We start from the raw sequence: 115,343 nt of genomic DNA, 5'->3' as shown, positions 1-115,343 counted from the left end.
CGGCGAGCGCGCTCGGCGGCCCACTGCGAAGCGGCATATACCGCCAGGAAATCATTGCCGTCCACTCGCAGCGACGCGATTCCGCAGCCTACGCCGCGCCCGGCGAACGTCGTGCCTTCTCCGCCCGCTATCGCCTGAAAGGTCGAAATGGCCCATTGATTGTTGACCACATTCAAAATCACAGGCGCGCGGTATACGTGAGCGAACGTCAATGCAGTATGAAAATCCGCCTCGGCCGTCGCACCATCACCGATCCACGCTGACGCGATACGCGTATCGCCCTTGATCGCCGACGCCATCGCCCAGCCAACGGCCTGAATAAACTGCGTCGCCAGGTTGCCCGAAATCGAGAAGAACCCAGCGTCACGCTTGGAGTACATGACAGGCAGTTGACGCCCCTTTAGCGGATCCCGCTCGTTGGACATCAGCTGGCACATCATCTCGACCAGCGACACATTGCGCGTGAGCAGAATGCTCTGTTGGCGATAGGTCGGGAAACACATGTCGCCCTGCTCCAGGGCCAGCGCGTGAGCTGAGCCGATGGCTTCCTCGCCCAGGCTCTGCATATAGAACGAGATTTTCTTTTGCCGCTGTGCCGTCAGCATACGGGAATCGAAAATGCGCGTCTTGAGCATGGCGCGCATCCCGGCGCGCAGCGTATCGTCATCCAGCTGAGGTGCCCAAGGCCCTTGGGCATTCCCCTCATCATCGATCACGCGCACGAGACGATAAGCCAGATCGGCGGTATCGACAGCCGCGACATCAATGGGGGGTTTGGGAACGTCGCCCGCAGGCGACAGATGCAGATAGGAAAAATCGGTCTTGCAACCCGGGCGCCCGGTGGGCTCGGGGACGTGCAGTTTTAGTGGGCCATATTGGCTCATGGTGTTGTCTCCACGCTCGATCGTGTCATGCGTTCTTGCTTTGCAATGGCCGGATGCGAGGGGGTAACCGCGCACTAGGCCGCCACCGGATCGCGCGCGGGGTAATGCTACGCGTCTGGCAGGAAACAGATTAGCACAAGCTAGGACGAATCCGAGCCTGAGGAGATGAACGGGCCAGGGTTTTCCGCGGGCCGGATTATCCGTTACGACGTACTTTTAGCCCGACATGCCCGTTGCGGTCGTTTTCAGGGGACGATTCCCATATGATCGGCAAGCGTTTCCCCTGAGTACTGCTTACGAAATAATCCCTGCGCTGCGAGCATAGGAACCAGTTCACTCAGGCATAGGTCCAGAGACTCCGCGGCCCCGCCCGGCAAGGCAATGAAGCCATCCGCAGCGCCAGCCTCGACGCGCGCGACAATCTCGCGCAATGCGTCCTCGGCGGTGCCCACTATCTGCCAATGTGCCGAGCTACAGACCTCCGGACGCTGCAGCAGTTGCCTCAGCGTCGGCTGTTCACGCATCACCAGGCGACGCAGCAGGTCCACATGCGTCTGGCCGCGCATAGGTACCCCGGGCTCACCCAACATGGTGCTGGTCAACGGCTGGTCCGGTGCGAGCGTGCGTACGTCGATGTTCAGCATGCGTTCGATATACGCCAGCTTGTGAGCCTCCTCCGTTCGGCCCTGCGTGGTCTCATAAAGATCGCGAGCCTGACTGGCAGTCCTGCCTAAATACAGGCTGAGGCCCGGCAGCATGCGGACAGCATCAGGCTTGCGGCCATGTGTGGTGGCACGGCCACGCAGATCCTGTCTCAGTTCGGCGCCAGCCGAGATATCCGGAGTGGCAGCGAAAACCGCATCGGCGACGCGCGCTGCGAAGTCACGGCCCCATTCCGACGCGCCCGCCTGGAACAGAGGAATACGGCCCGCTCCGCGGGCTGGCAGGTTTAGCGGTCCTTGTACGTTGAAATATGGGCCATGATGATCGATAGGCCGAATAAGCGCGGGGTCGGCGTACTTGCCCTCCGCGCGATCCAGTAGCAGTGCCTCGCGCGGATAGCTTCGCCACAATTGCCGCACGACCTCGGTGAACTCCAATGCCTTGCTATAGCGTTCTTCGGAAGGCGGCATGGGAGCATCACCGAAGTTGCGGCTGCCGTCCAGCGCCGTCACGATGTTCCATCCAGCACGGCCCTCGCTGATCCAGTCCAGCGATTGAAGTTGGCGGGCGACCACGTAGGGCGGGTTGAACGTGGTTGCTGCCGTCGTTACCAAGCCGATGCGCTTGGTCGCGGGCGCGATGGCGGACAGCAGGACAGTGGGGTCCAGGCTGCTGAAGCCAGGCGAACGGTCCAGCACCTGCGGGTCCAGGTACAGCACGTCGGGCCGGAACAGAAAGTCCAGGTGTGCAGCCTCTGCCCGCCTGGCGATGTCAGCGTAAAAACCTGCAGAATAAGTGTCTTCTACGCAGCTATCGGGCCGACGCCAACCGTTGCCGGTCAGCCAGGTCGTGGCCAGGGACAGCCCGATACACAAGGGTTTCCGATTAGACATAGTAGAGATTCCTTTCTTGTCGATGAGGTGCGTGCGAATCCTGCAATGGCCTCAAACGCACGCCGGCGCGTCGCCTGCATGCGAGACGTGAGCGACCGGGACCACCATCGGTGTATCAGTCACCGGATCGGATACGACCAGGCAGCGAATACCGAAGAGTTGCTCGACCAGGGATGGCGTGAGCACCTCGCCGGGCGAGCCAGCCGCTTGGATCGCGCCGGCTCGCATGGCGACGAGATGATCGGCATAGCGCGCCGCCTGATTGAGATCGTGCAACACCATGACCAACGTACGGCCGCCTTCGCGGTTAAGACGCTTGCATAACTCGAGCACCTCAAACTGGTGAGCAATATCCAGGTAAGTCGTGGGCTCGTCCAGCAGCATGACGGGGGTATCCTGGGCCAACGCCATGGCGAGCCAGACGCGCTGGCGTTGACCGCCGGAGAGTTCGTCTACCACTCGGTCCGCCAGTTCCGTCACACGGGTATCAGCCATGGCCTGCCACACCGCAGCCTCGTCCGCCGTGGACCATTGCCGGAACAGCGTCTGGTGAGGATAACGGCCGCGAGCGACCAAATCGGCGACGCAGATACCGGCCGGCGCAACCGAGGACTGAGGTAACAGCCCCAATTTGCACGCCAACTCCCGGGCGCGGTAGTGTCGAATGTCCTTGCCCTCCAGGACAATCTGGCCGGAACGCGGCGCCAGCAGCCGCGATAGCGCGCGCAATAGTGTCGACTTGCCGCACGCGTTGGGACCGACAATCACAGTGATTCGGCCACGCGGTATCGTGACATCCAAGTCTGCGGAGACAAGCCGGGAATCGTAGGAAAGCTTCAATCCCTGTCCTACGAGCACCGGACCACCGTACCGTATCTCTTCGTCGCCACGCTGTATGGCTTGCTGCTTCATGTCTGGCTTCCTGAAAAACGGCCACGGCGGGACGAAGCCGCGAGTAACCAGATGAGATAAAGCCCCCCTAGCATCCCCGTCACCTTGCCCACGGGCAGGTTCAGACGCAAAGGTTGCCATTGACTGAGCAGATCCGCGCCGACCAGCAAACAGGCTCCCATCAGGGCCGCCCCCGCGACCGGCAGGCCCCGTGCCCGGCCCAGGCGACGGGCAAGCTGGGGCGCTGCCAACGCAATAAAAGCCACGGGACCAGCCGCCCCAGTAGCGAGTGCAGCGAGCATGACCGCGCAGAACACCATGGCCAAGCGCACACGTTCCACCGGTATACCAAGCTGACTGGCGACCTCGTCGCCCATCTCCATCATCGCCAACCGGCGCGCCGACAGCAGCACGAACGGCACGAACAGAACTACGCCTGAGATGGCGAGCCAGGCATGGGACCAACTGCGCGCATTGAGCGTGCCGGCCAACCACAGATTCGCCATCACGGCATTGTCCAGCTCACCCTTGACCAGCATCAGTCCATTGAGTGCGTGCAGAACGGCGCCGACCCCGATGCCCACCAGCACCAGTCTGCGTCCACCGGCCTTTCCATTTCTGAGCGACAGCAGATAGACGACCATAGCCGCGACCAATCCGCCCATCATGGCTCCCATCGCCACACCCAGCGCAGACTGACCGTAGAGCACAATCTGTAGCAGCGCGCCCGTGGCCGCCCCGGTCGTGAAACCGATGACGTCAGGCGAGCCCAAAGGGTTGCGCGTGATGGACTGGAACACTGCCCCGGAGACTCCCAGCGCTACACCCACAAAACAAGCCGTCAGCACTCGAGGCAGGCGGACGTCCAGAACCATCTGTTCACCTGCACGAGCCACCTGTGGTTCGAAAAGCACCTGCAGCAGTCGCGGCAGGCTCATGCCAGTCCGCCCAACGCTCAGCGCAGCTGCAACCAGGATCAGCAGCACGGCCAGCAGAACCAGCAGGACGACCAACATCCGGGGCTGAATGAGAACGCTGTAGTCCTGCACACGCCAGGCACGCTGTGTAGTGAGGTGATGCGGCGTCCTCGTCATGAAACCTCCAGCATGCGCCGTCTGACCAACGCCACGAACACCGGGCCACCAATGAGTGCCGACAGGATGCCCACAGAAATCTCGTCGGGCCGCGCAATCACACGCCCCAACACATCGGCAGCGAGAACGAGCATCGCTGAAATCAGCATCGAAAAACACAACTGCCACCGATGGTCCGGTCCTCCGGCATGGCGAGCCAAATGGGGCGCAATCAATCCAACGAAGGTGATGGGCCCCGCAGCGGCCGTAGCCGCCCCGGCCAACAGCACAACGGCTGTGGCACAGCTCAACCACACGATTGCAGGACGTGCACCCAAAACCATACCCAACTCCGCGCCCAGCGCCACCGCGTCCAGTCCCCGCGCCGTCGCGAAAGCGAGCACCAGACCACCCGCCGTCGCTACAGCAACCGGCCCCAGCACAGCGTAGCCACGTCCTTGCAACGAGCCGACAGCCCAATGACGGAACTGATCGAAGACCGCGTTATCACTGTTGATGGTGATGATCTGCGTCGCAGCCAACAACACCGCAGATAACGCCGCGCCCGCCAACACCATGCGCAGTGGATCAAATCCCTGACGAATGCCACCAAACAGATAGACCGCCACGCCGGCAAGCGCAGCTCCCACGAAACCAAAGCCTAATTGACCGCTGATGCCAGTCACACCAAAGCCCGCAATAGCAGCAGCGATGGCGACTGCTGCACCTGCGTTCACACCCAGGAGTCCTGGGTCAGCCAGTGGATTGCGCGTGAGGGCCTGCATCAGCACTCCACCCGCACCCAGCGCACAGCCGATCACCATAGCGAGCAAGGCGCGTGGTATCCGCAGATGCCGCAGCAGCAGATGATCGTTGTTGGAACTGTCAAAAGAGAAAATAGCTTGCCAAGCTGTGTGCGGTTCAATCTCCTGCGCGCCAACGATGAGACTGACTGCGCTCAGCAACACTAGCGCCGCGAGTCCGGCAGACAGAATGAGCAATCGCGCACGCTGCCGTCCACTGCGGATATTCGCAACGGCGGGCAGGCCAGGAGCGAGTCTTATTGGAGTTTGCATGATTCGCTCCTCGACCTCTCTCAACGGCCAAACAGACGTACGATGTGATCGATCAATTCGCTGGCGCTGTAATAGTCGACCCGGAACGCATGAAGGCCCAGCGCATAGACCTGCCGCGAACGCACCGAAGGCAAATTGGCGAGAACAGGATCGTTGAGCATCGCGGCCGTTCTACGATCGTCGGCGCGGAGCAAAAATGTCGTGGATGCCTTGAGCTGAGGTAAAAACTCGTACTGCGCCCAGACAAAGTCGCTCGCCGTATCGGATGTACTGTGCCAACTCGGGTCCGGCCGTTCAACATCGAAGCCCAACGAAGCGAGCAACTGACCATGCACACCGTCGCGGGTAGCGATGGGATTGCTGGTGCCCGGACCGTTATAGCTGATGACGTTCACCTGCCCTTCAGGCAACGCCAATCTGTCGCGAGCCTGAGCCACATGGCGATCGAATTCTGCAATGCGCTGAGCAGCCTGCGCCTCCAGGCCCATGGCCTGCGCCAACTCGTTCGCCAAGCCCTGCCAGCTCTGCCGCCCATAGTCCACCACAATAGTGGGCGCGACTGCGCGCAAGCGCGCAAGGTGCTCGCGCGCAGAATCTGCACCGGTAGCTGACACGACGATCAAATCGGGTGCAACAGCATATACCGCCTCCAGATCTGTACCGCCAGCGGGCCAAAGATTTTCCACACTGCGCTGTTCGGCCACATCAGCCCACTGCGCAAAGAATTTGCCGTTGGCAGCCGAGGCACTGGCCACTAAGGGCGCGTCGATTGCCAGCAAGGTACCTGTCACGGTGACAGAGGTAGATAGGATGCGCCTGGGCGGTGCCGGCAGTTCAGTGACGGTGTGATCGGCATTGTGAAACCGGCGTGGCCAATCCTCTGCGGCCCCAAGGGCGTCACCAGCAAAGCTCACCGGCTCGAGGACAACCATGCCGAGCCATACCATTGACAACAACATGCGACGCCGTGCAGACGTAGTACCAGACTTCATGCGCACCCTACCAACTCAGTCTGGCGGTAGCCATCACACTACGGCCCGTACCGTAGTAGCACGAGGTCGCCGCCGTGCAAGTAGCCACGTAGCGTTTGTCAGCCAGATTGCTGGCATTGAGTGCGAGGTCCAGATGCATGTCCCCGATCTTGCCCACGTCATAGCGCAACGCCGCGTCGAACAAGGTATAGGACGGGATACGCAGGTTATTGGCTAGATCGCCATAGGTCTCGTCCACGTAGCGCACGCCCGCCCCCATGCCCAGGCCACGCAATGGGCCACTTTGAATGGTGTAGTCCAGCCATAGCGAGCCCATCCAATCCGGCACGCGCACCATACGATTGCCGGTGTAGCCGTCGTTGTTGCGCACGACCTTGGAGCTCATGCGTGTGACCGCCCCGATGACGCTCAGACCGCGCAAAGGCGTGATGCGGCCTTCCAGTTCGACACCGCGTACGCGCACCTTTCCAGTCTGGACTTGATACGCCTCGTCCCCTTGGTTCTCGGGATCGGCGGTCAGCACGTTTTCCTGATTCAGCTCATAGGCCGAGAGCGTAATCATGCCGTCGACGTTGCGCGGCTCGTACTTTACGCCCACCTCCCACTGCGAGCCGGTCACCGGCTTAAAACTGCTGCCGTCGCGCTTGAGGCCGCCCGTCGGTTGGAACGATTCGGCGTAGCTGAGATATGGCGCCAGCCCATTGTCGAACAGGTAGGTCACCCCCGCCCGTCCCGTAAACGCGCTGTCCTTGGTAATAGTCCGGGTATCGGTCAGACGATCGAGAGTGTCGATGCGGGTCCAGTCCTGACGGCCGCCCAACGTAAAACGCCACTTTCCCACAGCGATCTGGTCCTGCAGATAAAGGCCAAACTGTTCATCGGTTTCTCGCGTGGACATCTGGCTGGCCAGAGTCGGCTCAAAATCGTAGTAGGTGTAGACCGGATCGTAGACGTCGATCGCGATGGCAGTCGGCGACACCTGTGCCGCCTGGCGCAGGAAAGTCCAGTTGGTTTTCTGCCAGTCGAAGCCGACCAGCACAGTGTGTGCCAGCGCACCCGTATCGAATTTACCCTCGATCCGGCTATCGATGGTCTGCGCATCTGAATCGCCTTCGCCCTGTACGGCGCGCCGATTGAGGATGTGTCCATCGGTCAGCGTGTTGAGCTGAGTGAGCGGCGCACCGCGCACGCCGTTGCCCACTGTGGCGCGATACAACGAATCGACATGCGTGTAGCGGGCGTTCTGGTTGAACTTCCAGTTATCGTTGAATTGATGCTCGAACTGCCAGCCGGCCGTCCAGATATCGCGGTTGTACACGTTCCAGTTCGGCTCGCCCAGGAAAGTGTCATGATCTATATAACCGTCAGCCGCCGGGACCACCGTCCCCTCGTATGGTAGAAATTGAAACGTGCTGCCGCCCCGATCGCGCTGAAACATACCCAACAGCGTCAAGCGCGATCGATTGTCATTGAACTGCAGCGTGGCGCTGGGTGCGATAAACCACTGCTCATGGTCGGTATGCTTGATCTGCTTGTCACCATTGCCATAGAGCCCAACGAGCCGCCACAGCAGATTTTCATTGTCGTTAGCACCGCCCACATCAAACGAGGCCTGGGGTCGGCCGTGTCCATCCACTTGCAATCGCACGACTTGTTCCTGACCCAGTGTTGGAATCTTACTGACCTGATTGACTATGCCGCCAGGCGCAAGCTGCCCGTATAAAACGCTGGACGGGCCCTTCAGCACCTCCACGCGTTCCATATTCCAGGTATTGAAGGAAGTACGATTCCAGCTCAGGTTGCTGTCCGATGGTGCTCGCAGCCCGTCGAGCATCACATTGGTGCCGAAGCTGCCTGCATCAAAACCGCGAATGTACAGGTCATCGACACGGTTATCGATACCCTGGCTTTCAGGCAATACTCCTGCCGTATAGCGGGTAGCTTCGTTCAGGTTGCTTACGCCCCGCGCGTCCATTTCCTCACGCTCGATGACCGACACCGATTGCGGCACCTCAAGCAACGCCGTGTCGGTCTTGGTCGAACCGCCGATGGTTTCCGCTGCCCGGTAAGCGTTTACCGTGACGGCGTCCATCGTCGCAACGTCTGAGTCCGTGGGAGCGGTGGCGGATTGCGCCCAGGCATTGCCCAGCATGATGAACAGCAGCGCGCTGGGCACCATGCGAGCGAGGCGATAAGGGTCTGGCCTGACGATTTTGGCTGAACCCGAAGGGGCTGCAGAAGCGGTAGGACCGGTCGACGGAGGCGCTGAGGGAGATATCTTCACGGGAAAGGCTTTATTTGTTAATGGGACGTGTTCTCATTTTCAATTTTTCCAGTAATCTGCCGGATGCGCCTTCGTGAAGACAGCGCAAATCTTCGTCAAAACGGCAATCTGCGGCTTCCCTTCTAAGAGATGATCGATCGCCCAGGATCAGCAAACAGGCTAACGGCGCCCCGGACGTACTTGCGTGGGCGTCAAACCGAATTGCCGTTTAAAAGCTGTGGCGAAACTTGCCGCATTGGTATAGCCGGCCAGCGTCGCGGCCTGTTCTACGCTTGAATCTTCGCATTCGAGCGCTTGACGAGCCTGCCTCAAACGTTGACATTGCAGAAACTCGAACACGGTCTGTCCGTACGCCATCCGAAAATGGCGCTGCAGTGTCGTAGCGGTCGTATTCATATGCCGGGCAATCTGATCGATGCTCAATGAGGCTGAACTGTTCTCGCACAGCCAGGCCTTGAGATCGCGCATCCGTTGAAATGTCTTTGGCCGCATCGTGTCGGCAGATGGCGCGCGTACCGGGGTCGAGCTAGTGAGCGAAAGGGCTTCGATAATGAGTTCGAGTGCCCGGCTCTCTAGATACATGCCAGCAATGTGGTGCGGCACAGAAGGCGGATGGAACATCTGCTCGGCAAGCATCCGTGCTCGAGGAGAGACGTGCCAGATACGTGTGTCCAGATGATCCCCTAACGGGTATACCGCCTCGTCACCTATGCCCTCGCATAGAGACTCCTCGAGCCACTGCTTGCTAAGACCGATGCTGATGCGCCGCGAGCTGTCGCCTTGGCGCACGACCCGCCGACACTCTTCCGGCTCCCGTATCGTGACGATGGCCGCATCCTGCTTCTGGCCACGTTGGCTGCGGTCCGGCTGATGCGGTGTAAGCAGCTGGATCTGACTACGGCCATAAGAAACATCGATGACGCCTTCCAGCAACAGCACAATCCGGATGTTGTCGTGAACGACCGCATGCCCTATTGACGCTTCACATTGGACCTCGGTGCCAAAATGCAGCGACAACCCTGGCCGTATGACGCGAAAGTGTCGTAATTCGTCGCTAGTGCGTTCACGGGCGGTCAGCATGGGTGTCATGGCCTCTAAGGCAATTCTCAAGCGCACGCACTGCCAACGAACCACGCGATGTGTCATTGGCAGTTGGCATGCCGGCAACTGTAGTAATGAATCCCTCCCGGATAGCCGGGTTTACTCAACCAACAAATAAATGAGAATCATTACTATACAATGCTTTGAGCAGTGCCGGGCAGACACTTCGTCATAGGCCCTGAATATCGTAGGTCTGAATCATGGCTTTCATGATGGGAAACCCGTCGTCTATATATTTTGAAAACTCGGCGGCAGCGGCGGGATAGCTTTTGATTCCGAATCGCTCCACCAGGTATTGCCCATACTCGCTGCTGGAGACGACTTTGTGGATGGCCGCTTCGAGCTTTGCCCGCGCCTCCTCGGGAATTCCCTTGGGTGCAGCAACGCCGATGATTCCTGTGATGCCGAAATCAAAACCCTGCTCTTTGATGGTGGGCGTATCCGGAAACCACGGCAACCGGTAATTGCTCGCAGAGGCGATGACTTTCAGCTTTCCTGCCTTGACGAGTTCGTTGTATTCCGAGGGTCCTTGCAGCGCGACGTCTACGTATTTTCCTAGAACGGCATTGATGGACTCCGCCGAGGACTTGTACGTCACTTGGTCAAATTGACCGCCGGTGACTTTCTGCAGCTGCAGGAAAGGAAAATTATTAGGCGCACCCGTCACACCATAGAAAACGCCTTTGCCCGCTTTCGCCTGTTGCACCAGATCCTGGATGTTGTTGATCGGCGAGTCTGGCGCGGCGACGATACCGTAGCTGAATTCCGCTACACCACCCAGTAACTCGAAATCGTCCTTTGTATAGGGGACTTTCAATAGTTGCGACGTAAAAGTGGCGGTGCTGTATGAATAGAATCCGATTGTGTATCCATCGGGTTTGGCACGAGATAGATTGCTCAATTGCAGTGTGCCGGACGCCCCGGGCTGATTGAGGACAATGATGGGCTGCCCCAACTCGGCTTCCAGCAGTTGGGCGAATTTGCGCGCTACGCCGTCTGTCGATCCGCCTGTGCCGTAGGGGACTGACATTGATATGGATCGCGTGGGATAGGTGACGCTCTCGGCGTTGGCAGCAACACCCATCATCAGGCAGGAGCAACCGAGAATCACGTGACGGAATTTCATTTTTTGGTCTCCACTGGTGCACGCCAGATATGGATCCGCGTACCGTCGTGAATACCATCGAGAAGTGCACAGCCTGACAACGAATGTGGCGGCACGCTTCAGTCGAGAAGTATCTACGGCCGAATTCTCTATCTGCGCTATTTATTATTTGAATGTTGACGCATTGAAGACCGGCTTTCTATCGCCAAACGCGCAAGACACAATGAACCAGATGATGGGTAATGCGGGAGCTCCGGCCAGCCTGAATCAGGCTGGCCTTTTGCGATGACGAGTCAGCCTTTCAGGCACGTGCTCATGAAGGTCTTGCGTTTGTCGCCGGTCAACTGCTGCGAGCTGGCCTTGGCATTGCAGTCTTTCATTTTCTGCTGCTGCGGCGTGAGCTCCTTGGCCGGCGCGGCGGTTTCGCCTTTCAGGCAACTGCTCATGTAGGCCTTGCGCTCGTCGCCCTTCTTGCCTTCTGCGGACTTGTTGCAGTCCGCCATGCGTTGCTGTTGCGCCGTGGGCGTCTTGGCAGGCGTCGAGGCCGCGGGAGTTTGGGCGAGTGCCGCACTGGCAAAGCAAGCGGTCACCAGAAAGGCCGAGGCCAATTGACTAGTACGGGAAAGCATGGGTTTCTCCCTTGAGCGCCCGCGCGTCTGGGGCAGTCGCAAAAAGCGGGCCGCACGATGTACCGGCCAATCGCCGGCCCGGTCATGATCGAACAATCCGGACGCCTGCGCAAGGGTACGGAAAAAGCCCGGGCACAACGCGGTCAAACGGCGCGGTGATAAACCGCCTCGACGTTATAACCGTCAGGATCCAGGATGAAGGCCCCGTAATAGTGCTGGTGATACTTCGGTCTCAGGCCAGGCGCGCCGTTGTCGCGGCCGCCGGCTGCCAGCGCTGCGCGATGGAAAGCGTCGACCTCTTCGCGGCTGCGGGCGCGAAAGGCTAAATGCACGCGCGGGGTGCTGGGCGTGCCCTGATGAATCCAGAATTCGCCACCCGGATCGCCCTCTCCGTCGGGCTCGCCAACGCCGAAGCCCGTGCCGGTGGGGAGGGCCTTGCGCGGGAGATAACCCAAGGGCGCGAGCGCGCTCAGGTAAAACGCCCGGCTGCGCTCGAAGTCGCTCACGTGAATTTCGACATGATCTAGCATGCATCGCTCCTCGAGGAAGGACGGCCTCGGCAGGCCAAGGCAGATCATTGTAGGCTCGCTACGGTGAGCGGGCTCGGCGTAGTTGCAAGCACGTGCTTCGGCCAGAAACCAAAAAGGCCTCGCAGAGCAATCTCTGTAAGGCCTTGATTTTATTGGTCGGGGCGGCGGGATTCGAACTCGCGACCCTCTGCTCCCAAAGCAGATGCGCTACCAGGCTGCGCTACGCCCCGTGGGTACTGATTTGTCCTGACCGTAAACGACTAAAAGGCGTCGTTGTCGTCAGGGAACGGAATGCTACCACAATCGACGACTCGGCGCCGAGAGCCGGCACGGGTCGGTGAGTGCCTCGTTACAGTAGTCGTTCTTTGCAGACTCATTCGCCACGCATTCGATCAATCAATCGTCGATCACGTTTGGTGGGACGCCCTGCAACGATAGCTTGGGCCGGCTCAGGAGCCAGTCTGCGCATCTCGGCAGCTCGCTCGCGCGCCGCAATGCTTTCCGCAGTTTCTTCGTAAAGCAGACGCGCGACCGGCGCAGGGCCGCGTACGGCGCTCAGCGCCCGGACGTGTACGTGAATCGGCGGATCTTCCTTGCGCACACTCACCCGGTCGCCAACGGCGATTTCACGAGCGGGTTTGGCGGGCTGATCGTTGACCAGTACCCGCCCTTTGCCGATTTCCTGTGAGGCCAGGCTGCGTGTCTTGTAAAAGCGCGCTGCCCACAGCCATTTGTCCAATCGCAATTTGTCTGCCATAGCGGCCATTTTAAGACACTGATCTGCCAAGATGGCATGCCCCCTGATGCCTTCCAGAGTGACGCCAGGCGACTTGGATAAACGGAATCTTGCGCCGATAGGACAACGGCCTATATATTAAATATACTTAAACATAATTAAGTATACTTTTTATTCACTCCCAGACTACAGGCGCCTAGATGAAGTTTCTGACTTTTGCTTGCTCTCCGTCCTCTCGCTTAGGCGTGTTGATCGGCCCGGATCATGTCTTGGACTTGACCGAGACATGGCCCCAGCATGACGACCATATGCCGCCTCCCGCTCATGTCGGCGACTTGATCGCGTTAGGCGATACGGGCCTGGAATGCGCCCGGCAACTCGCGAACGAATATGGCCGCGATACGACCAAGCTGCATTCGTTATCGAGCCTGCAAGTGCTCGCCCCTATCCCGCGCCCCACGAAAAACATCTTCTGCATCGGCCGCAACTATCGTGAGCACATCATCGAGGGCAACCGTGCGCGTGGCAGACCCATGGATGATTTTCCGCCGGTCATCGAGGTGTTTACCAAGCCGCCGACCACCGTCATCGGCACATTGGCTCCGGTGCCTGCACACCAACACGTCACGAAACAGCTGGACTATGAAGTGGAACTGGCCATTGTCATTGGCACACCTGGCCGGGACATCCCGAAAGAGCGCGCCATGGATCATGTATTCGGCTACACCATCGTCAACGATGTCAGCGCACGAGATCTGCAAAAAGCGCATGGCCAGTGGTTCAAGGGCAAGGCGCTGGATGGGCATTGTCCGATGGGACCGTACGTGGTCCACAAGAGCGCGATTGCCGATCCGCACGCGCTGTCGATTCAGCTGGATGTGAATGGCGAACGCCGGCAAGATTCCAGCACGAAAGATCTGCTGTTCCGCATCGAAGACATCATTGCGCAACTGTCGGCCGGACTCACGCTGGAAAGCGGCGATATCATCGCGACCGGTACGCCCTCTGGCGTCGGCTTAGGGCTGGAGCCGCCGCGCTTTCTCAAGCCAGGTGACGTCATGGAAGCCCGCATCGAAGGGTTAGGCGTTCTGCGTAATCCGATCGGCGAATAATCCGCTTGCCCTTCTATCAATCGTCGATTAGCGACCTCATGCTGATCGACGATACCTGCCCAACTATTCCATTAAATCCGGCACGCGCTGAGCGTTCATCGAACGCAAGGCCATCGCCTCGGTATGACGCAGGTGTTCAACGGTCAAGCGTCGCGCTTCATCCACGTTTTGATCACGTATGGCTTCGTATAGCTTCAAATGCTGACGAGTGGACTCTTTGCGTTCCTCCCATTCAGCGATAAAGAAATAGCGGCACAAACGCAGCTCCAGTTCCTGAATAACGGAGTAGGCCAATTGATTGCCGGCGGCCTGCGCGATGATGGTGTGGAATTGTGAATTCACCCGCGAGCTGCTGACGAAATCGTTGCGCTCCACCGCCTGCAAGCCTTCTTCGACCAGCACGAGCATCTGCTGCAAATGCGTCGCCCTGCGGCGATGTGCCGCCATGGCTGTGATCTCGGGCTCGACGATCAGGCGCAATTCGAACAACTCGTGCAACTCATCCATCGACAAACGCCGCACGTAGGTGCCGCGGCGAGGCGCCGACTCGACCCACCCGCGCCCCTCCAGGGCTTTCAGCGCCTCGCGTACCGGAATCTTGCTGACACCGAAGCGTTCGGCCAATTCATCGATCATCAGGCGTTCGCCGCCGCGCAGTTGGCCGCTGACGATTTCCTGGAACAGCGCCTCATAAACACTGACGGGGCGGCCTGAATCCCCTGATTTTCCTTTGCTCTCTGGTTCGACGAGGGCACTCTGCCCATCAAAGCCTTTCATGGCCTCATACATCCATATTAGTGATTACACGTAGTGACGCAGTTTTGCCTTGACATGCTACCACGTATGGATATCATTCCCCCATAAAGTATACTTTATCGACATTTAGTATTCTTAAAGGGGAAAAGCATGACATACAACCGTAGTAGGTTTTCCATTCTGTCCCTACGCCGGCTGGGCGCCATCGCCGCAGCCGTCTGTACCAGTACAGCCATGCAGATGGGTGGCGGCGCAGCCCTGGCCGCGTACCCAGAGCGCCCGGTCACCATCGTCGTACCGTTCGCCGCCGGCGGCGCCTCGGACATTACGGCGCGTCTGATTGCACGCGAGTTGGGTGAAACGTTGCATCAGAGTTTCGTCGTTGAAAACAAACCCGGCGCCAGCACCCAGATCGCCACGCGCAACGTGATCAATTCCCAACCTGACGGCTACACCCTGCTATTGGCGACGACCTCGGTCATCAACAATGCGTATCTGTATAAGAACCTGGACTACGACGCGGCCAAGAGCTTGCGGCCCGTCATCAGCCTGGTAGACGTGCCTGCCTTCTTGACTGTCGGTCCGGCCATGAAGGTGAACACGGTGCAGGATTTTCTGGTTCAGGCACGCAAGGCATCGGCCAGCAACACCTTGAATTTCGGCTCGGCCGGCACGGCCAGTACGCTGCACCTCGCAGGCGAATGGTTAAACCAGGTCGCGGATCTGAAAGGCACACACATCCCGTTCAAAGGCAGCGGCCCCGCCATGGTCGCGCTGGCCAGCGGTGAAGTGGGGTATTCCTTTGAAAACTATGGCCCCGCGCTGCCGCAAGTCCAGGCCGGCCGCGCGCATATTCTGGCTATCGCCGGGCCGGAACGTTTTGCAGGCCTGCCTGATGTGCCGACCTTGCACGAGGCTGCAGGGTTACCCGACACCAACATCGCGAGCTGGTTCGTGCTGATGGCGCCGGCCGCCACGCCCGATGCGCATGTAGACCAACTGAACAAAACGGTGAACGCCATTCTGGCCAAGCCCACAGTACAGAAACAGTTGCTGGACTTGGGACTCGTGCCCACCGGTGGCACGCCTGACGATCTGGCCGCCCGCATGAAAGAGGACAGCAAAAAATGGATCGACATCATCCAGGCTGGCCACGTCACCATCGACAATCAATAAAGCAGCCGGTTCATCTATGCAGCAAAACGCCACATCGCCGGTTCATGCCAGCACTGCCGACCACCACGGGCAAATGATCGGGCAGCGTGTAGCGCGTCGTGAAGACGCTCGTCACCTCGCTGGTGCCGCGGCCTTTATTGCCGATCTGAATGCACCGGGCTGCCTGGAAATCGCTTTCGTGCGCAGCCCGGTGGCCCACGGCATCCTCAAAGGCGTGGATATTGCGCCTGATGTTCCCATCGACATGGTGCGCCATGCCGAACACTTTGCGCACCTGCCGCCGATTCGCGCCAATCTGCTACGCGATGGATATAACGGCGCGCCCTATCCGCTGCTGGCCACCGGCAAGGTCCGCTTTGTCGGTGAGCCGATTGCACTGGTGATGGCGCCTACGCGCGCACAAGCCGAACAGTGGGCCGAACAGATCGTCCCTCGTATCGAAGCACTGCCAGCCGTGGTCGATGCCCGCGATGAATGGGAACATCCGACAATTCCGTTGCACGAAGACCTCTCGTCCAATCTGATCATGCGTACGCAACGCAGTGTGGGAGAGTTCGATCGCGTCGTGCTAGAGGCTGGCACGTCAGGCCTGCAACACGTGACGCGTGACTTCAAGATGGCACGCGTGCTCGCCAGTCCGCTCGAAGGGCGCGGCGTCATGGCGCTGCGCGACAAGGCCACCGGCGCGATCCATCTGCATCTATCCACGCAACGGCCTCATCTGATACGCAGCTTTGTCGCCGAACAAATCCCGGCCCTGCGCGAAAGCGATCTGCGCGTCATTGTGCCCGATGTGGGCGGAGGCTTTGGCACCAAGAGCAACCTGTATCCCGAAGAGGTCCTGCTGACGGCCCTGGCGATGGAACTGGATCATCCGGTGCGCTGGATAGAGGATCGCTACGAACACTTCGTCGCCAGCAATCATGCCCGTCAGCACGATCAGCGCATTACTGCTTACTTCGACGGCGATGGCCGGATACATGCCGTCGATGCGACATTCATCGTCGACGGCGGCGCCTATTGCGCCAAGACCTCTACCGGCGCAATCGAGGCCAACATGGCGGCCAACATCATGCTGGGGCCATATGACATTCAGCATTATCGGTACGAGGCGATCAGTCTGTATACGAACAAGAGCCCCATGGGACCGTACCGAGGCGTGGGGCGCCCAGGCGGATGTTTTGCCATGGAACGCATCATGGACGAAGTCGCACACGAACTCGGCATGGATCCGGTCGAAACCCGACGCCGCAACCTGATTCCCAGTTCTGCCATGCCCTATGTGACGGCGACGGGCCTGCACTATGACTCGGGCGACTATCTCGAAGCGGTCAACGCCGCCGAACAACGCGTGCTCGAACGCTGGAATCGCGACGCGCCGCCAGGACGACGCGCCGGCATCGGCTATGCCATGCTGGTAGAACAAGCCGGACACGGCTCGGTAGAGTGGTTTCGCCGAGGTTCGCCTACCGTCTATGGCCACGAGGCTGCGCGTGCGACCCTGAATGGTGATGGCACGTTGGAAATCGACGTAGGTACGCTCGCACATGGTCAGGGCCATGCCACGAGCTATGCACAAATCGCGTCAGAGCTGACTACCCTGCCGTTGGACGCGATTCGTATCCGGCAAGGGGATACCGCCGCTACGCCTTATGGCATGGGCACCGTGGCGTCGCGCTCTCTGGTGATGGGTGGCGGCGCAGTGGCACAAGCGTGCCGCATGATCGTGGACAAAGCGCGTCGCATCGCCGCTGCGAACCTCAGCGATACAGCCGATGCCTTGCGATTGGAAAACGGGGTGTTGCATGGCGCACAAGGTCAGTTGACCCTCGCCGAGATCGCGCTCATCACGAGCGTACAGATTCACAAGCTGCCAAAGGACATTGAGCCCGGCATGTCGGTACAGGCCTTTTACCGGCCCAGCGTGGAAACCGGAACGTTTTCTTATGCCGTGCACGCCGCCCGTGTAGAGGTCGATGAGGATACGGGATTCGTAGACATCACGGATTATCTCGTGGTCGAAGACTGCGGCACCGTGGTGAATCCCCTGATCGTGGATGGGCAGATTATGGGGGGAGTCGCTCAAGGGATAGGACAAGCGCTATACGAAGCCATGCGCTACAACGCCGACGGGCAACCAGAAACCGTGACCTTCGGCGACTATGCGCTGCCGAGCGCGATGGAAGTGCCTCGCATCGACATCATTCATTTGCACACGCCCTCGCCTTTCTCGGCGTTTGGTGTCAAGGGCATGGGCGAAGGCGGATCCGTACCCCCGCCTGCGGCGATTGCCAATGCGGTGCGGGATGCGTTGTTGGCGGAGGATATCGCGGTTAATTGCACGCCGATCACGCCTGATTATTTGCTTGATCAGATCCTTGCGCGCACGGAGGGCCAATAATGAAACTGCCCTACTTTGAACACCGCGCGCCGGACTCGCTAGAAGAAGCCATCGCGACGCTGGCTGCACTAGGCAGCGATGTAAAGCTGCTGGCTGGCGGCCAAAGCTTGTTGCCCGCGATGCGATACCGCCTGTCTCAACCCAGCGTGCTCCTGGATTTGAGCCGTATCAAGGATTTACGCCTGAAAGACGACGCCTTGGGCTCGGGCCGCATTGATGCCATGAGTACGCATGCACAATTTGCGCACCAAAACGACCCGACACCGCTGGGCCGCCTGATGGCTGCCCATGCACAACAGATCGCATTCCCCGCCGTTCGTACGCGCGGCACGGTCGGCGGCAGTGTGGTGCATGCCGATCCGGCCGGTGATTGGCCATTGCTGTTTCTGGCATTGGGCGCGCAGGTCGAACTGTCTGGGCAACGCGGCACGCGCCGCATGGCGCTTTCGTCCTTTATCTCTGGCCCGATGCAGACTGATATCGCGCTCGACGAAATACTGACGGCGGTGCTATTGGACGCGTCCGCGTTGGGTCTCACGCATTGGGGCCGCGCAAAGCTGATGCATCGCGCGGGTGAATATGCCGTCAGCAGCGCCGTAGCCGTGCGACGCGCCGGTGGAGAGTGGTCCTGCTGGATTGGCGCGATCGAGGCTGGCCCGGCGCCGATGACGCAATGCGCCGAACTGCTGCGTTCCCATTCATCGCTCAAACAGAAAGACATGCTTGCCTGCGCCTACGAAGACGTGCGCGCCGTCTGTCCCGAGTCCGGACAGGCCGCGGTACATCGACACGCCGTCAACCTGACTCGCGCCATCGCACAAGCTCTGGAATCACAATGAACCGCATCCCCATCAACCTGACCGTCAACGGCCGGACGACCGAGTTATCGGTCGAACCCAATGCCACCCTGGCCGACAGCCTGCGCGAACAGGCCGGCACGCACTCCGTTCATCTGGGTTGCGAGCATGGCGTTTGCGGCGCCTGCAATGTCTATCTGAACGGCGCAGTCGTACGCTCGTGCCTGACCTTGACTGCCGCCTGCGATGGTATGGAAATCACAACGCTCGAAGGCCTGAGCGACGCCACGGCCGCCGCGCTCAAGGACGCCATGCATCGCTGTCATGGACTGCAATGCGGTTTTTGCACACCCGGCATGATCATTACCGGCCACGACATGCTGACTCGCAAGCTCTGCAATTCGGAAACCGAAATCCGCCAGCAGCTATGCGGCAACATCTGCCGCTGCACAGGCTATCAGGGCATCGTAACCGCCATTGCCAGTGCGCAAGAGGAGATATCTCCATGAAAAACACCACGTGCGAATCTGGCATTGTAGGCGTGGCGGCGGTGCCGCACGCTCCGCAATTCCTGTCTCTACCGGATACCGAAGATCATGCCCAAGTCGGCCGGGTGCGCGAGGCCATGCAAGCGGCGGGCGAACGTCTGCGCGCTCTGAAACCGGATTGCGTGATTGTGATCTCGAACGATCACGGCGATCACTTCGTCACGCACGCTACCCCTGCATTCTGCGTCCATGCGGCAGATCGTGCCGACGGCATGCACAAGCATCGCGGCGATTGGACGCTGGATGCTGGCCTGGCCTACCCGCTGGTGCGGCATATGGAGGAAGAAGGCTTCGATCTGGCCTTCACGCTAGATGCCAAGCTGCCCACGGCATTCACGATTCCGGTTGAATTCATGGGCTTTGATCGAGACACGCCGATCACCGCTATTTTCATGAACGCTTATATACCGCCTCAACCCTCGCCGCTGCGATGCCATGCATTCGGACAAGCATTGGCTCGCGTCATGCGGAGAATGAACAAACGCGCCGTGCTGATCGCCAGCGGCGGGCTCTCTCATTATCCCGGCACCGTGCATTACCCGCATCCCGATGTGGCAACCGATCGTGTGCTGAACGATCACCTATGTGCAGGCAATTTGACACATCTGCTGGGCTATGACGCCGATACGCTGGATCGCACGGGCAACGTCGAGCTGCGCATGACGCTGGCCGCGATGGGTGCGATCGGCGGCAATCGCAAGCCGTTTACCTCGGCGTTCGAGCCCTCGTGGCATCACACCTACAGCGTGCACGCATGGGACCTCACTGAGGAGGCGAGCTCCAACCCGCTGATCTATCCGGAGCTGCCCCAGCGTCGCGTGGGACTGGTCAAGGCGGTATTCATGCTGCGTACAGATCCGGCCAGCGCACGCCGCTTTCTCGCAGACCCAGCGGCCTATGCCGATGGCTTTGCGTTGGCGCCAGATGAGCGCGAGGCCCTGATCGCCATCCAATCCGACCTGAACACAGATCGGCTCCGTGACGAATTTTCGCTTCATGCCCTGCTCACCGCAGGCGCCGCAACGCAACTGCGCCTGCAACGCAACCGTCAACCCTAGGAGAATCACATGTCCCTCGAAACTTTCCAATCGCTCAAAGGCACCACTCCCGAAGCCCGCCTGGCCGAACTCGGCATCGAGCTTCCGCCCAAGCGCACGCCCATGGGCAACTACACCGGCGCCGTCACGACCGGCAAGCTGGTGTTCGTGGCTGGCCATGGCACTTTTCGCGGCTCGGAACAAACGCACAAAGGCAAACTCGGCGCGGAAATCAGTGTCGAGGAGGGTCAAGAAGGCGCACGCAATGCCGTCATCAGTGCGCTGACTTCACTGAAAAACGAGATCGGCGATCTGTCACGTGTGACCCGTGTCGTACGCCTGTTCGGCATGGTGGCCTCTACGCCCGATTTTCATCGTCAACCCGAAGTCATCGACGGCGCCTCTAATCTGCTGACGGCGGTATTCGGCCCGGCTGGCGTGCATGCCCGCTGCGCGGTGGGTTTTGCCGCGCTGCCCGCCAATATGCCGGTCGAGCTGGAAATGGTCGTCGAGATCGCCTGAGGAGGTACATCATGACTCGCAATGCTGAAATTGCCGGCGGCGGCATCGGCGGCCTGTCGCTCGCCGCGCTGCTCGCCCGTCAGGGCTGGCGCGTGCGTGTGCATGAGCAAAGCCCGGAGATCCGCGAAGTCGGCGCTGGCATCTACATCAAGAACAACAGCCTCGAAGTCCTCGAGCATCTGGGCGTGATGGATCGCATCCGCGCCTTTGGCACACGGCTGGATTATGCGCAGATTCGCTTCGCCGATGGCCGCGTCAAGCAGCAGCGCCGGCTCGAAGGCGACTCGCGTGTCCACACCTTTCCTCGCCAGGTCCTGATCGAGGGCCTGCGCGACGCCGCGCTGTCAGCGGGCGCACAGATCGAGACAGGCTCTCGCGTACGAGGTGTGGAAAATGGCGCGCTGATCACACAGGCCGGCGAGCGCTGCCCTGCCGATCTCATCGTAGGCGCTGATGGCGTGCATTCGGCAGTACGGGGCTCGTTGAATATCGGAGGCAGTTTTACCGAGCTGCCGACGCTGATCGACCGGTTCCTGGTGGTCTCGCGCGAGTTCACACCCGATCCGAAAACGGTGGAACACTGGTCCGGCAACCGACGCATAGGCGTCACCCCAGCAGGCCCCGAGCACACTTATGTGTATATGGTGGCGCCTGCCAAAGACGCCGGTGCTGCCCGCCTGCCTTTGGACGTAGACAACTGGTCACAGAGCTTTCCACTGCTGCGGCCATTGTTCGACATGTTGCACCGTGCGCCAGCAACGCAGTATCCCTATGGCGTCGTGCGCTGCCCGAAATGGGCGGTGGGCAGCGTCGCCATCATCGGCGACGCCGCTCATGGACTACCCCCGACCTTGGGGCAGGGCGGCGGCCTGACCTTGATGAACTCACTCGCGCTGGCTACGCTGCTGCGCGATGCGAAAGATATCCCCGCTACCTTGCTGGAATGGGAGCGTCGCGTACGGTTCATCAGCGACCGCACGCAGTCCTGGTCTTGCCGTTACGATGCCTTTACCCGGCAATGGCCGACTGCACTGGATTTTGCACGGCCGCTGGTGGTGTGGAGTTTCGGCAAATTCCGCTTTCTCAACAATCGCATGCGCATCGCCGACCATGGGTTGAAATTGGCAGGCATCCAGATCGATAAAAAAGGTGCATCATGCTGATCGACGGCACCAAGATCCTCGCCGCCGACCGCGCCACGGTGTGGGATGCGCTGAATGATCCGGCGTTTCTGCAAGCCACCCTGCCCGATTGCAGATCGCTGACAGCCAACGGCGAAGACAGCTACACAGCGGTGATGGTCAGTGCCATCGGCCCCGTCAAGGCCACATTCCAGATCGTTTTTCGTCGTGAGATCGAAGTCCCTCAACAAGTGTATGCACTCGTAGGCCAAGGCGATGCCGGCGTAGCCGGCTCGGCGCAAGGCCGCGTGCGGATCGAGCTGAGCGATCTGGATGGCGGGACGCAGTTGTCGTATTCGGCGGACACCACCATCAACGGACGCATTGCCCAATTGGGCAGCCGCTTGATCGACAGTACGGCACGCAAGTTCTCGGAGCGTTTTTTTCAGAATGTGCAGCGGCGGCTATCGCCTCAGGATACTCAAGCGGCCGCTCCATCCCGCAGCACGTCAATCAAGCCGGAATGGTCAGCCGAGGGGGCTGAAACCGTCTCCGCCCGCACGGGTGTCTCTAATTGGTGGCTGCCCATAGGTTGTGCGCTGGGCAGTTTTGCCGGCACGTTCCTGGCGAATTACTTGCGATGAACCCTATGTCTCTCATACGGCCACGCGCCAGCTTGTACGGCACGCAATATGCCGTGGTGACCGGCCACCACCTGGCCAGCCGAGCCGCCCAGGTACGCCTGGAAACAGGCGGCTCGCTGATCGATGCAATGATCGCGGCATCGGCAGTGTTGACAGTGACCGTGCAGCATGCCACCTCCTTGGGGGGATGCGCAATGATGCTGCACTATGATGCGATCACGCACAAACTCAGCGCACTCAATGGATCCGGCCATTCGCCCGCCGCAGCACAGCCCGCCTTGTTTCCCAATGGGATCGATGCACGTGGACCGCGCAGTTGGGTCGTGCCGGGCCTCGTGCGATTCTGGGCGCAAGCGCATCGCGCATATGGACGGCACGCTTGGCACACCTTGTTCAATGATGCCATTGCGCTGGCTGACGAAGGAACGGGATTTGGAAGCGAGATAGCTCGTAACCTGACGATGGCGGGCGCCGATCTCCGAGCGCAGCCGGGTTTCCCGCACGCCTACCTGGATGATGGCGCAGACCGTGCGGCCGGATCTCTATGGAGGCAACCTGCGCTGTCCTGGACGCTGCAGCAGATCGCCGAGGGTGGTGAAGAGGCGTTCTATCACGGCGAAGTCGCCGAACGACTCGCACGCTATGCCTCCGAACATGGCGCCTTGCTCACCATGGCGGACCTAGCCGCCAGCCACGCCGACTGGGTCGATCCCGTTTGGCAAGCTCACTGCCATTGGCAGGTCGGCGTCATGCCGCCAAACTCGGTGGGGGTGCTGATGCAGGCGCAATTGGCGCGTCTACGTCCGTACTACGATCGATCCCGCACGGACCGGCTGTATGCACAGATCGTCGAGGCCGCGGCGCTGCTTCCCCGATTGCGTGATCGCGTCGCTGACCCTGATGCGACATGGCCCTGGTCGGACGATACAGAGCAGACGCAGCACGGACCCATCGACCCTCGCCGAGGCGATCCCGGCGACACAGCAGGGATCGTCCTGGCCGATGCGGCGGGCAATGGCCTGGTCATGCTGCAAAGCGTCTTTCAACCCTTTGGCAGCGGCTGCGTCGACCCCTCGACCGGCATCCTGATGAATAACCGTTTGAGTGAATTCAGCCTGCGGCCTGGCACGCATAATCTGTTGGCCCCGGGTAAACGCCCTATCCACACGCTGAACCCCTATATGGTGCTGGCAAACGGTAAACCGGCTCTCTATGCCGTATCGCCAGGCGGGGTCAGTCAAACCACCACAGGCGTACAGTGCATATTCAATGTGCTGCTCGATGACATGCGTTTGCCGCAGGCGATTGACGCTCCGCGCTGGAGTCTGTCTCGCGACGGCCAGGTGATGTGCGAACCGGGCTTTCCCACCGATGTCGTAGCTCGCCTGCGCGAGAGAGGAATGAAGGTAGCTGCCGACTCTCTGCATCCTTTTTATTTTGGCTCGATCAAGGCCATACGCCCCTTGGGCAATGGCGTACTCGAAGCCGCAGCGGACTTGAGACGAGAGGCTTATGCGTTAACACGATAAACGACGACGCGTTAACGAGAGCCAAAACCGAGCCTCCGCAAACTAAGTCGCGTCCTCAATCGTTCATATAGGATGCGACCTCGGCTGTATCGTCCGATCACTATGATCAGCCTTTCGGGCCGCAAGCATAAACCAGTGCCGCCACATGACGCGGCGCCGAAAGTCCTAACAAAGACAGCACAGCGTCATCATGATAGGAACCAATCGCACAGCCGCCCCAGTCGGCTTGCGCGACCTGGTAGCCGAGCGCCCCCAGGTAAACGCCCGCCTCAATCAGCAGGAAACGCCCTCCTCGTTCACCATATTTCGCCAGCATGTTTTCGGGACGCGCAATCATGAACACGACGGCTGCTGGCGCTTGCTCCCAATCCACCCCCAGCATGGACGCCAGCTCCGACCATGCCGGACAAGCGCATACCGGTACGAGTCCATGACGCGCATTGTCGTACCATGCGATCTGCCCAGTCAGTTCCGGAGGACCATCGACTCGGCATAACGCCACATAGACTTGCATGGGATATTTGGCGCCGCCGGAGGGCAATAGCCTCGTCGTGCCCTGCAACCGTGTACGCAGGGGATATAGAACGCGGCCCAGGTCCGGCAAGGTCGCCGGCACCTCACCAAAGCTGCGCTCACTGACGCGACGTTCCCAAGCATTGATATCGGATTCGGGCGCATCCGGCAGCTCAACCACACCCGCACGATGAACAGGAGCCGGTGTGCCCGCTGGCCGCACTGCGTCGCGAGCGATACGCTGCCCCATCGCCATGGCCCGGCTGGCGTTGAGCTCGCCATTTTTCCAGAACAGATGAAACAACGGCGCCTCAGCCCAAGGCGAATCGGAGTCGGAATGCATATCGGATGACATGGCAACGAGCCGGGCGCTCAGCCCAGCGGATGAGGTAGAGGATTGGGAAAAGCCGTGTTCCGCACACTGCCGGGATAGCGCCATTGGATATCCGCACAACGGCCACCGAGAAACGGAGCACGCTCGTCAGCATGCAATCCGCTCAATTGCGGCGACAATACTCGCATCACGCGCAAACCAGTGGCCGCCACATCGACCGTAGTGAGTTCTCGGTAGTAAAGATCAATGCCGCTATTCGTCAGTGACGTTTGCAGCGTATGCAATTGCGTCAGGGCTCGCTCATGATCAGCGGCGTCAAGGCGCGCAGTCTCTGCAGCGATGACCCCGCCCGCAGCGGCGTCCTCGGCACTCGCTACCGCTGTTCTCGCTGTAGTCATCCCGACATCAGGCGTGCGTTGAACGTGAGGCTCGGCATGTGCCATCAACGCAGTCTGATGCCACAACTCCGGGCGCAAGGTATAAAACACGGCATGCTGATCGAAACGGCGCAGCGCATCAGGCTGACGCGGCAAATCATCTCCTCGATCCGCAAGATGCGACGCAAAGGTCAAAGCCTGCGCCCATTCCAATAGCGCTTTATGCAAGGCCTCATCAACGTTCGCACGGCACGCGATACCCAACACGAAACGCGGACGTCCGCCATAGGGCAGGCCCCCGGCAACGGCAATGACGCGATGCGGATTCCACGCCTGGGTGAGATCAAAGGCCGCGATCTCACCGCCGTTCGCCACGACATAATCGACCCATTCAGCGGGCAAGCTCAGTTTGCGGCCACCCAGGCCATTGAGCCATGTGGCCGCCAAGGCATCACGCTCTAATAATTCCTGCGCGGCACGCAAGACGGCGAGCCAGGGACCACCTGCCTCATCGCGCCACGCGGCCAGGCCGCTGGATGTCGAGGGCATGCGCGCCTGCCCTGACCGCGGACCGAGCCCGACCAGTTCCTGAGGCACCCAACGCATCTGGTTATCAACCAGACGATAGACTGGCGCATAGAGATCAGCTGGCGATGGCACCATCGGCCACGGGAAACCGGGCTGCGCACGCTGCTCGGCAGAAAACAAGGCGAACGCCTCATCATCCAGGCATTCTTCGTCGGTCAGTTGCGAGCGCGTGCGCAACGTCAATGTAGCCTGAGCCGCCGCCAGACGCTCCAGCGCCTCGGCAATCGCGCCTGAGATCGCGTCTTGCGAATCCAATGCGACGGCCCCCGATACCGTTTGCCATGTATTCACGGGATCTTTAGGTGCAGCGACATTCGCCAGCGCTTTGCCGTTAAATATCGGGCCTAGTCTGTCACAAGGCTGCGGGTCAACAGCATTGATCGGCAGCACCAGCCCGCAACGCGCGCTTGCCGCCTGTGTCAATAAACGGCGCGATAGCAACTGAGGCATATTCACCGTCACATGTTCTCAATCCAGAAATACATTTCAAGCGCAGCGCAAGCCACAATGCCGATCAACATCAACAGCGCGACAGCAGCCCCCTGCCCGGGCGATCGGTCCGAACGCTCGTAAACCACGCAGAATATGCCGATATAGACGGCAAAAAAAGCAATAGCACCAAACAAGGGCTGCACGAGAAACCCGAGAACCCCTGCAATCACGGCCAATATGATCGACAGCGCGCCTATCGTGCGACGCTCGCCTTTCGACATTGGTTGGCGCAGGCCCGCGGACAGGCGCGCGTCATAATGTTTACCAGCTTCTGATGTTGCTGGGGACGCCTGAACAGGCGGGACGCTGGGCTGTCCATTCGTGTCAACATGCCCCGCTGAAGCCGCCGTCGAAGCGAACGAGGGTGGCTCAGTAGCGACCGCTGTTGAAGACGCGCTAGACGCATCAGTCGAGGCCGAATCGGATGTCCGAGCTCGCGCCAACGCCTCGGGTACAAGCCCCGAGAAAATAGACGAGGTCGCGACACTCGCAATCCCCACGGTCACCAGACAACTACTGCAAGTCGTTGATGTCGACCCACCCCCCGCCGCGGACAGATTATCCTGGCGTCCGGCGGGATCGAACTGGTTAGGCAGACGATACATGGCAAACTCCTCAACGACCCGCCGGGCCGGACAATATGACAGGTGGCAACACCTGCCAAGGTAGATTCAACGCCCCGGCCGGCGAGTCATGTCGGCCCTCACATACCGGGCAGCCTGGTAGTTGGAATACCTTGTCCCGCACACTGGCCAAGGTCTGTAAATTCAAACTGACACTGTGTTCGAGAAAAGGCAGTAACCCGCCCGCCGCCGTCAAGAGAGGAGCCAGCACGGCCGCAATCGAGTGCGATCTGCTCGACATGGCGGGCTGTGCCGGACCCGGCAAATCGCCCCAACGATGCGCGATGCGATGCCCCAAGCAGGCGACACACGCCGTCTCGCCCGGCACCACGTACGGGCCAATACTGACGGTGTGGTGATACGCCGTATCAACGAACAAGTGTCGTTGCCGCGGGCGCAGCGCGGCATAGGTGCTCAGCGCGGAGTCCCATTGAGCGTTGGTGCGCACAACAAGCAGGAGATCTTCGATATTGGCGCCAGCAACAGCATCTCGAGGCGCATCGCCCTGCAGCGCGATGCGATTTTCCGCGATCATCGTCGCCAACGCGGGCATCAACGACTCGCATGGGTCACCAAGCCACGCCACGGAAAAATGATTGACCTCAGGCAATGCCCGAGGCGGCACCAAAGCCCCGACCCGCTGTATCTGACGCACCGCGGCGCCACATTCCGGGTCATCCTGCAACGAGGACAAACTCTCGTTTTGCCACGCCTGAAAAACGCGACGTACACAAGCATCAGAGACGGCTTCGTCTACGATATAGGTCTCGTCGGCGCCGCCGGTCAACACGAGCAGCATACGTCCGTCATGCGCCTGCTCCAGCAACGTCCAGGCTGGATTGTTGATCCAGTGGTCGCCAGGATGAGATAAGGCCACGCTCGAGTTATCTGTCATCAACCTGCAAAACAATAATGGTGCAAGAATCGGAGTTTACCGGTGTTCGAGAGATATCGGATCATCCGTGGCGAGAAGCCCTCGTCTGGATGCTACTTTCGAGTCTGCTGTTTCTCATCGGCTACAGCCTGACCAATCGCTGGGCGGCGGCCCGGCCCGACGCCATGTCATGGCATACCGCATGGGACGACAACATTCCCTTTCTGGCCTGGATGATCTGGCCTTACCTCAGCCTGAACCTCATTTTTCCCTGCACGTTTTTCGCGTTTGAGCGTCTGCACGCATTGCGGCGGCATGCTGGCCGCATTGTGGCGGCGCAATTGACCTGCTTTGCGGCATTTGCGCTCATTCCCTCGATCAACGTACGCCCATTGCCGCAGCCAGATGGCGTGACAGGCCTGCTCTTTAGCCAATTGAGGGCATTTGAGCAGCCGTACAACATGTTCCCGTCACTGCATGCGGCGACGTTGCTATTGGTTTGGTTAGCGTGGCTGCCGAAATTACAGCGTCATCGCCTGGCTCGCTGGGCGTGGCATGGCTGGTGCCTGTTGATTTTGGTGTCCACCGTCACGACGTGGCAGCACGATCTGTGGGACATTGCGGCCGGACTGCTCGTCGGGATCGCCACACTGGCCATCTGGCCCATACGCACCGTTTCGCGTTGACGTCCTCTGACCACGTCTGGCCCCGCCCAGCCCGGGGCACGAAAACGTGGGTGGCCAGCGTCCTCCCTAGCCTCATTAGCACCACCAGAGGAACAATTTGTCCTACGCCAAAACGTGTTTTTTCCGCCGAAAACCGGTGACGCTGATGCAACGCAGCAGTTAGAATTTGCCCGTACTTTCACTATCTATCTATTAGTCGGGAGATTTCCATCATGAGCAACGCCTTTCTTGAAGCGCTGAAGCAACGCCGCACCCAATATGCACTGGGTCGCAACGTGTCGGCCTCGAAAGCAGAATTGACCGCCCTGATCCAGGACGCCATCAAGCACAGCCCCTCGTCATTCAACTCGCAAAGCTCGCGCGCTGTCATCCTGTTTGGCGCCGAAAGCGAAAAAGTGTGGCAAATCGCGATTGACGAAGTCCGCAAAGTCGCCCCCGCCGAAGGCTTTGACAAAACCGAAGCCAAGCTCAAGAGCTTTGCTGCCGGCGTAGGCACCGTGCTGTTCTACGAAGACCAGGACGTCGTGCGCAGCCTCCAAGAACAGTTTGCCCTGTACGCTGACAACTTCCCCGTCTGGTCGGAACAGTCGGGCGGCATGGCCCAATTGTCCACCTGGGCAGCCCTGGCCAACGCCGGCATAGGCGCCAGCCTGCAGCACTACAACCCGCTCATCGACGCCGCCATCGCTGCCGAATGGAACATCCCTGCCAGCTGGAAATTGCGTGCGCAGATGCCCTTTGGCTCGAACGAAGCCCCCTTCGGCGAAAAAGCCTTCATGGACGACGCCGAACGCTTCCGCGTCATCGGCTAAAAGCCAAAGCCCCGACGCACCCGCAAAGTCTGCAGCTCCGCCTCCCAGCTAGCCTGCAGCTTTGCCGATCGCGTCCGCCGCATTCTCTCATCGCCCGTCGTTTGCCTCATCGTCCGTGGCATTGCCTCAATGCGAGTCCCGGCCGCGTGCCTGGGCGGGGTGCTGGGCCGTTGAGCGCGGATTTAGCCTCGCGCAGCGAGGCCGAGGCCCCTGGTCATGGGCCGAGTCCGTGCGATAGGCCCGGCACCCCGCCCAGGCACGCGGCCGGGACGTCTCCATAGAGACGCCCACGAACAGCAACGACCGCAAGCCCACCCAAACAAGCACCGCACGCCCCCCTGCCACCGGACATCAACGGGACCACCTTTATTCTCACGTGCCTACAATCCAGGTTTGCCGCGCATATCGAACTCGGCGCCCCTCATTAACAGCACACTGGAATTCTCGTGACCGCTCCGACTCAAGCCGCCCCTGAAACCGCAGCCACCTCATTGCACGAGACTCAAGACCTGCCCGCAAATGCCTGCGATTCGCACATCCACATCTACAACCCGGCCCTGATCGCCGCACCCGCCGCGCCCAATCCCCTGGCGTCCTGCACCGCTCAGGCCTATCGGCGAGTACGAGACAGCCTGGGCCTGCAGCGTGCCGTAGTCGTCACGCCCGCGCCGCATGTCACGGACAATCGCGTCACACTGGACGCCATCGAGCAATTGGGCTCCAGTCAGACGCGCGGTGTCGGTGTCGTGTTCCCTGACGTGTCTGATGGCGAATTGCAAGCGCTGCATCAAGGCGGTATTCGCGGCATCCGCTTTACTGTCGCCATTGCCCATACCTCGATTGTGCGTATCGATATGATCGAGCCGCTGGCCAAGCGCATTGCCTCGCTGGGATGGCACGTACAACTGCATATGACGCCCGCGCAGATCGCGGAAAATGCCGACATGATTTTGCGCCTGCCCTGCACGGTGGTGTTTGATCACCTGGGTCGCATGGCGCCGATGACAGAGACCTATGAAGCAGCGCGGCGAGTCGTCCATACACGCCTGCAACGAGGCACAGGCTGGGTCAAGCTGTCGGGCCATTATCTGGCAGGCGGCGTGGGCTCGGCAGCACCTGTGGCCACTGAACTATTGCAGGCTGCCCCCGAGCGATTGGTATGGGGATCCGACTGGCCCCATCCGACCGAGATGCCGACACCGCCCGCTACCACGTCGACATTGGCGGCACTACACGCCTGGGTGCCTGACAGCACATTACGCGCTCGCATCCTCGTGGATAACCCGGCAGAGCTGTACGGATTCTAAAGCCCTGAAAAGCACCTGATCGTCATCATTCAGGCACTCGCCGCCCGGCCTGTCCCGGCGGTATGCCATATCGCTGACGAAATGCCGTCGCAAAATTCGCCGGGCTGGAATAGCCGGCAATCAATGCCGCCTGGGTCACACTGATCGCGTCGCGCTCGAGCGCCATACGCGCACGATCCAGGCGCGCATCCCGCAGATAGGCAAACACCGTTTTGCCCCAGACCGCACGAAAATGGCGCTGCAGGGTATTCACGCTCAGGCAGGCATGCTTGGCAATCTGCACCAGGCTCATCTCGTCGGCCTGGCCACTGTCGAGCAACTCGCGCACCTGCTCCATCCGGGATCGCTCTCGCTGCCGCAACCCATCGGCCACCGGTGACAGCACCGCGCCGCTCAGGCTGCTCAACGCCTCCACCGCCAGGCCGAGCGACCGGGATTCTTGATACATGCGCAGCAATGCGCCGTCCAGCTCTGACGGCGCCAACAGTTGCTCAACCAGTGCGATGGCATGCGCAGATGCATTCCAGGGATGTACCGAAAGATGCCGGCGTGCGAATGCCAGACATGCAGGCAAAGTCTCCCCTAACCGCCGCTGCAGCCATACGTCGCTCAGCGTCAGACTGACGCTGCGCTCGATATCGCCCCGGCGCGACTGCCGCTTGAACGCCGCGGGCTGCGTCAGGGCCACCACTGCTCCACACGCTCCGCCGTTCGGCCGGGGCCCCAACAACAAGCGGTATCCGTCGTAGCTGACGTCGGCCTTGCCGCCCACAGTCAGAGCAATACGCAACCCGGGTTGCAGGTGGGCATGCACGGCGACACCCTGCAGGTCACGGGCGTCCACACGATGCAGGCTCAAGCCATCAGCCAATTGCACCGTATCCACCAGTCCTTCAAACATGGGACGGTTGGCGCCAGGCGCCACCACTGCGTAGTGCGCTGCGCTATGGCGCGCCTGCCGGTGCAAGGCGGGTTCGTCGACCAAGGGAGCGTTGCGTCGCAGTGCTGCGCTACGACTGAGCGATACCGAACTCATACAGATACGAAAAGAGAGAAATGGGGATTTAGCAAAACAATCTAGTGTGCAAGCAAAGCCCATACCGGAATTTTGCTGACATAATCCTGACGTCAAAATGATATTGTAAATCATTCCTAATAACACGTATCAGGCGCGCCGCAAATGTCACGAGCGGCGCGCTATCTATCGCGCACCCCGGAGAAATCGGCATGCCCACGCCCCCCTTCAAGCGCCAGTATCTAGGCGCCCTGATTACTCTCGCCCTCTCAGGCACGGCTCTGGCCCAAAGCCAGGCGGACGCTCCCTTGCCCAACGACGCTGCGGTCGTACAGGAAATGTCTGCCGTTGAGGTCCTCGGCACGGCCGAGGAAGAAGTGAAAGAATCATTGGGGGTTTCCGTAATCACTGCGGAAGAGATTCAGCGCCGTCCGCCCACTAACGATCTGTCCGACATCATCCGTCGCGAACCCGGCGTGAACCTCACCGGCAACAGCTCCAGCGGTGCACGCGGCAACAGCCGGCAAATCGACATCCGCGGCATGGGCCCGGAAAACACGCTGATCCTGATCGACGGTAAACCCGTGGAATCGCGCAACTCGGTACGCTACGGTTGGAATGGCGATCGCGACACCCGCGGCGACACCAATTGGGTCCCCGCTGAAGAAGTCGAGCGCATCGAGGTCATCCGCGGCCCTGCCGCTGCGCGTTACGGTTCAGGCGCCATGGGCGGTGTAGTGAACATCATCACCAAACAGCCCAGCGACAAGCCCACGGCCTCGGCGACCTACTACATCAACCAGCCGGAAGACAGCGACGAAGGCAATACCAACCGCGTCAACGCGCGTTTGTCCACGCCGATCTCCGACACGCTCAGCATGCGCGTCTATGCCAACTACAACAAAACCAATGCCGACGACCGCAACATCAACGCAGACCATGCGACGGTCGATGAAAACGGCATCGCCAATACCTCCGGCCGCGAAGGGGTGATCAACCAGGACATCAACGCCTTGTTTGCATGGCGTCCGGACACCAAAAACACGCTCGAATTCGAAATGGGTTTCAGCCGCCAAGGCAACATCTATGCCGGCGACACGATGAACAACGCCAACAGCGAGTTCTCCGACAGCCTGTATGGCAAAGAAACCAACGCCATGTATCGCGAGAATTTCGGGCTCACGCATCGTGGCAACTACGACTGGGGCACATCCCGGTCAGAGCTGTCGTACGACTATACGCGCAATGCTCGGCAGGCCGAGGGCCTGGCCGGAGGTCCCGAGGGCGCACCTACCGATCTGGGTAAATCGACAGCGCGCCTGCGCAGCCTGCGTGCAGCCAGCGAAGTCAATGTCCCGTTCACTCTCGGTCTGCAGCAAGTCGCAACCGTCGGCGTCGAATACCTGCATGAGTCACTGGACGATCCGTCGTCCCTGCGCCAGACCTACGACACCGGGACGACCGGTAGCGGCATCGACGGTACGGCGAGCGGTGATCGCCCGACCCGGACCAGCCAGGACAGCTATGCGCTCTTTTTCGAAGACAACATCCAGGCTGGCACTCGCACCATCGTGACCCCGGGCTTGCGCTACGACCACAACAGCGAATTCGGCGGCAATTTCAGCCCCAGCTTGAACCTGTCGTTCAAAGCGACTGATTCGCTGCGCCTCAAAGGCGGTATCGCCCGCGCCTACAAGGCACCCAACCTGTATCAGTCCAATCCCAACTACCTGCTCTACAGCCGTGGACAAGGGTGCTGGGCTGCAGAGACCAACTCGGGCGGCTGCTATCTCGCGGGCAACGAAGACCTGCGTCCGGAAATCAGCGTCAACAAAGAAATCGGTTTCGAATACGACCCAGGTACGTGGCGCGCCAGCGCAGCGTATTTCCGCAACGATTACAAAAACAAGATCGTTGCAGACACCGAGTATCTGTACCGCTTGAACAACGGCGCGCGCGTGCTGCAGTGGACCAATAGCGGCAAAGCAGTCGTAGAGGGTTTTGAGGGTAATTTGTTCATCCCCCTGACCCCGACGTTGGACTGGAACACCAACTTCACCTACATGATGCAGACCAAGAACAAGGACACGGGCGAACCGTTGAGCGTCATTCCGGAGTACACCATCAACAGCACGCTGGACTGGCTCTACACCCCCGAATGGTCGTTCCAGGCAAACGTGACGTACTACGGCAAGCAGAAAGGTCCGTCGATGAACCTGCGTACCGGTGAGACGCTGGAAGGCGAAGGCCGCCAGACTGTCAGCCCCTATGCCTTGGTGGGCTTGAGCGTAGGCTATGAGCCGAACAGCCACCTGCGTTTCCGCGTCGGCGTAAGCAACCTGTTCGACAAGAAGCTCTACCGCGAAGGCAACGCCAGCTCCGCCGGCGCTGCGACGTACAACGAGCCCGGACGCGCTTACTACGCCACGATGACAGTGACGTACTGATCGCGGACACAGGGCGAAACCCCGTTGGGGTTTCGCCCAAAAAAAACGCCTGACATGTCGACCATGTCAGGCGTTTTTCCTGCTGCGGCCGCCTGACTACTGCTCAGGAGACATGCAGACGTAATACGGGGCGTATTGGGTTCGACAATCCATCAGGCCGATAACCAGCACGCCCTCGCCGCGCTATTAACCAAAACGACCCGTAATGTAGTCTTCGGTTTCTTTGCGAGCCGGCTTGACAAAGATCTGGTCCGTGTCGCCGAACTCCATCAGCTCGCCCAGATACATATAAGCGGTGTAGTCCGAACACCGAGCGGCCTGCTGCATGTTGTGGGTCACGATCACGACGGTGTAATCGCTCTTGAGCTCTGCGATCAGTTCTTCGATCTTCGCGGTCGAGATCGGATCCAGTGCCGAACAAGGCTCGTCCAGCAACAGCACTTCAGGTTTGATGGCCACGCCGCGCGCAATACACAGACGTTGCTGCTGACCGCCTGACAAGCTATTGCCGCTTTGATGCAGCTTGTCTTTCACTTCATTCCACAGCGCAGCCTTGCTCAAGGCCCATTCCACGCGCTCGTCCATTTCGCCCTTGGACAGGCGCTCGAACAGCTTTACGCCGAAAGCGATGTTGTCGTAGATGCTCATGGGGAACGGCGTGGGTTTCTGGAACACCATGCCGACCTTGGCGCGAATCAACGAAATATCGGTCTTGGACGTGAGCAGATTTTCACCGTCGAGCAGGATTTCGCCCTCGGCGCGTTGGCCGGGATACAACTCGAACATGCGGTTGAACGTGCGCAGCAGAGTCGATTTGCCGCAGCCCGACGGGCCGATGAACGCGGTGACCTTGTTCTCACGAATCGACATGTTCACATTGCGGATCGCATGGAACTTGCCGTAGTAAAAGTTCAGGTTCTTGACTTCGAGCTTGGACTTGGCGGCGGGCGCAGCGGCGGCGCTGGCAGCTTTGTCGGCGAGAACGGTATTTGGCATTTGTCTTCCTATCACCGGCCCCCTCACGGCGCCGGCATGGCAATTACGATTTGCGGAACAGGCTGCGAGCCATGATGTTGATACCCAGCACCAACAGCGTAATCAGCGTGGCGCCGGCCCAGGCCAGATCGTTCCAGTCTTTGAACGGGCTGGCCGCGTATTGATAAATCACGACCGGCAAGTTGGACATGGGCGCATTCATGTTCCACGACATGAACTGGTTCGACAGGGCAGTAAAGAGCAGCGGCGCAGTTTCACCCGAGATGCGCGCGATGGCCAGCAAGATACCGGTGATGATGCCGGTCTTGGCGGCGCGATAGCAGACCATGGTGATCATGCGCCATTTGGGGCAGCCCAGGGCGGCGGTTGCTTCACGCAGGCTGTTGGGAACCAACAGCAGCATATTGTCGGTCGTGCGCACCACCACCGGAATCACCAGGATGGACAGCGCCAGCGCGCCGGCCCAGCCCGAATAGTGCCCGACCTGGGACACGTATACGGCATAGATGAACAAACCAATGATGATCGAAGGTGCAGACAGCAGCACGTCGTTCAAGAACCGCGTGGCCGGCGCCAGCCAGCCGCGCTGGCCGTATTCAGCCAGATACGTGCCGGCCAGTACCCCGATAGGCGTACCGATCAGCGTACCGACACCTGCCATCAGCACGCTGCCGACAACGGCGTTGATCAAACCGCCTTGCTGGCCCGGGGGCGGCGTGATCTCGGTAAACAGCGTAAACGACAAGGCGGGTGCGCCCTTGAACAGCAGCGTCAGAATGATCCAGAACAACCAGAACAATCCGAACACCAGCGTGGTCAGCGAGATGGTCAGCATCACCTTGTTGACCAGATTGCGACGGCGGTAGATGCCGTTGCTCATGTTGATTGCGGATTCAGCCATGTTTCTTCCCATTAACGTCCGGCAGACCGATCAGCTCTTTTTGCCTTCGGCAGCTGTCGCACGCAGCAGCAGCACTTTCGACAGAGCCAGAACGACGGTGGTGATCAGGAACAGGATCAGGCCCAGTTCCAGCAACGCGGATTTCTGCAGCCCGCCGGCTTCGTTGAACTCGTTGGCCAATGCGGACGCAATCGAGTTGCCCGGCGAAAACAGCGAGCCCGGAAACTGGAAGGCATTACCGATCACAAAGGTCACGGCCATGGTTTCGCCCAATGCGCGGCCCAGACCCAGCATGATGCCGCCGATCACACCCGTCTTGGTAAAGGGCAAGACCACACGCCACATGACTTCCCACGTCGTGCTGCCCAGACCGTAAGCGGACTCTTTGAGCATGGTGGGCACCAGCTCGAACACGTCGCGCATCACGGCAGTAATGAACGGAATGACCATGATGGACAGGATCAGGCCGGCGGTGAAAATACCGATACCGAAGGGAGGCCCTGCAAAGATGCCGCCGATCACCGGTATGCCGCCCAACACGGAAATCAAGGTCGGCTGCACATATTGCTGGAAGATGGGCACAAAAACGAACAGACCCCACATCCCATAGATGATGGACGGGATGGCAGCCAGCATTTCAATTGCCGTGCCCAGAGGGCGGCGCAGCCATGCAGGCGACAATTCGGTCAAAAAGATCGCGATACCGAATGACACGGGTACCGCAATGATCAAGGCAATCGCCGAGGTCAGCAGCGTGCCGACAATCGGCACAATGGCGCCGTAGCTCTGCTGGACCGGATCCCAATTATTGGTCCACAGAAACGACAAGCCATACTTGGCCAGCGTCTCGCGGCTGCCATAAATAAGGGACAGCATAATCGCTGCCAGCAGGATGAACACCAGGAAGGCAAAAAGCCGGGTGGCGTTCTTGAACAGCGCATCCATTAGCGCGTTATTGTTTTGCTTCATAGGCGAAGGCGTACCGGTAGTGACGGAGTCCGTCTGATGAGACTGGATTGGCACACCATTATCCATTACCGCGCTCATGGATGGGCTTTCCTTGAAATACGCTTAGAGATACTCGGGCCTGGCGGCGCAGACGATGCGCGGACCTTTGGGGGCCCGCGCATCTTTTTTAGGTCTTAGGTATTGCTAAGACGCTTATTTCCAGACGGGCTTGCCGTCAGCGGACTTGATTTCGCTCCAGGTGGCGCGAATTTCCGCCGTCACATTGTCAGGCAGCGGCACGTAGTCCAGCGCTTCGGCAGACTTGGCGCCATTCTTGAAGGCCCAGTCAAAGAACTCGAGCACGGCGCGGCCTTGCTCGGGCTTGTCTTGAACCTTGTGCACCAGGATGAAGGTAGCAGCCGTCACGGGCCACGAAGCGGCGCCCGGCTCGTTGGTCAGGACCACGCCCATGCCAGGCGCGCTCTTCCAGTCGGCGTTGGCAGCAGCCGCAGCGAAGGCGGTCTGTTCGGGTTGCACGAACTTGCCGTCTTTGTTCTGCAGTTGCGTCCAGGCCAGCTTGTTTTGCTTGGCGTAGGCGTATTCGACGTAGCCGATGGAGTTCTTCAGCTGACCAACGTAGGCTGCGACACCTTCGTTACCCTTGCCGCCTTGGCCAGTGGGCCACTTGACGGCTTTGCCTTCGCCGACCTTTTCTTTCCACTCAGGCGAGACTTTCGACAGATAGTTGGTCCAGCCGAAGGTCGTGCCCGAACCGTCCGAGCGGTGCACCACGATGATGTCAGCCGAGGGCAGCTTCAGATCGGGGTTCAGTGCTTTGATCGCGGCGTCGTCCCACTTTTTGATCTTGCCCAGGAAGATGTCGCCCAACACGGGGCCCGACAGCTTCAGTTGGCCCGGCTGAACGCCGTCGATATTGACCACGGCCACGGTACCGCCGATCACGGCCGGGAATTGCAGCAGACCGTTCTTTTCCAGGTCATCGGCCTTCAGGGGATCGTCCGAAGCACCGAAATCAACGGTCTTGGCCTTGATCTGTTGCTGACCGCCGCCCGAACCGATCGATTGGTAGTTCACTGCGGTATTGGTCGCAGCCTTGTATTCCGACGCCCACTTGGCGTAGACCGGGTACGGGAACGACGCACCAGCGCCGGTGATGTCAGCAGCCTGTACAGCAAAAACGGCGCCGCTCAGCGCAACACCGATGGTAATTTGTTTGAATACGCGGTTGAACATTCGAATTCCTTCTGTGTTCGTTTAGGAGGTCGCGGCGGGCTGTTTCCGCCCGTCCGATCATCGACGTAACGAATCTTAGAAGCCCAACATGACAAGACCATGACAGTCACATACACGAAATGTGTCAGGGTGGGCGTGCGGCCTTATTTCAGCCGTTCCATCAGGAATTCGTGCATATTGAACGCCGCGCGGCGGTTGCGCGCACGGTGGTACGTGCCGTCGGGCTGCTGGTCCCAGGCGAGCTGATTGTCTCGCCAGGCGTAGGTGAACGCCTCGTCTATGACCCTTTTTTTCAGATCCTTGTCGCGCACCGGGAACGCTATTTCGACACGGCGGAAGAAATTCCGGTCCATCCAGTCGGCCGAGGACAGATACACGGGCTCGTCGCCATCGGCATAGAAATAAAACACCCGGGAATGCTCGAGGAATCGCCCGACGATGGAGCGCACCCGGATATTTTCCGAGAGGCCTGGCACCCCCGCCCGCAGCGCGCATACGCCTCGCACCACCAGATCGATCTTGACCCCTGCCTGGCTGGCCTTGTAGAGCTCGGCGATGATCTGCTCCTCGAGCAGGGAATTCATTTTGGCCATGATTTTGGCCTTGCGTCCCTGTTTCGCGGCCCGGATTTCCGCCTGGATCAGAGACATCATGGTCTCGTGCATGGTAAACGGCGATTGCAGCAGCGACTTCAGCGTCCGGCGTGCACCCAGCCCGGTCAGTTGAGCAAAGACCTTGTCCATGTCTTCGCACAAATCAGGATCCGCGGTCAGCAGACCAAAATCGGTGTACAGCCGTGCCGTGCGCGGGTGGTAGTTGCCGGTGCCCAGGTGAGCGTACCGGCGCAGCCGCCCTTTTTCGCGGCGCAGCACTAATGCCATTTTGGCGTGCGTCTTGTGCGCCACCACCCCATACACCACGTGGGCTCCCACCTCCTCCAGGCGAGCAGCCCAATTGATATTGGTCTGCTCGTCGAAACGGGCCATAAGCTCCACCACGACGGTCACCTCCTTGCCGGCGCGCGCCGCAGCCAGCAGGATTTTCATCAATTCGGAGTCTTCGCCAGTGCGATAGATGGTCTGTTTGATCGCCATCACGTCCGGATCCACTGCCGCGGCCGTCAGGAAATCGATCACGGGTTGGAATGACTGATAGGGGTGATGCAACAACTGATCGGCACGGGCCACGGCCGCGAACAACTCCGCGGGCTTGTCCGCCACCCGGTCCAGAGGCGCCGGAACAGAGCCGTGGTGAGGCGTAAACAACAGATCCGGACGGTTGTCGACGTTGCACAACTGCATCAGCCGGGACAGGTTGACGGGGCCGTTCACGCGATACGTATCATCGGCAGTCAGCGAGAATTCCCGCTGCAGATAGGTTTCCAGATCGTCGGGCGTCAACCGGTCGATCTCCAGACGTACCGCCGCACCGAAGTTACGCTGCGACAGTTCGCCCTGCAGGGCGTGGCGCAGGTTGGTGACTTCTTCCTCGTCGACAAACAGGTCGCTGTTGCGCGTCACCCGCCATTGATAGCAACCGAGCATTTCCAGCCCCGGGAACAACTCGCCGACAAAGGCGCGCAACAATGAGGTCAGTAGGATGTAGCCGTCGGGTTTGCCGGATATCTCGGGCGGCATTTTGATCAATCGCGGCAGAGCGCGCGGCGCCTGCACGATAGCAATCGAGGCCTGGCGGCCAAAAGCGTCTGCGCCCGACAAGGCCACAATAAAGTTGAGGCTCTTGTTATAGACCCGGGGAAAGGGGTGCGCCGGATCCAGACCGATCGGCGTGAGCAAGGGCATCACGTCGCGATTGAATACCTCATGCGCCCACTGCTGTTGCTCGGCATTCCATTCCGAGGCGTGCAACAACGCAATTCCCTCGGCGTCCAGGCAGGGAAAAATCTCGTCATTAAGCAGACTGTATTGGCGGTCCACCAGAGCGTGGACCTTTTCCTGTACGCGCGCAAAAGCCTCCGACGGCGTCAGGCCGTCAGCCCCGACCAAGGCAGGATTCTGACGCAGTTGCTCTTTGAGGCTGGAAATACGGATCTCAAAGAACTCGTCCAGGTTCGAGCTGACGATACATACGTAGCGCAGGCGCTCCAGCAACGGGACCTGAGGATTTTCTGCCATCGCCAGCACCCGTTCATTGAACTTCAGCAAGGAAAGTTCACGATTCAGAAACGGGGGTTCAACCAGCGACGTAGACATACCGGGTTCCAATTCTAGAGACAAAGGCTGGGGTTTTACTGCAATTATGTGACTATTCCATGACAGTCCGAAATATGCGCTTAGCCTACGCCAAAACGATGACATCTGGTGGCGATTGTGGGGCGCTGTCACATCGGTTCCTTATAATTAGCGCTCTTACAGCCTTATCGACATCCCGCATGGACCACCTCCTGGCCGCCGTAGACCTCGGTTCTAATAGCTTTCGCCTGTCTATCGGACGGGTCGTCCAACAAGAAGGCGGTCCCCAGATCTATCAGATCGACCGTCTCAAAGAAACCGTACGGCTGGCCGCGGGACTGGATCACGACAAGCGGCTCAGCGACGAGGCAGTCGATCGCGCAGTGTCTGTCCTGGAGCGTTTTGGAGAGCGCCTGCGCAGCTTTCATCCCAGCCGGGTGCGCGCCGTGGCGACCAATACGTTTCGCGTCGCCCGTAACACCCAGGAGTTTCTACCCCGCGCCGAGGCGGCGCTGGGCTTTCCGATCGAAGTGATTGCCGGGCGCGAAGAAGCCCGGTTGATTTATCTGGGCGTGGTGCATTCCCTGCCGCCCTCGGCCAATAAGCGATTGGTGATCGATATCGGCGGCGGCTCGACAGAGGTCATTATCGGCAAGGGCTTTGAGCCTGGCTTGATGTCATCGCTCTATATGGGCTGCGTCAGCTACAGCCGGCAGTTTTTCCCCGACGGCGTCGTCGACGCCCATCAGATGAAACAAGCCGAGCTCATGGCCCGCCGGGAAGTCGAAGTCATCTCCAAGCAATACCGCAAGACCGGCTGGAAAGAAGCCTACGGATCCTCGGGTACGGCCAAGGCGTTATATGCCATCCTGACGGAATGCGGTTTTTCCGAAAACGCCATCACACGCGCGGGCCTGAACAAACTGAAAGAACGCATCATCCGCTCCGGCCAGGTGATCCCCGAGGAACTCCCCGGTATCAAGCTGGAACGCGCTGACGTGTTGCCCGGCGGTCTGGCCATCATGAGCGCCCTATTTGACGAACTGGGTATCGACCGGATGCACACTGGCGAGGGCGCACTGCGTGTCGGGGTACTGTATGACCTGCTGGGCCGCGACGCCGCACACGACAAGCGCGACGAGTCCGTTCACCAGTTCATGAAGCGTTATCACATAGATAACAATCAGGCCCAGCGTGTACGCCAGGCCGCACTGACATTCTTCGACTCGATTTATGCACCTGACGAAGGTCACAGCGAGCTGCGCAACGCATTGGGCTGGGCCGCCAATCTGCACGAAGTGGGACTGTCAATTGCCCATAATGCCTATTACAAGCACACAGCCTACGTGCTGGACAATGCGGACATGCCGGGCTTTTCCCGGGCAGACCAGCAACTGCTGGCACTGTTGGCGCTGGGGCATCAAGGCAAGCTGACCAAGCTCGAAACCCTGGTCAGAGACCGCAGCCAATGGGTTGCCATCCTGTGCCTGCGCTTGGCAGTATTGCTGATGCGCCGCCGTACCGACATTCCTCAACTGCCATTGAGCGTGTCGGTTCGAGGCGAATCGATCGTGGTTCGAGTCAAGCAAGACTGGCTGACCAAGCACCCGCTCAGCGACTTTACCTTACGCGCCGAAGAATCAGAATGGCGAAAAGTCGGTTTCTCGTTCGAGTTGCTTGAGTTCTAACCGGAACGGGCGCGTGGCCCGTCGAATGAGCCGGATGCGCAGTCTTCTGAGAGCCCTCTGAACGGGGCTGCGCCCACTCCGCCCTGCGCGGGCAGAAAGGGATTTAGGGGCAACTCCGCGTTTCCTTGAGAGCAGCCCTCGCATGATCAAATCACCTCGACGACCGGGGCGGGATCCAACCCGAAATGGCGCCGGTAACGGCTGTCCATCTGGGTCATGTCCAACAGCACCGGGAAATCCGCCGCGTTGAAATCCGGGTCCCATGCGGGTTCGCCGCAGATACGAGCTCCCAGCTTCATATAACCCTTGATGAGCGGCGGAACGCGCGCGGGCAAGGTGCTGTTCAAGAGCTCGACAGGATAGCGATGCAACGGCTTGACGCGCGGGGCATCGGGATCTTTCAAGTGACTGGCGATATTGCGCCATACCTCGGCAGCCGTCACGCCGTCATCGCGCAAGCTGACACTGGCACATCCCAGCATATAGCGATAACCGCCGCGCCGCATGAACTCAGCCAGACCGGACCACAACAACATGATGGCAGCGCCGCTACGGTGTGCGGCATGCGTACAAGAACGGCCGACTTCGACCAACTCGCCACGCAGTGCCCCAAGGCCGGACAGATCAAATTCGGACTCGGAATAATAACCGCCCGCCGCGAGGGCCTTTTCCGGAGTCAGGATGCGATAAGTGCCCACAACCCTGCCCGTATCGAGCTCTCGCACCATCAAGTGCTCGCACCAAGGATCAAAGCGGTCTTGCTCGATGCCATCCTGCGCGTCGGGGAACACCGCCCCCATGTCTTCGGTAAAAACGGTGTACCGCAGGCGCTGGATCTGCTCGATCTCATCGGCCGTGCTCGCCAAGCCCACGACCAAGACGTGCGAGGCAGAACCCGTCCAGGGTTCGGCGTTGTCACGCCGGGCATCGATACGTGCTAATTCGAGCATTGCGCAGGACTCCTTGAGGTATGCACAGTGTGGAGGCCGGATATGTCAGGCTTCTGACAAAAATATGACATGACCATGAAGTTTACGCCCATCCGAAAAGTCTCGAATTAAAGCAATATAAGTCAAAATAAATCAAACAAACCGTTTGACGAATAAAGGGCCGGCTCCATCAGGACCCGGCCCTCCTTTAGTAACCATGGCGCTGAATTAGTTGAGACTGGCCGCCAATTTTTCAGCGCTGGCTTCAGCCAAAGCAGCGTCTTCTGCTTCGACCATCAATCGCAATTTGGGTTCGGTACCGGACGCTCGAATCAGCACACGGCCACGCCCAGCCAATTCGGCTTCGACGGCTTGCGCTGCCGCCACCAGGCCCGAATGCGATTTCCAGTCGGTTCCCGGCGTCCAGGCGACGTTGATCATTTTCTGCGGATACATGCGCAAATCGCCCAGCCATTGCGCCAGGCTCTCGCCACTGCGACGCAAGGCCGTCAACACTTGCAAGGCTGCAATGATGCCGTCGCCGGTGGTATGGCAATCCAGGCACAACAAGTGCCCGGAACTCTCGCCCCCGAACAGCCAGCCGCGCGCCTGCATTTGCTCGAGCACATAGCGATCGCCGACTTTGGCGCGCTCGAATCCGACGCCCAGGCGTTGCATTTCCCGCTCGAAACCATAGTTGGTCATCAAGGTACCGACGACACCAGCGACCGGGCCTTGCATCATGCGTTCACGCACGATGGCGTACAGCAACTCGTCACCGTTATAGATACGGCCCTCCCCGTCGACCATCTGGAGCCGGTCGGCATCGCCATCCAGAGCAATGCCCAGGTCCGCGCCACGCGCCTGGACGACTTTCACCAACGACTCAGGATGCAGAGCCCCCACGCCTTTGTTGATGTTGAACCCGTCGGGCGAAACGCCGATGGCATGCACATCGGCGCCCAACTCGCGAAATACGTGGGGTGCGACGTTATACGCAGCGCCATGCGCGGCATCGACAACGATCTTCAGGCCATTCAAATCCAGTTCGTTGGGAAACGTGCTTTTGCAAAACTCGATATATCGGCCCTGCGCATCTTGCATCCGGCGGGCGCGGCCCAGCTCTTCAGAACCCAGGCAACCCAAGGGTCCATCCAGCTCGGCTTCGATTTCAGACTCAACGTCGTCGGGCAATTTCATGCCCTGTGTCGAGAAAAACTTGATGCCGTTGTCCTGATAAGGATTGTGCGACGCGCTGATCACGATACCGGCCGCCAGACGGAAGGTACGGGTCAGGTATGCGACGGCTGGCGTTGGCAACGGCCCGGCCAGCAACACGTCGATACCAGCAGCGGACAAGCCCGCCTCGAGCGCCGATTCAAGCATGTAACCGGAAATGCGCGTGTCCTTGCCAATCACCACTTGGGGACGGCCGTGGCCGCGCACGCTGTACTGGCGCGCCAGAACCCGTCCAGCCGCATACCCTAGACGCAAAGCGAAAGCTGCATTGATAACCTCGCCGCCGACCTCGCCGCGCACGCCGTCAGTTCCGAAATACTTGCGTTCTGTCATGCTCGAATAGCTCCTTGTTCAGATGCGTACCAGACCTTCAGGGCATCTACCGTCTCAGCCACATCGTGCACGCGCACGATGGAGGATCCGCGCGCGACGCAGGCCAGCGCACCGGCAATACTGCCGGCCAAGCGGTCAGCCACGGGCTTGCCGGTGGCGTCGCCAATCATGGTTTTGCGTGACAACCCCGTCAGTAATGGATAACTGGATACGCGCAGACTGGAGAGCCTGCGTAATAGTTGATAGTTGTGATCCGCCGTCTTGCCAAAGCCGAACCCCGGGTCTAGGACGATACGACGCGGATCGACCCACGCGGCACGCAAACGCTGAGCACGAGCGCCCAGGAACACGCTGATCTCGCCCAGCAGATCGGTATATTCCGGCGCCTGCTGCATCGTGCCGGGCTCGCCTTTCATATGCATGACGCATAGTCCGCAGCGCGACTGCGCCACGGCTTCGATGGCCCCGGGCTGCCGAAAACCGTAGATATCGTTGATCATGTCAGCGCCTGCGTCCAGCACAGCACGCATGACCTCTGGCTTGAAGGTATCGATGGAGAGCGGGACACCACAGTCGCGCAGCGCCTCGATGACGGGCAGCAAACGCGCCAGCTCGTCCTGGGCCGAGACAGGTTCGGCCCCCGGCCGTGTGGACTCGCCGCCCAGGTCCAGAATCTGCGCGCCCTCGTCAATCAAGCGTCGCGCATGGCTCACGGCAGAGTCGGTATCTGCATGCTGGCCACCGTCGGAAAAAGAGTCGGGCGTGATATTGACAATGCCCATGACGAGCGGGCGCTCGAGATCAAACTCGAAGCGCCCGCACAAAAAGGTGTTGGCCATATAAAACGATAAAAACTCTAAAGCAGCTTAGACCGCGGCTGGCGTACCACTGCCACCCGGCGCCAACCCTGAGGGAGGCGTATCGGTGCTGTCTGCCGGACCTTGCGGCGTCTTGGGCGGACGCGGCGGACGGCCCGAGGTGATATCGTCGATCTGATCCGCGTCGATGGTTTCCCATTCGAGCAGCGCACTGGTCATTGCCTCGACCATATCGCGGTGATCCTCCAGGATCTTGCGCGCCACGCCGTATTGCTCGTCGATGATGCGGCGGATCTCGAAATCCACCTTTTGCATGGTGGCTTCGGACATGTGGGTGGTCTTGGTCACGCTGCGGCCCAGGAACACCTCGCCTTCGTTTTCGGCATAAACCATGGGGCCCAATTCGTCCGTCATCCCGTAGCGGGTGACGATGTCGCGGGCGATGGCGGTGGCGCGCTCAAAGTCATTCGAAGCGCCAGTGGTCATCTGGTTCATGAAGATTTCTTCGGCGATACGGCCACCGAACAGGACAGCAATCGTGTTCAGCAGGCGTTCCTTGTCCATGCTGTAGCGGTCGCCTTCAGGCAACTGCATCGTCACGCCCAGGGCGCGGCCGCGCGGGATGATGGTGACCTTGTGCACCGGATCGGTCTTGGGCAGCATGCGCGCCACGATGGCATGGCCGGACTCGTGGTACGCCGTGTTCTTGCGTTCCTCTTCGGGCATGACGATCGAGCGGCGCTCGGCGCCCATGATGATCTTGTCTTTGGCCTTTTCGAAGTCGGTCATGTCGACGGTGCGGCCATTACGGCGCGCCGCGAACAAGGCGGCCTCGTTGACCAGGTTGGCCAGGTCAGCGCCCGAGAAACCCGGGGTGCCACGCGCCAGGATGCTGGCATCGACGTTGGTCGACAGCGGCACCTTGCGCATATGCACGCGCAGGATCTGTTCGCGGCCACGGATGTCGGGCAGCGGCACCACGACCTGGCGGTCGAAACGGCCCGGACGCAGCAAAGCGGGGTCCAGCACATCGGGACGGTTGGTCGCGGCAATCACGATCACGCCCTGGCCCGACTCAAAGCCGTCCATTTCCACCAGCATCTGGTTCAGCGTCTGCTCGCGTTCGTCGTTACCGCCGCCCAGGCCTGCGCCACGCTGGCGGCCCACGGCGTCGATTTCGTCGATGAAGATGATGCAAGGTGCTTGCTTTTTCGCGTTTTCGAACATGTCGCGCACGCGGGCAGCACCCACGCCGACAAACATTTCAACGAAATCCGAGCCCGAAATGCTGAAGAACGGGACTTTGGCTTCGCCGGCGATGGCCTTGGCCAGCAGGGTTTTACCGGTACCGGGTGAACCCACCATCAGCACGCCGCGCGGGATACGGCCGCCGAGCTTTTGGAATTTGCTGGGGTCGCGCAGGAAATCGACCAGTTCCTGTACGTCTTCTTTGGCCTCGTCGCAGCCAGCAACGTCTGCAAACGTGATCTGGTTGGTGTTTTCATCCAGCATACGGGCACGCGATTTGCCGAAGCTGAACGCACCGCCACGGCCGCCGCCTTGCATCTGTCGCATGAAAAACACCCAGACCCCGATCAGCAACAGCATCGGGAACCAGGAAACAAAGATGCTCATCAGCAGGGACGGCTCCTCGCGGGCCTTGCCCGAGACGTCCACGCCATATTTGAGCAGGTCGGACACCATCCAGATGTCGCCCGGCGACGTCAGGGTGTACGAACGGCCCGTATCAGGCGTGACATACAGGACATCCGCCTGCACGTCTACCTTGCGAATACGGCCTGCCTTGGCATCCTCCATGAACTGGGTGTAACTCACGCCGTCTTGCGATTGCGCACGCCCATCGAACTGTTTGAATACCGTGAACAGGACCAGTGCGATCACCATCCAGACCGCGACTTTAGAAAATGAGTTGTTCAAGGTCGATCTCCTGCTTTTGATTCCGACCGGTGACCGCGCCCCCGCGCATATGGCACAGTCACAAGTATGTCAATAGTTCATTCTACCCTGTCGGGAGGGGTTCCGTCTGAAAGCCCGATAGGCGCCTGATACATCATTGTCAAAAAACCTAAAGTTTCAGGTCACGCGCCACCAGAAATGTCTCCGAGGACTTGTCCCGGGAGGCTTTGGGCTTGCGCTCCACCACTCGCTTGAAGCGCTGTTTGAAGCTTTGCACGATCTGCGAAAAACCGCTGCCGTGAAAAGCCTTGACGATCAGCGCGCCGTCGGGCTTGAGGTGGTTGCAGGCAAATTCCAGCGCCAGATCGCAAACATGCTGAATGCGAGCCGAATCGGCGACACCAACTCCCGACAAGTTGGGGGCCATGTCCGAAATAACAAGGTCTACCGGCTGGCCGCCCACTAATTCTTGCAACTGTTGCAAAACGTCGTCATCGCGAAAATCACCCTGGATGAATTCGACGCCCGCGACAGGCTCCATGGGTAGGAGATCCAGCGCGATAATACGGCCATCGACCGCGCCCCCCGGGCCGGCCAGACGCTCTCGCGCCACCTGTGACCAGCTGCCTGGCGCCGAGCCAAGATCGACCACGATGTTGCCCCGGCGCATCAGTTTTTCGGCGTCGAGGATCTCGATCAATTTGAACGCAGCACGCGCCCGATAGCCCTTTTGTTGCGCCATCTTCACATAAGGGTCGTTGATGTGCTGGTGGATCCAGTCTTTAGAGAATTTCTTTTTGGCCATTACCGTACAATTCCACGCATGCCTATATTAGAACTCACCTCACGCGAGCGCAGCGACTTGCGCTCGGCCGCCCATCCCCTCAATCCGGTCGTCCTGATCGGAGACAACGGGCTGACCGACGCGGTCTTGAAAGAAATCGACCGCGCCTTGACGTCCCATGGGCTGATCAAGGTCCGCGCAGGCGGCGCCGACCGCGATGAACGCGAGGCCATGCTGGCGAGCATTTGCGACACGCTGTCGTGCGCAGCCGTGCATCATTTGGGCAAGATATTGATCTTGTTCCGTCCGCTGCCCGGTAATGTAGCCTCTGCGCCGGCAGAAGGCACGCCCGCCCGCCGCAAGCCCTCCGAGCCTCATACACCCAAGAAAATGGCTGCCGAGGGCAAGACCCTGTCCAAATCGCGCCCGACGGCTGCTCGCAAACGAGCCACCCCGGAAGCGCCGGCCAAGAAGTCCTTTTTCGGACGCGATGATCTCAATAGTGCTGGCCGTCCGATGCGTCCGACGACCAAGAAAAAGCCCAGCACCGCATCGCACGGCATCCCGCGTCGCGCGGGCAGCGCGCTCAGCCTGCGGGCTGGCGCCCGCAGCGGTGTGCGTGCCTCGGCTGGCCGCAAGACCACCAAGAGATAAAACAGTGAAACAAGCTGGCCTGGCAACAGGCCAGCCCCAATCCAACGCCAATACCCGCCGGGCTGGCGTCGCTTGGGGCGTATATTCATCACATTACACGTAGCGCACGCTCAGGACTTCGTATTCGCGAATACCCGAGGGGGCTTTTACCTCGACGACGTCGCCTTCGGATTTGCCGATCAAGGCACGGGCGACCGGACTGGACACCGAAATCAAGTTGGACTTGATGTCAGCCTCCAAGTCCCCCACGATCTGATAAGACAGGCGATCGCCCGAATCCAGATCCTCGATATCCACCGTAGCACCGAATACGGCGCGACCTTCTGCGTTCAAGGCAGCCGGGTCAATCACATGCGCATTGGAAAGCGTGCCTTCGAGCTCGGCGATGCGGCCTTCGATAAAGCCCTGGCGCTCGCGCGCGGCATCGTACTCGGCATTTTCCGACAGATCGCCCTGGGCACGGGCCTCGGCAATAGCATTGATCACGGAGGGGCGCTCAATGGTTTTCAGCCTGTGCAATTCGGCTTGCAAACGCTCGGCTCCGCGCGCGGTCAGAGGAATGGCAGACATGTCGTTTCCCAACAAAAAGTAGAAAACGCCCCGAATGGGAGCGTTTCGGTAAAAAAGCAATCAGACTAAGGACCTGCGCCAGGATGGCGGGACAAGTCAATGATACAAACTAAAGATCGAACAGGCAGGAACGATATCGGGCCCGATTATTAGTAGGGTTCCTGGCCTTTCGTCCCGGTCAGCCCATAGGCATAACTACGTATGCCGGCGACCAAAACAAAACCCCGGCTCGGATTTGGAACCGGGGCAAGCAAGACATCATTGTGGTCAAAATCCGCCAGAATTGCAAGCCGTTCAGGAACCCGTCATTCCAGGCAGTCCACCGCGAGAAGCGTATCCGGATTTACACCAACTGACGGCCACTGCGTTGCAACAAAGCGTACAAAATGATCGCGCCGAACGTAGCGGTGCCGATTCCCCCCAGCGTGAAATCCCCGAGTTTTATCGTGAAATCGCCCGCCCCCAACACCAAGGTCACGGCAGCCACGATCAGATTACGGTTATCGCTGAAATCGACCTGGTTCACCACCCAGATCCGCGCGCCCGCAACGGCAATCAGCCCGAATACCACCACGGACATACCGCCCAGCACAGGGCCCGGAATCGTCTGAATCAGTGCGCCGAATTTAGGCGAGAACCCCAGCAGGATCGCAATCACCGCCGCCACTACGAATACCAGCGTCGAATAGATGCGCGTCACGGCCATCACGCCGATGTTTTCGGCATAGGTGGTCACCCCCGTGCCCCCGACTGCGCCAGACACCATCGTGGCCACCCCATCTCCAATGAAGGCGCGCCCCATATAACGGTCCAGATTCTGGCCCGTCATGGCGCTGACGGCCTTGATATGCCCCAGGTTCTCGGCCACCAGGATGATTGCGACCGGCACGATCAGGCCCATGGCGTCGGCCTTGAAGACGGGCGCAGTGAAATGAGGCAAGCCGAACCACGCTGCCGCAGCAACGCCCGAAAAATCGATAGGCTTGCCCAGCCCCAGGCCATTGGCGCACACCGCATAGATCACGCACGCCAAGAGCAGCCCCACCAGAATCAATAAACGCTGAATCGTGCCGCGCGTATAGACCGCAATCCCGCCCACGCACAGCACAGTCACAATCGCCATCCCCGTTTCAAACCCCGAACTGCCCATCGCGCCCTTGGCTGCGATAGGCGCCAGGTTCAGTCCGATCACGGCTACCACCGCGCCCGTCACGACCGGAGGCATCAAACGCTCGATCCAGGCGGCGCCGCCATCGCCGCGCGCATTGGCTGCGGCCACAATGATCCCAATCACGGTATAGGCCAGGCCGCATGCAATGATCGCACCCAGCGCCACGCCTATATTGGCGTTCGGGCCCGAGCCGGCATACCCCGTGACGGCCACCACGCCACCAATAAAAGCAAAGCTGGATCCGAGATAGCTCGGCACCCTGCCGCCCACAAACAGGAAAAAGATCAGCGTGCCGATTCCCGACATCAAAATGGCAACGTTGGGATCAAAGCCCATGATCAGCGGCGCCAGTACGGTCGAGCCGAACATGGCCACCACGTGTTGAGCGCCCATGGCAATGTTTTTAGGGCCGGACAGACGCTCATCCGGCGCGATGACAGCGCCAGGCACGGAGTCATCGGCCAGTTTCCAACGCGGAAAATAAGAATTGGGCATGAAATCCCCTGTATCCAGACAGGAATAATTAATCGGCGGGCGAAGTGTAGGGGCCAGCGCGTTTGCCGGCAATCCGGTTAAGCCCGTGAACGGGACAGACACTGGTCATATCGCCTCAATAGGCCCGCTATCGACTGACCGGCACACCTTCACGTGCATCGCAGCAAACCGCGCTGACTAATGGGCCGCATCAAAATTTGTGATTGGACGCTAGGTGCCTGCGTCGCTACCTTGTCCCAACAATTTCAAAACACAACGGAGACAAATCATGCCCCTCATGCGCACTGTCCTCGCGTCAGCCCTGCTGGCTGCCTGCGCCCCCGTGCTAGCCGGTACCGTCACGGTCATCACGTCTTTCCCGAAGGACCTGACCCAGGCGTATAAATCTGCATTCGAAAAAGCCAACCCCGGCATCACGCTGGAAATCCTGAATAAAAACACGGTGTCGGGCATTGCTTACGTACGCGAGACGCCGGCAGGCCAACGGCCCGAGGTATTCTGGGCGAGCGCGCCTGACGCCTTTGAAGTGCTGGGCCGCGAAAAACTGCTGAGCCCGGCGCCCGACGCCGCCAATGCCGAGGTCCCGGACAAAATCGGCAGCTATCCCATCAACGATCCGGGCGGCTTGTACATGGGCCAGGCTCTGGCCGGCTACGGCATCATGTACAACACCCGGTACATCAAAGCCCACAAGCTGACGCCTCCAGTCGAATGGAAAGACCTGCTGGCGCCGCAATGGTTTGGCCATCTGGGCATGACCGCGCCCTCACGCTCGGGGACCATGCACTTGACCGTCGAGACCATTCTGCAAGGCGAAGGCTGGGCCGATGGATGGCAAACGCTGCTACGCATGTCGGGTAATGCCAGCCAAATGACGGAGCGATCGTTTGGTGTTCCCGATGGGGTGAACAACGGTCAATTCGGCGCAGGCCCGGTCATCGATTTCTTTGGACTGTCCAGCAAATATTCCAAGTTTCCGGTCGAGTTCGTCTATCCATCTGAAACCTCGGTCGTCCCCGCCAACATTGCGCTGATCGCGGGCGCCAAGAATACCGAGGAAGGCAAGAAATTCATCGCATTCACGCTCAGTAAAGCGGGACAGGAGCTGCTGCTGGAGCCGAAGATTTCGCGGCTGCCGGTATTGCCCTACAAGGATTTGGCCGGAAAAATTCCGCAGGGCTATCCTGACCCTGCCGAAATCGCCCAGCGCAGCAAGGTGCATTTCGACGCCGAACTGTCGCAGACGCGTTATTACGTCGTCCAAGCCCTGTTCGATCAGACCATTACATTCCGCTTGAGCGATCTGCAGGCCGCCACCAAAGCCATTTACGAAGCCGAGCAAAAACTCGGCGACAAGGCCAAAACAGGCCAGGCTGCTGAATTGCTGGACCAGGCCCGCAAGCTGGCATGGTCGCCATTGATCGATCCCAAGACAGCGGCAGATCCGGAGTTCTTGAAAGTCTTTACTCGAGACAAGAAAGACGCCTCGACCAATAAGCAGATCACTCAGCTCGAAGGCGAATGGAGCGGCAAGGCCAAGGCCAACTACGAGCAAGCGGTCAAACTGGCACAGCAAGCTGCCGCGCTGTAATGGCAGCGCAAGCTGTCGCGATGATGTTTTGACATCCTGCCCCGCGCGCATCGCGGGGCTCTCTCGGAGCAATTGATGACGTTCGCGAGCCGCTCGCGCCTGCCCGCCGGTCCGCTGTTGACGGCGCTACTCGTGCTGGCCTTTCTGTGCCTGTTCTTGGTGGTGCCGGTAGGCACGGTGTTCTACACCGCTTTTGTCAACGCCGACGGCAGCTTTACGCTCGGGCATTTTGGTGCTTTCTTTGCCCAGCCGCTGATGCAAGAGGCCTTTTTCAACAGCCTGTATGTCGCGGGCTGGTCGGCGCTGTTGGCGTCGCTCATTGCTGTGCCGTTGGCGTATTTCACTGTGCGCTTTGAGTTTCGCGGCGCCTTGCTGATTCAGACGCTCGGCGTGTTGCCTCTGATCATGCCGCCCTTTGTCGGCGCGGTGGCGATGCAACTGATCTTTGGCCGATCAGGCACAGTCAATCTATTGCTGGATGAGTGGTTCGGATTCACGATCCCGTTCATGGAAGGCCTGAACGGGGTCATCTTTGTCGAGTCACTGCACTACTTTCCGTTCATCTTGATGAACCTGGTCGTCGCGTTGCGCAACATCGATGGGTCCATGGAAGAAGCCGCGTTCAACTTGGGCTCCCGTGGCTTTCGACTGTTTCGCCGCGTGATTTTTCCGCTGGCGCTGCCCGGCTATGTCGCAGGCACCTCACTGGTGTTTGTGAAAGTCTTTGATGATCTGGGCACGCCGCTGGTGTTGGGCACCACCAATATGCTGGCGCCACAAGCCTATTTGCGCATCACCCAAGTCGGCCTGGAAGACCCGCTGGGCTATGTGATCAGCGTCATCATGATCGGCTTTTCGATTCTGGCGCTATGGCTATCGGCGCGCGTCCTAAAAGGCAAGGACTATTCCACTTTGCAAAAAGGCGGCAGCTCGATCCAGAAACGCAAACTCAACACTGGAGAAAGCGTCATCGCCTATGGCTGGATCGCGCTGGTCTTGCTGTTGGTGCTGTCGCCTCATTTCGGGGTGCTGCTGCTGTCGCTCGCGACCGTGTGGAGCTATGCCCCGCTGCCTGATGGCTACACCCTGGAACACTATGCCGCGATTTTTACTGAATCGCACGGCATGATCACCAACACGCTGCTCTATTGCGGCCTGGCAGCGGGCGTGGATGTGATCCTGGGGACGGCGATTGCGTATCTCATGCTGCGCACGCGTCTGCCTGCCCGGCAATGGCTGGATTTTCTCGCCTCTGCCGCGCTGGCTATCCCGGGCATTGTGTTGGCGATCGGCATGCTGCGTACGTTCCGCGGACTCGAGTTTCCGTTGACGGGGACCCTGATCACATCGTCGTGGCTGCTCATCATGATCGCGTATTCGGTACGGCGGCTGCCGTACGCATTGCGATCATGCGTGGCGGCGCTACAGCAAATCAATGTCTCGCTCGAGGAAGCCGCTGAGTCGCTGGGGGCAAACCGGATGCGCACCATCCGGCGGGTGGTGGTGCCTCTGATGGCTGGCGGTATGCTCGCCGGTTTTGTGACCAGCTTCGTCACGGCGGCAGTGGAATTATCGGCAACCATCATGCTGGTGACCCGTGACAGCCAGGCCCCCATGAGCTATGGCATTTATCTCTACATGCAAAGCGCTGCCGGACGCGGTCCCGGCGCTGCGCTAGGCGTACTGGCCGTCATCGCGGTCGGCATCGGCACATACGTATCGCATTTGTTGGTCGAGCGCGCGTCGGCGCGCCAACGCCCCGCGCGCAATGAGGATTCCCAATGAAAAAAGTCAGCGTCGAATGCCGCAATATCCGGCTGTCCTATGGCAAAACCGAAGTCCTGAAGGACGTCAATATTCACATCGAGCCGGGGGAGTTTTTCGCCTTGCTCGGTCCTTCCGGTTCGGGAAAGTCCACCCTGCTGCGCTTGATTGCGGGCTTTAATCAACAAAGCCATGGCCAACTGCTGATCGACGGCAAGGACATTGGCAACACGCCGCCGTGGGGCCGCAATATCGGCATGGTGTTCCAGAACTATGCCTTGTGGCCGCACATGACCGTGTGGGACAACGTCGCGTTTGGCCTAGTCGAACGCCGCCTGCCACGTGCCGAGATACGCAACAAAGTCGAGGCTGCGCTGGAATTGGTCGGCCTGTCGCAGTACGGCAACCGCAGACCAAATCAACTATCTGGCGGGCAACAACAGCGCGTCGCGCTGGCCCGCACGATAGTCATCGAGCCCCAGGTGCTGTTGCTGGACGAGCCGCTGTCCAATCTGGATAAGAAACTGCGCGTACAGATGCGCCAGGACTTGCTCAATTTGCAACGCCGCCTGGGCATCACGACCATTTTCGTGACTCACGATCAGGAAGAAGCCATGACTACAGCCGATCGCATGGCGGTGCTGGATCACGGCGTCGTCCAGCAGATCGGCGCGCCAACCACCTTGTTTGACTTCCCGGTCAATCGCTTCGTCGCCAACTTTGTCGGCACGATGAATGTCCTGGAGGGCACGGTGCGCGAACGTAGCCGCAGCAATCTGATCTTGGCCGTGCCGGGCGTGGGCGACCTGCATCTGCCTCTGACCAGCGAAGCCCCCGAGTCCGACAAGCTCGCCGCGAGCTTTCGGCCGCACACGGTCCAGATTGATATGGCCGATGGACTGGGGGATGCGCGCTACGTCTGGCTGCCGGGCGTGGTGGAAACCAGCGAATTCCTGGGCGAGTTCACCCGCTATCAGGTACAAGTGGGCGACCATCGCGTTACCGCTGATCAGTCCCATCTGGCGGGCCTATCGCCCTTTCCCGTCGGGTCGCCTGTCTCGATCGGACTGGAGCCCTCTCAGATTCGTCTACTGGCGGCATAATCGCCGTCATGGAGATCTATCAAATTCGCGCCTTCGTCACGGTTGCCCGCTTGGGCAATCTGACCAAGGCTGCGGATGCCCTCTCGCTCACACAGCCCGCCGTCACAGCCCAGATCAAAGCGCTGGAGCAAAGCCTCGGCGTCGCGCTGTTCGAGCGCTCCGCAGGCCGCTTGACCTTGGCCAAAGCCGGCGAGGTATTGTTGCCGACAGCAGAGTCTTTACTGGTCCTGGGCGCTCAATTCAAAGCCGAGGCGCAACAATTGCAGGGCAGCCTGCACGGCGCGGTCGATCTAGGCGTTCCCAGCGAACAGCCGGATTTTCTGCGGCTAGGTGAGCTCGCCTCAGCAGTGCGCGAACAACTGCCGCTCATCGAACTCAAAACCCTGACATTGCCCACCTCGGTCCTGCACGAACATATCAGCACCGGCCGGCTGCATGCGGCACTGACCATCGCCGCCAATCCGCCTCGCGCCGTGCACTGGATGCCGTTGCGCAGCGTCCGCTACCGGATCGCGCTCCCGGTACCTCTGGCCAATGCGCTCAAGCGCGGCGGTTGGCGCGAAGTCGCGCAGCTTCCCTGGCTGGATGGCCCGGCAGGCAGTCACACCCATTTATTGCTGCGTGACATGTTCGAACGCCACGGCCTGGCCCCCCGCGTCGTCATGCAGCACGACGACCAGGCCAACCTGGACGCACTAGTTCGAGCCGGCGCCGGCTGCGCGCTGCTGCGGGAGGAAACTGCTCTCGCGGGTGCCGCCGGCGGAGAGTTCATCGTCTGGGGGCAGGCTCGCGCCGATGCCACCTTGGGATTCATGATGCCTCATGAACGCGCCAGCGAACCCGTGCTGGTAGCGTTGAGCTCCCTCATGCAGAAAATCTGGAAATCGCGGCGGCTGCCTATGGAACCCGAGGTCACGGCCGAGCAAACCACCAACCGGGTTACCCTATAGCCTACCGCCCATTCCGGGCCTACCCTTCACCACCACTCGCATGACTGAAATCTGGTTTATTCGCCACGGCGAAACCTCCTGGAACCGCGAAGGCCGCCTGCAAGGCTGGCAAGACATCGAACTCAACGATAGCGGACGCGAACAAGCCGCCCAACTGGCAGCACGCATGGCGACCGTCGAACAGGCGTTCGACGCGCTCTACAGCAGCGATCTGCAGCGCGCCTACGCAACCGCCGAGCCCATCTCCGCCGGGTTGAACCTGCGCATACGCACTGAACCCGGCATACGCGAACGCGGCTTCGGTGTCCTCGAAGGACTGGACCTGGCACGCATCGACGAACTCGCGCCCGAAGCCGCGGCCGCCCGCAAAAGCCGCGACCCGAACCGCCCCATCGAAGGCGGCGAATCCCTGGGCCAATTCCAAGCCCGCGTCATCGCCACCATCAACGATCTCGCGCAACGCCACACCAACGAACGCATCCTCGCCGTCACGCACGGCGGCGTGCTGGACATCATCTGGCGCCACGCCTCCAACGTTGCCCTAGACGGCCCGCGTCCCGTGCCATTACTCAACGCCAGCATCAACCGCATCGGCATCGAGGGACGCCAATGGCAAGTCCTAGAATGGGCAGACATCGCCCACTTGGACATGGAATCAACGAGCGACATCGTGCCATGACGGCCACCGACCTCGGTGATGAGTAACGATTGCCACCCATGATGCGCAACGTTTGATACCTGTGACGTGCGACGTTTGACACCCGGGATGAAGACCATTTGACCCGTAACGCGCGGCAATTGACGCCCGTGATGAGCAACCATTGCGAGTCCCTGGCGGGTGCCTGAAAGCCGCGCCGGGCCGTTGAGTGGCGATTCAGCCCGCGGAGCGGGCCGAGGCCCCTGCTCATGGGCCGAGTCGCCGCGATAGGCCCGGTGCGGCTTTCAGGCACCCGCCAGGGACGTCACCAAAGCGCTGACCTCCGCCGGCTGCTGATCACAACATCGCACCGACAAAAAAATCACCGCCGAGGCTTCCGAGGTGCATTGCGTGCCGCGCGATCGTAGACCCAATTTGGCAGCATTCGCATGAGCCTAGACACAACACCCATTTGCCAAGGAATGACGGTATACGACACGCCGCGTTCGATAGCCACCTGGGCACGAGCGGCAAACGCATCGGCTTCCATCAGAAACGGCATCCCGTACGGATTTTTCTCGGTCATCGCAGTTTTTACGTAGCCTGGGGCAATCGTGACCACATTGACGCCGGCACTCGCGAGCTCCAGCCGCAGACTTTCACAATAGGTAATCACCGCGGCTTTAGATGAACTGTAGGCACCTGCGCCAGGCAAGCCTCGAATACCCGCGACGCTGGCAATGCCGACAAGCCGGCCTTTTTGCGCCCGCTTCATCGATTCGATAAAAGGCTCGAACGTGGCGACGGTAGCCAGCAGATTCGTGTCAACGATGGCTTTGAAAACGTCGAAGTCTTCCGTGTACTCGGTCAACGTCCCTGCGCTGATTCCCGCACTGGCAATGACAACATCGACTCGCCCCTCATTCGCTGCCAGAAAATCCCGGGCAGCCGCATGCAAAGCGTCGCGATCGCGCACATCCAGCGCATAGCAAAGGTGTTCTCCCGGTAACTCATCGGCCAACTCACGCAGCGCCTGGCCACGTCGCGCGACCAAGCCGAGCCGTGCGCCCGAACGGGCATAACGCCACGCCAAGGCCCGGCCTAAACCACTGGAAGCACCCGTAATAAAAACCGCTGTCATGGCGACTCGCAAAATCGACCCTGTGGACGGGTCAGGAAGATATTCCACAATGATAGCCAGAAATAAAAACAGGCCCATAAAGGGCCTGTTTTTACCGCAGCGCGACGGACGAGCTTATTGCTGAGGCAAACTGGCGTGCAGTTCCTGCAGCGGATACACCTGCAGGCCGAGGCCTTGGCGCAGGTATTGCATGCCCTCGACCGCGGCGCGCGCACCGGCGATCGTCGTAAAGAACGTTACGCGAGCAGCCAGCGACTGCGTACGGATCGTACGAGAATCGGCGATCGCATTGCGGCGTTCTTCGACAGTGTTGATCACCAGCGAGATCTCGCCGTTCTTGACCATGTCCACGATATGCGGACGGCCTTCGGTGACCTTGTTCACCATTTGCACCGGAATGCCGGCAGCGGAAATCTGCGCCGCCGTTCCACGGGTCGCCACGAGCTTGAAGCCCAGGTTGTGCAAACCACGTGCGACTTCGACCGCGCGGGTTTTGTCCTGGTCTTTCACGCTGATAAAGACCGTGCCGTTCTCGGGCAAGCGCACGCCAGCTGCGAGCTGCGATTTGACGAAAGCCTCGCCAAAGCTCATGCCCACACCCATGACCTCGCCGGTCGATTTCATTTCCGGTCCCAGAATGGTGTCCACGCCCGGGAATTTCACGAACGGGAACACGGCCTCTTTCACCGAGTAATACGGCGGCACGACTTCGCGCGTGATGCCTTGATCGGCCAGCGTACGCCCGGCCATCGCGCGGGCTGCGATCTTGGCGAGCTGCAGGCCGGTGGCCTTGGACACGTAAGGCACCGTACGCGATGCACGCGGGTTGACTTCCAGCACGTAGACGTCGCCGCCCTGGATCGCAAACTGCACGTTCATCAGGCCGCTGACGTTCAGCGCACGCGCCATCATCGAAGTCTGGCGCTTGATCTCGGCAATGATCTCCGGCGACAGCGAGTACGGCGGCAGGCTGCAGGCGGAGTCGCCCGAGTGCACGCCGGCTTGCTCGATGTGCTCCATGACGCCACCGATGAACACAGTTTCGCCATCGGCCAAGCAGTCCACATCGACCTCGGTCGCATCATTCAAGAAACGGTCCAGCAGCACGGGGGAATCGTTGCTGACCTTGACCGCCTCTCGCATATAGCGCTCGAGGTCCTGCTGCTCGTGCACGATTTCCATGGCGCGGCCGCCCAGCACGTAGCTGGGACGCACCACCAAGGGATAACCGATCTCGGCGGCATGAGCCAAAGCCTCGCCTTCGGTACGCGCGGTACGGTTGGGCGGCTGGCGCAGGCCGAGCTTGTTCAGCAGTTTCTGGAAACGCTCGCGGTCCTCGGCGACGTCGATGGACTCGGGGCTGGTGCCAATGATCGGCACGCCATTGGCCTCGAGTGCACGTGCGAGTTTCAACGGCGTCTGGCCGCCGTACTGCACGATCATGCCGACGGGGTTTTCCTTGTGCACGATTTCCAGGACGTCTTCGAGCGTCAACGGCTCGAAATACAGACGATCGGACGTGTCGTAGTCGGTGGACACGGTTTCGGGGTTGCAGTTGACCATGATGGTTTCGTAACCATCTTCGCGCAACGCCAATGCCGCATGCACGCAGCAATAGTCGAACTCGATACCCTGCCCGATACGGTTCGGGCCGCCACCCAGCACGATGATCTTTTTGCGATCGGTCGGCTGCGCCTCGCACTCGTCTTCGTACGTGGAGTACATGTAGGCAGTGCGCGTGGCGAATTCGGCAGCGCAGGTGTCTACGCGCTTGTAGACCGGGCGCACATTCAACTGATGACGCAGTTTGCGGATCTCGGACTCAACGGAGTCCAACAGGAACGCCAGGCGGCGATCCGAGAAACCCATACGCTTGAGGTGCCAAAGCGTGTCGTAGTCCAGATCGGCCAGCGTCTTTTGCTCGAGCGCGAGCTCGATGTCGACGATTTCCTTGATCTGCGACAGGAACCACGGATCGATGTGCGTGATCTGGTGGACTTCTTCCAGGGTGAAGCCTTGTGCGAACGCATCGCCCACGTACCAGATACGCTCGGGACCCGGCTCGCCCAACTCGATCTGCAGTTTTTCGCGATCGGTGGTTTTCTGGTTCAAGCCGTCGACACCGACTTCCAGACCGCGCAGGGCCTTTTGGAAGGACTCTTTGAACGTGCGGCCGATCGCCATGACTTCGCCCACAGATTTCATCTGGGTGGTCAGGCGGGAATCGGCTTGCGGGAATTTTTCGAACGCGAAACGCGGCACCTTGGTGACGACGTAATCGATGGACGGCTCGAACGAAGCCGGCGTAGCACCACCGGTGATTTCGTTGCGCAACTCATCCAGGGTGTAGCCCACTGCCAGGCGCGCAGCGACCTTGGCGATGGGGAACCCGGTGGCTTTCGAGGCCAGTGCCGACGAACGCGACACGCGCGGGTTCATCTCGATGACGATCATCCGGCCGTTGTCCGGATTGACTGCGAACTGCACGTTCGAGCCGCCGGTATCCACACCGATCTCGCGCAGCACCGCGATGGATGCGTTACGCATGATCTGGTATTCCTTGTCGGTCAGCGTCTGAGCAGGCGCCACCGTGATGGAATCACCGGTGTGTACCCCCATGGGGTCCAGGTTTTCGATCGAGCAGACGATGATGCAGTTGTCGGCCTTGTCGCGCACGACTTCCATCTCGAACTCTTTCCATCCCAGCAGGGATTCTTCGATCAAGAGCTCGCTGGTCGGCGAGGCCTCGAGGCCGCGACGGCAGATGGTTTCGAATTCTTCGGCGTTGTAGGCGATACCGCCCCCCGAGCCGCCCATCGTAAAGCTGGGGCGGATCACAGTCGGGAAACCCGACGTGCCGGTTTCGCTGGCGATGCGGCGCTGGACTTCCCAGGCCTCGTCCATGCTGTGAGCCACGCCTGATTTGGCCGACTCCAGACCGATGTCGGTCATGGCCTGCTTGAATTTCTGGCGGTCTTCAGCCTTTTCGATAGCGTGCTCGTTGGCGCCGATCAGCTCGACGTTGTGCTTTTGGAGCACGCCCTGGCGGGCGAGATCCAACGCGCAGTTCAATGCGGTCTGACCGCCCATCGTGGGCAGCAGCGCATCGGGTTTTTCGCGTTCGATGATTTTTTCCACCGCCTGCCAGGTGATGGGCTCGATGTAGGTCACATCGGCCGTTTCCGGGTCGGTCATGATGGTGGCGGGGTTGCTGTTCACCAGAATGGTGCGGTAACCCTCGGCCTTGAGCGCCTTACACGCCTGGGCGCCGGAATAGTCGAATTCGCATGCCTGCCCGATGATGATGGGGCCGGCACCGATGATGAGAATGCTTTTTAGGTCTGTACGCTTGGGCATAATGCGGTATTTATTTCTTCTGGCCGGCCATCAGGCTGATAAATTTGTCGAACAGCACGATAATGTCGTGCGGGCCCGGGCTGGCCTCAGGGTGGCCCTGGAAGCAGAAAGCAGGACGATCGGTCAGCTCAAAGCCCTGCAAGGTACCGTCAAACAGCGACACGTGGGTCGCGCGCGAGTTGGCAGGCAAAGTCGCCGCATCCACACCGAAGCCGTGGTTCTGGCTGGTGATGAACACGCGCTTGGATTGCAGGTCCTGCACAGGGTGGTTCGCGCCATGGTGGCCGGTCTTCATCTTGACCGTCTTGCCGCCCACGGCCAGACCCATGATCTGGTGGCCCAGGCAGATACCGAACGTCGGGATCTTGCGTTCGAGGAACACACGGGTCGCCTCAATGGCATAGTCGCAAGGCTCTGGGTCGCCAGGGCCGTTGGCCAGGAACACACCGTCCGGATTGAGCTTGAGCACGTCTTCGGCAGACGTCTGTGCCGGCACCAGCGTGATACGGCAGCCACGGTCGGCCATCAGGCGCAAGATGTTGTATTTCACGCCGAAGTCGTACGCAACCACGTGAAAGCGGTCTTGGGCAGGCGAAGTGAAGCTCTCGCCCAGTTTCCAGGTACCTTGTTTCCAGTCCAGCGGGTCTTTGATGGAAACGACCTTGGCGAGGTCTTGGCCGGCCATGCCGGGAAAGCCTCGAGCCAATTCGACGGCGCGATCGGCATCGTCGCCGACCAGGATACAAGCGCCCTGAGCGCCGCTGTCACGCAAAATACGCGTGAGCTTGCGCGTGTCCACACCGGAAATCGCCACGACACCCTGGGCAGCCAGGTAGTCGGGCAACGATTGCGTCGCACGGAAATTCGAGACGCGCGACGGGCAGTCACGCACCACCAGGCCCGATGCCAGGACGCGAGAGGTTTCGACGTCCTCGGCGTTGACGCCGGTATTGCCTATATGCGGATAAGTCAGTGTGACGATCTGGCCGTTGTAGCTAGGATCGGTCAAAATTTCCTGGTAGCCTGTCATGGCCGTGTTGAACACGACCTCGGCGACTGTATGACCCGGCGCGCCGATGGACACGCCTCGGAAAATGGTACCGTCCGCCAAAGCTAGAATTGCAGGAGGGAAGCGATCAGCGCCCTCGGGAAAAAGTTGCGGCAGCACAGTAAACCCCGGTTTCAGAATCGATAATCAAACCTTGTAATTATACCCTCTCGGGCCATTTTTCCCCGAAAACCGCGCCGATTAAGGCCGGGAGCGGTGTTTTTGGCTGCGGAATCCACCAAAAATGTAATAAATGCTCCTTCAGGGCAAGGGGTCGAAAACGCAGCATGGCGGTACTTTTTGTCAAAAAAGGCGACGGCGCGTAGTGATACCCTAGCTCTTTATTGTCAACCTTTGCCTACGCCGACCCGTCCCATGTCTAGCCAGCTTGAAGCTTTACGCAGTCACACCACGGTTGTTGCCGATACCGGCGATTTCGAAGCCATGCGGGCATTACGCCCGACTGACGCCACGACCAATCCGTCGCTGATCCTGAAGGCCGTCCAGAAGGACGCCTATCGGCCGTTGTTGCAACAGGTTGTCCAAGAACATCGAGGCGCGTCTGCGGCCGAACAGACGGATAGACTGCTGGTCGCCTTTGGCCGTGAGATCCTGAAAATCGTTCCGGGCAGGGTATCGACCGAAGTCGACGCCCGCCTGTCGTTCGACACCCGCGCCACGATCGAGCGCGGCCGTGGCCTGATCGCGCTCTATGAGGCGGCCGGCATTGCGCGCGAACGCGTGCTGATCAAGATCGCCTCTACCTGGGAAGGCATCCAGGCCGCCCGCGCCCTGCAAGCCGACGGCATCCGCTGCAACCTGACGCTGCTGTTTTCCCTGCCGCAGGCCATGGCTTGCGCCGATGCGGGCGTGCAATTGATCTCGCCGTTTGTAGGCCGGATCTACGACTGGTACAAGAAAGCCGCAGGCGCCGACTGGGTCGAGGCCGAACGTGCCGGGGAAAACGATCCCGGCGTGCAGTCGGTCACCGAGATTTACCGCTACTACAAGCGTCATGGCATCGCGACCGAGATCATGGGCGCGAGCTTTCGCAATGCCGGCCAGATCCGGGCTCTGTCCGGTTGCGATCTGCTGACCATCAGCCCGGAATTGCTCACCGAGTTGGATCAGACCGAAGGCGATGTGCCTGCGCGCTTGAGTGTCGACAGCATCGGTACGGATGTTCCCGCGCACCGTACGGCTGACGAGATTTGGTTCCGCACCGAGTTGAACGCAAACGCGATGGCGACGGAAAAACTGGCCGAGGGGATTCGTTTGTTCTCGGCCGATGCGGTCAAACTCGACGCTTTGCTCGCCGCTGCCAATTAGCCGGGTCTGAATCGACCCTGTTTTGATCGTTCAGGTTTGCAGTTGTGGGCAGAGCGGGGATCGAGTGCTATTGGACGTCGAAGCGGGGCAGTGACCGTGTTGGCGCTTCACGTGGCTGGTCGGCCGCCTGCGCGTCCGACACCGCTTCACTAACCTCGTCCGCGCCTTCGCGCTGCCTTCGGTATCCGCTCGCTCAGCCACGAGGCGCGCCAACACGGTCACTGCCCCGCTTCGACTCGCACCGTCTCTGATTCCCTCGTCGCCGGCACGAGCTGTCTACGTAGGCTTCGTAGGATCGGATTTTTGCAAGGACGAAATCTCGCAGGGCGGCTATTCATTGGCGCCTACGGGCGCGCCAATGAATAGCGTTCGTGATCTGCATGCGAAGGCTTTGGCGTCAGCGATAAACAGACGATCTCTCGAGCGATGATTTCTCATAGATCAGCAGACGACTGTTCGTACCACGACTTCGCGATATCCAAAGATGTGCGACGCATCTTCGCATGCATTAACTCTAGCCAAGCAGATCTTCCAACCAAGCACCACGCCACGCCGTCGCATGCCCGGACCGATAGCGATTCGCGTGTGTGCAGGGCACACGCGAATCGCAGCCCTGCAAGATCTTTCTCTTTACCATCAGAGCAGCAAAAAAACGCCAAGCAAGAAACTCGTGCCAGCGGTGTGATGAGCTTGAATTACTGCGAGTCGAGCCGAGGCAATCGGGCCGTGGGGGCGCCTCAAAGCCGAGTGGAGCGGAAGTCGAAGGTAGCGCGAAGGCGCGGACGAGACGAGCGAACACGGTGTCCGGCCCCGGCGGGCCGGACCGGCTTTGTGAAGCCCCCACGGCCCGATTGCCTCGGCTCGACGTCCATAAGCACGCCACTCCCCCCAGAACGACTCACCGATGGTCGTGCGAGTGCACCTGCAGCGCCTCTAAAAAGCGCGACACCATGTTGTAGGCGGCCACGGTTGCAGTAAGCTCAACCATCAATTTATCGCTGCCGATGGCTTGGCGTGCAGCATCGAATACCGGTTGCGGCACCTGGACGTTGCGCGTCATCGTGTCGGTATAGGCCAGCACCGCACGTTCTGTTTCCGAGAAAAGATCTGACGACTCCCATTGATCGAGCGCATCCAGTTGTGCCTGGCTGATGCCTTCGCGCAGAGCGATGGGGGCGTGCTGGTCCGCTTCGTACGGCGCGCCGTTGATAGCAGCCACGCGCATGATGACCAGTTCGCGCAGGTCGCCGGGCAAGGTGCTCAATTGGCGAATGGAGGTCAGATAATTCAGCCAGCCGCTGGCCACTGCCGGGCTGTGCAGCAGCATCTGATACAGATGCAGGACGCTGCCGCGCTCGGCAACGATGCGATCGACCAGGGGCTTTGCCTCTGGATGCGATAAATCCGCGTAAGAAAGACGTGCCACGATGCAAATCTCCTAAGAACTCATGCAGGCTGCCGCAAGGCAAAAAAAGGCCCCAGGGCCATGCAGACCTTGGGGCGAACTCCACTCAGATTTTTTCGGTCTCGCCCGTTTTGGGCTGCCATTTCATCAATCGCTTTTCACCGATGCCGACCAGATAGTCGAGCAACAGTGCAAAGGCCGTCAGGACAACGATGCCCGCAAATACCGTATTGACGTCAAACGTGCCTTCGGCCTGCAAAATCAGGTAGCCCACGCCGCTGGCCGAGCCGAGATACTCGCCCACCACCGCGCCGACGAACGCCAGGCCGACCGACGTATGCAAGCTGGAAAACACCCAGCTCGTTGCCGAAGGCAGATAGACGTGACGTAGCAATTGACGGCGACCTGCTCCAAGCATGCGAGCGTTATCCAACAACGTCGGACTGACCTCGCGCACGCCCTGATAGACGTTGAAGAACACAATGAAGAACACCAGCGTCACAGCCAGCGCGACCTTGGACCAGATCCCCAGACCGAACCACATCCCGAAAATCGGCGCGAGAATCACGCGCGGCATTGAGTTGGCAGCCTTGATGTAGGGATCGAGAATCGCACTGGCGGTATTCGACAGCCCCAGCCACAGCCCGAAACCCAAACCCGATATCGTGCCGATGAAAAACGCCAGCACGGTTTCCGAGAGCGTTATCCACAAATGGCGATAGATATCGGCATCGGTGACGAACCATGCCCAGATGCGTTTCGAGACCTCGAGCGGTTGACCAAAGAAGAACGCCACCTTGGGATCCAGCGATACGACGTACCACACGACGAGGATGACGGCCAGCAGCAATAGCTGCCAAAAGCGCAGGCTGAACGACGAGCCCGGTTTAGACAATTTCGACATAATCAGGCTCGCTTTTGCTGGGCATAGCCCTTCAGAACTTCCTCACGCAACACGCCCCAGATCGCGGCATGCAACTCCACGAAGCGCGGATGGGTGCGCACTTCTGCCACGTCTCGTGGACGCGGTAAATCAATCGCGAACTCGCCGATGGGATGCGTGCCCGGCCCTGCCGACAGCACCACCACCCGGTCGCTCATCGCAATGGCCTCGTCCAGATCGTGTGTGATGAACAACACGGCCTTGCGCTTGGCCATCCACAGATCGAGCACCTCGTTTTCCATCAACTGACGCGTCTGGATATCGAGCGCCGAAAAAGGCTCATCCATCAAGATGATGTCGGGATCGCGAATCAGCGTTTGCGCGAGCATGGCGCGTTTGCGCATCCCGCCCGACATCTGGTGAGGATAGCGTTCTTCGAAACCACCCAGGCCCACGCGCCGCATCCAATCACGGCCACGCTCCAGCGCCTGGGCACGATCTACGCCGGCAAACTCCAGGCCGGCGATGACATTCTCCAGAGCGCTGCGCCATGGCAGTAGCGCCTCGCCCTGAAACATGTAGCCCGCACGAGTATTGATGCCATCCAAGGCCTGCCCAAAAACCTTGACCTGCCCGGACGAAGGACGCAACAAGCCAGCGCCTACGTTCAGCAGCGTGGATTTGCCGCAACCCGTTGGCCCTACCACCGAGACGAACTCGCCCGGTGCGATAGCCAAGGTCGTGTCCTGAACGGCGGTATAGCGTTTGCCCCCGCCGTCGCGGGACACGAAGGTGCAAGTGATATGGTCGAGTGAAAGTGCGGCGTCAGCCATTGGGGTATTTCTGGTTAGCACGTTGGGTAAATTCGTTGGTCCAGGCCTTCGACGGGTCGATCTTGGCAGCGTCGAAACCCTTGACGTAGGCGGCCAGCGCCTTGGTAGCCGTGGCGGCACCGTCCTCGGGAATCACGCCATCAGGCGAGAAGCCCTCTTTGCTCTTTTCGAGCGCTGCCTTGTACACATCGGGTTCGCCCAACAGATACTGGGTCGGCACGGTTTTGGCGATTTCGTCGGCGCTGGCTTGCTGAAGCCATTTATCGGCGCGCACGATCGCATTGGTCAATGCCTGCGTCGTGTTGGGATTCGCATCGAGAAAGGCTTGCGGGGCATACAGGCTGCCCGCAGGCATATTGCCGCCAAAGATCGCCTGGGTGTCTTTCAAGGTGCGGGTATCGACGATGATGTCCATATCGCCGGCCATTGCCAGCATCGACACCACGGGGTCTGTATTGGACATCGCGTCGATCTGGCCGCTGCGCAACGCTGTCACTGCGCCTGCACCGGCGCCGACACCGATGAACGACACATCGCTGTCGCTCAAACCATGTTGCGCCAGGAAGAAACTGACCACCATGTTCGTCGACGAACCAGGCGCAGTCACACCGATTTTCTTGCCTTTCAGATCGGCAGGGCTCTTGTAGTTGGGCAAGGTCTTTTTCGAGACCCCAAAACCGATCATGGGAGCGCGTCCCTGCAATACGAAGGCGCGATAGAACTGCCCCTTGGACTGCATGTGCAGCGTGTGCTCAAAGGCCCCGGACACCACATCGGCGCTGCCGCCCACAACGGCCTGCAGAGCCTTGGAGCCGCCGGCAAAGTCTGCGATCTTGACGTCCAGGCCTTCGTCCTTGAAGTAGCCCTTGATCTCGGCAATGCTGAGCGGCAGGTAATAAATCAAGGGCTTGCCACCCACCGCGATCTGTACGCTCGTTTTTTCTAATTTCTGGGCCCGCACAATGGCTGGCGCCATGCTCATCGCACCGGCCGCACCGGCCAGTTTGAGTAAATCACGACGAGTGATTGACATGGAGGGTCTCCTTTGCCGCTATGCGGCCTGTGTGTCCATTGCGGCCTGACTGGCCGTCACGTAATCATTATGCAGGCACGAAACAGGGTTCGAAGGCGATCAGGCCGATCGCGCCAGCAAACTGCCTGTTCGACCGTCGCCGCAGCATCATACTCCAGTGATTTCCAGAGTTCTTCCGTTGTTTTCCCTAGGCGTGTCGGCACGGCAGGCATATCGTTGAGACCGCCTGCGGCGCGGAAACCGCTGAAAATCCACGTGAAAACGACATCGAGGGCTAGGCTGATTTGCGTTCCATCAGCGCCCAGGCGATCGTCCCCGCATCGACGTACTCCAGCTCACTGCCCGCGGGCACGCCACGGGCCAGACGGGTGACCTTGAGGCCTTTGTCAGCCAGGACCTCGTTCAGGAAATGCGCGGTCGTATCGCCCTCGGCCGTGAAATTGGTGGCCAGGATCACCTCTTGCACCACACCATCGGAGACTCGTTCGAGCAAGCGATCGAAATCCAGCTCTCGAGGGCCTATGCCCTCGAGCGGCGCCACACGGCCCATCAGCACATAGTACAAACCACGATACCCGTGGCTGGCCTCGATCATATTTTGATCGGCCGGGGTTTCAACAATGCATAGCAACGAGGGATCGCGTTTGGGATTGGCACAGGTGGCGCAGATCTCATCCTCGGTAAAGCCGTTGCAGCGCGCACAATGACGCAGATTCTGCACAGCGCCTGCCAAGGCCCTGCCCAGCATATCGGCCCCTTGCAGATCGTGCTGCATGAGGTGATAGGCCATCCGCCGCGCCGAACGCACGCCGACGCCAGGCAGGCGGCGCAGCGCCTCGATCAACGAGACCAGCGGCTCAGGTTCAGGCAGTTGAGAATCCATCTCGGCCACAGAAACAACGAAAAGAAACAACGGAAAACGGCAAGCAGGTGCGCCAGAAATACGCACCTATTCGCCTGACAGGCTTAAAAAGGCAGCTTCATTCCCGGCGGCAAGGGCATGCCGGCAGTCACGCCAGCCATTTTTTCCTGCGCAGTGGCTTCGGCCTTGCGCAGCGCGTCGTTGAACGCCGCCGCCACCAGATCCTCGAGCATGTCTTTATCGTCGGCCAACAGGCTGGGATCGATCTCGACACGCTTGACGTCATGGCGGCAAGTCATGGAAACCTTGACCAGACCACCACCCGAGGCACCGTCGACGACGATCTCGGCCAGTGCATCCTGGGCTTTTTTCATGTTTTCCTGCATCTGCTGCGCTTGGCGCATCAGACCGGCCAGTTGTCCTTTCATCATGATGGGAACGTCCTTGAATAGGGATAAAAATTTAACAGGTGTTTGGGTTCAAAAAGAGAACGGCGACCTATTTACACTGATCATGCTCGCGGTTCGACAGCCCGCACCGCGCTGACACGGCCGCCGAAATCGGCTTTCAATGCCAGCACAAAGGGATCGGCGTCTACTGCCTCCTCGGCCGCTTTTTGGCGTGCTGCCTTTTCGATCTGCGCCACGGCGTGTGCCGTGCTGTCGCCCGTCGCACCGACCTCGATTTCCAGGCGCAGCCCTTGGCCGAAATGTTCGCATAGTACGGTTTGCAGGCGCACGCGGCTTTCACTTTCCGCCAGTGTTTTCACTGCGACGCGCAGCACGACGGCATCGCCCTGCACGCCCGACCATTCGCTTTGCCGAGCCAACTCTGCCGCCAGGCCAGTCACGGGTAATTTCGCCGCCAACGCCGGCCATTCGGTGGCCGACATGCTGTTCAGACTGGCACGGGGCTGACGAGAACGGCGAGGAGGCGGAGCGGATGGCCGACGCGGCGCAGGCGCGAGGTCTGCCACCGGTGCCGATGTGGCCAGCGTCTCGAACTCATCATCCGGATCGGCGGTGAACTCGGCCGCGGGCATGTAACCGCCCTCGGCCTCGTCCGGAATGTCCTCGTCCACCCAGGCTGGCGGCTCATCCGGGCGCGGCGGCGAGGCCTTGGTCTGCGTGTGAGCAGAGGACGGAGTCACTGCCAACGCCGCCGCGTGCGCCGCCTTGGGATCCAAGGGCGAGGCAGACTCGGGCGTCGACGTATGGCTCTGAATTGATGAAGGTACCGCGTCCTGAGATCGGGCTTGAGCGGGATCCAGCGATGAATCCTCAGCCGCGGGCAAGTCCTCCCACGGAGGAATGTCTTGCTCTGCACGAATAGCAGCCGGCTGTGCCCCAGGCGTGGGAGCCTGCTGCGTAGCAACGCCCGTCGGACCTGCCGGTGCGGAGTCAGTCTGAGTGCCAACCTGGGGGGACGGGGCCGCAGCAGCCGGCCGCTCGGAACCGGCCGGCACGGCGGCGCGAAGCGGCTCCTGCGCCGCGGGGCTTGCCGCTACAGGCACCGAAGCGGCCTGTTGTACTGCTGTGCCCCCCCCTGAGGCGGCAGCCGATACTTCGCCCACCACTGGCGCAGGAGCCTGTAACGCCGTCTGCGGACCTGCCTGCCCGTTCAGCGCCAACATACGCAAACAGGCCATGATGAAGCCCGCATGCTCATCCGGCGCGAGAGAAAGCTCGCTGCGGCTATGTACCGCCACGGAATAAAACAATTGCACTGCATCAGGATGCAACAACGTCGCCAAACGCCCTATATCGCCAGCCAGAGGGTCCTCGGCGGGAGTCGCGCCAGGCACGCGCTGCTCGATCGCTATACGCGAGAGCAGCACCGCCAGATCGGCCAGCGCGCCTGCATACGACAGGCCACGCGTCGACAGTTCCTCTGCGACCGCCAGGACGCCCGCGGCCTCGCCCGCCGACAACGACTCGAGCAAACGTACCAAATGGCGTTGATCTATCGTCCCCAGCATGCCGCGCACGGCGTCTTCGGTCAGATTGCCCGCGCTGTAGGCGATCGCCTGGTCAGTCAGCGACAAAGCATCGCGCATCGACCCGCCGGCCGCCTGCGCGATCAGACGCAAGGCCGGTAGCTCATTGCCGATGGACTCGTCCGCCAGCACCGCCTGTAAATGGCCGACGATGGCATCAGGCGGCATTTGTTTCAAGTTGAACTGCAGACAGCGCGACAGCACCGTGACCGGGATTTTCTGTGGATCCGTCGTCGCCAGGATGAATTTCACATGGGGCGGCGGCTCTTCGAGCGTTTTCAGCATGGCGTTGAACGCATGCCCGGTCAACATGTGAACTTCGTCGATCATGTAGACCTTGTAACGGCCCGCGCCCGGGGCGTACACCGCCTGCTCCAGCAACTGGGTCATTTCCTCGACGCCGCGGTTCGACGCCGCATCGAGCTCCAGGTAATCCACAAAGCGGCCGGCGTCGATCTCGGTACAAGCACGGCATTGGCCGCAGGGTCGAGAGGTAATGCCGGTCTCGCAATTCAGCGATTTCGCCAAAATGCGCGACAAGGTCGTTTTACCTACGCCACGCGTGCCGGTGAACAGCCAGGCGTGATGCAGGCGCTGAGAGTCGAGCGCATGGGTCAGCGCGCGCACCACGTGGTCCTGGCCTACCAGGGTATCGAACGAACGTGGGCGCCACTTGCGGGCCAGTACCAGATAAGTCATGGACGGATTGTAGAGCCAGTTATGCGCCGCCTGCACGCCCAAAGCAAAAATGCCCCACGCCGCGCCTTCGGCTCGCGGCTCCCAAGGGGCATTTTTATCCTGGGGCGATCTGGCGACAAAAAAGGGGCGCCGCAACCAGGGCGCGAATTGCCCTAATGCTGACAATTCGTTCCGATTACGGCGCCCCTTTTGGGAAACCGAGTGACGAGCCTTACTCCGGCACTGATCCTAAACGACTATGGCTGCTTCGTTCCCGACCTGACCAGGTTCACCGCCGAACCATGCGAAGGGGCCCGTCAAATGAGATTCTAGCAGAGCAGACGAAAGATCGCTTAATGACACCTCTGTTGGCCGCCCCCCCTCATCCTGAATGAAATCACTGAGACGCCGTGTCCGGCGCCGCAGCCGCAGCAAGAACCAATACGTTTAACGCATCTTGCTCGTCGTAAGCCCGCAACGTGTCCATGGCAACAGCGACATCTCCCCCTGCGGCAATGAGGGTTTGTGCATCCAATCGGTTACCCTCTATGGCCAAATCAATCAGCACTTTGGCCGTGGGCACATTAAGGTCAATAAGCGTCCCCAGCCAGGCGCGCTGCCCGTCCTCAGCGAGTTTCCTTATTAATTCGCCAGTATCTATTTGCGCCCGAACTAACCAGTCGAGCCGGTGGAGGCCAGGCTCGTCGATGGGTGCGTCGCCTGCGATCAAGGCGAATAATGCTTTCTCTGCCACCGCATGCCCTTTTAAATTCAATACCCTCTGTGCGATCGCGAAATCGTTAGCTTCGAGCGCTCGCAGCAACGCGATGTGGTAGTCGGCCCCCATCATGGTCAGGCCCTGTACGACATTCTGGTCTGGCTCGTGTTCTGCGCTTATGGCGCGCATCAATGTCGCATGAACGTCCGTTCCCCAGGCCATTAATCTGCCCGCGGCCTCTCGAGCGTTCGCCTCTAACAATGACAGCACTGCCGCTGGCGCATCTGCACCTATCTCAATCAGAGCTCGCATCAGATCTCCGTCATTGCTTTGAGCTGCCCGTAGCAACGCGCGCTGTCCATTGGTCAAGGCAGGCACAAATGTCCGTGCTGTATCGGTATCCCCGTTAATAATGAGCTCCGTGAGCGTATCGGCTGTGGTATCCGTTGGTCCGATGAGGTTCTTAGCAGCCTTCATGTTGCCGGCCTTCACTTGGCCGACGAGAATTTCGGATAAAGTCATACCCGCGTTCAGGCACGCATCCTTTGCTTTTGGCACTCCGAGCCACGGAGGCGACTCCCCCAGCAGCCTCAGAGCGGCGACGGTATCAACGCCGCAGCCAAGCAGCATCGCCATATCAACGACGTCGCCGCATTTTGCGGCGTTGACGAATCTCTCAACCATCGCACCGGAATCGAGAGTCGATATTTCTGCTTTTTTTCTGTTGATATCGTCGGATACGCCTTCACTCAACGGGTGTGAAGGCGCTGCACCCGCAAAAATCAACAGTTTTATTGCGTCAAGATTTGGTTGATACTGTGGACGGCCCCCAGGCGTCTTGCACAGTCGGGTCAACGTCTCTGATGTTGGCGTGCCGGCGTTGATCAGCGCTCTTGCTGCCGCCAAGTTTCCTGCAAGAGCAAAGCTTTTGAGAAACTCTTCCGAATTCACAAGACCAGCGGCAATCAGTGTTTTTATAGTTTCGACATGCCCCCCCATTGCCAGCTCTCTGCAAGTGAGCTCGTCGATCGGCAGCATAACCGTACTTAATGTTTGTACGGCACGTATGTTCCCGCTTTTTGCCAACTGCAGCAGTGCTAACTTGCTGGTCCAGTTTATGTCTTGGCGATGTCGCGAACTAAAAGTATGCTCGTCCACGCTGTCATCGTCACTCCCTAGTTCCGATCCAATCAATGATCTCATGGCACCGCTATTCTCTGGGCTATTGGCTTTTGTTGCCAAGATCTTCAGCGCCATAACCACATCGGCACCCGCTGAGATCAATCGCGCCATTGCCTTACGATCATCCGAGTTGGAGAGCGAAGCAAGCGCTTCGGATCCTTTAGCGCCGAGTAAAATCAATGGACTTATTGCGTCCCACTGCTCCTTTTTGACCGCAGACTCCAATGCTACGGTGGCATCCATTCCTAGCGATATCAGCAGTTTCGCGGCTTTCACCTTGTCCGGATCGCTGTTATGCCGAAGGATATCCACCAGCACCTCCGGACCGTTAACTCCTGCGGCCATCAACGCCGTCGCCATTTCCGCATGACCGCCCTGGGCAGCAGCCTGCAAGGCCTCCGATAACTTGACATTCGCGCCCGCCAGGAGCAGCTCGTCGACTAATTCCCGGTCATCCGTTTGAGATTCGACCGCATACGCGAGTGGGGTGAATCCGAATAGATCTTCGGTATTAATGATATCGAGACCTTGTTCGCCAGCTCGCTTTGCGAGGTTCAATGCAATTGAACGGCTGCCCATTTGAATGGCGACATGAAGAAAATTTTGGCCGTGCGCGTTTTGCCCTGTTTCGATATTGAAGGATTCGTCGCTGAAAACCAAGGCGTCGAACGTTGCCCAGTCGTCATCTAGCAAAGCCTGCTGTAGCGCGTTTTGTACTTCTGCCATACCCTCATTGTTCGCCGGCTCTGGTTCTATCTGAGCCGGAGAGGGAGGCCCCAAAAAGGGTTCAATTCCATAGGACATAGGATGACTCTCTCAAAAAAAACGCGATAAAACGTCAAATGAGTCAGCCACCCGACTACCAATCGGTTCACAATTCTTACGTTACACATGAGCAACAGGAGGCTGCACAGCGTAAGGAACGAAATTTAAAATTTCGTTCCATGCACCATTCTGTCACCTAGCCTGCCAAGGCCCAACCTGCTCCTCGAGGGACCCTGCCGGAGCCACACGAGCCAACAGAGATAAAACACGCCGCTCAATGGCTTGCTAAAAGTCCACTGGGTCAAAGGCTCACCGCCGGCACCATACGTTCCCTGGCGCCCGCCAAGGCCAGCACCAACACAGTTAGCGCCACTTGCTCACCATCAATCTGCAGAGTCCGCATTGCTGTGATGAAATCCGCTCCGGCGATAATTAAATTTCGTGCACCGATCCGGTTGCGTTGTTTGCTCAGCTCTATCAGTAATTTAACAGTGGGTGCGCCAAGCGCTATCAGCGTCTTCAGTTGGGCGGTCTTGCGGTCCTCGATGAGTTGCTCTAATACTCTGTCAGTATTCAGACCCGCCTGAATCAGCTGCTTGAGCCGGCTAGCCTTGAGGTTATAGGCGAGCGTGGCATCCTGGCTCAGGGTTAGTAAAGCCTCCGTCGCCGCTGACGTACCCCCAAGATTCAGTATTTTCTTTACCGTCTCTGTCTCTCCGAGTGCCACGGCTCGTAGCAATGCGATGGAAAACTGGGCCCCGATCATGATCAAATCCCCTATAGCGGTTTTATCTGAATCATGTCCCTCACGTACGGCGCGCATCAGCGCCGTATGAACGTCCACGCCCAGGGCAATCAATCTGCCCGCGACTTCCCGATGTTTTTCTCGCAACAATGACAGCAAGGCCCCCGGCCCGTCTGCGCCGATCTCAATCAGAGCTCGAGCCAGGTTCAAATCATTACATCGAACGGCCTGTGTCAGAGCAAGCTGCCCATCGGTCAAGGTAGGAACGAGTACGCGTGCGGTTTCCTGGTCCCCTTGAACAATGAGCTCAACGAGCGCATCGGTGGCGATGTTCCGGTGCTTGGCAATCGCTCTGGAGACTTGCATATCACCGGCCTTAACGCGATCGATAAGAGTCTGGGCGGTGACCGCACCTGCGTCAATCAAGTTGCGTATTCCTAGGGATCTGCGTCCTGCCTCCATGTCACGTGCAATGCGCATTTCGCGAGATATAAGAGCCTCAGACGTGACCCGGCCGGTATCAATCAAATTAGGTATGCCTAATCTACCTACTCTTTCCCTATAACGTAATAGGTGTATTTCGCTTGATAGCGACGCGTCGTCTATCTCTTCGGGCTGGCTTAAATACTGCAGTGCAGCAATCAGGTCGGCCCCTTTGTCAAGTAGAAGCGCGGCATCCGCGGTGTACTTGTTTGTTATTGCGGATAAGAACGCCGCATTTACCTCGCTGGGAGAGAAAGACGATATCTCCTTTTTTCTCTCATTGATCTCGTCTCTCAGCTCCTCGGGAAATGGTAACCCGTCTGCGCCGGCGACAAACAAGAGTTTCAGCGATTCACGGAAGTTCCGATACTCCAGACTGCCTGGACGGCTGGCGCGCAGGTCGCGGAGTAGACTTTCCAGCGTTCTTGATGCCGGCACGCCAGCATCAAGCAAGGTTTTCAAGGAGTTCCAATGGCCATTGACAACAAAGAACCGCAGACATGTTTCTGATTCGTCTTTTCCAGAAATAGTCCGCAGCGCGGTTAGGGCTTCGACATTTCCGCTTTTGGCCAACTCGTCCCATCCTCGATGCTCGGGAGCTATCGCCCGAGCCAAAGTCAGCATGGTCGCGGTATCTCCGCTTTTTAGCAGCCTCAACAGCGCTGCCGTATCGATTCTTGAAGTCTCATGCCAACGACGCCAACGCTCGCTATAGTTGATTCTGTTCAAAAAGGACACATCCCTGTAATGGACCAGCCTATCGGGGTGTTTCGCCAGACTGATCAGCGCAGTCTCGACATCCGCGCCCGCCGACACTAAGCGCGCCAGTCTGCTTTGATCACGAGCATTGGCAGCCGAGGCAAGCGCATCAGCTCCGTTGGCGCCAAGCAAAAATAAAAAGCTTGCCGCCTCTTCTGGACAATGTTCGACCGCGTAAGCAAGCGCATCTGTCGCGCTAACTCCTAGCGCTATCAGTAATCGAGCGGCGTTGGCTTTCACGCGACGCAGATGCGCCGCATCGTCCGCGATAATCTCTGCCAGGACTGTGGGTGCGTCAACGTCCGTACCGACCAACCGCGTCGCGATTGCCACATGACCTCGTTGCGCGGCAGATTTCAGTGCCTGCGCCAGCCCCTCGCGTGCACCGGCGTTGAACAACGCATCGACCAATTCGAGGTTGTCGGTTGCTGAATCTGCCGCGTACATGAGGGGGGTGTAGCCGGTCAGATCTTTACTATTAATAAGATCGAGACGTCTCTCGTGAGCGAGTTTTATGAGATTCAAAGCGACCGATTGACTGCCAGTCTTGACGGCAACATGAAGACAATTTTTGCCGTTATCAAAGCGCATTTTTTCGATGAGTGTCTCAGCGTCGTTAAACGCTGCGGCCTCGAATACTGACCAATCGTCTTTCTCTAAGGCCTCTAATAATGCCTTTCGAATATTTTGGGTATCCGGATTTGCGTGAAAACGATTCTCGATTGAGGGAGATCGACTCGGAGGGAAACAGAGCTCATTGAGCATAGGTAGATCCTTACACAGGAAAACGACATGGACGACTGGACAAGAACGGGATTCACAGCATCGGACCGTGGCGGCGCATACTGCCCTCCGCAGCTTGCTTGCGGGCACAAGTCTGGGCATCGGTTCACGACTTACGTGGCGTTCGCCCGGGACTGCCGAATCCGGCGGTCGCCAAGCAAAATCGTGAAGACGCGGTGCCGAACCGGACTTCGCATCGGCTGACTGCCACCAGGACGTGATGCCGGCGCGTGCTCAGTGCGGGAACGCTATGAGATGGAGGTCTATGAGTCGTCTGGCAGCACCAGAGCAGGCGCGCGGCGGCGCTGTGCGAAGCGCACGTCAAGAGAACAGCGACGATACGCTCACCCCGTGCGTCCTTAAAATTTCAAGATAGCTTACAAATCAAGCTACAAATCTATCCACAGTGCTGCTCTGGGAAAATATAGGACTGATCTGGCGGGGCGGGCGTCCAGCGCTGTGACTTGAGTGCAGTAGCGCAGAAGTTGGTCCGCATGGCGTTGGCGCATGCGGGTGGCGAAATGTTCTGTGGACTCGCCGGTGCGTGGGCGGGCGGTTTTGTAGTCAACGATGAGCCAGCCGTCTTCGGTACTGAGGGCCAGGTCGATGACGGAAACGCGGCCGGTGGCGTCGATGAGAGGCCATTCGCGGCGTGCGGAGGATTGCGAGAGCAGCCAGCGGCCGCGATCGTGATCCAGCGTGGCCAACAACGTGTCCAGGACCGACTGCGCAGCATCGGGGGCTAGAGAGGCCGGCAAACCGGCGCGGGTCAGCTGCTTTTGCATGACAGGCAAATAGGCGCGCAAGGTGTCGGCGGGCCAGGCATTCAGGCCGTCTTGTCCGATACGGGCCAACCAGGCATGGGCCAAGGTGCCGATTGCGGCATCGTGAACGGTTTCCAGCTGCCAGGCGGGATGTTCTGCGCCCTGCCCCAGGACGGCATTCAGTGTACTTAGGCTAGAACCTGGGCCGCTGATCGGCGGGTGCTGAGCGCGCAGCAGATCGATCGCCTCATTGGCAATACGTCGTAATGGCTCGCCGGTATAGGGAGCGGCCGCATTGTCATCCTGCGAGGCAGTGTCTTGCCAATCCTGCGGAGGAGCCTTTTGATCGGCAGGCAACCATTGCCACAACCGTCCCAGCAAGCTGTTGGCGGGCGGAGGCTTGGGTTGGCCTGTCGCGGGGTCTACTGCGACATTTCCCACGAGATGCAGACGGTGGCGCGCTCGCGTAGCCGCCACGTACAACAGGCGATCCGTTTCGTAGGCCGCGCGGCGCTTTTCCCGCAAGCCCAGATAACGAGACACGGGATCGGCTTCTCTGTCTGCCCTAGGCTTGACAGGGCCGAACAGCACGCGCTCGCCACGCTGCTCAAAGCTCACCAATGGCGCGCGTTCTGCCCGTGGCGATTTGTGCAAGCCGTACAAGATCACGGTGTCGAACTGCAAGCCCTTGGACTTGTGCATCGTCATAATTTCGACCACGCCGCCGTCGTCGCCACCACCGTCTGGCGCGGCGTAAAGTCTGGCCAGTGCGGTATCCAACTGTGCCGGATCGAGTCCACCATGAGGCGCCAGGCGCTCGATCAGGACAAACAGGCTCTCCGCGTCTTCGGCTGCGCTGGCGCTGGGATACAAGGCAGTGCCACCCAATCGGTGCCACAGGGATTCCAGCCACGCCGCCAACGGCATCGCACCGCTGGCGTTTGTCGCGTCCAGCAAGATTGGGCCAACATGGGCCAGGCGGGCATATTCGTCTGCAGGCAAAAGCTGCTGTGCCACACTCGACGCCGTCCTCGACTCCTGTCCAATTTGTGATGCCGTCGGCTCCTGCAGTTGCCCATGCTCGGGCTCCAGCGGTAATTGTGGCTGTGGCTCATCCCATAGCGACAGGCTTTGCCCGCGAGGCAACGGCACTGCCGCAGGCTTCGTCGTACGTAATGCATCAGCCAGCAAAGTCGGGACAGGTGTCGTCAAATCTTGGCCAAATAACGCGTGCAGCGTATTCAAGGTCAGCCCGCACCACGGCGCGCGCAAGACCGACAACCACGCCAACCGATCCGCGGGATGGGACAAGGCACGCAACAATTGCACCAAGTCCGACACTACCTGACGCTGCCCTAACGGTACGAGATCGACTGCACGGCAGGCGATACCGGCCTGGGTCAATCGACGCACCAATTGCCCTAAATGACCTCGCGCTCGCACCAAAATAGCCACCGGATGCCGGCTCGCCGGATCACGGTCTTGCAGTGCCTGCTTGACCAGTTGCACCGTCAGTGTCTCGGCCGCCTCGTCGGCCTCGCTCGCACCTGACGTGCTGAAAGCGCCATGGAAACGCACCGGCTCGCCCGGCATTTGCGGATTGAACGCGGCTGAATCGGTATAGGCGATGGCCCCCGCAGCTGCATCATTGCGTGCGGGCAGCAAGCCACGGAATGTCGCGTTGACCCACTCGACGACACCGGCCTGGGATCGGAAGTTATCGGTGAGCTGCAGGAATTCCGGCGCAATCTCGCCAATACCGCTCTCAGCCGCTTGCAGGAACAAGCCGACCTCTGCCTTGCGGAAACGGTAGATGGACTGCATGGGATCGCCGACTAGAAACAGGGTTCGCCCGTCACCAGGCTGCCAGCCGGACGTCAAGGTCGCCAACAGATGAATCTGCGTCAAACTCGTGTCTTGAAACTCATCGATCAACAGATGACGAATCGATGCATCCAGCTTCAACAGCAACTCACCGGGATCGTCCGCAGACCCCAAGGCATGCGAGGCACGCTGCGCGATTTCAATGAAATCCACTTCGCGCGTTTCTGCAAAACGCAAATGCAGTTGGGCGACGGCCAGCTTCAACGTCATCAACTGCGCACTCAAAACGCGCCATTGCTCCTCGCTGAACTCAGCCGGCGGCACCGAATTCACTGCGTCCAGCATCCAAATCCAGGCAGCGTCGGGATCAGCCGCATCCAGCCATTGCGCGAATACCTCTTTGTGCTCGCACTTAGGAGGAAAGCCCAGTTTTTTGTTTACCCCACGCGCACTGCGCAGCCCGCCGGTCGAAGTCAATAGCAGATGACGTACGGCTTTCCACTGATCCAGGCACTCGGCGTCCGGCATCAGAGGCTCATTCCAATCGCGCAGTGGCGCCAAGGGATGCGCGGCGCTCTCTTCGTCCAACGCCGCAGCGGCCATCCGTGCAGGCCAGCACAACGCATCCTCCCAGCCCAACGGCATGGCCTGCGCCAAAGCGTCCAGGTCCTCGCCAATGGCCTCGGCCAATGCATCCTGCAGAGCCATGCGATCACTGCCGTGCGCTAATAAGGGAAGCCATTGATCACGCTGCCCAAGCATCGCCGCAATCGCTTCTACAGCAGCCTGCGTATCGACATCCAAGTGCTTTAGCAAGGTACGCACAGCGTCGAAATCATCGACCAGCGCCAATGTCGCACGTGCAGCCGCCTCGTAATGGGCCTGGGCATTGTCAGCGATATCCGGCATACCGCCCAACTCTGACAACCACGGCATCCCGCGCACCAGCCCCGCGCAAAACGAGTCGATGGTACGAATCGACAATCGCGCCGGATGCTGCAGCAGTTTCCAACCTAGGGCCTCATCACGCGCCAGCGCCTCGCGCGCGAGTTGCCAACTGCGCTGACCGTGTTCGGTCTCGGGCATGGGGCCATTGCCGTCTCGCAATTTACTCAGCACGCGGGCATGCATTTCCGATGCGGCCTTGCGCGTGAATGTAATGGCGACGATTTCCTCGGGCCGATTGACTGTCGCCAGCAACGCCAGGATGCGATCGGTCAACAACTCGGTTTTGCCGGAGCCGGCAGGGGCTTGCACCAGATACGATGCAGCGGGGTCCAACGCACGAGCGCGTGCGAGATGATCAGAGGGTTGACGAACAGCGCTACTCATTCTGCGTCATCCTCGTCTTCCAAGTGCAGCCTCAGGAATGGCATGGCGTCACAGTATTTCAGATCGTCCCGGCGATAGACCAAGTTTGCGGCGTATCCTGCCGCATACTCATCGGCCAATCCCTCTACTGCCCCGCGCCAGCGATGCAGAATATCGCCCCAGGCCTGGCCCTCGAAAGCCTTGCTCTTGTCAATTGCCGTTACGCCTGGCATTCCTAGATCCGTGTCCGTCAATCCGCTCGCTACGACTTGACGTGCATGTACTTGCGCCAACACCAATGCCGCCACATCCGCATCGGGGGTATCGCCCGACAGCACTGAGGCATAGAACGGCAACTGCAAATTCACCGGACGCACGCGCGCCCAATCGGACTCTGGGTTCCCCGGAGACATGCCGGTCTTGTAGTCGACGATCACTGCTCTGCCATCAGGCAGGCGATCCAACCGGTCCAGGCGCACTGTCAACGCCAACGGCCCGCGTGACCAATGATGTGTTTCCTCGACCTGAGCCACCTCGAACGGCATACGCTGCGCTTCAACATCAAACCACCCTGCCAAGACCGTCCGTCCGCGATCGCACTCCAATTCACGCAATGCTGGCGGATAGGTTTTCAACTCAGTACTGGCGGCCTCGTCAATAGCCTGATCAATCAAAGAGGACAAACGTCCCTCTTCCATCGCTGCATGCAAATCCTCCTGACTGGAGAACATGCGCCACACCAACTCTAGTGCGCGATGCAGAAACTGCCCGCGCACATTCTGATTCGCCATATCGGCATAATCAGACAGGGCACGGGCACCCAGACGATGCCGGACAAAGGCCCATAAGGGATTACGAGCCTGGGTGTCCAATACATCGAGTCCGCCCGTCGCGCCAGCTAGGCGGGCTGATGTCAAGGCAGAAGGCTGCTCATCGCCCAACGCCAGCGGCAATGCCGCGTCGTACTCACCCGCTGATGCGCCCGAACTCATCGTCGAAGCGCTGCCATTATCCGATGATCGTTGGATCAGGGAGGATACCGGGTCGTCCCGCTGCGCCAATGCAGGTCCTCGGTCATCATCCAGCACCTGTTGAGGCAACAACGCAGGCGCCGCGGCAACAGGCATCTGCCAATCCATTAACGGGACCTGCGCAATCAAGGGAGACGGCCGCAGCTCGCGCTCGCCATCCAGGTGCGAATGACTCACCACCACCTCGGGCGCACAACGGCACAGCGCGGCATACATGGATTCCGCCCATTGACGCTCGCGTTCCGGCGTCGCGCGCGGTGCACCCGCCTGCCGCAACACCACGAGAGGCAACAGCGGATTGGGCTGCGGCGTGGCCGGCAGAACATCATCGGTCAGACCGAGTATCCATACACCATCCCAATGTCCGCCTTCGGCCTCGAGTAGCCCCAACACATCCAGCCGCGCCGATGGATCACGCTGCGGTTGGAACGACGATGCTGCCGCTGCACGCTCCAGCAAACGCACGGCGGCGCGGCCATTCAACTGTCCAGCCGCAGGCGCCAATGCCGCGTAACGGCCGAACAAGTCTCCCAGCGCGCCCATGACCTGGTAGCCTACGCTATCCAGGGGCCGCTCTCCCGGGAAACCCAACGCCACCAATGCAGCGCGCATGGCAGGCATCCAGAGATCACATGTCGCGCGCTCACCGACCTGCCGCCAAATTTCCACCGCGGCAGGCCAAGCTGTCGAGAGTGTCGTGCCCTTCGTCGCCGACGAAGCGGTTCCGGTGCTGCCGGCGACGTTGTTTCCAACATCCTGGACGACATCAACGGCCGTATTGCCGGTCACGCCAGCAAGCGCCAGATTAGCCTTCCTGGCGTTCTCGACGGCGATATCCCGTTGCCATTGCGCGGCGTCGATACGGCTAAGCCCCTTGCGGCGCCAGCGGGCGTCGATCGTCGCCAGTTTGGCGCCATCAGTACGGTCACCCGCGCAATGGCCAGCCAGCAATGCCGCCCCCAAGACCGGCGTATCCACCGCATCCGCATACGCCATGTCGGCCAAGGCGTGCAACCACGCCAACGCCGCACGAACTGCGGGCCATTCTGTCAGCGGCCGTCCCACTGCCACGTTAAACGCATGTCCGCGCTGAGCCAGGGCCTGCCCCACCACTCGCCGCGCAAACGGTGACTCGGACTGCAATTGGGCTGACACTATCGCATAGCGTCCGGCAGGATTCTCGTCCAATCGCTGCGACGCCCAGGCGGCAGCCGCGCGCCATTCGCCTCCCAGATCATCCGCGCAATAACGTACCGGCGTCGCCGCCTCGGCCTCGGCGTCCTGCAACCACGACAATTGCGACCCGCGATCCTGGAATGCATCGAGCAATGCAGCAAAACGCGGTGACACATCAGTAAAACCTGCCAACACCAGGTAGGGAGGCGCTGCCACGCCTCCCTGCTGCAGCGCGTCCAGCACGCGCGCATAGCCTTGGTTCGCATCCTCTGCATCAATCGAGCGCAACTGTTCGCGATAACGCGCGCGCCAACGTGCGAAGCCGCGATACTCGTCGGTATCGGCGCCACTGGGGACCTGCAGATCCCACTCGTCCATCAACGCGTCGGCATCCATCGCCAACGCCGCCGCCTGCGCGACGTCCAGCAATACGCGATCACCCTCTTCCGCCGCAATCGCATCCACCCATACCATTTGGGTCGCAAATGTATCGAGGCGATGCGCAGGCAGATCGGCGTCCGCGACAAAGGCCAGGTCGGCACCTGCCTCGACCAGCCAGGCACCCAACGGCAACACTCGCGGCAATTCGCTGACCTGCCGTTCACGGCGCAACTGACCGGCCAGATCCAGCGTCAAACGACGCGCCAGCCGGTTGTTCACCGTCAGCACCAAGGTCTGCGCGGCGGGCAGCCGGCCAACGTGTTCCAACGAAATAAGGGAGCGGAATTCCGCGTCGTAGTTCATGCGGTCAACAAAAAGCGGCTCATACCGAAATTATCGGAGATCAGAGCCGCTAGGATAACCGCATCAGCCTCGGTAACGGAGGATCAATTCGTCACTTTCGGAGAAGGGAAATCCTCCGTCCAGTCAAGCGGCCACGAATCAGATCGCCTCACTCGCCCTCAAGCCAGCGGTCTATCGCGCTGCCAGCGCCGTGGTGGCGGCGAGCTTTTTCCAGCGCACCGCCTCGCTTTGCACAAACGCGCCCAATTCCGCTGGCGTACTGGTATGGACCTCGGCACCCTGCTCGTCGATTTTCTTCACGACTTCGGGGTCATTCAATGCCTGATTCAAGGCTGTATTCAGTTTCTGCACGAGAGCGGCATCCGCCTTGGCCGGCGCAAAAATCGCATACCACTGCGGCACCTCGACCCCAGGCACGCCTGCCTCGGCCAGCGTAGGCAGCCCGGGCAATACCGATGTCCGCGTCGGCCCGGCAACCGCCAGTGCGCGGATTTTCTCGGATTTCAGGTGCGGGTAGACACTGAACAGGCTGGGGAACATGACTTGCGTCGTCCCGGACAAGGTATCGGTCAACGCCGGCGCCGAGCCCTTGTACGGGATGTCCAGCATATTGGCGCCCGTGGCTTGATTGAACAGTTGTCCAGCCACAGCCGGCGCCGTCCCCGCCCCGGCCGAAGCAAAGGTCAGGCTGTCAGGGTGATCCTTGCTGTATTTCACCAGACCCGCCACATCGTTGACCCCGATGCTGCTGGACACCACCATGATGGTAGGAGAATCCGCCACCCGGCCGATCGGCGTGAAATCCTTGACAGGGTCATAGTTCAATTTTTGCAGCGCCGGATTGATGCCATGCGTGCCGATATAACCCAGCATCAGCGTGTAGCCGTCAGCGGGCTGGCGCGCCACATAATCCGAGGCGATCGCGCCCTGCGCGCCGGGCTTGTTGACCACGATGATCGACTGGCCCAGCAGATCCCCCATTTTTTGTCCCACCACGCGGGCCAAGGCATCATTTCCCCCGCCTGCAGCCGTGGGGACCACCAGAGTAATCGCGCGATCCGGGTAGTCGGCATATGCCGCACTCACGCCAAAGGCACAGCACACCGCGGCGGCACACGCCCACTTTTTGCTCGTCAGAAATTCCATTTGTGTCTCCTAGTTTTATCAAATCATTGCGTGGGGCTGCTCGACTAGCGCCCACATAGCGATCCGCATTCACACTGATAGGCGACATCCGCCCGCCGCCTTTATCACGCGATGATTAAGCGGCCTCGCGCTGCAGCAACTGACCGCTGATCTGATACTGGCCGGGCACATACAGCATCCCTTTCATGATCTTGCGTGCCGTGCGCACCAGGCCCGCTGCACGCACCAACCCGCTAGATACATCCAGGGCCACGTCAATATCCATCCCGCCCGACGGATGCTCGATACGCACCGTCCGATACCCGTCTTGTACCTCCGGACCACCGCACAAATGCGCAACAGTATCCGGCATGAAAAACGCACTGGCCACGCCCACCGCCCCGGTTGCCGCGTGCGACCGATGGCACGCATGCGGAGTGAAATAGCGCGACCGGATAGACGCACTGTTATCACCCGGCGCCAGCAACACCGGCTTGGGGATCACGCTATTACTGACATCCCCCAACCCCATACGCGCCCCTGCCTCCAGGCGTATACGAGCGATCCGTTCCAGCAACACCGCATTGCCATCCAATTGTGCTGCCGTCTCATCCCCACGCAGTCCAAAATCCTCGGCCCGCATCAACACCATCGGCATCGCCGCATCGATCAAGGTCACCGGCAGACCCTCTATCATTTCAAGCCGGTTTCCCGTGGGAAACAAACGTCCGGTGACCGCGCCCCAGGCATCCTGAAAATTCAATCGTACGGGAGCCGCGGTACCAGGAACGCCGTCAATACGTGTGTCACCTTCATAGGTAATACGGCCGCCCGGCGTTTGCACCACTGCTTCAATCACGGCCCCCGTATTGACGTTATGAACCCGCACCGCAGTCATGCCGTCACGAGCCGCGATCAGCCCTTCATCAATCGCAAACGGCGCGGCACCCGACAGCATGTTGCCGCAGTTCGGCCGCGTATCCACTGAGGCTCGGTCCACAGACACCTGCGCGAACAAATAATCGATATCGCAATCGTCTCTCGAAGAACGAGACACGATCGCGACTTTGCTCGTCAAGCTGTTACCCCCGCCCAGGCCATCGACCTGCAAGGCATGAGGCGAGCCCATTGCCAGCAGCAACAATCGATCCCGCTCTGCAGGATCGGCGGGCAGCCAATCCCCCAGAAAAAAGGGGCCGCGTGACGTGCCGCCACGCATCAGTACACAAGGGATTACGGTTTCCATGTGTGGCATTCTGCGCCGGCCACGCTACTATGTGAATTGCAACTTATCTATGGATTAATGCATGTCACGCATCAATTTCGATCTACAGGAATTGCAGGCATTTGTCGCCGTCGCCGAGCGCGCGAGCTTTCGTGCGGCCGCCGAAGACCTGCACTTGTCTCAGCCGGCATTAAGCCGACGCATCGAAAAACTGGAAGACCTGCTAGGCGCTCGCCTGCTGGAACGCACCACGCGCCGCGTCTCTTTGACAAATGTCGGCCGCGTATTCCTGGAACGCGCCCGCAGCGCGATCGATGAGTTAGAACGTGCGGTATTGAGTATCGGCGACCTCGCCGCCCAACGTGGCGGACTGGTCACGGTCGCATGTGTGCCATCCGTCGCGTACTACTTCCTGCCGTCCGTGATTCGCGCCTACACCGAACGCTTTCCTCGCATCCGAGTACGCATCATCGACGAGACGGCGAATACCGTACTCAACAGCATCGTCACTGGCCGCGCAGATTTTGGAATCAGTTTTTTCGGAACGCAAGAACCCGACGTAGACTTCAAAGCGGTATTGCGCGAGGACTTTGTGCTCGCAATACGCAATGATCATCCGCTTGCCCGTCGGCGCAGCGTATCGTGGGAGGAGCTCTCAGGAGAACGTTTTATGACCGTGGCAAAAGAAAGCGGCAATCGGCTATTGATTGATGATGCGCTGGCCAAAAGCGGCAAACGCACCGTCAGCGCCTTTGAAGTCAGCCACATCATGACACTGCTTGGCATGGTAGAGGCCGGATTAGGTGTGGCCGCGGTGCCTCAATTGGCGATGCCACTTACCCGGCATGCCACATTGACCAGTCTCAAGCTTGAACATCCCCGCGTGACTCGCACACTCGGTCTCATCGCCCGCCGCGGCCGGCCGTTAGCCCCCGCGGCACAACAGCTCTACAACATGGTTCATCAGGCCGGCAAAATGGCCAAACGCGCGCCCGAATCAAAAGCGACGAAAAAATAAACGACGGCGCAAAAAAACCCTCCAAGGAGGGTTTCTTGACGTGATGAGTTCTTTAGAGAACTCGAATCTTCCTGGCTTGGGGGCCCTTTGCTCCTTGAGCCGCTTCGTAGGAGACACGCTGGTTTTCGTCCAACGACTTGTAGCCTTCGCTTTCAATGTCAGAGAAATGGGCAAACAAATCCTTGCCGCCATTCTCGGGCATGATGAAGCCGAAGCCTTTTTCAGAGTTGAACCATTTGACGATACCGGTTTCCATAGCACTTCCTTATATAGGTAAACGTTCGGGCGAGGACCCGAACAGACGATCAAGGAAGGATTGAGGACAATGATGACACGGTAGTCGCGCCTGACCGCACAACGATCACGACACTTGAAGATCCCTGACACTATGGGTGACCCGAGGCCGGAAGTCAACCACCGTTTCAATTGAGTGCATTACCGGGACCAGATGCTTGAACCATGCCCAGCTTTCGCATGTCAAACAGCGACAAATCTCTACCACTGTACTTCATTTCATGTAATAGGCATGGAACATGCTCGCCTTGTGGCACACTGCGGACACGCAAGTGGCGTAAAAGCCAGGCACGGGCTCCAGTGCGATCAAAGAGGTACCCCGTATGGGCCTGAATATCAAATCAATCATGGAGCGACTACCACACCGCTATCCCATGCTCTTGATTGACCGTGTGACTGAGATCATTCCTCAGCACAAAATCACCGCGGTCAAGAATGTATCGACCAACGACCCCTTCATGGCCGCCGGGCAACACATGCCCGTTACGCTTATTGTCGAAGCCATGGCGCAATCCGCCGCGTTGTTCTCCTTTGCCGACGAAGGCTCGGAAAGCCGGCCAGAACAAGGCAAAGCGGTCTACTATTTTTTAGGTATCGACGACGCGAGTTTCTTAAAACCAGTAGTCCCCGGCGATCAACTGCGCATTGAAGTCCAAGCGGTACGACTCAGCCGCGCCATCTGCAAGTACCGAGGCCAAGCATTTGTCGAGGACGAACTCGTCGCCGAAGCAACCATTCTGTGCGCCATCCGCAATTCGCCTGATTGATGCTCACTAGACTAGCCAGCAGCACGGCCCCCGCACCACTGGCTGATCCGGTTCGATTCAGCGACTGATGACTTCGCTGTCCTCCATCACGATGCGATAGCGATCGCGCAGGTCCAGGACATAAGTGAAATTCGATGTGCCACTGGCGGTTTTTCCGCGCGTGGGGCTCGAGACCTTGTAATCATAAATCCCACCAACCATGCACAATTGGTCCTGGCACTTCGCCTTCAATGAATTTTGATCTACGACAAAACGCCGAATGGGCCATCGACGAAAATACGCGTCTTTGTCGGCGAGAATCTCCGACTTTGGACGTTTTTTCTTGAAGTAATCGACGTTGTCGGCATAAAACTCGCGCGTGAAATTCATCGCGTCTTCGTTCGTGCCGCTACCCGCCTGAATCATCAGCGCAGCCACGTTAATCGCCCGCTGCTCATCGCTCAAGGCGGCAGGCGGCGTCGCGCCGCCTTGTTGCTGATACGGATTAGAGGGCGCAGTACTCACAGGCTGTGAGATTGCGCCAGCATCCTGAACAGGAGCTTGAGCGGGCGCTGCCATCGGCGTAACGGCTGCGGCGCCTGCCGGCGTATGACTCGGTACACTGCCTCCCGATACGCGCTGCTGCGGTTCAGCGCTCGCCATCTGCACATTGTCAGTACGGTTAATACCGTATTTGGCGATTTCGTTCGGCTTGAAGAAATACATTTCTTTAGCCGGTGTACTGAACATGATGCCCAGTACATCAGCAGACACGCCATATTTAGGCAATGTGGCGACAATATCCGACACCCCAAACTGTGCTTCTTCGCCCGTTAATTCCGGCGCCGATATCTGATGCACGCCCAAACGCCCAACAGCAATACGCTGTTTGCCTGCAAAGAAAACGAACGAGCACGCCGAAGCGCAATAGCTGTCTTTCGGAATGTAGGTATTCAAGCCGCGCTCGTAGACCTCTTCGGCGACCACCAGGCCGATGTGCACCAGTCCGCCGCCATTGTTCTGCAACACAATGGTGGAAATCGTCGGATGCTCACGCAGCGCTTTCTTTAGATTCAGCATGTCGTTGGCGCCGACACCCGAGTGATAAATCAACAAACTCGGCTCGCTCGGCAGAAACACGAACGGCCCATATTGCTCGACGTCATCAGGCAGTTGCTGCTGTACGGACGTCTGCGCCACCGCACCGGACATGCCTGCCAAAGACATGACTAACCCCATCCCCAGGGCCCTGAATTTTGCTTTCAACATCGTTATGTTTTCTATTAAAAAGACAGTGGATCAGGCCGCAAGAGTGCATTCAGCATTGTCATCTGAATGCTCTGCCCTCATAGCGACTCGCTGCCGGATATCGGCCAACAATGCGTCCCCGGTGCTCAGCACCGTGAAACCTGGCCGCTGTGCGCGACGCCGCGTCTGGTCTGCCGGACGCAGCGTTGCGACATCGACGTTCTCGAAAAAATCCCGATTGCCGCCATCAGCCCACGACTCGGAATAAACATTATGCGCACGAACCACATCGAACTGATCCAGCTCAATGTGGAAATAGGTCACGCGCGTAAGAGTGGACTCGCGCACAATCGTGCGTCCATTGACGAGTTGATTGGCCTTGACCAGGACATCGTCGATGTAAAGATGGTGCCACGGCGACAGCACGATATCGCGGGACGGAACGTTGTCTGCCAAAGCGTGCGCCCGGATACGAACCGGTACGATGCCATCGCGATAGGCCTCTGAATACCGCGGCGAACACAGCAGGTACTGGCGCCAGCCTATCCACTTGACCGGACGATATCCGGTCGAGCCCCACACCATATCCCCTACCTGGAGCGACTCTATTGCCACCGGCCCATTCGGCGTATCGATCAACGTGCCTGCGGTGAAGCACACGGGCAACGCCGGAGGTTGACCGTTCTCATCCAGGTCGGCCTTAAAAGTAAAGCCGGGTTCATACTCCGTATTGGTAAACAAAACGTGTCCGCCATCGGCATATATGATGTACCCGTCTTGGTAGAACGCTTCTATGACGGCCTCGATCTGCTCGGTATTGATGTCCGTATCGATCGTGATCTGTTCTTGATAGTTGAACGTACTGTCATCCACCGCCTCTGTCGCCGTGCTCACCGAGGCACTGGTTTCCATCACAATGAAGTTGCCACTGGCATCGCGAATAAGTGCACTGGCATACGCGGTCTGATATGTCGCCATGATTCTGCCTTCCGCCTTTCTTATTAGTGAGAACGAAGACCAATTAAATCAGCGACGAAATGCTAATAGATGCTACAGGGGATCGGCGAGGTTTTTACATTCGTTAACCTGTTTGCGTGGGCAACCCGCAGATCAGATGCCCCGTCGTCGGCCAGCTGCACAGACTCGGCCTGACCGCTTCTAGCGCGTCTGGGCTTTGTTCAGACGCCGTGCTTCTTCTTCCGCATACTCCTCCTCATCAGGCTCGTACGATCCTTCGTAAAGGCACGAGTCGCGGTCCCATGTGCACTTATTGAACAGGCGGCTCGTCGTGCGCGAACTCATGCACCCCGCCATCAGAACAACAAGACACACCACGACACCACAACGGCCCAACGTTTGAATCGACATATTCCCTGCCCTAAAAATGAGTGTTGCAGCCATTGTTATAGCAAGTCTTGGCAACACACAGGGAACATGAACCCTCGAACAGACAGGCGCCTTTGGTTTACAGCGATCCCATTGGCGCCGGATGCATCTGCATTGAGCACGAATGCTAAAGGACTTCCTTATCCACGTGCTGGACCACCAGATCGATGACACGCGGCGTGTTTTTCGATGCCAACGCCTCGATGATCGCGCAGTGCTCTTGGTGCAGCGTGTCGCGGCTCTCCGGCACGAAACCGTAGATTCTCCAGGCCTGTATCCACAGCTGGTGGATCTGCGTCTGCATCGCGGACAGGATAGGATTGCCAGCCAATTCGGCGACCTTGGCCTCGAAGCTCAGATCCAGGCCGGCATTCTCTTCGAACTCACCCTTTGCAGTCTGGTCCTGAGCATTTTCATCGATCAGTTCTTTCAGAACCCGAATGCTGCCTTTGTTGGCTTTGATCGAATACGCCTCGAAGACCGCGCGCTCGACCGCAGTGCGTGCCGCGATCAATTGCTGCATGAACTCCTTGCTCACGCCCAGCGCCAGCAGCGCATTCAAGCTGTCGCCACTCGTGGCAACGGCTTGCTTCTCGACAAAATAAGTGCCGCTGCCCACGCGAGTCTCAATGCGTCCGGCCGCCTCCAGAACCTTGAGCGCCTGGCGGATGGACGAACGGCTCACGGAAAAACTTTCAGAGAGTTCTCGCTCTGAGGGCAGTTTGTCTCCGATCTGGAATTGGCCGCTGTTCAGCAGGCTCTCAAGCTGCTGGCAGACCTCTTGAAAAATGTCTGTCCGCTTGATGGGAAGCATAGAAAAACGGGGCTTGCTCATGTGGGCTCGATGCCGGACATCCAAAAATAAGGGACTCGGAACTTTACCATTCTTCGGCAAAATGGTCCGTCCACTTTCTCATACATCGCTTTGACTTCCCTATCAATTGGGGTAAATCTGAATAAATTGGATAGTTGTCAGACCACTTTTAGTCGGATAGCATACCAATCACCCCCAGTCTTATCCGTCGCACTGAGCTGCGTACGGGCAGCGAAACCAGGAGACAGCAGCAATGTACAGAAGCAATTTTGAGCCCGGCTCCACCCGCTGGGCGGTGCGGCGCAGTCAGTGGCGCAGCATGGGCATCCGTGAAGAAGACATGGACAAACCCAAGATCGCCATCATCAACACCTCGAACAAGCTCTCGTGCTGCTATGTCCATCTGGATGCCATCAGCGCTCTGGTCCAACAAGCCGTCCGCGACGCTGGCGGCCTGGCCTTTGAAGTACGCACAGTTGCGCCCAGCGATTTCGTCACCAGCGCAGGAAAAAAAGCGCGCTACCTCATGCCGACCCGTGATCTGATGGTCAACGAGGTGGAATGCATGATGGAAGGCGCGGTGCTGGACGGCATGGTCTGCCTGTCTTCCTGCGACAAAACCACACCGGCCCACCTCATGGCGGCAGCGCGCCTGGACGTTCCTTCCCTGCTCTTGACCTGTGGCTACCAGATCGGCGGCAAGTGTTCCAACGAGAAGTTCGAGGATCAGTTCTTCGACATCGACGACGTTTATGAGCAGATCGGCGCATTGGCGACCCGCACGATCACGCTCAAAGATCTCACCGACATGACGGATGTCGCAATCCAGTCGCCCGGCGTCTGTGCCGGTCTGGGCACCGCCAACTCCATGCATATTGTGGCGGAAGCGATGGGTATGACCTTGCCCGGCAATTCGCCCATCTGGGCCAACGGCCGCCGTCTGAACGAATACGCACAAGCCGCCGGTCGTCAGATCGTCGAGCTGACTCGCCACGGTGTCTCGGCGCGCAAGATCATTACCGAAGAAGCGATCCGTAATGCAGTCATGATGGTGCTGGCCGTTGGAGGTTCAGTCAACACGGTGCGTCACATTGCTGCCATCGCCACCGAGGCCGAGCTGCCATTGGATGTGGTGAAGCTGTACGAGGACTACGGCAAGTCCATCAAGCTGCTGACCGCTGTGCGGCCAAATGGGCCCTTCCGCACCGAAGACCTGGAAGCAGCCGGCGGTACGCCCGCCGTCATGAGTCAACTACGCGAACATCTGCATCTCGATGCGCTCACCGTGACACGTCAGACCGTCGGCGAGAACATCCGCGATGCACGAGTCAAAGACAGCAAGATCATCCACTCGCTGGCCGATCCGGTCAGCCTGCGGCCCGGCGTAGGCATTCTGCGCGGCAATCTGGCGCCCAATGGCGCTATCGTGAAACTATCCGCCGTGCCAGGCGAACGCGCTGAGTTTTCTGGTCCCGCCAATATCTACGAAGGCGAGGACGAAGCCATCGCGGCCCTGGGCGAAGGCCAGATCAAGAAGGGCGACGTGATCGTATTGCGAAATATGGGTCCCAGTGGTGGTCCCGGCACAGTATTCGCCTGCAGCTTTGTGGCGGCTCTCAATGGCGCTGGCATCGCTGAATACGTGGCGGTCGTCACCGACGGTGAGTTGTCCGGCTTGAACCGCGGCATCATCGTCGGCCAATTGATGCCCGAATCCGCAGCCGGCGGCCCGCTCGCCGTGGTCAGACAGGGCGAAACCATCCATATCGACTTCGTCAACCGCAAGATCGACATGGACGTTCCCCAGGATGAGATCGCCCGGCGCCTGAGTGAATGGCGCCCGCGCGAGCTCGAACTCGGCGGCGGCAACAGCACTTATCTCTTGCAGTATGCCCAACTCGTGCAGCCCATCGAACAGGGTGCAGTGCTGGGCAAACGCAAGGTACACGCGCATACCTCTTGATCCCGGCCGGCGCCCAGTTCAGGGCGCCACACCGGCCAACACATAACAACGGCACACGGAGACAGCCCATCATGTCCATGCAGACAGAGGCACAGAAATCCAGGAAAGCGGGTCTGGCAGCATTCATCGGCACCGTCCTGGAATGGTATGACTTCATCATCTATGGCACCGCAGCGGCCATCGTACTCAATAAGATTTTCTTCCCAAACAGCGATCCACTAGTCGGTACCCTCGCCGCTTTCGCCACCTATGCAGTCGGATTTCTCGCACGCCCCCTAGGCGGGCTCGTGCTCGGCTACCTGGGTGATAAGGTCGGCCGAAAAAGCGTACTGGTACTGACACTGTTCCTCATGGGCGGCGCCACCACCGCCATCGGTCTATTGCCCGGCTATAACAGCATCGGCCTATGGGCACCGGCATTACTGGTATTGATGCGATTGATCCAGGGCTTTGGCGCGGGTGGCGAATACGCGGGCGCTGTAGTCTTGTCGGTAGAACACGCACAGAAAGGCAAGCGTGGGGCCGCCGGCGCATGGGCGCCGCTGGGCTTTGCCGCAGCTACATTGCTCGCCAACGCGGTGTTCTTTTTCTTTCTGTATACGTTGAGCGAAGAGCAATTCATGGCCTGGGGATGGCGCCTTCCCTTTTTGCTCGGTGCAGTCTGCGTGCTGGTCGGCTATCTGATCCGGCGCAACATCGAGGAACCACCCGCCTTTGAAAAAGCCCAGCAGTCGCAGCAGACAAAGAAAATTGGCCTGCTCTCAGCCATCAAGCACCATCCGCGCAGCTTCTTTATCGTCATCGGCTCGCGTATGGGCGAGAACGGGTTTGCGTACCTGTATCCCGTGTTTTGCGTGTCGTACATGGTGACCACGCTCAAGATGGAAAAGTCGATGGCATTGTGGGCCGTCATCATTGCATCGGCTATCCAGCTCGTGACGATTCCGTTCTATGGCGCACTGTCCGATCGCATCGGGCGCAAGAAAGTCTACCTGGGAGGCATCATTTTCTCGGTACTGTGGCTGGCGCCGTTTTTCATGCTGCTTGATGTGCAGGCTTTCTGGGCCGTAGCGCTGGGCTTTGCGGTCGGCTTGGGAATCGCCTATCCCGCCATGCTGTCGCCACAGGCTGCCTGGTACGCGGAACTCTTCGACACCGAATTCCGGCTGGCAGGCTTCGCGTTTTCACGCGAACTCGGCTCGCTGCTGGCTGGCGGCCTGGCGCCCTTTATCGCGACAGCGCTCTACACCTATTATCAGCACTGGTGGCCTATCGTGGTCTACATGGGCGGTATGGGTATCCTGACCCTGATCGCGCTCGCACTAGGGCCTGAAACCGTGCACAAGAACATCGATTAACGCAGAGGCAGCCGCCGTCAACGGTGGCTCGCACTGATGAAGGAGACAGCATGGACAGTAGCAACACTGATTTCCCCGCCTGGCATCTCGAAAGCCGTTACGACGCGATGCCCGACCTGCCCGTCCTGGCAGAGGTCGATGTACTGGTCGTGGGCGGCGGCGCTGCCGGCGTGGCAGCCGCGACCACAGCTGCCGAACATGGCAAACGCACCTTGGTGCTTGAACGGTACGGATTTTTTGGCGGCGCGGCCGTGGCCGGTATGTCAGGGACGATCTGCGGCATGTATCTGGCGAGCGACGTCCACGCCGAACCCCGTCAGGTCGTCCAAGGATTCACTGAACGTTTCCGCGCCGAGCTGGCCCGCCGCAATGGCGTCACGGCACCACAACGCTACGGCAAGACCTGGACGGTGACCCACGATCCGCTCATGTGGAGCGAGACCGCGGATCAACTCGTCGAGCAGGCCGGCGCCAAAACGCTGTTCCATACCAGCGTGACCGGCGTCATCATGGAACAAGACGCTTGCACCGGCGTAGTCATCGAATCGGCCGCAGGGCGTTCCGTCATCCTGGCCAAGCGCATCATCGACGCGTCTGGCGACGCCGCGGTGATTGCGCGCGCTGGTTATGCCTACGTTTTCGGTGACCATGGAAAAATCCAGAATCCCACCATGTTCTTCAGGCTCGGCCAGATCGACATGCCGCGATTTCTCGCCTATTGGGGCGAAGACACCATCAACCCGCCCAAGGTCAGCGAAGCGATCGAACAGGCCGATGCCTCGGGCCGCTACGTGCTGCCTCGCAAGAAAATCTGGATATTCCCCACCACCCGCCCCGGCGAGCTACTGGTCAATGCAACCCGGCTGACGGCCCGTGACGGCCATATGCTGAACGTCATCGACCCGGAGGACTTCACCGAAGCCGAAATCACCGGACGCCGCCAAGTCCGCGAATATGCCGCTTTTCTCGCGGACAATATTCCCGGCTGCGAGGCGAGTTACGTCGTTAACACCGGTACGCAAGTCGGTGTCCGCCAGACCCGCAGCATCGTGGGCGTGGAGACATTGACCAACGACGATGTACTGTCCTGCCGCAAGCGTGATGACGGTATCTGCAGAGTGCCATGGCCGATTGAGCTGCACGCGGGCGAAAAACCCAAGCTGCATTGGTTGCTGGATGACTACTACGAAGTACCCTATCTGGCTCTCGTACCTGAACAAGGCGAAAACCTGATCGTGGCTGGCCGTTGCCTGAGTGCCGAACATGAGGCGCTGGCCTCGGCGCGCGTTACTGCACAGTGCTTCGAGTATGGCCGAGCCGCGGCCGTCGCGGCCATACTGTCGCTGGATAGCGGCCGACGCCTGCGTGATATTCCGGGACAGGAGGTCCGCACCACCATGCAGGCGCTGGGAAGCGCGCTATAAAGGCCAGCCACGACTTAGAAGTAATACCCCAAGCGCACATTCGCCGACTGGCTCAGGAACGAACTGCTGAAGTCGGCGCTGTATCCGGCTTTGATCTCCAAGCCATTTGCACGGAGCCCAGCGTTCACCATGGACCGACTTACTTAGACTGGAGCATGCTTCAGTCTGGTAGACCGTTACGCTAACCCCACCCACCGAGAAGCTGATGAGCAAACGGCAAGGGAGAGGGTCATAGACGGATTTGTTCGAACCTCCCGTTCATGCGCCACGGCACTCGAACGGCTGCCCCGCCCTGGACCCGCGTTACATAGTCTTCTATCGCAGGCCACCAGCGAACTAAGTTTTGAGCCTTATCCCAATATTTGTGGTCAGACCACTGCTTACTAAGAACGAACACCATCAGCCCGGATTTCCGCAAGGCCTCACGCTCCAAATCATTCTTGCGTAGGCCATCCTGTGATATCACTGCCCATCCGCCCTCTTGACCGAGGGAAGGGATCCATTCGTGATCAGGCGTCGCAGGCGGAAATCGCTCTTTTAGATGGATCACCTCGGTCGCGATACTGTGCGAACCTTTGCAGAGCTCGCGAATCCCGGCCGCTAAATGCAGCGATAGATTGTTGTCGAAGAAGAACTTCAAGCGGCCAAAAGCTGGCTCTCGTACTTCACGGCGGCTCCAACTTCAGCAGGCGTGATGTCGAACTGCGCAGCTACCGACTTTTTATCACCCTCGACCTTCATGGCTTGGGCGATTATTTCTGTGGGAATCCCGTGCTTTGCCAGTATTGGGCGACCAAAGGCGATCTCAGGATCCAGCACGATGACTTTACTGTTTTTGATGGGATGCCACCGCAGTGCCGCGCCCTCTGCGTCGAACAAGATGCCAGCGTACAGATTCGGCCGGATTATGTGATCGAAGACCAACTGCCGTTTCACGAGGTCGGTGAGTTCTCCGTCCGATTTCACTGCCTCGTAAAAGATTGATTTGCCGTCCGTCAGGAAGCGATTCGTCGTAAAAGGATAGGCGGTCTTGAACAGGTCGCGTGAGCTTTCGATTGCCGCTCGTATCACTCGGGTCGGCAACCCGTTGTCAGAGAATGCCTTGACGATCCGGAGCTCCATCAGATCCCGGAAGCCCAGGACCTGCTCCCCTGTGTCCGCATATTGTGGTTTCCACAACGGCGGCAGGTCCTTCCCTTTATTATTTTTATAACCGAACAGCCAGCGGCGTATCTCACGAATCGATGCCTTCGTGATTGCCGCTGCTTGGTTCGGGGTGTATAGGCCTTGGCCGATCAAATTCATAGATACCCTTCATACGGGAGTATTTGTACCATAGCGATGCCAGCCGACGGCAGATAACCCGAGCAATTCCCCACAAATTCGGACGAAATAACGTTGCACCAACCGCCTCTGAGCGGGTTTCATTTGCCTAGTCGGTCGATATATTGCTGCTACCAACCCCAACATCGATCGTGCCGTACATCTCCCACACTCCCCTCTGTTTGTCCGGCCTCGTTCGTACGCGCGCATCCTGTCAGGCCGGCAATCAGTACAGCGATGGCAACAAAGCGGGGAAGGTTTCCAGAAGTCATGCGAGCATCCTCGGACAGGCCTGATACCTCATTCTATGCCACGGCTCGCTGGGCACAACGTCACCGCCTCAGGACGACTTTCTATTGCCTCTAGCGGCCGTTCTTCGGCCACCCTTCCCTAAAGGCGGAATAGAAGCGATCTCTGGGCCAATTAGCTTTTTTCAGACTGAAGGCGGGACTAAACCCTCAAAACCCAAAAGATTTCCCAAAACCATAGATTCTCCAATCAGCAGTAGAGCCTCATAGCCAACAAAAAACCCGCGCCTCATTACGAGAATCGCGGGTCTGATGTGTACTGCTTGAACTAATCTTTGGTGCCGACGGCGAGACTCGAACTCGCACAGCTTTCGCCACTACCCCCTCAAGATAGCGTGTCTACCAATTCCACCACGTCGGCTTACCTGATCCCGGGAAAGGTATGTAACCATCCCAGAAAAGTCCGGCATTCTAGCATGAATTCGATGCCTCAGCCAATGGGTTGAGGCATCGATGGTCGCACATTATTGAGCGGGCTTTTGCTCTGCGGGTTGGGCAGGCTTGGCGGGCTCTTCCGAAGGTGCCGGCGTAGCGGGCTTTTCAGCCTCGGGCTTGTTCTCTGCAGGGGTTTGCGCAGCAGGAGCAGGCGTCTCAGCCGCGGGCTTGTCGGTAGGCGCAGCGGGAGCGGCAGGCACATCAGGAGCCGGTGCAGACTGAGGCTGGGCAGCACCCGGTGCAGCCGGGACGGACGGCACGGAAGCGTCAGGCTGTGCCGGCGCCGACGATTGCGGCACGGACGAGCCGTTGTTCGAGCCCGGAACTTGCGGGACGGAACGATCCGCCGGGAAGTTCTGCATCACGCCGGAGTCAACAGCATCCGGCGACGACGAGCCCTTGTGGCTGACATACGCCAGGCCCAAGGTGGTGGCAAAGAACACCACGGCCGCCCACTTGGTCGTGCGCGACAGAAAGTTGGCCGCCCCGGTGGCGCCGAACAGGCTGCCGGCAGACCCGCTGCCGAAAGCCGAACCCATGTCGGCGCCCTTGCCCTGCTGCAGCAGGACCAGGACAATGATCGCCAGGGCGGACAGCACCTGCACGATCAGCAAGATGGTGAGTGTCAAAGACATTAAAGAGACTCCGGAAACTTAGGCTGCGGCAATGCGCAGGAATTCTTCGGCCACCAGCGACGCGCCACCAACCAGCGCGCCATCGATGTCCGGCATAGCAAACAAGGTGGCTGCATTGGCGGCCTTGACACTGCCACCGTACAACACACGAACCTGCCCCGCCCCCAAACCACGCAGGGCGATGCGAATCGCGCCGTGGACTTCTTGGGCCTGCTCGGGAGTAGCGCTCAGGCCTGTGCCGATGGCCCAGACGGGCTCATAGGCCAGCACCATGCGCGACAAAGCATCGGCGCCCAGCGCCAGGACCGGCTCGAGCTGACGCTCGATGACACCCAGCGTATTGCCGCCTTCGCGGTCCGCCAGCGACTCGCCGACGCACACCACCGGCGTCAGACCTGCGTCCAAGGCGGCACGCGCCTTGTCGGCAACGACTTGGTCGGTTTCACCATGCAAGGTACGGCGCTCGGAATGGCCTGCCAGCGCCAGACGGCAACCGAAGTCTTTCAGCATGGGGCCGGAGACCTCGCCGGTGTAGGCGCCCTTGGCGTGCGCGCTGATGTCTTGCGCACCCCAGGATACTGCGCTGCCGCTCAGGACGGAGGCTGCCTGAGCCAGGTACGGGAACGGCACGCAAACGCCAATTTCGCAGTGCGAAGCCGGATCGGCGGCACGTAGCGCCTCGAGCAATGCGGCGTTCTCGGCCAGGTTGCCGTGCATCTTCCAGTTGCCCAGCACGAGACGGGCGCGGTTCTCAACAGTGGTCATGGCGCAAAATCAGGATAAGGGCGACCCGGACAAAATCCGGGTCAAACCCAAGATTGTATCCTGTTTACCGGAAATTACGCTGCGCTGTGATAGCGGACGTTACACCGTCAGGATAATTTTGCCGATGTTCTCGCCGGCCTCCATCATGGCATGGGCGGCAGAGGCCTGTTCCAGAGGGAATGTGGCATGGACAATGGGCTTGATGCGGCCTTGTTCCAGCAGCGGCCAGGCGCGCTCGCGCAAGGATTTGGCAATGGCGCCCTTGAATGCCACAGGACGTGGACGCAGCGTGGAACCGGTCAAGGTGAGGCGGCGACGCAGAACCTGGTTGCCGTCGATTTCGCTGCGGGCGCCGCCCAACAAAGCGATCACCACAATGCGGCCGTCGTCTGCCAGGCATTTCATGTCGCGGTTGATGTAATCGCCTGCCACCATATCAAGGATCACATTGACGCCCGTGCCCCCGGTTGCCTCGCGCACGACCTCGACAAAATCCTGTGTCTTGTAATTGATGCCCTTGGCCGCACCCAGCGCCTCGACGGCACGGGCACGCTCGTCGCTTCCGACAGTCGCGTAGACCGGGTTGCCCATCGCACGCGCCAGCTGGATCGCCGTGGTGCCGATGCCGCTCGCACCGCCATGCACCAGCAGCGACTCGCCCTCTTGCAGCGCGCCGCGGTCGAACACGTTGCTCCAGACGGTGAAATAAGTTTCAGGCAGGCCAGCGGCCTCGATCTCGGACAGCCCCTTGGGGATAGGCAGACACTGCACCGCGGGAGCGACGCAATACTCGGCATAGCCGCCGCCTGCGACCAGCGCGCACACCTTGTCGCCGATGGCGAATCCGCCTGCGGCCGGATCGCCACCTACGATTTCACCGGCGACCTCCAGGCCCGGCAGGTCCGACGCCCCCGGTGGCGGCGCGTAGTTGCCTTTGCGCTGAAACACGTCGGGGCGATTGACGCCAGCCGCAGCAACCTTGATCAATACCTCGCCCGCGCCGGGCTCCGGCATCGGACGATCGACCGGAACTAGCACCTCTGGACCACCGGGTTGAGATATTTCTATGGCTCGCATCGTGCGCCTCCTCGATTAAATAGATTATTATTGCGCCCTTTACGGAAGTTCCAAACTGCTTGCGCGGCACCAATGTCCGCAGCTTGGACTTCCTAGCTGAGGTATCATCCGCAGCTGCGAAACAGGAAGCGTGGCAGAGTGGTCGATTGCACCGGTCTTGAAAACCGGCAACGGGCAACCGTTCGTGAGTTCGAATCTCACCGCTTCCGCCAAAATGCGTTGCACCCATGGCGAAATTGGTAGACGCAAGGGACTTAAAATCCCTCGCCGCGAGGCGTGCCGGTTCGATTCCGGCTGGGTGCACCAATAGCAAAAAAGGCGGCCGAGGCCGCCTTTTTCACGTACTGCAAACGTCCTAATAGTTATTTATCGGCCTGAATCAGGCTGCTCGTTGCTGCTTTTCCCAGTACGAGTAGGTGCGCATCACATGCAGTTCCAATACCGCTTGGCCGCGCGCAGCATGCAAGCTCGCGGGAATGACCGCATGACCGCCCGTCCAGCGCATGGCGATACCATGAACATCCTGGACAGCATGCATCCCATTCAAGCTGTGAGCCAGCAGATCGATATCGCGGCGCCCTGCTTCGTCCTCAATGGTGATGCGAGCCAACCCTACGCCAACTTGACGCAGGTCGCGACGGGGACTCAAAGAAATGTCGCGCACCACGGCTGAACGCGAATGAATGTGCAAATCGCCGAGCGCGGCTCCGGCCGGCAACGCGAAACGCATCACGCCCTCTGATTGAGCGGGATTCTCAGCCAGGATCTCCTGACCATTGACCTCGACTCGCAGAGCAGGGTCTTTGATACGTACATTTTGCGTCATCTTTTGGGCACGCTGCATCAAACGTTTGCGCAGCGCCTCAACCACTGGACCGGAACGGACAATTTCAATCCCGTCGATGACGGGACGCACTTTTGCTGGCTCAAAATCCGGGCGCAGCGCAACCGTATGTGCGTTATCGAACATCGAACGGTTGTTCATGTCGATGTAGGACTCTGCCGGCATACCTTCGGCCAAGAGAATGTCGAATTTCTCCAGCTCGACGTGAAAATACTCGAATTCTTTCATGTCGAACTGCTGGATGATCGTCTGGCCGTTCACCAACAGCATGGCAGGAATCAGCGCCCCGTCAAAATAAAGATGGTGCATCGGAGATACGATCAGGTCACGGTGCGGCATTCCGGGGGCAATAGCGCTCTTTTTGAGCAACACAGGAAACGCGCGAATCGCGTCTTTCATCGGGATATGCTTTTTATGCAGCATGCGGTGGCCCAGCCATTTGACTGTCGCAACGCCGCCGCTGGCTGTCAGGACCTCATCCCCCGCACGCAGGTCTTCAACCCTCACCTCGCCATTGGGCGTGGCAATGTGCGTTCCTCTCAGGAAGCAAGCATAGGACATGCTACCGCCGTTGAAGTTGATCTGGCTGGGATCCAGATCGTCGGCGTTGAAGGTCGCAATAGTGTTGCCTTGTGCATCTTTGAAAACCAGATCGCCGTCGACATACTCGCCGCTGGCGGCGTTGGTGACCGTGATCTGGTCGCCTGCGCTGATTCCCGTCAGATTGACCGTCGGTGCCTGAGAAAGATCCGCGCCCGTAGTGTCATAAATCAGTGTCGACGCTCCCGAACTGCCGAGATCGATATTGACCTGAAAGCTCGGATCGCTCGACACGAAACTGGAATCCAGCTCCAAGGAAGAGCCATCCGACAGGTTGTAATTGAAGGTAGAACCTGTTCGCGCAGTGACATCCCCCGTGAGGAGTACATGCGCATTCTCACCGAGGTTCAAGGTCACGCTGGTGCCGCCTGCATTGCCTTGGACGGACTGGTTCACCTCGAGAACATCCGAAGAACCGGTCGTATTCGTGATGTTCAGCGTTGAGCTATTGCCGTAGTTCACATTCAACACGGTATCGCCGGGGTAGCTGCTTTGGTCGTGTGTTGCAGTAGTCGACCCAGGAACGTTTACGTCTGCCATGAAATCACCTATCCAAAAGATCAAGAAAAAAACGACTTGCCAGGGATAGGGGGCACCGCCTTGGAACAACTGAGTCGGCGGTTAATCGGCAGAAACTCTAGGATCAATACTTATTCGCAGCTTTTCGTCAATATTTGCTTTTATTATTTATAACTTCAATTATTTACTTTAAATTGCAAATATTTAGTTACTTAATTAGTAATATTGATTCAAAATTAATGCTTAATTTTACACGTCTTTCGCCCTGTCCCAGCAAGCGAAATCAGTTTAATCACGTTCAGTTTCATTTAAATCGGGGACGAATATGGCTTAACAATTCTTGATGTTTCAATTTATTGTTAAGCAATGTAAAGCCATACTGCCCTGCAACATTCGATAAAAACCAAGTCTCGACTCATGCGCTACCATGGGGTTCATCTACAGCCAATTTCCATGCATGGACACATACATCGACAAAATCGGCCAGTTCATTCAAGCCAATCAGGATTGGGCTGGCCCGATCACATTTCTACTCACGCTCGGTGAGTCGCTGATCATTGTTGGCCTGTTCATTCCGGCCACGGCGCTGATGCTCTTGACCGGCGGCCTGATCGGAGCGGGCACGCTCTCGCCTTGGAACGTATTGGCCTGGGGGATTGCAGGGGCCATCGTGGGCGACGCCCTGTCGTATGGTCTGGGCCGCTGGTTGGGCCCGAGCATGTTGCGCCGCTGGCCATTCAATACGCAGCGCACAGCCGTGGCGCGTGCGCGCCTGTTTTTCTCGCGCTACGGTTTTGCCTCGGTGTTGATTGGCCGTTTTCTCGGGCCGATACGTTCAACCATTCCGACTGTCGCAGGCATCATGGGCATGAAACACGCACGTTTTCAGCTGGCGAATGTCTTATCCGCGGTGGTTTGGCTTCCTTTGATGCTGGCCCCTGGGTTCATTACGGCGCGCAGCGTCGGCGCGATGCAGGATTCCCAAATGGGGCTGATTATCGGTACCGCAGCGTCCGTCCTGCTAGGTGTCGGGCTATTGGTCGGTTTCATGCGTAAACGTCAGCAACCGGAACGTGCCCGCCCCCGTCGCGGGTGAGCATCGCTGCCCCCTCTTGGATGAATCCAGGACCTGCTTTACGACATCAACGGCCGCATGAGCCCAAACTAGAGCCCGGCATAAGCAACCGAGCAACTTTCCCCAATGTGGCATAGGGATAGACAGCGCATTAGGGCCATGCCGGCCCTCTGAGCCGTCTATCGGTTCACATCCTCGGGTATCCGACAACGTACTTGTTATCGCATCGCGCCATTAACCCGCCGGCGCTTGACTTGCATGAACGCCGCCCATCTGCACCATATCGACGAGAAAATCGGCGTCCGGGTTGCACGGTAGCGTTGCATCATCGGGCCGTACGATGCAAAGGTCAGGCAACTTAATACGAATGGACTCACCTTCGGCGATTTCACCGGCGAGTTCGCACATTTGCGTGAAACACGGGCACTGGGTTGCGACATCGAAATACGCAGCGTGGCGCGCTTTGTCTTGCCTTTCATGAGAGCCTCTTACTAGGGAAAAAACAAGGGTGATTCACACGAGGCAACCGCCGCAATCGGCGCTGCCTGCCCGAAATGCCGCAAAGGCATACGCGGCGCGCTATGGTTAAGCGTGCCTCCGCGGTCGTCTATCGGTTTCACGCCATTTACTATCGGAAAAACGCGCTTTTTTATCTCGTCGCGAGGATTGTCTATTAATATGTAAACATCCATTACACGTGAGCTCAGATGATCTCGTCCCTATTTTCCCAGGTGCCATTCGATCAATATCGGATCGTCGATACCGCAGACCCCGATGAGGCGCGACAACAGATAGGCCAGGTACTCAATTCCTATCAACTGAAAATCAATAGCGGGCGGATTCTCCACAGCCGGCTGGACCTGGTTCCTTGCGGAGGTCTGTCATTACTCAAGAGCAGGCACGGGTATGGGGCGGACATCAGCATTGATCCCGATTGTCACGGCCTGGACGGCTATTACCTGCTCGTGCTACCCACGCAAGGGCACGCGGAGTTTCATTTCGATGGGCGTCGCATAGAGGTTTCGCCCAATAAAGCTTTCCTCATCAGCCCCGACAGGCGCTTTTACTTCAGAGTCAGCCACGACTACGAACAAGTCCTGCTGCGTCTGGACCGCCCGGCCATCGCCGACGCCTGGCAACGTCTGACGGGACAAGACCAAGCTCCCGACATCTGCTTCGATGCGATCATGCCCGTGCATACGGCTGGCTGGCAGGCGCTGATGCCTATGCTGCAATGGGTGGTGCGATGCTCGGGCCTGGGCCAGGGTCAGAACACCACCCAGGCGGCCTTGCTCGCCCAAACCGAGATGCTGGTGGCCACCACCTTGCTACTGCACCAACCACACAGCATGGCAGAGCACCTCTGGCCGGCACCACCGCCCTCCGTGCCCCAGACCATCCGACGCGCGCAAGCCTATATGCTTGAACATCAGGGCGAACGCGTGCCGGTGGCCATGGTAGCCAGTCACTGCGGCCTGTCAGCCAGGCGCTTGCAAGCCTTGTTCCAGAGTGAATGCGGACAATCGCCATTGCAATGGCTGCGTATGCAGCGTCTGCAATCGGTCCGACAGACCTTGTTGCACGGCGATGATGTGGGCACCATCAGTGAAATCGCGACACGCTTTGGCTTTACCCATCTGGGCGAGTTTTCGCAGGCGTACCGTCAGGCTTTCGGCGAAACACCCCAACAAACACGCGGCAGATAACCGGACCTGCTAAGACGTGGAGGTAAAGGTTTTAGGAATCCCTGCAGCGGCAACGCCGCTACGCAACGGATCCTCTGGCAGCGCCTGCGCCAAGATGGCTCTGGCATCCAGCAAGCGCGGCAAATCCACCCCCGTTTGATACCCCATGCTCTCGAGCATGAACACCAGGTCTTCGGTCACGATATTGCCTGATGCCCCGGGCGCAAATGGGCATCCCCCCAATCCGCCCAGGCAGGAATCAAAACCGCGGATGCCTTCGTTCAGGCCGGCCAATACATTTGCGAGGCCCAGCCCCATCGTGTCGTGCAGATGCAATTTGGTCAGCGTGGTACCTATCGCATCCTGTGTGGCGCGCACGGCATCGCGCACTTGAGCCGGATGCGCATAGCCCACTGTATCGGCCAAGGCAATTTCATCCACACCGGTACGTGCGACGGCCTCTGCCACTGCTGCCACCCGGGCCACAGGCACAACACCCTCCAGCGAACAGCCGAAGGCCGTCGCGACCGCAGCATCGATACGCATGGGCCGCGATTGCGCCCGCACCCATTCGACAATGGAAGCCATCATTGCAATCTGTGCGTCAGTGCCCTTGCCTACGTTGGCATGACTGTGGGTTTCGCTCACAGAGATGGGAAATGCCAGCACATGCGCCCCCGCCTCGTAAGCCGCCATCGCGCCTCGCAGATTGCACGCCAATGCACAAACCGTCAGGCCCGGAATCGTCAACGCCTCGGGCAGCACGACGCCCGTATCGGCCATCTGTGGCACGAGTTTGGGCGAGACAAAGCTGCCCACCTCTATCTCACGCAGTCCGGCACTGGCCAACTGCCTGATCCAACGCAATTTGTCCGCAGCAGGCATCATGCCTTTTGCCATCTGCAAGCCATCGCGGGGGCCGACTTCACAGAGCCTGACGTGTTGATTCATGGCATCCCTCCTATTGCACCGAGATCGCAGCATCCTTGATGGTCTGGCGCGCTTTGCTGATGTCTGCCTGGATCAACTCGGCAAATGCTGCGCTGGACATGGGGTTGGTTTCCAGTCCTTGCGACGCGAGTGCATCTTTCACATCTTTGCGTGCCAGGAGTTTGTTGAAATCTGCGTTCAGCCGCGACACGACGGAGGTTGGCGTTTTCGCGGGTGCCAACACACCATAGAACGTCACTACGCTGAAATCCGGGTAACCCAGTTCGGCGACCGTAGGGACATCAGGCAAGGCGGGGTTGCGCTTTAGCGACGTCACCGCCAGCGCCCGGATCTTTCCCGATTGAATCAAGGTAGCAGCCGACGAGATCGACGACCCGGCAAACTGCAAATGCCCACCCATCAAGTCCGCCAACGCGGGCGCCGAGCCTTTGTACGGCACATGTTGCATCTTGAAGCCGGCCTCATGCTGCAACATCTCCATGGCGATATGCACACCGCCACCAGTGCCCGACGTGCCGTAGGCAATCGAGCCAGGATTCTTCTTGGCAGCAGCAATCACTTCCGGCAAAGTCTTGTACGGAGACTTGTCTGACACCAGCAAGACCATCGGCGTGGTGGCCACCAGCGCAACAGGCGCCAGATCCTTGACAGGGTCATAGGCGACCTTCATCAACAAAGGAATCAAGGTTACGTTGTCGGACTGGCCGATGACGAGGTCATATCCCTCTGCCGGTGCGCGTGCTGCTTCGGCCAATCCCAACGCCGTTCCTGCACCGGGCTTGTTTTCCGGCACGACATCCCAGCCATTGAGCTCGTGTAGTTTGTTCCCCATCAAACGGCCGATATAGTCAGTGCCCCCGCCCGGGGTGGACGGAATGATGATGCGTATCGGCTTGGTGGGGTAGTCTTGTGCGTGCGCCATACAAGCAGCCGCCATCGCTGCCGCTGCGAACAGTTTGCGTATCATTTTCTATGTCTCCTTGTTGTAGATTTTTTGATGCTGGGCCATCCCAAAAACGCCCTTAGGGATGGCGCAACTCGGGTTGCCCGGCGGTATATATCCGCCTCTGTCACCCGTGAACCCTAGAACACGATCAAATAATCACACCCTCCGCGCGCAGGGCCTCGATACGCGTGGCGTCCAGTCCCAGCCCTTGCAGAATCGATTGTGTATCTCCACCCTGCGCAGGCGGGTCGGAACGTTTACCTACCTTGAGTCCATCAAACTCAATAGGCAACGCAGCCGTCGACACCTCTGCTCCATCCGGCAATTGCGTTTTGAGCAGCGCGCCCCCGGCATTCAAGTGCGCATCGCCCAACAGATCGTGCGGCTGCCGTATGGGACCGTAAGACAAATGAGCAGCCTCCAATGCCTCGCACAGCTCATCGGTCTTCCATTTTTTTAGGACTTCGGCGACACCAGGCACCAACCAGGAACGCGCAGCCTCGCGATCCACCGCAGTGCTCAAGCGTGGATCGGCCGCCCACTCGGGAGGCAGGAATTTTTGCGAGAAACTGCGCCATTGCGCATCGCTGACGACGGCGACAAACACGCGGCCGTCGGCCGTATCAAAGATGTCGTACACCCCCCATGGCGGCTTGCGCTCCGAACCGAAAGGTTTCGGCGCCTGACCCGTCAGTTGATACTGCGCGATGAACTGCGCAACCAACAGCAAGTTGTTTTCAAACAAGCCCGAGCGCACATGTCTGCCACGCCCCGTGCGATGGCGATCATGCAGCGCCGCCAGCGCGCCGACGACACCAAATGTCCCGCCCAAGATGTCATTCGCCGAGGGCGCCACGCGCTGAGGCGAGTCTGTGCTGCCGTTGATGTACGCGAGGCCGCCCATCATCTGCACCACCTCATCCAGTGCGGTACGGTGCTTGTAGGGCCCCGATAAAAAGCCCTTTAGCGAAACGTAAATCAGGCCCGGATTTTCGGCAGACAGAGACTCATAGTCCAGCCCATATTGCGCCAGGCTGCCATCACGAAAATTTTCCACCAGCATGTCGGCCTCTAGCGCCAATTGGCAAACGACAGCTTGACCCTCGGGATGCTTCAGGTCGATCGTAAGGCTTTTCTTATTGCGATTGAAAACCGGAAAATAGCCGATGCCGGATCCTTTCAAGCGGCGCGTGCGATCGCCATCGATCGGCTCCACTTTGATGACCTCGGCGCCCAGATCAGCCAGCGACAAGCCCGTGGCTGGCCCCATGATCATGTGAGAAAGTTCCAATACCTTGATGCCACGTAGCGGCAGTTCGGCCTGATCCATAAAAGCGGATCCCGGTGCTGCGGTCATCGATGTCTCCTGCTAGCCTGCTGAATAACAACGAGGCGGCATATGGAAACGCTCGAAATGCCGCCACCAACGAATCATCTTTTAATGATCATCGGGACCGGCGCATCGTGGGTAGCAATCTTTCAGCACGGGGGCATTCTCGTTTCGGAACATCCGGGATAGCCCTGAGTACCGTCCCGATCACGAATCCGGCGCAGGCACACCCAAATGATTCAACAGCACCCAGGCGGCAGGCGACAAGGCGCTCGCATCCTTGACGGCGATACAGACTGGCGTGCTCGCCCAAGGGCCTGACAAGGGGATAAATCGAATATCCAAATGGGTGTGCCGGGCCTGCAGATAGAGTGGCACTACAGCCACGCCCAGGCCTCGCGCCACCAGCATGCAAATCGTTTCGTGCGCGCTGACCCGGGCGCTGATGCGGCGTGTGACGCCTGCCTCGCGAGCCGTTTGCTCGAGTACACCGCTGATGCCGTTTTCGCGATTCAACTCGATCTGCTCAAAGGGCAGCAATTGCGCATAATCCAGAATGTCGTAGTCAGCCAGCAGGTGCTGGCCGGGTACGACGGCGGCCAATACGCAATGCTCCCACGGAAAAACCTGCAAACCCTCGTGCCCGAAATCCGAACCGACGGCGATGTCGGCGGCGCCCTCCAGTACGGCACGAAAGGCTTCCTGTGTCGTGTCTTCCAATAAGGAAAGATCAATCTGCGGATGCGTGCGACGAAACGATTGAATATACGCAGGCAGCTCGCCGGATAACGCAGCAACGCTGACAGCAAGGCGGATCTGGCCACGCACGCCTGTGGCAAAACCGGCCATCTCTGCCCGCATACGGCCCATACCCTGCAAAAGCAGCCTGGCCTGCACCGCCAATGCCGCGCCAGCTACGGTCGCCTGGACACCTTTAACGCCGCGTTCGAGCAACGGCACACCGAGGATTTCCTCCAGCTCGGACATGCGTTTGCTGACGGCGGACGGGACAATGTTCTCCCTGGCAGCGGCTCGGGCCAGACTGCCCTCTTCCAGAGCGGCAACGAAGAGACGCAGCGTAACGAGATCGATATCGCGCGAGGGCGATGGAGCAATAGGGGCGGATTTCATGGCCGGCGCGATAGTCTTACGTTCGTAGGAAAGAAGGTAATGATAGGCGCCAAACTACCCGCCGGGCCCGCCCCTGAAACGCGCCCGGCAGTTCGTACGTTCAACGGTCAGAGATGCAGCGCCATAGCGGGATCGCTCACGCTGTGGCTGCCGGTCTCCATGCGACCGGCGAAGCGCCGCTCAAAGCCCTCGGCGGTCACGCTGAAGTCGTACCAATTGCCACTGTCCGCGATGGACCAGTGATGTTCCGCAACCGCGCCTGGTTCAATGGCCAAGGTCCACGGGCCGTCCGTGCGATACGCATTGGCCCGCAGCGAGGCCTGCATCGCGGCGGTGCCATGGTTGCTCACCTTCACGTATAGCGCGCTGCCGGCGGGCTCATAGCACACTTGCACTTCCAGGGCGGCACCTTGCCGCGTATTGCCGGAGAACGTCCGCACGAAACCGTTAGTGCTATAGACCCACAGATCATAATCGCCACCATTCCACGTGTCCGACAGCGACTTGCCTGCCTCGACGGTGTAGCGGCGGGGGATCAGATCCAGGTTGCGTTTGTCATAGACGTGGAACACGGCACCGACCGTGCCGGTATTGCTGAACAGCAGTTCGACGGCTCCATCCTGCCCGACCCTCGCGCTGGTGTGCAGTTCATAAGGCAGCGCCCGTGACAGTCGAGTGCCGGTCTCCTGATACAACGGTTGCGGCACAGCGGGGGCTTGCGTCACCGTAGTCGTAGGCAGCAGCCGCTGTGCCGCATTGATCGCAGGATAGTTGCTCGTGTCTGGCAACTTGGGCATCACCGGGTCGTTCGGACTGACAAAATCAAAGCACGAGGTCAGGTCGCCGCAGACCGCGCGATGCCATGGACTGATGGCGTCTACCGTGATGTCGAAACGCTTTTCCAGAAACCGGCCCACGGAGGTGTGATCGAACACTTCCGAGTTGACCCACCCGCCCTTGCTCCACGGCGACAGCACATACATCGGGACACGCGAGCTCAGCCCCCACGGGCGAATCTTTCCGCTGGTCGTGTCATCGGCCAACAGATAATTGCCCACAGAAGCGTCGAAATACTCCCCTTCCAACGGCACAGTGGATTTGCCCATCAAGGTACCGTTGGCGTCATAGGATGGCACCGCCGGCATAGGCAGATGGTCAAAGAAACCATCATTCTCGTCAAAGGTGACGAAGACGGCGGTCTTGCTCCACACCTCGGGATTGGAGGTCAGCGCATCCAGCACTTCCGCGACGAAATCGGCTGCACCGGCGACGCCTTCCTTGCTGCCGGGGTGCTCGGCCAGATCTTGCGTGGGCAACACCCAGGACACCTCGGGCAGCGTGCCGTTCAACACGTCTTGCTTGAGTTGGGCGAGGAAGTTGACTGCGCCGTCTTCCTTGTCGGGACCACCCGTCAGGCCATGCTCATAGATCGGTGAGCCGGGCTGAGCGCTGCGGAAACTCTGGAATGCCAGGCAGCCATGCATCGCTCCGGTCCAGTTATTGTTCATGTTCTGATAGATGTGCCAGCTCACGCCGGCGCGTTCGAGCAGATCCGGCAACGTGTCCCACTTGAAGGCGCTGTTGGTGTATTTGTAGTTGTAGGCCCCCGTCTCGGGATCGATTTGCCCAGAGCCGTCCGCCTGCTGCGCCCGGCCTGCCACCCAGTTGGACGGATTTGGCCAGCAGCGTGAATTGACGGGTTCGGAGTCCGTGTCCGTGCTGTTGATTCCCTGCTTGAGCAACACGGGATTTGCATTGGTGCCCGACCAGAAAACGATTCGGTTCGGATCCGTGCCAGTGAGGATGGAACAGTGATAGCCGTCGCAAATCGTAAAGGCGTCGGCCAGCGCGAACTGAAACGGAATGTCTTCGCGCATGAAAAAGCCCATCGTCGCCTGATTCTTGAATTGAATCCAACGATCCATCTTTCCTTGATTCCATGCGGCTTGCTGGTCAGGGAAGTTGTGAGGAGTACCCGAACCGATCAGCGCATTGCCCGTCCTGGAGTCGCGATGAAACGGCTGGATCTCCTGGCCGCCGCTGGGATTGGGCTGGAAAAATACCGACTTGCCGTTGGTCAACGGAATCGGAAAGCGATCACCAAAGCCCCGCACGCCACGCATCGTACCGAAGTAGTGGTCGAACGATCGGTTCTCCTGCATCAGGATCACGACGTGCTTGATGTCTTTGATGGTGCCTGTGTCGACGGCGGCAGGAATCGCGAGCGCGCGCTGGATCGAGGCCGGCAGCAATGCCATGGCGGACAGCGCACCGGCAGCCTTGGCCGACGCGCGAAAGAACTGCCTGCGTCCTGGCTGATCAGGGGAAACGCCAGCTGAATGCGGGTTGGAGATCTTGGTCATGGGGTGCTCTTGCGTGGGAGTTGGTCGGTCGGGGCGAGTGTTCAAGGTGCACAGCGCAGCTGTGGCGCAGGCTGCTCGGGCTGTTCGACATCAGGCGGCGACGAGGTGTCATCGTCCGAATCGTCATGGCCGCTGCCGCAGGCGGCGAGCGTCAGGCTCAGAGCGATGGCCGCAACAAGGGCGCGGCCCGGTGCAAAGTACGGGGTCATGAATACTCCTGGTGATGGAACGTTGCGGGACCTGGATGGCAGCAACGCAATGGGGTGCCGTGAGAGCTGTCCTGATTCCGAACCGCAGATTAGGCGTACGACATGACAATCAAATGAAAAAAGTTCAATTAAAAAATTTTTGTTTTGAATTTTATTCAGATAGAATTTCGCGCTTCTGTTGGTTGAGCTGCTTTCGTGCTCTATCGATCTCAACTCGCGCCTGTGCGCGTCATCTGCGTCTATGACTTGCATTGCCAGCCCATCCCTGCCAACCCCGCCAGATTGCCCGCTTGCCGAGCCTTCATGGATGCAGCGCTCGCGCGGCCTGATCCTGGACCTGGACGGCACGCTGATCCGGGGACACGAAGTGATTCCAGGGGCCGCGGACTTACTGTCCCGCTGGTCTGGACGCTATGTGATCGTTTCCAATAACTCTACGGACACAGCCACCAGCCTGGCCCTACGGTTGCAGGCGTTGGGCCTGCCGGTCAAGGCCAACTCTCTCGTTCTGGCCGGCGAACAGGCCCTGCACCATATCGCCCGTCACCACCCGCACAGCAAGCTGATGCTGCGCGGCTCTGAGCGCTTGCAGGCATGCGCAGCAGGACTGGGCCTGACAGTGGTGACACAGGATGCGGACATCGTGCTGCTGGCACGTGATGTCGGTTTCAACTACACCGCGCTGCAGGCCCTGACCCGAGAGCTGACATCTGGCGCCATCCTGATGGTCAGCAACGGCGACCTGACCCACCCGGGCCCCAATGGGTCGGTGATACCCGAGACTGGAGCGCTGCTGCAGGCGCTGTTGGCCTGCGTGCCCGGCACCCGTGCGGACATACTCGGCAAGCCGGCCCCAATGCTGTTCCAAGAAGGACTGCGCCGCCTGAATTTGCAGCCGGCGGATGTCACGGTCATCGGCGACAACGTGCGTACCGACGCACTGGGCGCGGCACGCTTGGGAATTGGCTATCTGCTGGTCGGCAACGCGCCCCATGCCGATGCGCCTGACGTGGCTCGGTTGCTCGGAGCCACATGCCCGCGCAGGCATGTGCTGCCTGAGGGCGTCGTGAGCGGCAACGACTATCAGTAACGCTTGTTCGAAAGCACGTCGAAGGTACTGCGCAAGGTCGAAACCGCCTTGTCATAGTCGGACAAGGCCAGGCAGGCAATCAAGGTGTCAATGATGGCCAATTGAGCCAGACGGCTCGTCATCGCCTCCGTGCGAAACCGGGTCTCGCGCGATATGGTGTGCAGCACCACATCTGCATATTCCTGGATCGGCGATTTCCCGAAATTAGTGATGCACACCGTCCGAGCGCCAGCCTCTTTGGCGAGCCGTGTCGCCAACACCGTCTCGTGCGTGCTGCCCGAATGAGAAATGGTCAGCACCGCCACATCAGGCCCGGTCAGCGACGCGCTGATGGCCTGCACATGCGAGTCGGTGACTGCCGTTGCGTGCAGGCCGATCCGCAACATGCGGTAGTGGGCATCATGGGCGATAACCGCCGAGCTGCCGATGCCATAGATTTCCACGCGACGGGCGCCGCGAATCAGTTCCACGGCCGCAGACAGTGCTTCCACGTCCAGCACCGATTCGGTTTCCTGCAAGGTCTGGATATTGCTGTGGAAAATTTTGCTGACGACCTGGGCGGGCGTATCCTGCGCGGCCAGGTCCTCGTGAATGTATTGCACCGGCTGCACGATCTGCTGAGCCAGTGCGATTTTCAGCTGTTGAAACCCGGTGGCGCCCAGCAGTTTGCAAAAGCCGACCACACTGCCTTCGCTGCACTGCGTGCGCTCGGCGACTTCGCTGACCGACATGTGGACCACGTCCGCAGGATGGCGGATGACGAATTCACCGATGCGCTGCGATGCCGCCCCCATCGATGGCAATAGACTCTGGATACGCGCCAGCATGGCTTGCGGCGAGCTCCTCTGAAATTCTGCGGTGGCGGACGGCGTCTGTGGGGGTCGCTTGGAGGTGGCCATGGGAAATCGATGAGCAGAAAAGATACGACTGCAACGATACCCCAAGCTGCTGTCACCGAAATGACTTTAGAAATCCATCGTGGCCGACAGCAAGACCGTACGGCCAGTACCCAGATACAGGTAGCCCCCGGTGTCCAGATTGCTCGTCGAACTCGAGGTCGCCCAGTACGACTCGTCGAACAGATTCTCGACGTTCAAGCGCAAC

General features: G+C 59.4%; 95 protein-coding genes, 4 tRNA genes and 1 other RNA gene (2 of these 100 cut by a window edge). 32 read left to right on the top strand and 68 right to left on the bottom strand.

Annotation, left to right across the window (positions count from 1 at the left end):
* The 13 genes from CAL20_RS06290 to CAL20_RS06230 all read right to left on the bottom strand — a co-directional run.
* Positions 1–884: the 5' portion of a 3-methyl-2-oxobutanoate dehydrogenase (2-methylpropanoyl-transferring) subunit alpha gene (locus CAL20_RS06290; protein ID WP_094822457.1), read on the bottom strand. 349 nt of this gene lie to the left of the window's left edge; the window shows 884 of its 1,233 coding nt (coding positions 1–884); the start codon lies at positions 882–884; the stop codon falls past the left edge of the window.
* A gap of 245 nt (positions 885–1,129) precedes the next feature.
* Positions 1,130–2,440, bottom strand: coding sequence for an NtaA/DmoA family FMN-dependent monooxygenase (locus CAL20_RS06285; RefSeq protein ID WP_094822458.1), 1,311 nt, complete (start codon positions 2,438–2,440; stop codon positions 1,130–1,132).
* A gap of 51 nt (positions 2,441–2,491) precedes the next feature.
* Complete coding sequence (locus tag CAL20_RS06280; protein ID WP_094822459.1) at positions 2,492–3,352, bottom strand: ABC transporter ATP-binding protein; 861 nt, start codon at positions 3,350–3,352, stop codon at positions 2,492–2,494.
* Complete coding sequence (locus CAL20_RS06275) at positions 3,349–4,425, bottom strand: FecCD family ABC transporter permease (protein WP_179266624.1); 1,077 nt, start codon at positions 4,423–4,425, stop codon at positions 3,349–3,351. The genes CAL20_RS06280 and CAL20_RS06275 overlap by 4 nt, the downstream gene beginning before the upstream one ends.
* On the bottom strand, positions 4,422–5,480 hold the full coding sequence (locus tag CAL20_RS06270) for a FecCD family ABC transporter permease (protein ID WP_094837436.1): 1,059 nt from the start codon (positions 5,478–5,480) through the stop codon (positions 4,422–4,424). Before CAL20_RS06270 ends, CAL20_RS06275 begins: the two co-directional genes overlap by 4 nt.
* A gap of 20 nt (positions 5,481–5,500) precedes the next feature.
* Positions 5,501–6,472 (bottom strand): Fe2+-enterobactin ABC transporter substrate-binding protein, encoded by a 972-nt coding sequence (gene fepB / locus CAL20_RS06265; protein ID WP_256981353.1) that lies wholly within the window; start codon positions 6,470–6,472, stop codon positions 5,501–5,503.
* Positions 6,473–6,479: 7 nt separating this feature from the next.
* Positions 6,480–8,756, bottom strand: coding sequence for a TonB-dependent siderophore receptor (locus CAL20_RS06260; RefSeq protein ID WP_256981351.1), 2,277 nt, complete (start codon positions 8,754–8,756; stop codon positions 6,480–6,482).
* A gap of 159 nt (positions 8,757–8,915) precedes the next feature.
* Entirely contained in the window at positions 8,916–9,836 is a 921-nt protein-coding gene (locus CAL20_RS06255; RefSeq protein WP_179266623.1) for an AraC family transcriptional regulator, read from the bottom strand.
* A gap of 190 nt (positions 9,837–10,026) precedes the next feature.
* Positions 10,027–10,983, bottom strand: a complete 957-nt coding sequence (locus CAL20_RS06250) for a tripartite tricarboxylate transporter substrate binding protein (protein WP_094822464.1) — start codon at positions 10,981–10,983, stop codon at positions 10,027–10,029.
* Between the two features lie 272 nt (positions 10,984–11,255).
* Complete coding sequence (locus CAL20_RS06245; RefSeq protein WP_094822465.1) at positions 11,256–11,591, bottom strand: PsiF family protein; 336 nt, start codon at positions 11,589–11,591, stop codon at positions 11,256–11,258.
* A gap of 143 nt (positions 11,592–11,734) precedes the next feature.
* Positions 11,735–12,121, bottom strand: coding sequence for a VOC family protein (locus CAL20_RS06240; protein ID WP_094822466.1), 387 nt, complete (start codon positions 12,119–12,121; stop codon positions 11,735–11,737).
* Between the two features lie 153 nt (positions 12,122–12,274).
* A tRNA-Pro gene (locus tag CAL20_RS06235) sits at positions 12,275–12,351 on the bottom strand.
* Positions 12,352–12,494: 143 nt separating this feature from the next.
* Entirely contained in the window at positions 12,495–12,878 is a 384-nt protein-coding gene (locus CAL20_RS06230; RefSeq protein ID WP_094837489.1) for an RNA-binding S4 domain-containing protein, read from the bottom strand.
* 179 nt (positions 12,879–13,057) lie between these two features.
* Here CAL20_RS06230 and CAL20_RS06225 point away from each other — a divergent pair, with 179 nt between their 5' ends.
* The gene (locus tag CAL20_RS06225; protein ID WP_094837433.1) at positions 13,058–13,969 is read left to right on the top strand and encodes a fumarylacetoacetate hydrolase family protein; all 912 of its coding nucleotides are present in this window, start codon (positions 13,058–13,060) and stop codon (positions 13,967–13,969) included.
* A 63-nt stretch (positions 13,970–14,032) separates the two neighbouring features.
* Here the strand turns inward: CAL20_RS06225 and CAL20_RS06220 are convergent, their stop codons facing one another.
* Complete coding sequence (locus CAL20_RS06220) at positions 14,033–14,746, bottom strand: GntR family transcriptional regulator (RefSeq protein WP_176456553.1); 714 nt, start codon at positions 14,744–14,746, stop codon at positions 14,033–14,035.
* Positions 14,747–14,875: 129 nt separating this feature from the next.
* On the opposite strand from CAL20_RS06220, the gene CAL20_RS06215 reads away from it, so the two are divergent.
* The 9 genes from CAL20_RS06215 to CAL20_RS06175 are packed head-to-tail and all read left to right on the top strand — an operon-like array spanning position 14,876 to position 24,500.
* The gene (locus tag CAL20_RS06215; protein ID WP_094822469.1) at positions 14,876–15,901 is read left to right on the top strand and encodes a Bug family tripartite tricarboxylate transporter substrate binding protein; all 1,026 of its coding nucleotides are present in this window, start codon (positions 14,876–14,878) and stop codon (positions 15,899–15,901) included.
* A gap of 16 nt (positions 15,902–15,917) precedes the next feature.
* A complete protein-coding gene (locus tag CAL20_RS06210) occupies positions 15,918–18,302 on the top strand; it encodes a xanthine dehydrogenase family protein molybdopterin-binding subunit (RefSeq protein ID WP_094837432.1) in 2,385 nt (794 codons plus the stop codon).
* Positions 18,302–19,141 carry an FAD binding domain-containing protein gene (locus tag CAL20_RS06205; protein ID WP_094822471.1) on the top strand — a complete coding sequence of 280 codons (840 nt, stop codon included), beginning with the start codon at positions 18,302–18,304 and terminating at the stop codon, positions 19,139–19,141. Before CAL20_RS06210 ends, CAL20_RS06205 begins: the two co-directional genes overlap by 1 nt.
* A complete protein-coding gene (locus CAL20_RS06200) occupies positions 19,138–19,608 on the top strand; it encodes a (2Fe-2S)-binding protein (RefSeq protein WP_094837431.1) in 471 nt (156 codons plus the stop codon). The genes CAL20_RS06205 and CAL20_RS06200 overlap by 4 nt, the downstream gene beginning before the upstream one ends.
* The gene (locus CAL20_RS06195; RefSeq protein ID WP_176456554.1) at positions 19,605–20,705 is read left to right on the top strand and encodes a hypothetical protein; all 1,101 of its coding nucleotides are present in this window, start codon (positions 19,605–19,607) and stop codon (positions 20,703–20,705) included. The genes CAL20_RS06200 and CAL20_RS06195 overlap by 4 nt, the downstream gene beginning before the upstream one ends.
* Before the next feature lie 9 nt (positions 20,706–20,714).
* A complete protein-coding gene (locus CAL20_RS06190; protein WP_094822474.1) occupies positions 20,715–21,206 on the top strand; it encodes a RidA family protein in 492 nt (163 codons plus the stop codon).
* Positions 21,207–21,217: 11 nt separating this feature from the next.
* The gene (locus CAL20_RS06185; RefSeq protein WP_094822475.1) at positions 21,218–22,369 is read left to right on the top strand and encodes an FAD-dependent oxidoreductase; all 1,152 of its coding nucleotides are present in this window, start codon (positions 21,218–21,220) and stop codon (positions 22,367–22,369) included.
* Positions 22,363–22,971 carry a CoxG family protein gene (locus CAL20_RS06180; protein WP_094822476.1) on the top strand — a complete coding sequence of 203 codons (609 nt, stop codon included), beginning with the start codon at positions 22,363–22,365 and terminating at the stop codon, positions 22,969–22,971. Before CAL20_RS06185 ends, CAL20_RS06180 begins: the two co-directional genes overlap by 7 nt.
* Before the next feature lie 5 nt (positions 22,972–22,976).
* Positions 22,977–24,500 (top strand): gamma-glutamyltransferase family protein, encoded by a 1,524-nt coding sequence (locus tag CAL20_RS06175; RefSeq protein WP_179266622.1) that lies wholly within the window; start codon positions 22,977–22,979, stop codon positions 24,498–24,500.
* Positions 24,501–24,606: 106 nt separating this feature from the next.
* Here CAL20_RS06175 and CAL20_RS06170 read toward each other — a convergent pair whose 3' ends face one another.
* From CAL20_RS06170 to CAL20_RS06155, 4 genes are all read right to left on the bottom strand, one after another.
* A complete protein-coding gene (locus CAL20_RS06170; protein WP_256981350.1) occupies positions 24,607–25,368 on the bottom strand; it encodes a SagB/ThcOx family dehydrogenase in 762 nt (253 codons plus the stop codon).
* Between the two features lie 17 nt (positions 25,369–25,385).
* Positions 25,386–26,762 (bottom strand): YcaO-like family protein, encoded by a 1,377-nt coding sequence (locus CAL20_RS06165; RefSeq protein ID WP_256981349.1) that lies wholly within the window; start codon positions 26,760–26,762, stop codon positions 25,386–25,388.
* 8 nt (positions 26,763–26,770) lie between these two features.
* On the bottom strand, positions 26,771–27,025 hold the full coding sequence (locus tag CAL20_RS06160; RefSeq protein ID WP_094837429.1) for a hypothetical protein: 255 nt from the start codon (positions 27,023–27,025) through the stop codon (positions 26,771–26,773).
* Between the two features lie 394 nt (positions 27,026–27,419).
* Positions 27,420–28,322 (bottom strand): hypothetical protein, encoded by a 903-nt coding sequence (locus CAL20_RS06155; protein ID WP_094837428.1) that lies wholly within the window; start codon positions 28,320–28,322, stop codon positions 27,420–27,422.
* A 17-nt stretch (positions 28,323–28,339) separates the two neighbouring features.
* Here CAL20_RS06155 and CAL20_RS06150 point away from each other — a divergent pair, with 17 nt between their 5' ends.
* The 3 genes from CAL20_RS06150 to CAL20_RS06140 all read left to right on the top strand — a co-directional run bounded on the left by CAL20_RS06150 (position 28,340) and on the right by CAL20_RS06140 (position 31,106).
* Positions 28,340–28,987 carry a phosphatase PAP2 family protein gene (locus CAL20_RS06150; RefSeq protein WP_094837427.1) on the top strand — a complete coding sequence of 216 codons (648 nt, stop codon included), beginning with the start codon at positions 28,340–28,342 and terminating at the stop codon, positions 28,985–28,987.
* A 212-nt stretch (positions 28,988–29,199) separates the two neighbouring features.
* A complete protein-coding gene (locus CAL20_RS06145) occupies positions 29,200–29,799 on the top strand; it encodes a nitroreductase family protein (protein WP_094837426.1) in 600 nt (199 codons plus the stop codon).
* Between the two features lie 446 nt (positions 29,800–30,245).
* The gene (locus CAL20_RS06140) at positions 30,246–31,106 is read left to right on the top strand and encodes an amidohydrolase family protein (protein WP_256981348.1); all 861 of its coding nucleotides are present in this window, start codon (positions 30,246–30,248) and stop codon (positions 31,104–31,106) included.
* Between the two features lie 25 nt (positions 31,107–31,131).
* On the opposite strand, the gene CAL20_RS06135 is transcribed toward CAL20_RS06140, so the two are convergent.
* Positions 31,132–32,142 (bottom strand): helix-turn-helix transcriptional regulator, encoded by a 1,011-nt coding sequence (locus CAL20_RS06135; protein WP_094837425.1) that lies wholly within the window; start codon positions 32,140–32,142, stop codon positions 31,132–31,134.
* A 191-nt stretch (positions 32,143–32,333) separates the two neighbouring features.
* Here CAL20_RS06135 and CAL20_RS06130 point away from each other — a divergent pair, with 191 nt between their 5' ends.
* Complete coding sequence (locus CAL20_RS06130) at positions 32,334–34,568, top strand: TonB-dependent siderophore receptor (protein WP_094837424.1); 2,235 nt, start codon at positions 32,334–32,336, stop codon at positions 34,566–34,568.
* Positions 34,569–34,754: 186 nt separating this feature from the next.
* Here the strand turns inward: CAL20_RS06130 and pstB are convergent, their stop codons facing one another.
* The 5 genes from pstB to ppk1 all read right to left on the bottom strand — a co-directional run bounded on the left by pstB (position 34,755) and on the right by ppk1 (position 40,880).
* The gene (gene pstB, locus CAL20_RS06125; protein ID WP_094822485.1) at positions 34,755–35,564 is read right to left on the bottom strand and encodes a phosphate ABC transporter ATP-binding protein PstB; all 810 of its coding nucleotides are present in this window, start codon (positions 35,562–35,564) and stop codon (positions 34,755–34,757) included.
* Positions 35,565–35,607: 43 nt separating this feature from the next.
* Positions 35,608–36,465 (bottom strand): phosphate ABC transporter permease PstA, encoded by an 858-nt coding sequence (gene pstA / locus CAL20_RS06120; protein ID WP_094837423.1) that lies wholly within the window; start codon positions 36,463–36,465, stop codon positions 35,608–35,610.
* 30 nt (positions 36,466–36,495) lie between these two features.
* The gene (gene pstC / locus CAL20_RS06115; RefSeq protein ID WP_094822487.1) at positions 36,496–37,512 is read right to left on the bottom strand and encodes a phosphate ABC transporter permease subunit PstC; all 1,017 of its coding nucleotides are present in this window, start codon (positions 37,510–37,512) and stop codon (positions 36,496–36,498) included.
* A gap of 114 nt (positions 37,513–37,626) precedes the next feature.
* Positions 37,627–38,667, bottom strand: coding sequence for a phosphate ABC transporter substrate-binding protein PstS (pstS, locus tag CAL20_RS06110; RefSeq protein WP_094822488.1), 1,041 nt, complete (start codon positions 38,665–38,667; stop codon positions 37,627–37,629).
* 143 nt (positions 38,668–38,810) lie between these two features.
* Positions 38,811–40,880, bottom strand: coding sequence for a polyphosphate kinase 1 (ppk1, locus tag CAL20_RS06105; protein WP_094837422.1), 2,070 nt, complete (start codon positions 40,878–40,880; stop codon positions 38,811–38,813).
* A 179-nt stretch (positions 40,881–41,059) separates the two neighbouring features.
* Between ppk1 and ppx the strand changes: the two genes are divergently transcribed.
* Positions 41,060–42,547, top strand: a complete 1,488-nt coding sequence (gene ppx / locus CAL20_RS06100; protein ID WP_094837421.1) for an exopolyphosphatase — start codon at positions 41,060–41,062, stop codon at positions 42,545–42,547.
* A 146-nt stretch (positions 42,548–42,693) separates the two neighbouring features.
* Here ppx and CAL20_RS06090 read toward each other — a convergent pair whose 3' ends face one another.
* From CAL20_RS06090 to CAL20_RS06070, 5 genes are all read right to left on the bottom strand, one after another.
* Positions 42,694–43,497: a GNAT family N-acetyltransferase gene (locus CAL20_RS06090; RefSeq protein ID WP_094822492.1), complete on the bottom strand. Its 804-nt coding sequence runs from the start codon at positions 43,495–43,497 to the stop codon at positions 42,694–42,696.
* A 207-nt stretch (positions 43,498–43,704) separates the two neighbouring features.
* On the bottom strand, positions 43,705–45,048 hold the full coding sequence (glmM, locus tag CAL20_RS06085; protein ID WP_094822493.1) for a phosphoglucosamine mutase: 1,344 nt from the start codon (positions 45,046–45,048) through the stop codon (positions 43,705–43,707).
* Positions 45,045–45,887 (bottom strand): dihydropteroate synthase, encoded by an 843-nt coding sequence (gene folP, locus CAL20_RS06080; protein ID WP_094822494.1) that lies wholly within the window; start codon positions 45,885–45,887, stop codon positions 45,045–45,047. The genes glmM and folP overlap by 4 nt, the downstream gene beginning before the upstream one ends.
* A gap of 27 nt (positions 45,888–45,914) precedes the next feature.
* Positions 45,915–47,804, bottom strand: coding sequence for an ATP-dependent zinc metalloprotease FtsH (gene ftsH, locus CAL20_RS06075; RefSeq protein ID WP_094822495.1), 1,890 nt, complete (start codon positions 47,802–47,804; stop codon positions 45,915–45,917).
* 148 nt (positions 47,805–47,952) lie between these two features.
* On the bottom strand, positions 47,953–48,588 hold the full coding sequence (locus CAL20_RS06070) for an RlmE family RNA methyltransferase (RefSeq protein ID WP_094822496.1): 636 nt from the start codon (positions 48,586–48,588) through the stop codon (positions 47,953–47,955).
* An 18-nt stretch (positions 48,589–48,606) separates the two neighbouring features.
* Here CAL20_RS06070 and CAL20_RS06065 point away from each other — a divergent pair, with 18 nt between their 5' ends.
* The gene (locus CAL20_RS06065; RefSeq protein ID WP_094822497.1) at positions 48,607–49,221 is read left to right on the top strand and encodes a YhbY family RNA-binding protein; all 615 of its coding nucleotides are present in this window, start codon (positions 48,607–48,609) and stop codon (positions 49,219–49,221) included.
* A gap of 93 nt (positions 49,222–49,314) precedes the next feature.
* On the opposite strand, the gene greA is transcribed toward CAL20_RS06065, so the two are convergent.
* Together greA and CAL20_RS06055 are read right to left on the bottom strand one after the other, a co-directional pair.
* A complete protein-coding gene (gene greA, locus CAL20_RS06060) occupies positions 49,315–49,791 on the bottom strand; it encodes a transcription elongation factor GreA (protein WP_094822498.1) in 477 nt (158 codons plus the stop codon).
* A 343-nt stretch (positions 49,792–50,134) separates the two neighbouring features.
* Positions 50,135–51,457 (bottom strand): solute carrier family 23 protein, encoded by a 1,323-nt coding sequence (locus CAL20_RS06055; RefSeq protein WP_094822499.1) that lies wholly within the window; start codon positions 51,455–51,457, stop codon positions 50,135–50,137.
* Between the two features lie 268 nt (positions 51,458–51,725).
* Between CAL20_RS06055 and CAL20_RS06050 the strand changes: the two genes are divergently transcribed.
* The 5 genes from CAL20_RS06050 (at position 51,726) to CAL20_RS06030 (ending at position 57,544) form a co-directional block, all read left to right on the top strand.
* Positions 51,726–53,048: an ABC transporter substrate-binding protein gene (locus CAL20_RS06050; RefSeq protein WP_094822500.1), complete on the top strand. Its 1,323-nt coding sequence runs from the start codon at positions 51,726–51,728 to the stop codon at positions 53,046–53,048.
* Between the two features lie 75 nt (positions 53,049–53,123).
* Positions 53,124–54,833 (top strand): ABC transporter permease, encoded by a 1,710-nt coding sequence (locus CAL20_RS06045; protein WP_094837420.1) that lies wholly within the window; start codon positions 53,124–53,126, stop codon positions 54,831–54,833.
* Positions 54,830–55,915 (top strand): ABC transporter ATP-binding protein, encoded by a 1,086-nt coding sequence (locus CAL20_RS06040; protein ID WP_094822502.1) that lies wholly within the window; start codon positions 54,830–54,832, stop codon positions 55,913–55,915. The genes CAL20_RS06045 and CAL20_RS06040 overlap by 4 nt, the downstream gene beginning before the upstream one ends.
* Positions 55,916–55,923: 8 nt before the next feature.
* Positions 55,924–56,865, top strand: coding sequence for a LysR family transcriptional regulator (locus CAL20_RS06035; protein ID WP_094837419.1), 942 nt, complete (start codon positions 55,924–55,926; stop codon positions 56,863–56,865).
* A gap of 40 nt (positions 56,866–56,905) precedes the next feature.
* The gene (locus tag CAL20_RS06030) at positions 56,906–57,544 is read left to right on the top strand and encodes a histidine phosphatase family protein (protein WP_094822504.1); all 639 of its coding nucleotides are present in this window, start codon (positions 56,906–56,908) and stop codon (positions 57,542–57,544) included.
* A 340-nt stretch (positions 57,545–57,884) separates the two neighbouring features.
* On the opposite strand, the gene CAL20_RS06025 is transcribed toward CAL20_RS06030, so the two are convergent.
* The 3 genes from CAL20_RS06025 to carA form a co-directional block, all read right to left on the bottom strand.
* Positions 57,885–58,643 (bottom strand): SDR family oxidoreductase, encoded by a 759-nt coding sequence (locus CAL20_RS06025; protein WP_094822516.1) that lies wholly within the window; start codon positions 58,641–58,643, stop codon positions 57,885–57,887.
* Positions 58,644–58,757: 114 nt separating this feature from the next.
* Positions 58,758–62,000 (bottom strand): carbamoyl-phosphate synthase large subunit, encoded by a 3,243-nt coding sequence (carB, locus tag CAL20_RS06020; protein WP_094837418.1) that lies wholly within the window; start codon positions 61,998–62,000, stop codon positions 58,758–58,760.
* Positions 62,001–62,010: 10 nt separating this feature from the next.
* The gene (carA, locus tag CAL20_RS06015; RefSeq protein WP_176456556.1) at positions 62,011–63,168 is read right to left on the bottom strand and encodes a glutamine-hydrolyzing carbamoyl-phosphate synthase small subunit; all 1,158 of its coding nucleotides are present in this window, start codon (positions 63,166–63,168) and stop codon (positions 62,011–62,013) included.
* 255 nt (positions 63,169–63,423) lie between these two features.
* On the opposite strand from carA, the gene tal reads away from it, so the two are divergent.
* Entirely contained in the window at positions 63,424–64,377 is a 954-nt protein-coding gene (gene tal / locus CAL20_RS06010) for a transaldolase (protein WP_094822506.1), read from the top strand.
* 898 nt (positions 64,378–65,275) lie between these two features.
* Here tal and CAL20_RS06005 read toward each other — a convergent pair.
* The 14 genes from CAL20_RS06005 to CAL20_RS05935 all read right to left on the bottom strand — a co-directional run bounded on the left by CAL20_RS06005 (position 65,276) and on the right by CAL20_RS05935 (position 86,723).
* Positions 65,276–65,803: a carboxymuconolactone decarboxylase family protein gene (locus CAL20_RS06005; RefSeq protein WP_094820158.1), complete on the bottom strand. Its 528-nt coding sequence runs from the start codon at positions 65,801–65,803 to the stop codon at positions 65,276–65,278.
* Positions 65,804–65,888: 85 nt separating this feature from the next.
* A complete protein-coding gene (locus CAL20_RS06000; protein WP_094820157.1) occupies positions 65,889–66,686 on the bottom strand; it encodes an ABC transporter permease in 798 nt (265 codons plus the stop codon).
* Positions 66,687–66,688: 2 nt separating this feature from the next.
* Positions 66,689–67,498, bottom strand: a complete 810-nt coding sequence (locus CAL20_RS05995) for an ABC transporter ATP-binding protein (RefSeq protein WP_094837417.1) — start codon at positions 67,496–67,498, stop codon at positions 66,689–66,691.
* Positions 67,491–68,531, bottom strand: coding sequence for an ABC transporter substrate-binding protein (locus CAL20_RS05990; protein ID WP_094837416.1), 1,041 nt, complete (start codon positions 68,529–68,531; stop codon positions 67,491–67,493). Before CAL20_RS05990 ends, CAL20_RS05995 begins: the two co-directional genes overlap by 8 nt.
* Before the next feature lie 274 nt (positions 68,532–68,805).
* Positions 68,806–69,414, bottom strand: a complete 609-nt coding sequence (recR, locus tag CAL20_RS05985; protein ID WP_094820178.1) for a recombination mediator RecR — start codon at positions 69,412–69,414, stop codon at positions 68,806–68,808.
* A gap of 83 nt (positions 69,415–69,497) precedes the next feature.
* Positions 69,498–69,824, bottom strand: coding sequence for a YbaB/EbfC family nucleoid-associated protein (locus tag CAL20_RS05980; RefSeq protein WP_094820154.1), 327 nt, complete (start codon positions 69,822–69,824; stop codon positions 69,498–69,500).
* An 80-nt stretch (positions 69,825–69,904) separates the two neighbouring features.
* Complete coding sequence (locus CAL20_RS05975) at positions 69,905–72,088, bottom strand: DNA polymerase III subunit gamma/tau (RefSeq protein ID WP_094820177.1); 2,184 nt, start codon at positions 72,086–72,088, stop codon at positions 69,905–69,907.
* Positions 72,089–72,288: 200 nt separating this feature from the next.
* Positions 72,289–72,386: signal recognition particle sRNA small type (ffs, locus tag CAL20_RS05970), an RNA gene on the bottom strand.
* A 78-nt stretch (positions 72,387–72,464) separates the two neighbouring features.
* On the bottom strand, positions 72,465–74,693 hold the full coding sequence (locus CAL20_RS05965) for an ankyrin repeat domain-containing protein (protein WP_143277049.1): 2,229 nt from the start codon (positions 74,691–74,693) through the stop codon (positions 72,465–72,467).
* A gap of 340 nt (positions 74,694–75,033) precedes the next feature.
* Positions 75,034–77,484 carry an ankyrin repeat domain-containing protein gene (locus CAL20_RS05960; protein ID WP_094837414.1) on the bottom strand — a complete coding sequence of 817 codons (2,451 nt, stop codon included), beginning with the start codon at positions 77,482–77,484 and terminating at the stop codon, positions 75,034–75,036.
* A gap of 407 nt (positions 77,485–77,891) precedes the next feature.
* Entirely contained in the window at positions 77,892–81,422 is a 3,531-nt protein-coding gene (locus CAL20_RS05955) for a UvrD-helicase domain-containing protein (protein WP_094837413.1), read from the bottom strand.
* Positions 81,419–84,352 carry a PD-(D/E)XK nuclease family protein gene (locus CAL20_RS25755; protein WP_254923933.1) on the bottom strand — a complete coding sequence of 978 codons (2,934 nt, stop codon included), beginning with the start codon at positions 84,350–84,352 and terminating at the stop codon, positions 81,419–81,421. The genes CAL20_RS05955 and CAL20_RS25755 overlap by 4 nt, the downstream gene beginning before the upstream one ends.
* 171 nt (positions 84,353–84,523) lie before the next feature.
* Positions 84,524–85,498 carry a Bug family tripartite tricarboxylate transporter substrate binding protein gene (locus CAL20_RS05940; protein WP_094820150.1) on the bottom strand — a complete coding sequence of 325 codons (975 nt, stop codon included), beginning with the start codon at positions 85,496–85,498 and terminating at the stop codon, positions 84,524–84,526.
* A gap of 115 nt (positions 85,499–85,613) precedes the next feature.
* Positions 85,614–86,723 carry a 4-oxalomesaconate tautomerase gene (locus CAL20_RS05935; RefSeq protein WP_094820149.1) on the bottom strand — a complete coding sequence of 370 codons (1,110 nt, stop codon included), beginning with the start codon at positions 86,721–86,723 and terminating at the stop codon, positions 85,614–85,616.
* A 61-nt stretch (positions 86,724–86,784) separates the two neighbouring features.
* Between CAL20_RS05935 and CAL20_RS05930 the strand changes: the two genes are divergently transcribed.
* Positions 86,785–87,720, top strand: coding sequence for a LysR family transcriptional regulator (locus tag CAL20_RS05930; RefSeq protein ID WP_094837412.1), 936 nt, complete (start codon positions 86,785–86,787; stop codon positions 87,718–87,720).
* A 52-nt stretch (positions 87,721–87,772) separates the two neighbouring features.
* On the opposite strand, the gene CAL20_RS05925 is transcribed toward CAL20_RS05930, so the two are convergent.
* Entirely contained in the window at positions 87,773–87,976 is a 204-nt protein-coding gene (locus tag CAL20_RS05925) for a cold-shock protein (RefSeq protein WP_094820147.1), read from the bottom strand.
* A gap of 361 nt (positions 87,977–88,337) precedes the next feature.
* Here CAL20_RS05925 and fabZ point away from each other — a divergent pair, with 361 nt between their 5' ends.
* Positions 88,338–88,781: a 3-hydroxyacyl-ACP dehydratase FabZ gene (fabZ, locus tag CAL20_RS05920; RefSeq protein ID WP_094837411.1), complete on the top strand. Its 444-nt coding sequence runs from the start codon at positions 88,338–88,340 to the stop codon at positions 88,779–88,781.
* Between the two features lie 57 nt (positions 88,782–88,838).
* Here the strand turns inward: fabZ and CAL20_RS05915 are convergent, their stop codons facing one another.
* From CAL20_RS05915 to CAL20_RS05900, 4 genes are all read right to left on the bottom strand, one after another.
* Positions 88,839–89,987 (bottom strand): hypothetical protein, encoded by a 1,149-nt coding sequence (locus tag CAL20_RS05915; protein ID WP_256981347.1) that lies wholly within the window; start codon positions 89,985–89,987, stop codon positions 88,839–88,841.
* Between the two features lie 72 nt (positions 89,988–90,059).
* On the bottom strand, positions 90,060–90,986 hold the full coding sequence (locus tag CAL20_RS05910; protein WP_094820144.1) for a Hint domain-containing protein: 927 nt from the start codon (positions 90,984–90,986) through the stop codon (positions 90,060–90,062).
* A 180-nt stretch (positions 90,987–91,166) separates the two neighbouring features.
* Positions 91,167–91,376 carry a hypothetical protein gene (locus tag CAL20_RS05905; RefSeq protein ID WP_141217654.1) on the bottom strand — a complete coding sequence of 70 codons (210 nt, stop codon included), beginning with the start codon at positions 91,374–91,376 and terminating at the stop codon, positions 91,167–91,169.
* Positions 91,377–91,521: 145 nt separating this feature from the next.
* Entirely contained in the window at positions 91,522–92,229 is a 708-nt protein-coding gene (locus CAL20_RS05900) for a FadR/GntR family transcriptional regulator (protein WP_094820142.1), read from the bottom strand.
* A 232-nt stretch (positions 92,230–92,461) separates the two neighbouring features.
* Between CAL20_RS05900 and ilvD the strand changes: the two genes are divergently transcribed.
* From ilvD to CAL20_RS05885, 3 genes are all read left to right on the top strand, one after another.
* Positions 92,462–94,171: a dihydroxy-acid dehydratase gene (ilvD, locus tag CAL20_RS05895; RefSeq protein ID WP_094837410.1), complete on the top strand. Its 1,710-nt coding sequence runs from the start codon at positions 92,462–92,464 to the stop codon at positions 94,169–94,171.
* Positions 94,172–94,242: 71 nt separating this feature from the next.
* Positions 94,243–95,529: an MFS transporter gene (locus CAL20_RS05890; RefSeq protein ID WP_094837409.1), complete on the top strand. Its 1,287-nt coding sequence runs from the start codon at positions 94,243–94,245 to the stop codon at positions 95,527–95,529.
* A gap of 50 nt (positions 95,530–95,579) precedes the next feature.
* Positions 95,580–96,953, top strand: coding sequence for an FAD-dependent oxidoreductase (locus tag CAL20_RS05885; RefSeq protein WP_094820139.1), 1,374 nt, complete (start codon positions 95,580–95,582; stop codon positions 96,951–96,953).
* A gap of 229 nt (positions 96,954–97,182) precedes the next feature.
* Here the strand turns inward: CAL20_RS05885 and CAL20_RS05880 are convergent, their stop codons facing one another.
* The 6 genes from CAL20_RS05880 to CAL20_RS05855 all read right to left on the bottom strand — a co-directional run bounded on the left by CAL20_RS05880 (position 97,183) and on the right by CAL20_RS05855 (position 101,496).
* Complete coding sequence (locus CAL20_RS05880; RefSeq protein ID WP_094820138.1) at positions 97,183–97,593, bottom strand: hypothetical protein; 411 nt, start codon at positions 97,591–97,593, stop codon at positions 97,183–97,185.
* Positions 97,590–98,258, bottom strand: a complete 669-nt coding sequence (locus tag CAL20_RS05875) for a DUF433 domain-containing protein (protein WP_094820137.1) — start codon at positions 98,256–98,258, stop codon at positions 97,590–97,592. Before CAL20_RS05875 ends, CAL20_RS05880 begins: the two co-directional genes overlap by 4 nt.
* Before the next feature lie 602 nt (positions 98,259–98,860).
* Positions 98,861–98,945 (bottom strand) — tRNA-Leu (locus CAL20_RS05870).
* A 103-nt stretch (positions 98,946–99,048) separates the two neighbouring features.
* Complete coding sequence (gene secG / locus CAL20_RS05865) at positions 99,049–99,654, bottom strand: preprotein translocase subunit SecG (protein WP_094820136.1); 606 nt, start codon at positions 99,652–99,654, stop codon at positions 99,049–99,051.
* 18 nt (positions 99,655–99,672) lie between these two features.
* Complete coding sequence (gene tpiA / locus CAL20_RS05860) at positions 99,673–100,419, bottom strand: triose-phosphate isomerase (protein ID WP_094820135.1); 747 nt, start codon at positions 100,417–100,419, stop codon at positions 99,673–99,675.
* A gap of 99 nt (positions 100,420–100,518) precedes the next feature.
* Positions 100,519–101,496, bottom strand: a complete 978-nt coding sequence (locus CAL20_RS05855) for an NAD(P)H-quinone oxidoreductase (protein WP_094820134.1) — start codon at positions 101,494–101,496, stop codon at positions 100,519–100,521.
* 124 nt (positions 101,497–101,620) lie between these two features.
* On the opposite strand from CAL20_RS05855, the gene CAL20_RS05850 reads away from it, so the two are divergent.
* Positions 101,621–101,708, top strand: a tRNA-Ser gene (locus CAL20_RS05850).
* Between the two features lie 9 nt (positions 101,709–101,717).
* Positions 101,718–101,802 (top strand) — tRNA-Leu (locus CAL20_RS05845).
* 73 nt (positions 101,803–101,875) lie between these two features.
* On the opposite strand, the gene CAL20_RS05840 is transcribed toward CAL20_RS05845, so the two are convergent.
* The gene (locus CAL20_RS05840) at positions 101,876–103,480 is read right to left on the bottom strand and encodes a Hint domain-containing protein (RefSeq protein ID WP_094820133.1); all 1,605 of its coding nucleotides are present in this window, start codon (positions 103,478–103,480) and stop codon (positions 101,876–101,878) included.
* Between the two features lie 436 nt (positions 103,481–103,916).
* Between CAL20_RS05840 and CAL20_RS05835 the strand changes: the two genes are divergently transcribed.
* Positions 103,917–104,555: a DedA family protein gene (locus CAL20_RS05835; protein WP_094837485.1), complete on the top strand. Its 639-nt coding sequence runs from the start codon at positions 103,917–103,919 to the stop codon at positions 104,553–104,555.
* Between the two features lie 686 nt (positions 104,556–105,241).
* Positions 105,242–106,240, top strand: a complete 999-nt coding sequence (locus tag CAL20_RS05830; RefSeq protein ID WP_094837408.1) for a helix-turn-helix domain-containing protein — start codon at positions 105,242–105,244, stop codon at positions 106,238–106,240.
* A gap of 9 nt (positions 106,241–106,249) precedes the next feature.
* Here the strand turns inward: CAL20_RS05830 and CAL20_RS05825 are convergent, their stop codons facing one another.
* The 6 genes from CAL20_RS05825 to CAL20_RS25550 all read right to left on the bottom strand — a co-directional run bounded on the left by CAL20_RS05825 (position 106,250) and on the right by CAL20_RS25550 (position 113,149).
* Complete coding sequence (locus CAL20_RS05825) at positions 106,250–107,170, bottom strand: hydroxymethylglutaryl-CoA lyase (RefSeq protein WP_094837407.1); 921 nt, start codon at positions 107,168–107,170, stop codon at positions 106,250–106,252.
* Between the two features lie 10 nt (positions 107,171–107,180).
* Positions 107,181–108,137 (bottom strand): Bug family tripartite tricarboxylate transporter substrate binding protein, encoded by a 957-nt coding sequence (locus CAL20_RS05820; RefSeq protein WP_094820129.1) that lies wholly within the window; start codon positions 108,135–108,137, stop codon positions 107,181–107,183.
* Between the two features lie 127 nt (positions 108,138–108,264).
* Positions 108,265–109,446: a CaiB/BaiF CoA transferase family protein gene (locus CAL20_RS05815; RefSeq protein ID WP_094837484.1), complete on the bottom strand. Its 1,182-nt coding sequence runs from the start codon at positions 109,444–109,446 to the stop codon at positions 108,265–108,267.
* A gap of 207 nt (positions 109,447–109,653) precedes the next feature.
* The gene (locus CAL20_RS05810; protein ID WP_094820128.1) at positions 109,654–110,577 is read right to left on the bottom strand and encodes a LysR family transcriptional regulator; all 924 of its coding nucleotides are present in this window, start codon (positions 110,575–110,577) and stop codon (positions 109,654–109,656) included.
* Positions 110,578–110,684: 107 nt separating this feature from the next.
* Entirely contained in the window at positions 110,685–112,940 is a 2,256-nt protein-coding gene (locus tag CAL20_RS05805) for a phosphocholine-specific phospholipase C (protein WP_094820127.1), read from the bottom strand.
* 41 nt (positions 112,941–112,981) lie between these two features.
* Positions 112,982–113,149, bottom strand: a complete 168-nt coding sequence (locus tag CAL20_RS25550; RefSeq protein WP_176456453.1) for a hypothetical protein — start codon at positions 113,147–113,149, stop codon at positions 112,982–112,984.
* Positions 113,150–113,456: 307 nt separating this feature from the next.
* Between CAL20_RS25550 and CAL20_RS05800 the strand changes: the two genes are divergently transcribed.
* On the top strand, positions 113,457–114,239 hold the full coding sequence (locus CAL20_RS05800) for an HAD-IIA family hydrolase (protein ID WP_256981345.1): 783 nt from the start codon (positions 113,457–113,459) through the stop codon (positions 114,237–114,239).
* On the opposite strand, the gene CAL20_RS05795 is transcribed toward CAL20_RS05800, so the two are convergent.
* Complete coding sequence (locus tag CAL20_RS05795; protein ID WP_094820125.1) at positions 114,233–115,066, bottom strand: MurR/RpiR family transcriptional regulator; 834 nt, start codon at positions 115,064–115,066, stop codon at positions 114,233–114,235. The genes CAL20_RS05800 and CAL20_RS05795 overlap by 7 nt on opposite strands.
* Positions 115,067–115,204: 138 nt before the next feature.
* A protein-coding gene (locus tag CAL20_RS05790) for a TonB-dependent receptor (RefSeq protein WP_176456452.1) crosses the window boundary here: on the bottom strand, positions 115,205–115,343 show its final stretch. The gene runs 2,075 nt beyond the window's last position; the window shows 139 of its 2,214 coding nt (coding positions 2,076–2,214); its start codon lies beyond the right edge, outside the window; the stop codon is at positions 115,205–115,207.

It is taken from the genome of Bordetella genomosp. 4 (genome assembly GCF_002261185.1).
In the GTDB taxonomy this organism is placed as follows: Bacteria; Pseudomonadota; Gammaproteobacteria; order Burkholderiales; family Burkholderiaceae_B; genus Bordetella_A.
The sequence above is the reverse complement of the archived record's forward strand: the minus strand, read 5'-3'. Positions and strand labels throughout refer to the sequence as shown.

Excerpts from the sequence above, each read along its gene's own strand:
- CAL20_RS06285 (WP_094822458.1), bottom strand. The coding sequence starts at position 2,440 with ATGTCTAATCGGAAACCCTTGTGTATCGGGCTGTCCCTGGCCACGACC.
- CAL20_RS06280 (WP_094822459.1), bottom strand. The coding sequence starts at position 3,352 with ATGAAGCAGCAAGCCATACAGCGTGGCGACGAAGAGATACGGTACGGT.
- CAL20_RS06275 (WP_179266624.1), bottom strand. The coding sequence starts at position 4,425 with ATGACGAGGACGCCGCATCACCTCACTACACAGCGTGCCTGGCGTGTG.
- CAL20_RS06270 (WP_094837436.1), bottom strand. The coding sequence starts at position 5,480 with ATGCAAACTCCAATAAGACTCGCTCCTGGCCTGCCCGCCGTTGCGAAT.
- fepB (WP_256981353.1), bottom strand. The coding sequence starts at position 6,472 with ATGAAGTCTGGTACTACGTCTGCACGGCGTCGCATGTTGTTGTCAATG.
- CAL20_RS06255 (WP_179266623.1), bottom strand. The coding sequence starts at position 9,836 with ATGCTGACCGCCCGTGAACGCACTAGCGACGAATTACGACACTTTCGC.
- CAL20_RS06250 (WP_094822464.1), bottom strand. The coding sequence starts at position 10,983 with ATGAAATTCCGTCACGTGATTCTCGGTTGCTCCTGCCTGATGATGGGT.
- CAL20_RS06245 (WP_094822465.1), bottom strand. The coding sequence starts at position 11,591 with ATGCTTTCCCGTACTAGTCAATTGGCCTCGGCCTTTCTGGTGACCGCT.
- CAL20_RS06240 (WP_094822466.1), bottom strand. The coding sequence starts at position 12,121 with ATGCTAGATCATGTCGAAATTCACGTGAGCGACTTCGAGCGCAGCCGG.
- CAL20_RS06230 (WP_094837489.1), bottom strand. The coding sequence starts at position 12,878 with ATGGCAGACAAATTGCGATTGGACAAATGGCTGTGGGCAGCGCGCTTT.
- CAL20_RS06225 (WP_094837433.1), top strand. The coding sequence starts at position 13,058 with ATGAAGTTTCTGACTTTTGCTTGCTCTCCGTCCTCTCGCTTAGGCGTG.
- CAL20_RS06220 (WP_176456553.1), bottom strand. The coding sequence starts at position 14,746 with ATGAAAGGCTTTGATGGGCAGAGTGCCCTCGTCGAACCAGAGAGCAAA.
- CAL20_RS06215 (WP_094822469.1), top strand. The coding sequence starts at position 14,876 with ATGACATACAACCGTAGTAGGTTTTCCATTCTGTCCCTACGCCGGCTG.
- CAL20_RS06210 (WP_094837432.1), top strand. The coding sequence starts at position 15,918 with ATGCAGCAAAACGCCACATCGCCGGTTCATGCCAGCACTGCCGACCAC.
- CAL20_RS06205 (WP_094822471.1), top strand. The coding sequence starts at position 18,302 with ATGAAACTGCCCTACTTTGAACACCGCGCGCCGGACTCGCTAGAAGAA.
- CAL20_RS06200 (WP_094837431.1), top strand. The coding sequence starts at position 19,138 with ATGAACCGCATCCCCATCAACCTGACCGTCAACGGCCGGACGACCGAG.
- CAL20_RS06195 (WP_176456554.1), top strand. The coding sequence starts at position 19,605 with ATGAAAAACACCACGTGCGAATCTGGCATTGTAGGCGTGGCGGCGGTG.
- CAL20_RS06190 (WP_094822474.1), top strand. The coding sequence starts at position 20,715 with ATGTCCCTCGAAACTTTCCAATCGCTCAAAGGCACCACTCCCGAAGCC.
- CAL20_RS06185 (WP_094822475.1), top strand. The coding sequence starts at position 21,218 with ATGACTCGCAATGCTGAAATTGCCGGCGGCGGCATCGGCGGCCTGTCG.
- CAL20_RS06180 (WP_094822476.1), top strand. The coding sequence starts at position 22,363 with ATGCTGATCGACGGCACCAAGATCCTCGCCGCCGACCGCGCCACGGTG.
- CAL20_RS06175 (WP_179266622.1), top strand. The coding sequence starts at position 22,977 with ATGTCTCTCATACGGCCACGCGCCAGCTTGTACGGCACGCAATATGCC.
- CAL20_RS06170 (WP_256981350.1), bottom strand. The coding sequence starts at position 25,368 with ATGTCATCCGATATGCATTCCGACTCCGATTCGCCTTGGGCTGAGGCG.
- CAL20_RS06165 (WP_256981349.1), bottom strand. The coding sequence starts at position 26,762 with ATGCCTCAGTTGCTATCGCGCCGTTTATTGACACAGGCGGCAAGCGCG.
- CAL20_RS06160 (WP_094837429.1), bottom strand. The coding sequence starts at position 27,025 with ATGTCGAAAGGCGAGCGTCGCACGATAGGCGCGCTGTCGATCATATTG.
- CAL20_RS06155 (WP_094837428.1), bottom strand. The coding sequence starts at position 28,322 with ATGACAGATAACTCGAGCGTGGCCTTATCTCATCCTGGCGACCACTGG.
- CAL20_RS06150 (WP_094837427.1), top strand. The coding sequence starts at position 28,340 with ATGGTGCAAGAATCGGAGTTTACCGGTGTTCGAGAGATATCGGATCAT.
- CAL20_RS06145 (WP_094837426.1), top strand. The coding sequence starts at position 29,200 with ATGAGCAACGCCTTTCTTGAAGCGCTGAAGCAACGCCGCACCCAATAT.
- CAL20_RS06135 (WP_094837425.1), bottom strand. The coding sequence starts at position 32,142 with ATGAGTTCGGTATCGCTCAGTCGTAGCGCAGCACTGCGACGCAACGCT.
- CAL20_RS06130 (WP_094837424.1), top strand. The coding sequence starts at position 32,334 with ATGCCCACGCCCCCCTTCAAGCGCCAGTATCTAGGCGCCCTGATTACT.
- pstB (WP_094822485.1), bottom strand. The coding sequence starts at position 35,564 with ATGCCAAATACCGTTCTCGCCGACAAAGCTGCCAGCGCCGCCGCTGCG.
- pstA (WP_094837423.1), bottom strand. The coding sequence starts at position 36,465 with ATGGCTGAATCCGCAATCAACATGAGCAACGGCATCTACCGCCGTCGC.
- pstC (WP_094822487.1), bottom strand. The coding sequence starts at position 37,512 with ATGAGCGCGGTAATGGATAATGGTGTGCCAATCCAGTCTCATCAGACG.
- pstS (WP_094822488.1), bottom strand. The coding sequence starts at position 38,667 with ATGTTCAACCGCGTATTCAAACAAATTACCATCGGTGTTGCGCTGAGC.
- ppk1 (WP_094837422.1), bottom strand. The coding sequence starts at position 40,880 with ATGTCTACGTCGCTGGTTGAACCCCCGTTTCTGAATCGTGAACTTTCC.
- ppx (WP_094837421.1), top strand. The coding sequence starts at position 41,060 with ATGGACCACCTCCTGGCCGCCGTAGACCTCGGTTCTAATAGCTTTCGC.
- CAL20_RS06090 (WP_094822492.1), bottom strand. The coding sequence starts at position 43,497 with ATGCTCGAATTAGCACGTATCGATGCCCGGCGTGACAACGCCGAACCC.
- glmM (WP_094822493.1), bottom strand. The coding sequence starts at position 45,048 with ATGACAGAACGCAAGTATTTCGGAACTGACGGCGTGCGCGGCGAGGTC.
- folP (WP_094822494.1), bottom strand. The coding sequence starts at position 45,887 with ATGGCCAACACCTTTTTGTGCGGGCGCTTCGAGTTTGATCTCGAGCGC.
- CAL20_RS06070 (WP_094822496.1), bottom strand. The coding sequence starts at position 48,588 with ATGGCCAAAAAGAAATTCTCTAAAGACTGGATCCACCAGCACATCAAC.
- CAL20_RS06065 (WP_094822497.1), top strand. The coding sequence starts at position 48,607 with ATGCCTATATTAGAACTCACCTCACGCGAGCGCAGCGACTTGCGCTCG.
- greA (WP_094822498.1), bottom strand. The coding sequence starts at position 49,791 with ATGTCTGCCATTCCTCTGACCGCGCGCGGAGCCGAGCGTTTGCAAGCC.
- CAL20_RS06055 (WP_094822499.1), bottom strand. The coding sequence starts at position 51,457 with ATGCCCAATTCTTATTTTCCGCGTTGGAAACTGGCCGATGACTCCGTG.
- CAL20_RS06050 (WP_094822500.1), top strand. The coding sequence starts at position 51,726 with ATGCCCCTCATGCGCACTGTCCTCGCGTCAGCCCTGCTGGCTGCCTGC.
- CAL20_RS06045 (WP_094837420.1), top strand. The coding sequence starts at position 53,124 with ATGACGTTCGCGAGCCGCTCGCGCCTGCCCGCCGGTCCGCTGTTGACG.
- CAL20_RS06040 (WP_094822502.1), top strand. The coding sequence starts at position 54,830 with ATGAAAAAAGTCAGCGTCGAATGCCGCAATATCCGGCTGTCCTATGGC.
- CAL20_RS06035 (WP_094837419.1), top strand. The coding sequence starts at position 55,924 with ATGGAGATCTATCAAATTCGCGCCTTCGTCACGGTTGCCCGCTTGGGC.
- CAL20_RS06030 (WP_094822504.1), top strand. The coding sequence starts at position 56,906 with ATGACTGAAATCTGGTTTATTCGCCACGGCGAAACCTCCTGGAACCGC.
- CAL20_RS06025 (WP_094822516.1), bottom strand. The coding sequence starts at position 58,643 with ATGACAGCGGTTTTTATTACGGGTGCTTCCAGTGGTTTAGGCCGGGCC.
- carB (WP_094837418.1), bottom strand. The coding sequence starts at position 62,000 with ATGCCCAAGCGTACAGACCTAAAAAGCATTCTCATCATCGGTGCCGGC.
- tal (WP_094822506.1), top strand. The coding sequence starts at position 63,424 with ATGTCTAGCCAGCTTGAAGCTTTACGCAGTCACACCACGGTTGTTGCC.
- CAL20_RS06000 (WP_094820157.1), bottom strand. The coding sequence starts at position 66,686 with ATGTCGAAATTGTCTAAACCGGGCTCGTCGTTCAGCCTGCGCTTTTGG.
- CAL20_RS05995 (WP_094837417.1), bottom strand. The coding sequence starts at position 67,498 with ATGGCTGACGCCGCACTTTCACTCGACCATATCACTTGCACCTTCGTG.
- CAL20_RS05990 (WP_094837416.1), bottom strand. The coding sequence starts at position 68,531 with ATGTCAATCACTCGTCGTGATTTACTCAAACTGGCCGGTGCGGCCGGT.
- recR (WP_094820178.1), bottom strand. The coding sequence starts at position 69,414 with ATGGATTCTCAACTGCCTGAACCTGAGCCGCTGGTCTCGTTGATCGAG.
- CAL20_RS05980 (WP_094820154.1), bottom strand. The coding sequence starts at position 69,824 with ATGATGAAAGGACAACTGGCCGGTCTGATGCGCCAAGCGCAGCAGATG.
- CAL20_RS05975 (WP_094820177.1), bottom strand. The coding sequence starts at position 72,088 with ATGACTTATCTGGTACTGGCCCGCAAGTGGCGCCCACGTTCGTTCGAT.
- CAL20_RS05965 (WP_143277049.1), bottom strand. The coding sequence starts at position 74,693 with ATGGCAGAAGTACAAAACGCGCTACAGCAGGCTTTGCTAGATGACGAC.
- CAL20_RS05960 (WP_094837414.1), bottom strand. The coding sequence starts at position 77,484 with ATGCTCAATGAGCTCTGTTTCCCTCCGAGTCGATCTCCCTCAATCGAG.
- CAL20_RS05955 (WP_094837413.1), bottom strand. The coding sequence starts at position 81,422 with ATGAGTAGCGCTGTTCGTCAACCCTCTGATCATCTCGCACGCGCTCGT.
- CAL20_RS25755 (WP_254923933.1), bottom strand. The coding sequence starts at position 84,352 with ATGAACTACGACGCGGAATTCCGCTCCCTTATTTCGTTGGAACACGTT.
- CAL20_RS05940 (WP_094820150.1), bottom strand. The coding sequence starts at position 85,498 with ATGGAATTTCTGACGAGCAAAAAGTGGGCGTGTGCCGCCGCGGTGTGC.
- CAL20_RS05935 (WP_094820149.1), bottom strand. The coding sequence starts at position 86,723 with ATGGAAACCGTAATCCCTTGTGTACTGATGCGTGGCGGCACGTCACGC.
- CAL20_RS05930 (WP_094837412.1), top strand. The coding sequence starts at position 86,785 with ATGTCACGCATCAATTTCGATCTACAGGAATTGCAGGCATTTGTCGCC.
- CAL20_RS05925 (WP_094820147.1), bottom strand. The coding sequence starts at position 87,976 with ATGGAAACCGGTATCGTCAAATGGTTCAACTCTGAAAAAGGCTTCGGC.
- fabZ (WP_094837411.1), top strand. The coding sequence starts at position 88,338 with ATGGGCCTGAATATCAAATCAATCATGGAGCGACTACCACACCGCTAT.
- CAL20_RS05915 (WP_256981347.1), bottom strand. The coding sequence starts at position 89,987 with ATGTCTTTGGCAGGCATGTCCGGTGCGGTGGCGCAGACGTCCGTACAG.
- CAL20_RS05910 (WP_094820144.1), bottom strand. The coding sequence starts at position 90,986 with ATGGCGACATATCAGACCGCGTATGCCAGTGCACTTATTCGCGATGCC.
- CAL20_RS05905 (WP_141217654.1), bottom strand. The coding sequence starts at position 91,376 with ATGTCGATTCAAACGTTGGGCCGTTGTGGTGTCGTGGTGTGTCTTGTT.
- CAL20_RS05900 (WP_094820142.1), bottom strand. The coding sequence starts at position 92,229 with ATGAGCAAGCCCCGTTTTTCTATGCTTCCCATCAAGCGGACAGACATT.
- ilvD (WP_094837410.1), top strand. The coding sequence starts at position 92,462 with ATGTACAGAAGCAATTTTGAGCCCGGCTCCACCCGCTGGGCGGTGCGG.
- CAL20_RS05890 (WP_094837409.1), top strand. The coding sequence starts at position 94,243 with ATGTCCATGCAGACAGAGGCACAGAAATCCAGGAAAGCGGGTCTGGCA.
- CAL20_RS05885 (WP_094820139.1), top strand. The coding sequence starts at position 95,580 with ATGGACAGTAGCAACACTGATTTCCCCGCCTGGCATCTCGAAAGCCGT.
- CAL20_RS05875 (WP_094820137.1), bottom strand. The coding sequence starts at position 98,258 with ATGAATTTGATCGGCCAAGGCCTATACACCCCGAACCAAGCAGCGGCA.
- secG (WP_094820136.1), bottom strand. The coding sequence starts at position 99,654 with ATGTCTTTGACACTCACCATCTTGCTGATCGTGCAGGTGCTGTCCGCC.
- tpiA (WP_094820135.1), bottom strand. The coding sequence starts at position 100,419 with ATGACCACTGTTGAGAACCGCGCCCGTCTCGTGCTGGGCAACTGGAAG.
- CAL20_RS05855 (WP_094820134.1), bottom strand. The coding sequence starts at position 101,496 with ATGCGAGCCATAGAAATATCTCAACCCGGTGGTCCAGAGGTGCTAGTT.
- CAL20_RS05840 (WP_094820133.1), bottom strand. The coding sequence starts at position 103,480 with ATGGCAGACGTAAACGTTCCTGGGTCGACTACTGCAACACACGACCAA.
- CAL20_RS05835 (WP_094837485.1), top strand. The coding sequence starts at position 103,917 with ATGGACACATACATCGACAAAATCGGCCAGTTCATTCAAGCCAATCAG.
- CAL20_RS05830 (WP_094837408.1), top strand. The coding sequence starts at position 105,242 with ATGATCTCGTCCCTATTTTCCCAGGTGCCATTCGATCAATATCGGATC.
- CAL20_RS05825 (WP_094837407.1), bottom strand. The coding sequence starts at position 107,170 with ATGAATCAACACGTCAGGCTCTGTGAAGTCGGCCCCCGCGATGGCTTG.
- CAL20_RS05820 (WP_094820129.1), bottom strand. The coding sequence starts at position 108,137 with ATGATACGCAAACTGTTCGCAGCGGCAGCGATGGCGGCTGCTTGTATG.
- CAL20_RS05815 (WP_094837484.1), bottom strand. The coding sequence starts at position 109,446 with ATGGATCAGGCCGAACTGCCGCTACGTGGCATCAAGGTATTGGAACTT.
- CAL20_RS05810 (WP_094820128.1), bottom strand. The coding sequence starts at position 110,577 with ATGAAATCCGCCCCTATTGCTCCATCGCCCTCGCGCGATATCGATCTC.
- CAL20_RS05805 (WP_094820127.1), bottom strand. The coding sequence starts at position 112,940 with ATGACCAAGATCTCCAACCCGCATTCAGCTGGCGTTTCCCCTGATCAG.
- CAL20_RS25550 (WP_176456453.1), bottom strand. The coding sequence starts at position 113,149 with ATGACCCCGTACTTTGCACCGGGCCGCGCCCTTGTTGCGGCCATCGCT.
- CAL20_RS05800 (WP_256981345.1), top strand. The coding sequence starts at position 113,457 with ATGCAGCGCTCGCGCGGCCTGATCCTGGACCTGGACGGCACGCTGATC.
- CAL20_RS05795 (WP_094820125.1), bottom strand. The coding sequence starts at position 115,066 with ATGCTGGCGCGTATCCAGAGTCTATTGCCATCGATGGGGGCGGCATCG.